This is a genomic window from Arthrobacter pasteuri (assembly GCF_054510955.1).
Map to the genome: position 1 here is coordinate 910,492 of NZ_JBTNDO010000001.1, position 115,343 is coordinate 1,025,834.

A 115,343-nucleotide genomic window follows, 5' to 3' on the forward strand; every position below is an offset into this window, starting at 1 on the left:
CGAACAGAGAACAGTCCGGCCTCCGTCCAAGCATGGGCGGGGGCCGGACTTTTCTCTGTTCGGCCCGCCCGGCCTGGTCTTCGTGCCCCACCTCGTCTGCACTGGCCCCTGTCTCAGGACCGCTAGAAGCCTGCGATCGTCTCGTCGGTGTTGATACCGACAACATGGAAGGACTCGGCGCTGCACCCTTCGGGCAGTCCGCCGCGCCGGGCGTTGTCCCGCAGGATGGCCCGGACCCTCGACTGCATCCGATCCACGTCGGGATGCTGGCTGCGGTGCGCGGTGATGGCCGCGATCTTCCGGTCCTCCGACCCCGTCACGTCGACGTAGCGGTTCTCGAGGTGGGCCGGTCCCCCGTAGAACCACAGCCAGGGAACCCGGAAGCTCCTGAGCCCGGCCGCCTCTAGTTCGGGATAGGCGAAGGGGTTCTCCACGGCCGGGTAGATGGCTCTCGTGACCGCCTCCCCGCAGGCGAGGTGGTCCGGGTGGCTCTTCTGGATCCGGTCCCAGCTCCGTTCCGGGTGCATGGACACCACGATGTCCGGGCGGACCTCCCGCATCCGGCGCACGATCTGGCGTATCACGCCGTCCGTCGGTTCGAGGTAGCCGTCCGGCTCCCCCAGGAAGGTGACGTCGCTGACGCCGACGATCTCCGCCGCGGCCCGCTGCTCCGCGCGGCGGAGGGACGCGATACCCGGGCGGTCCTCGTCGGAGAACCCGCCGGCGTCACCGTCGGTCAGGATGCAATAGCTGACGGACACACCGGCGGCGGTCCATCCGGCAATGGTGGCAGCTGCCCCGAAGTCGATGTCGTCGGGGTGCGCGGCGAAGACCAGTACGCGTTCGGGGGCGGATCCCCTGTCATCCACCACGTCCTACAGGCCGCGCTTTCGGATCTCCTCGGTGGCCTGGGGCAGCACCGTGAAGAGGTCCCCGACGATGCCGAAATCGGCGATCTCGAAGACGGGAGAGTCGGCGTCCTTGTTGATCGCGACGATCACCCTGGACGTCTGCATCCCTGCCTTCTGCTGGATGGCCCCCGATATCCCCGCCGAGATGTACAGCTGCGGCGACACGGTCTTGCCCGTCTGTCCGATCTGTGCCGAGTGTTCGATCCAACCCGCGTCGGTCGCAGCCCTCGACGCCCCGACAGCACCGCCGAGTGCATCGGCCAGGTCCTCCAGCGGCCCGAAGTTCCCGTCGACGCCGCGGCCGCCGGCGACGATCACCCGCGCCTCGGTCAGTTCGGGCCTGCCGCTGACCGGCTTCTCGACCCGGCCGGTGACGCGTGCTGCAGCCGGCGGCAGCACGACGGGAATCCGTACCTCACGCGGCGAGGACGGAAGGCCTGCTGCGGCTGCCTCCACGCTGTTGGGTTTGATCGTGAGGATCGGGACGTCGGTCGTCACGCGACAGTCGACCGTGTAGGAGCCGGCGAAATCCGACTTCGTGGCCGTGAGGTCGCTGCTGAGCCCGACGACGTCCGTGATCACACCGGACTCGAGCCGGACGCCTGCGCGCGCCGCGATCTCCTTCGACTCGTAGGAGTTGCCCAGCAGGACGATGTCCGCACCGGCTGCGCGCACGGCACCCTCGAGGAACGCGGCCTTGCCTGCCACGAGCACCTCGGAGACGGCCCCGTCGGGCCGGTAGACCTCCTGCACACCGTACGACCCGACGCCGTCGAGGTACGCCGGGCCCGCGTCGTCAGCGAGGGCGACGGCGACGTCGCCGAGGGAAGCCCCCAGGGAGAGGAGCTCCCTCTCGCTCTTGGCGAGGCTTGCTCCGGGATGGTCCAGGAATACGAGGACGGTAGTCATGGGAAGAGTCTCCTGCAACGGTTGGTGCGGCGAAGGACGGACTAGAGGAGTTTCTGTCCCGCGAGGAAGTCGACGAGCCTGATACCGGCGTCGCCCTCGTCGGTGATGACGATCCCCTGGCTGCGCGGCGGCCTCGGGGCTGCCGCCTCGATCCTCGTCCAGGAACCGGCGAAGCCGACATCATCCGGCTGAAGCCCCACGTCGGCGAGTGAGAGGACCTGGATCTGCTTCTTCTTCGCGGCCATGATGCCCTTGAAATTCGGGTACCGGGGCTCGTTGATCTGGTCCGTCACGGATACCAGCGCCGGCAGGGGCGCTTCGACGGTTTCGGCGAAGGTGTCGTTGTCGCGGCGCGCGGCGATCTTCCAGCCGCCGTCCTCATGCGTCAGGTCGAGCGACGCCGCGAAGGTCACCTGGGGCAGGGCGAGCCGCTCGGCGAGCTGCGCAGGGACGAGGGAGGTCTCACCGTCCGTGGACGCCATGCCCGTGAGGATGAGATCGAACGGTCCGGCGTGCTGCAGGAGGGCGGCGAGGGCCCTGGAGGTGGCCGAGGCATCGGATCCGCTCAGTGCCTCGTCCGTGAGGTGCACTCCGTCATCGGCGCCGATCTGGAGGGACTTCTTGACCGCTCCGACCGCGGCCGGGGGGCCCATCGTGAGGGCCGTGACGCGGTGGCCGGCAGCCGCTCCCCCGTGGGCCTCGACGAGCTGGAGGGCTGCTTCGAGCGCGTACTCGTCCAGTTCGGAGAGAATGCTCTCGGCGCGTACCGTCGTCAGGTCGTCGCTGCTGATGTGGCGGTCGAACTGAGCATCGGGAACATGCTTCACGAGGACCGCGATGCGCAGTCCTGGAGCTGGAGCCTCGTCCATTGATGACCTTCCTCGTTCGGGGATCTTCCCATCGACTAGCTAACCATAGGTGACGTCGGCGTCCGCCCGGCGTCCCGCCGTCGTCCTGCCCCTGGCCCGTGACGCGCTCGAGGCGGTCCCGGCTCCGGGACCGCCTCGAGCGCGTTGTTCACCTGTATGCAGACCCGTCGGGCCGGCCTACGGGGTCGGCGCCTGCGCGAGCGTGACCTCCACCGTGCGGGACTCTCCTCCGCGCGTGAGCTCCACCGGTACCTGCTGTCCCACCGTCTGGAACCGCACCGCAGCCGTCAGGGACTCCGGGTCGCTGACGGCGAAGTTCCCCACCTTGGTGATGACGTCGCCCACCTGCAGCGCGGCATCCTCCGCAGGTGAATCCGGTTCGACCGACTCGACCAGCGCGCCGGATGAGAAGGTGGAGGTGCTCTGGGACCCGTCACCGGAGGCCGGCGTGACGCTGACCCCCAGGAACCCGTGGGTCGCCTCACCGTTCGCGATGATCTCCCTCGCGATGCGGTCCGCATAGTTGATCGGGATCGAGAAGCCCACGCCGATGTTGCCGGTGGACTCGCCGGAACCGGCCGATGCGATCGCCACGTTCACGCCGATGATCTTTCCGTCCGCGTCCACGAGCGCACCGCCCGAGTTGCCCTGGTTGATTGCGGCGTCGGTCTGGATGACGTTGAGGTAGATCGAGCCCTGTGCCTGCGTCTGCTGCGATCCGGAGCCGCCCGGCGGAAGGAAGTTGAAGCCTTCGCCGTCCTGGGACTCCGTGCTGTCCGACGAATCCTCCGGCACTGCCGAGGACGCCACGCTGATCGTCCTGTTCAGGGTGGAGACGATGCCGTCGGTGACCGTTCCGCTCAGTCCGAGCGGGGCACCGATGGCAATCGCGGTGTCACCGACGTTCAGCTCGTCCGAGTTCCCGAGGGTTGCCGCGGTCAGGTCGGATGCGTCGATCTTGATGACAGCGAGATCACTCAGGGGGTCCGTTCCGACGACCGTGGCCGGGAAGACGCGTCCGTCGTTGAGCTTGACCTCGACGGTCGGGTCGGACACCTGCCCGCCCAGAGTGACGACGTGGGTGTTCGTGAGGATGTGTCCGTCCGTGTCGAGGATGATGCCCGATCCGGAGCCGCTCGAGCTGCCGCCGCTGACGGCGATCGTGACGACGCTCGGCGAGGCCGTCACCGCAGCCCCCGTGATGGTGTTGACGTCCTCGGTGTTGTTCACCACGATCGACTCGGGCGCGCCCTGGGACGTGCTGACGGGCGAGCTGTCATCGAGCACGGTGTAGGCGGCCGTCGCCGCGCCGCCGCCGATGAGCCCGGCAACGAGGACTCCTGCGGCGAAGGTCGCGAGTCCCACGCGCTTGCGCTCCCTCGTCCCCGCTCGTCCGCCCGCATGCTGCGGGGCGGACGGGTAACTGCCGCTCTGTCCGCCGTAGAAGGGCTGGTGTCCCGCATAGGCAGGATGAGGAGCGTCCTGGGAGAAGTCCTGGTGCTGGACCCCCTGCGCAGGACCGGAAACGGCGGGATGCTGCGCGGTAGGTGTGTCGGTGACCGGCTGGACCGTCGTGTCCGGAGAGCCCTCGGGCGCCCGTCCCGCGTCGTGCTGACCGTTCCGACCCGTCCCCCATGACGGCGGGTTGGACGGCTGTGGAGGAAGGGGGCGATCTGCGGCGCCCGGGGTACCCGGCTGCTCGTTCATGGGAGGTCCTTTCGTTGCTGTTGACCACATCATGGCAACCTTCGCTGAGCCTCAAGCATGCGTTTGCTGTGCGGTTTCTGAGAAGTTGCTGTCGCTTGGTCCAGTACCACCGACGGCACCAGGACCGCGACTCCCCCAGTATCCCTTGCCCGCCGCGCCGCTGCGGGGGGCAGGGCCGTTCGGGCCACGAGCGATCCTGCCGGCCGCCGTCATGCTAGGGGTGCAGGTCTTACCGGCGGGAAGCAGTGGGTGTCGTCGCCGCGCTTTCGCTAGAGGCATAGGGGCGGTGGTGGACGCTCCCGAACCCCGACCATAGAATCGGGAAGACAGGGAGCCTCCGGCGTCCGCCGACCCCAGTCACGGGACCGGTAGGGTCCGGGGGACGTGCTGAAGGGTCGAAAATGCGAATGATGAGCAGGCGCATCCGCGTCTCTGCTGTCCTGGGTGCCGTCGTGGCGATCCCGCTGGTCTCGAGTGCGGCGGCTTTCGCCGATGAGCCGATCACCTTCCCGTCCGGGGACTATGTCACCGACACTGCGGGAGTCCTCAGTCCGAGCGAGGAGAGCGAGCTCGAGGCGGCGATCGAGGACCTGCGGTCGCAGGAGGGCTTCACGGTCCGGGTCGCCTACGTCGATGCCTTCGAGAACCCGACGGATCGCAACCAGTGGGCCACGACCACGGCCCAGCTCAATGACCAGACCTCGAACGAGGGGCTTCTGGCGATCGCCGTCGAGCAGGGAGCCGCGTCCTACGTGGTGGGGAGCGGCTCGGCCATCGGCGGACAGGGCCAGGACATCTACAGCCAGTTCATCGGGCCCGAGCTGCAGCAGGGCAGGGACTTCGCAGGGGCCGGACTCGCCGCGGTGCAGGGCACCGAGGAAGCACTGTCGGGCAGTTCCGCGGGCGGCTCCACCGGAGAGGAGAACCCGACGGGAAGCACCGGTTCGACCGGCGGCAGCGCCCTCGGTGGCCTCGCCCTCGTAGGCGGACTCGTCGCCGTGGCCGGCGCCGGCGGGTACATGCTGCTCAAGAACCGCGGCGGCAACAACGCGCAGCGCAAACGTGAGGAGTACGGCTACGGGCCGGTACCCTCCGCCAGTGGCGAGGTGGTTGATCCGCTCGCCTCCCTGAGCGTCGAGGACCTGCGCAAGCGCGCCGGGAGCCTGCTCGTAGCGGCCGACGACGCCATCAAGTCCAGCGAGCAGGAGCTGGGCTTCGCGGAAGCCCAGTACGGCAGTGAGGCCATCACCACGTTCTCGCAGGACATAGCGGCCGCGAAACAGCACATGGGTGAGTCCTTCAAGCTGCAGCAGCAGCTCGACGACCACATCCCGGACACCGAGCAGCAGCAGCGCCAGTGGCTCGGGGAGATCATCCGCCGCTGCGACGACGTGAATGCCTCGCTGCAGGCGCACAAGGAGGACTTCGACGCCTTGCGCGAGCTCGAGCGCAACGCCCCCGAGGCGCTCCGCAGGGCGCAGTCCGCCGCTGCGGACGCGGGCCGACGGTTCGCGGCGGCCGAGCAGTCCCTCCGGTCGCTCCAGGGCCGCTACCTCGAGACGGCCACCTCCCAGGTCGCCGACAACATCGAGCAGGCGCGGGAGCGGCTCTCCTTCGTCGACAGCGCCGCGCAGGAAGCGCAGTCGCGGATGGCCGGTGGTGACACCGGACGGGCCGTCGTCGCGGTGCGCGCCGCCGAGGAGGCGGTCCACCAGAGCACTGTCCTCCTCGACGCCATCGACAAGCGGGCCGACGAACTGGCAGTGGCCGAGCGGGAACTCGAACGGGCGCTGCCCGAGGCGGAGCAGGACCTCGCCCAGGCTGCAGCGATGGACCGCGCAGGCCAGTACCGCGATCTCGCCGGTCCCGTCGCGGCTCTTCAGGCCGCCGTGACGACCGTGCGGCAGGAGCGCCAGAACGCGCGCAGCAACCCGCTCGCCCTGCTGCAGCGCCTCGAAGCCGCTCACGCCCAGCTCGACGCCGCCCTCGGCGGTGTCCGCGACCAGGCGGAGAACTCACGTCGCGCCCAGGACTCGCTCCAGCACGCGATCATCGCCGCGCAGTCGAGCATCTCGGGCACGGCCGACTACATCCGGGCGCGCCGTGGCGGCGTCGGCAGTGAGGCACGCACGCGACTCGCCGAGGCCGAACGCAACCTCGACTACGCCGTCGATCTCCAGCGATCCGATCCCGTGACGGCCCTGTCGCACGCCCAGCAGGCAGCGATGCTGGCCGATCAGGCCGCCCAGCTGGCCGAGCAGGACGTGGACGGCTTCGGCCGGGGCCGCATGGGCATGGGCGGTATGTACGGCGGCAGGGGGGACGGCATGGGCGGCGCCCTGCTCGGCGGCATCCTGCTCGGGTCCATCCTCAATGGCGGCGGGGGCTTCGGCGGCGGGTTCGGCGGAAGCTACGGCGGCGGCGATGGCGGGGGCGGTGGATTCGGCGGTGACGGCGGGAGCTTCGGCGGCGGCGGCTTCGGCGGGTTCGACGGCGGCGGCGGCGGCTTCGGCGACTTTGGGGGCGGCGGCGGCGACTTCTAGGCCACTTCGCCGGTTCCACCAGCAGGACGCACTATTCCGAAGAATCGAAAGGGAAATCAATGGTAAAGCAGTCAATTTTCGGCAGGATCGCCCAGCTCACGCGGGCCAACATCAACGCGCTGATCGACCAGGCGGAGGATCCGCAGAAGATGCTCGACCAGATGGTCCGCGACTTCACGAACAGCATCGCCGAGGCCGAGAGCGCCGTCGCACAGACCATCGGCAACCTCCGCATGATGCAGGACGACTACAACGAGGACATCGAGAACGCCCGCAGCTGGGGCAACAAGGCGCTCGCGGCCTCCCGCAAGGCCGACGAGTACCGCGCGTCCGGCGACACGGCGGATGCCCAGAAGTTCGACAACCTGGCCAAGGTGGCCATCCAGCGCCAGATCGCCGCGGAGAACGAGGCGAAGGGCGCCGAGCCGACCATCGCGTCGCAGACCGAGATCGTCGACAAGCTCAAGGACGGCCTCAACCAGATGAAGGGCAAGCTCGGCGAACTGACGACCAAGCGCGACCAGCTCATCGCCCGCGCGCGCACCGCGCAGGCGCAGCAGCAGGTGCACGACGCCGTCAAGAGCATCGACTTCATGGACCCGACGAGCGAGGTGGGCCGCTTCGAGGAGAAGATCCGGCGCGAGGAGGCCAGGGTCCTCGGGCAGCAGGAGCTCGCTTCGTCGAGCCTGGATGCGCAGTTCGAGAGCCTGGAGGACCTCGGCGAGCAGACCGAGATCGAGGCGCGCCTCGCCGCGCTCAAGTCCGGCGCCGGCACGCGGTCCGCGATCGGTCAGGGTGCGACCACCGAGACGCCGGCCGGCACTCCCCAGACCACGGGCGAGACCACCTACTGATCCGCGGATCAACTCCGCGAATCAACTCCGCGAATCAACTCCGCGGACCACGTCAGCGGATCGAGTAAGGGAACTGCGGCCTTCCGGCCGTGGTTCCCTTCCTCTTAACGGGGATCACCGCTGGGGGCGCCCGGGTAGATTGAGGGCATGGCTGTGACACTGGTGTGGTTCCGCGACGATCTCCGCATATCCGATAACCCGGCGCTCGCCGCAGCTGCGGACAGCGGGGACGACGTCGTCGCCTGTTACGTCCTCGACGAGGACACGGCGGGCATCCGCCCCTTGGGCGGTGCCTCGAAGTGGTGGCTGCACCACTCACTCGCGGCCCTGGCGGCGACGCTCGCCGACCTCGGCATACCCCTCGTCCTCCGTCGGGGAGCGGCAGCGGATGTGCTCCCCCGGGTCGTCGCGGAGTCCTCGGCCCGCGCCGTCGTGTGGAACCGGCGCTACGGGCTGGCGGAGCGCACCACCGACGCGGCGCTGAAGGCATCCCTGGCGGACCACGGGGTCGAGGCGACGAGCTACCAGGCCAACCTGATGTACGAACCGTGGGAGGTCACCTCGGGGACGGGAGGGGCGTACAAGGTCTTCACACCGTTCTGGAGGGCCTGCCTGGCGTCGCGGACCCCCCGGAAGCCCCTCCCGGCGCCCGGGTCCCTGCACGGGCCCCAACTCGCGTCCGACGACCTCGACGCCCTGGGACTCCTTCCGTCCCCCGACTGGGCGCAGGGCCTCCGCGACACGTGGACACCCGGCGAGGCGGGGGCGCACGCGCGGCTGGACGACTTCCTCGACAGGGCCCGCGGCTACAAGGACAACCGCAACCTGCCCGCCGTCGATGGCACCAGCATGCTCTCGCCCCACCTGCGGTTCGGGGAGATCAGCCCGTTCGAGGTCTGGCATGCCGCCCAGGACTCCAAGGACCCTTCGACGGCCGAGGACATCCGCGTCTTCGGCTCCGAGCTCGGCTGGCGCGAGTTCAGCTGGCAGCTGCTGTACTTCCACCCCGAACTGGCGACCGTGAACTACCGTCCCGAGTTCAACGCCTTCGCGTGGGAGACCTCGACGCAGTCCGAGCTCGAGGCGTGGCAGCGTGGACGGACCGGCTATCCCCTGATCGACGCCGGGATGCGCCAGATGTGGGAGATCGGCTGGATGCACAACCGCGTCCGCATGGCGACGGCGTCCTTCCTCATCAAGAACCTCATGATCGACTGGCGCGTCGGTGAGAAGTGGTTCTGGGACTGCCTGGTGGACGCGGACGCTGCGTCGAACGCCGCGAGCTGGCAGTGGGTCGCGGGCTCCGGCGCCGATGCCAGCCCCTACTTCCGCATCTTCAACCCCGTGCTGCAGAGCAAGAAATTCGATCCCGCAGGGAAGTACCTCGTGCGGTTCGTGCCGGAACTGGCGGACGCGGACAACGTCCACGAACCGTGGAAGGGTGCGGCGCCCGGTTACCCGGAACCCGTCGTCGACCTCAAGGAGAGCCGTGAGCGGGCACTGAGCGCGTACAAAGCCCTGTCGGAGAACTGACACCCGGCGCTTCCTCCAGGGCCCGCCCCGGGGGAAGCGCCGGGCACGACACGTGGCATGGCGCCGGGCACGGAGAAAGCGGGCACAGCAAAAAGTCCGGCCCACCAGTGGTGGGCCGGACTTTTCTTTGTTGCGGGGACAGGATTTGAACCTGTGACCTCTGGGTTATGAGCCCAGCGAGCTACCGAACTGCTCCACCCCGCGGCGTGTAACCAACGTTACCGGCCGCGGGGCGTGAAGGCAAATCGGGCTGCTGCCTGCCCTCCCGGGCTACTGCCCCGTGCCCGCCGAGACGCGTTCCTCGGCGTCGAGCGCCCGCTGGAGTGCGTCCTGCAGGCGGTCCTGGGCTTCACCGTAGGCGGCGAAGTCGCCGGCCGCGAGCGCCGCGTTCCCGTCCTGGATCGCTTTGTTCGCATCGTCGAGCGCGGTCCGGAGGTCCGCCGCCGGATCGTCCGTCCCGGGGGTTCCCCCTGTGGACGGGGTGGGTGTCGGCGTCGGCGTTGCACCTTCGCCGCCTTCCTCGGCAGGGGGCGCTGCAGGATCCTCGGGCGTCTCGCCGACGTTCTCGCTGTCACCCGTCGTCGCCCCGGAGTCTCCACCGAAGACCTGGTCGAGCGCCTCGTCGAGCGTCGGCGCGAAGCCGACGTTGTCGCCGAAGCTCACGAGCACCCGCCGCAGGACGGGGAAGGACGAGCTGCCCGAGGACTGCACGTACACGGGCTGCACGTAGGCGATCCCGCCACCGATGGGCAGGGTCAGCAGGTTGCCGTTGATGACCTCCGATGCACCCTGGCGCAGCAGGTTGAGCTCCTGCGACACCGTGGTGTCCGAGTTGAAGAGGTTCTGCGCCTGGCCGGGGCCCACCACGGAGTCCCGTCCCGAACTGTCCAGCAGCGTGAGCCGGCCGTAGTTCTCGCTCTTGACGCCGTCCTCGCCGGTGCCGGCGTCGCCGTTCGCCGCCAGGAACCCGTAGAGCACGTTCCGCGGCGTCTGGCCCGTGGGCACGAAGGGGATGTACGGCGTGGTCAGCGAGAACGCGGCCTCGTCCTGGTTCGGCATCTGCAGCGTAAGGTAGAACGGCGGCTGGCGGTCCGTCGCCGCGGTCGTCGCCGCACCCTCGGCGCTCTCCTCCGGATCGGCCGGGACGTTCCAGGCCTCACTGTTGTTGTAGAACTCGTCCGTCGTGGTGACATGGTAGCGGGCGAGTAGTTCGCGCTGCACCTTGAAGAGGTCCTCGGGGTAGCGCACGTGCGCCATGAGGTCCGCCGACATGTCGCTGTAGGGCTTCAGCGAGGACGGGTACACGTTCTGCCAGGACTTCAGGACGGGATCCTGGTCGTCCCAGGCATACAGGTCGACCGAGCCGTCGTACGCGTCGACGGTCGCCTTGACTGCGTTCCGGATGTAGTTGACCTGCTCGGCGGGGAGAGCCGTGGCGAGGCCCTCCGCCGTTTGCGAGTCCTGCGTCGCGGACTCCAGTTCCTGCTGCGTCGAGTACGGGAAGTTGGCGCTGGTGGTGTACCCGTCGATGATCCACTTCACCCTGCCGTCGACGATCGCCGGGTAGCTGTTGCCGTCGAGCGTCAGGTAGGGAGCGAGCTTGCGGACACGGTCCACGGGGTCACGGTCGTAGAGAATCTGCGACTCGCTGTTGACCTGGTTGGAGAGCAGGAGGTCCGTCGACTGGAACTTCAGCGCGTAGACGAGGCGGTTGAAGGCATTGCCGACGTCCGGTCCGCCGTCGCCGTCGAACGTGGTGCGCGACTCGTCCTCCGAGTTCTCGTTCTGCGGGCGGTCGATCTCGGCAGGAGCCTGTCCGTCCGGCGCTCCGACGACCGAGTACTCGGGAGAGTCCTCCCCGAAGTAGATGCGGGGCTCGTAGGTGGACTCGTCGCCGAGCACACCGGTCGAGGGGATGCCCGACTGCAGGAAGGACGGGCGGCCGTCCGGCTCGACCGTCGAACCGGCGGCGGCGACCACTCCGTAGCCGTGGGTGTAGAAGGCGTGCTCGTTGACCCAGCCCTCCGGCACACCGTTGGTGTCCAGTTCCCGCACGGCGATGACCGTGTCCTGGACCTCGCCGTCGATCTCGTAGCGGTCCACGTTGAGGGTCTCGGGGAACTGGTAGTACTGGCGGAACTGCTGGAGCTGGCTGAAGGCGTCGGAGACCAGGTTCGGGTCGAGCAGGCGGATGTTCGCCGTGGTCTCCCCGTCGTCGCCCAGTGCGCCGGCCTGGGGTACGTCCTCGGGGTTGTACGCCTCGACCTCGACCTGGTCGAGGCCGTAGGCCTCGCGGGTCAGGTTGATGTTCCGGTCGATGTACTCGCCCTCGAGGCTGAGTTCCGACGGACGCACCTGGAAGCGCTGCACGATGGCGGGGTAGACGCCGCCCGCGAGCAGGGCCGTGATGATGAGCATCGCCGTACCGATCAGCGGCAGGCGCCAGCGGCCGATGAACGCCGATGCGACGAACAGCACCGCCACGATGACGGCGGCGACGGCGAGGATCGCCTTGGTGGGGATCACCGCGTTGACGTCGGTGTAGAGCGCGCCGGCCCAGGTGCCCTGATTCAGCAGCGTGTCGTAGCGGTCCAGCCAGTAGTTGACGCCCTGTAGGACCAGGAAGAGGGCCGCGACGACGGCGATCTGCACGCGGGCTGCCTTCGTGGTGAACAGGCCCTTCTCCTCGAGCCGGATCCCGCCGTACAGGTAGTGGGTGAGGACGGTGGCGATCGCGCTGATGATGACCACGCTGATGAGGAAGCCCGTCACGAAGCTGAGGAATGGCAGCGTGAACATGTAGAACCCGTAGTCCATCCCGAACTCGGGGTCGGACTTGCCGAAAGGAACCCGGTGCAGGAAGAGCAGCACCTCCTGCCACTGCGAGGAGGCGGCGGTACCCGCGAAGGCTCCGAGGACCACGGGGATACCGAGCATCAGCAGGCGCCGGATCGGCTCGAGCTGCGCCTGGTAGCGGTTCAGGTTGTCCTGGATGGCGCTGTCGGGCGCGTAGATGGGCCTGCTGTGGAACGCGATGCGCAGGCTGAAGTACACGGCCCCGGCCATGATGAGGAACGCGACGACGAACAGCACGATCCGGGACAGGTTCTCCGTGACGAAGACCTCGAGGAACCCGAGTTGCTGGTACCAGAGGACGTCCGCGTAGACCTGGGACAGATAGACGAAGGCGATGACGATCACCGCCACGACGATGATCGTCGGGATCAGCGGGCTGCGGCGCCGGCCTAGTGAAGCACTTGCTGGGCTCGGCCTACTGCCGAACGGACGGTCTGGTCCGGATGTCACATCTACCTCATCGTTAGCTGCTGCGGGTCACGATGACCGGTATCCCCTTCGCTCCCCGGCCCGGGACGGGCAGAAGACAGCGCGCAGGTCCGCCCTTCGTGTTTTCATTCTGCCCTGTTCACGCTCAGGCGGACCAATTAGGTTCCCGCGGGCGGCCGACCGGCCAGGATCGTCATCCAACCGTGTCATCCGTGGGCCGCGGCCTGCTGCGATCCGCCGTCCTGCCGGTTCAGCAGGACGGCAGCCCCGCCGGGTCCCCGCCTGCACCCAGGGCCTCGACGGCGTCGAAGGCCTCGTCGAGGGTCGACACCTTCACCACGGTCAGTCCGTCGGGGATGTGGCCGACGACGTCATCGCAGTTCCCCTCGGGAGCCAGGAAGAAGTCCGCGCCAGCGGCACGTGCTGCCACGAGCTTCTGGGCGATCCCGCCGATCCGGCCGACGGCACCGGTGGAATCGATCGTCCCGGTCCCCGCGAAGTGCCTGCCGCCGGTGAGATCCCCTTCCGTGAGGGTGTCGACGATACCGAGCGCGAACATCATGCCGGCGGACGGACCTCCCACATTGTTGAGCTGGATGGTCACGTCGAACGGGAAGTCGAAGGTGGACGCGAGCAGGATGCCCAGCTGGAAGTTCCCTTCCTCCGACTGCCTGGGTGTCACGGAGACCTCGTCCCCGACTCCGTCCCGGGTGATCGACAGGGTGGCCGGCGCTCCTCCGGCGTCCCGCAGTGCCGATCGCAGGCTCTCGATGTTCTCGATCTCCTCGCCGTCGATCGCGCGCAGGACGTCCCCTTCTTCCAGGACCCCGTCGGACGGGGAACCCGCGGCCAGTCCCGCGACCGACAGTTCCTCGGTGAAGGCGATGTCCTGGTGGGACAGCGCAGCGGCGATCGCGGATTCCTGCGACGACGTCATCGCCACCGCATTCTGCTCCTGCACGTCGGACGACGTCGTTCCCTCGGGATAGACCAGCTGCTCGGGCCGGACGTTCTCGTCGGGATCTGCCCAGGCCCGGAACGTGTCGAGGACGTTCACCTGTCCGTTCGGTCCGCCGCTCACGTACACCGTCGTGAGGTCCAGTTCGCCCTGCGGCGGGAAGCTCTCCCTGCCCTCGACGTGGATGAGGGGCTGTCCGTCGATCTCACCGATGGTGTTGAACGTCGGCCCGGGCGACTCGATGACATAGGGCGACGGCAGGAGGACCGCGGCTGCGCACAGAACGACGGCGAGGCCCCCGGACACCGCCATCGCGCGGAAGCGCGGGTCCCTGGGCCGGGAGGGCTCCTCGGGGGTGTAGGTCTCGAAGTGGACAGGCTGCGTCACTGTGCTTCTCTCTGTAGGGCGCGGATCTCTGGAGGGCGCTGAGGTCGCATGCCGTGCGCTGGGCGATCAGCACCATACCGGCACAACCAGAGTAGCCCTGCACCGACCCTGGATGTCTGGGACCCCGTCCCTCAGCATGCACCGCTCCTGCACGGCTCCGCACGGCTCCGGGCGGCTTTGCCCTCAGCGAACGACCCACGGCACGAGGGACACCGGCACGGCCCGGCCGGTAGCGTGTCTTCCACAGCCGGCAGGAGTGGTCATGCCCTCCCGCCCGGACCCGCCAAGCTACTCCCAGGACCGGTGGTATCAGTGACCAACCCATCCAACCCCTCGAACGGCGACGACGACACGCCCCAGGACCCCCTGTCCGAGATGCTGTCGAAGATGTTCGGCGGCGGGGCCGGCGGCTTCGATCCCCAGGAGATCGCGAAGATGTTCGGCGGCGGAGCCGGCGGCTTCGATCCCCAGGAGCTCGCGAAGGCGGCAGGCCTGTCTTCCGACCCCGCCGCCATGGCCATGATCATGCAGCAGGTCCAGGCGATGTTCTCCACGCCCAGCGAGGGCCCCGTCAACTGGCAGATGGCCCACGACCAGGCGCGCCGTGTCGCCGCGTCGGACAACGACCCCTCGGTCACGTCGCTGCAGCGTCGGAGCGTCGATGAGGCCCTGAAACTCGCCGAGCTGTGGCTGGACCCGGTCACCGACTTCCCGAGCACGGGTCAGCTCGGACGCGCCTGGTCGCGCGCGGAGTGGGTCGAGGCCACCATGTCCACATGGCGCCGTCTCACCGAGCCCGTCGCCACGAGCATCGCCAAGGCCCTGTCCGACGTCATCTCCGAGCAGCTCCCCGAGGAGATGAAGTCGATGATGGGCATGATGGGCGGCCCTGCCTCGATGCTCCAGAACGTGGGCGGCGCGATGTTCGGCATGCAGCTCGGGCAGGCCGTCGGTGCGCTCTCCAAGGACGTCGTCGGGTCGACGGACATCGGCGTCCCCCTCGCCGAGGGACGGATGGCCCTGCTGCCCGCCAACGTCGCGGCCTTCGGTGCGGGCCTCGACATCCCCGAACAGGAGGTCCAGCTCTTCCTCGCAGTCCGCGAGGCGGCCCACGTCCGGCTGTTCACGCACATTCCGTGGCTCACAGGTCACCTCCTCGGCAGCATCGAGCGGTACGCGAGGGGCATCCACATCGACATGGGCAAGATCGAGGAGGCCGCACGGGACATCGACCCGACCAATCCCGAGAGCCTGCAGGGTGCCCTCTCGCAGGGCGTGTTCATGCCCGAACGGACCCCCGAGCAGGACGCCGCACTCGTGCGGCTCGAGACCACGCTCGCCCTCGTCGAGGGCTGGGTCGACCAGCTCACGGCGGCCGCCGCAGCGAACCTCCCCTCCGCCGCCGCGCTGCGCGAGATGGTCCGGCGCCGCCGGGCGACGGGCGGACCGGCCGAGCATGCGTTCGCATCCCTCGTCGGGCTGGAGCTGAGGCCGCGCCGTCTGCGTGATGCATCCGCGCTCTGGTCGCTCCTGACCGAGGAGCGCGGCATCGAAGGGCGCGACGCCCTGTGGCAGCACCCCGACCTGCTTCCCACGGCAGAGGACCTCGATGACCCCGCCGGATTCTCCGAGCGCCGGCGGCTGATCGAATCCTCCGACGCCGACGTCGATGCCGCACTGGAGCGCCTCCTGTCCGGCGGCTTCGAGCCGAAGGACGAGGACGCCGCTGGTGGCGAGGGCTCCGGCGAGGCCACCAAAGACACGCCTGCAGCCGATACCGACAGCGGCACCGGGCCGTCGAGCGCCTCCGACGAGGGACCGGACACCGAGGACGGGCCCGCGGACGGCAGCGGCAGCCGCTGACGCCGGTCCTGCCCGCGCTCGTCCTGCTGCGTCGGCCTTTGGGCTGAGCGGAGGCGCGGGTCCGCGGACCGCGTCCGGTCAGAAGTCCTCCTGCCCACCCGTCAGGCTGCGCTGCGCCGCGAAGGCCGCCCCGTCCAGGAAGGCCTTGGCCGTCTCGGTCCGCGGGTAGGTCGTGAGCAGGTCCCAGAAGGCGGCGTTGTGCGAGGGCTCGATCAGGTGTGCCATCTCGTGCAGGATCACGTAGTCCACGACCCAGTCGGGCATCCCCTGGAGCTTGTGGGACAAGCGGACGGAACGGTGGGCAGGGGTGGCGGACGCCCACCGCGAATTCTGGTTGGTCACCCATCCGATGGTCGCCGGCACTCCCCTGCCGCCCAGGTACTGCTCCGCGAGCCGCTCCGCCCGCTGGAGCAGCGCAGGCACGGGCCGGTCGTCATCGATGGCGGGGGCGTCGAAGTACTTGGCCGACATCCGCTCCACCATGCGCTCGACCCAATGGCGCTCCTGGCTCGCGGAGAAGTGGCCCGGGATGAAGACCCGCAGGACGCCGTCCCGGATGTCGGCGCTCACGGTCCGCTTGCGCCGCGCCGACCGTCGAACCTCGACCGGCAGCCGCGCCGGGCCCGGCGGTCCGGCGGCCTCAGGCGTTGTCACTGATGATCTCGAGCACGGCCTCGCCGTACCGCTCGAGCTTCGCGGATCCCACGCCTGCCAGTTCACCGAGCTCGTCCAGAGTCTGTGGTTTCGCCTCCGCGATGGCGACCAGCGTGGCGTCGGTGAAGACGACGAACGCGGGCACGTCCTTCTCCCGGGCCTCGACGAGCCGCCAGGCGCGGAGCGCTTCGAACGTCTGTTCCTCGTAGCTCGCAGGACAGTCGTTGCAGCGGCCGATCTTCCGCTCCGACCCGGTGAGGAGGGGCCGCTTGCACACCCGGCAGACGGCGGGCGACGACGCCTTGCGGTTGGTCTTCGCCCGCGGCTGACGGAAGGATGCCTGGCCGGCGGTCGCCGGGCGCAGCGCATCGAGGAAGCGTGAGGGCTTCCTGCTGGCCCGTCCGCCCGGCGAGCGCGAGGTCGACCAGGAGAGGGAGAGGTGGATGCGGGCACGGGTGATGCCGACATACAGGAGCCGGCGTTCCTCGTCGATGGCCTCCTGGGTGTCGGCGAACGAGATGGGCATGAGCCCTTCGCTCAGCCCGACGAGGAAGACGGCGTCCCACTCGAGCCCCTTGGCGGAGTGCAGCGATGCCAGAGTGACTCCCTGCACAGTCGGAGCGTGCTGGGCAGCGGCCCGCTCTTCGAGTTCGGCGACGAACAGCTGCAGGGTGAAGGCCTCCGGTCCGCGAACCCGGTTGAGTTCGTCGGCCAGCCCGACGAGGGCGGCGAGCGACTCCCACTTCTCCCGGACGGCACCGGAGTTCTGGGGTGCGACGGAGGTGTAGCCGAGCGAGGCGAGGACGTCGCGCACCTGCTGGGGGACGTCGTCGTCGCCCTGGGTACGTGCCGCAGCGCGCAGCTGCAGCAGGGCGTCGCGGACCTCGCGTCGCTGGAAGAACCTCTCGCCGCCGCGCAGTTGGTAGCCGATGCCTGCGCTTGCCAGTGCCTGCTCGTATGCCTCCGACTGGCCGTTGGTGCGGTACAGGATGGCGATCTCGCTGGCCTTCACGCCCTGGTCGAGCAGGACGCCGATGCGCCTCGCGCACTCCGCGGCCTCGCCCTCGTCGTCGCTGCACTCGGTGAAGACCGGTTCGGGACCCGACGGGCGCTGCGCGACGAGCTCCAGCGGGGCGGACCACGTGGTCCCCACCGCATGCCGGTCGGCCTCGCTGCTCCGCGCCGCCAGCAGGGTGTTGGCAGCGCGCACCACCTGCGGGGTCGAGCGGTAGTCGCGGACCAGTCTCACCACCTGCGCGCCCTCGTAGCGCTTGGTGAAGTCGAGCAGGTGCCGCGACGTCGCTCCCGTGAACGAGTAGATGGTCTGGCTGGCGTCGCCGACGACGCACAGCTCACGCCGTTCCCCCAGCCACAGGTCGAGCAGGCGCTGCTGGAGCGGCGAGACGTCCTGGTACTCGTCGACCACGAAATGCCGGTACTGGGCCCGGACCGTGGCCGCGACCTTCTCATCCTCCTCGAGGATGGCGACCGTGGTCAGCAGGACGTCCTCGAAGTCGATGAGGTTGCGGTCGATCTTGAGGTCCTCGTAGGCCGAGAAGATCCGGGAGACGGTGGTGAGATCCATCCCTGCCGGTTCCGCCCGGCCCGCGGCCGCGGCCGAGTACGCGTCCGGCGTCAGCATGGAGACCTTCGCCCATTCGATCTCCGCCGCGACGTCGCGGATGGCGGCGCGGTCGGTCGACAGGCGCAGCCGCCGCGCCGACTCGGCGATCAGTTGTGCCTTGTGGTCGACCAGCGCCGGCAGGGGCCCCCCGACGGCCTGCGGCCAGAAGTACTGCAGCTGGCGAAGTGCTGCGGCATGGAAGGTCCTGGCCTGCACTCCGCCCGCTCCGAGGTCGCGGAGCCGCGTGCGCATCTCGGCCGCCGCGCGCGCCGTGAACGTCACGGCGAGTACCTGCTGCGGCTTGTAGACACCGGTGTGGACGCCATAGGCGATGCGGTGCGTGATGGCGCGCGTCTTGCCCGTGCCTGCTCCGGCAAGGACGCAGAGCGGACCCGTGAGGGTGCTCGCCACCGTCCGCTGTTCGTCGTCGAGCCCCTCGAGGATGCTGTCCTCGAGCAGTAGTCCGGACACTAGGGACGGCCCTCCGACGGCTCCTCGTCGAGCGGCCCGCCGTACCAGCGCTCGATCAGGGCGCGGGCAATGGACACGCCGCCGGCGACCGCGATCTTCCCGTCGCGCACCTCGGTGAACAGTTGCTCCCGCGTGAACCACCGCAGCGAGCGCATCTCCTCGCGGTCGGGTACTGCATCGGTCGTCACCGCCCGCGCGGTGAAGCCCAGCATGAGCGACGCCGGGAAGGGCCAGGGCTGCGACCCGAGGTACTGCGGGGACTGGACCTCGATACCGGATTCCTCCCCGACCTCGCGGATGACCGCGGCTTCGAGCGACTCACCCGGCTCCACGAAACCGGCGAGGGTCGAGAACCGGTCCTCGGGCCAGGCGACGGCGGACCCGAGCAGCAGCCGGTCGTCGTCGTCGATCACGGACACGATGATCGCCGCGTCGGTGCGCGGGTAGTGCTCGGAATCGTCCTTGGGGCACAGGCGCACCCACCCGGCGGCGCGCGGCTCCGTTCCGGTGCCGCACCGGGGGCAGTGGGTGTGCGTGCTGTGCCAGTTGGCGATGGCGGCGGCCTGGACGAACAGCCCCGTGTCGCGGGCGTCCAGAGACGCGGCGATCTCCCGCAGCCCCAGCCACTGGTCGACGGGGGCGATACCAGGATCCTCGTCGGCGAAGACCGCGAGCACGACCCTGCGTCCGGCATCCGCTGCGCCCTCGTTGATGCGGCCGAGATAGACGACCAGCTCGGGCCGCTGGATGTCACGGGGCGGAACGAGCCGGAGCGCGCTCCCCTCCACCGGCGCCTTCCCGCGGGCGAGCGGGAGGACCAGGGTGTCGGGCGAGGCCCACAGGGTGTCGAGGAAGTCCTCGGTGGTCCTCGAGTCGCCGTCGCGGTCGGAATCCGCCCGCGACAGCGGAAGCGATCCGAGGGGTGGCAGCACAAGGGTCCGGAGCGGATCGGTCATGGTTCTACGGTACGTTCTCGCTCTCCCAAAACCCATTTCGAGGGGCGGGTGTGGAGGACCGGTACGGCAGTGAAGACGAGTAGTGCATCTGGCGACTCGCCGCGCCGGAACGGTGTGGCCCGGGCGCGGACGGCCTACGGTGGACTTTGTGAAACGGACACCCATGGAACTTGCTGCCATCGCCAGCGCCGCGGTACCTGGCCTGGCTCCGACCGGCGTCGCCGGCGCTCCCGACGATGCAGCCGACTTCGACTCCGCACTGCTGGTCGACGACGCAGGGAAACAGTGGAGGGTCCGCTCGCCCAGGCACCCCGAGGCCAGCATGCGCCTCGAGACCGAACTGCAGGCCCTCCGTGCCTTCACGCCTGCGGTCAAGGCGGAGCTGCCGTTCCTGATCCCCCACATGGCCGGAAGTGTGCGCCAGGGCGAGCTCAGCACTTTCGTCTACTCCCATCTCACCGGGACCACGCGTCCCCTGGAAGGGCTCACCGCCGGCGGACGCCGGATGGCGCAGGAACTCGGGCGCGTCATGGCCGCGATCCACGAGCTGCCGAAGGACATGGTGCAGCGCGCTGACCTGCCCAGCTACGAAGCGAACGAGTACCGGCAGCGCAAGTTGAACGAACTCGATCAGGCGGCCACGACCGGGAAGATCCCGTCCATCCTGCTGCGCCGGTGGGAGCATGCCCTCGAGGACGTCGCCCTGTGGCGGTTCAGCCCGACGGTGGTGCACGGCGACCTGCACGAGGACCACCTCCTGATTGCTGCCGGCCGGGTGTCCGCCGTGACCGGCTGGACCGACCTGTGCATCGGTGATCCCGCGGAGGACTTCGCGTGGCTCGCCGCCGCCGAGGACACCGCCTTCGTCGACGCGGTCTACGCGGCATACACCGAGGCACGGACGACCGCCGTGGACCCCCACCTGTCCCGCCGTGCCGCACTCGCTGCCGAGTTCGCGCTGGCGCAATGGCTCGTGCGCGGGGTCGCCCTCGAGGACGCCGCAATGGTCCACGAGGCGGAGGACATGCTCGCCACCCTCGAGGAGGATGTCGAGTCGATCGAGTACGAACAGCGCGAAGCCGCCGAGCGCGCACGGCAGGCCCACGAGGAGCGCCTCGAGTGGGGCAACGAGCTGGGGACCGACGACCACTACCCCGTGGGACAGGAGGAGCGGTCCGGAGCCTACGAGGTGTCGGGCCATACCTCCCCCGCATTCGGGACCGCCATCGACGGCGGCTCCGGGCACCGTTCGGGCGACGGCGGCGAGGACCTCGGTGTGTCACCGCACGAGGACATCGACAGCCGTGGCGGAGCCCAGCCCGGAAGGACCGGCAGCTCGGCCTACGATCCCGACGCAGACCACGCGCCGCACCGTACGGCCGGCCACTCGTCGGACCACTCGTCGGACCACTCGTCGGACCACTCGTCGGACCACTTGTCGGACCACCCGTCACTGCACCCCACGGCCCACCCGGACAAGTACGCCGACCACACGGACGAGCACTCCGCCAGCCACACCGCTGACCACTCCGACCACTCCGACCGTTCGGGCCGCGGGGGCGACGACCGCGGAACCCCGTCGGGATCGTCCCTCGCCTATGCGCGCCTTACGGCCGGGCGCCAGCGGACTGCAGGCTCGTCCTCCAAGGTCACGCTGCTGAGGAGCAGCGACGCCGGAGCGGGCTCGCCCGATGACACCGCGACCACGGCCCTGCCCATCGTGTCCTTCGGCAGCTGATCAGGACGTCGCCGCGGCGTCGGCGGCGGCGATGATCCTCTCGAGTTCCGCTGCGTCGGCGAGGTCGTGGGGCCGCACCACCAGGTTGTCCGCCACGTAGAAGAACGCTGCGCGCACCTTCTCGAGCGGGACGTCCTTCAGCCGGGACCAGGCCAGGCGGTAGACGGCCAGCTGAACGGCCTTGGCAGCGCGCCGGTCCGGAGCGGGAGGACGGCCCGTCTTCCAGTCGATCAGGTCCCAGCCGCCGTCAGCATCCCGGAAGACAGCATCGATCCGCCCGCGCACGACGATGCTGCCGATCTTCGTCTCGATCGGGGCCTCGATCGCCGCCGGTTCCCGCAGCGCCCATTCGGACTGCTCGAAGATCGCGGCCATGTCGTTCAGCCCGAGCGTCTCGTCGACGTACGCATCGGCGCCGCCCGGGTACTCGCCGAGGTCGAGCATCCCTCCGGCTCCGTAGAACTCCTCGATCCAGGCGTGGAACGCGGTGCCCTTGCGCGCCGCCGATCCCGGCCTGCGCGGAAGCGGCCGCCGCAGCTGCTGCATGACCGCGTCCGGGTCCTCGCGCAGTTCCACGAGCGTCGATGCCGAGATGTGTGAGGGCAGCGTGAGCGGCAACCGTTCGCGTTCGCGTGCCTGCCGGGCCAGCGCGAGGCGGACCTCCCGCCCCCAACGCCCTTCGTCACCGTCGACCTCGGCACCCACGCCGACGTCGTCGCCCTGCACGGTTGGCGCGGCGGCCTGCGCGAGGACGGCCTGTGCAGCGCGCTCCATCGGACCCCGGCGGGAGCCGAGCGGATCGAAGGGCCAGGTCGCCCTCTCGGGGCTGGCGTTCGCCGGGTTCGCGTCGCCCTCGTGGTCCTCCGGGAGCCAGTACGGCATGGTGTAACCAGCGGTTCCCGACTCCGCGAGGGCAAGGAGCTCCAGCAGGTAGGACGAGGGCCCCGACGGCCGGGACCGCCCGCCGCCCCACGCCGACGATGTGCAGACCAGCGCATGCTTGGCGCGCGTGAACGCGACGTAGCCCAGTCTGCGCTCCTCCCGCTCCGCATGCGCGCGGGCTTCGTCCGTGAAGTCCTTCTCGCTGGCGAGCCACTCCTTCTGGTCCTGCTGTTCCCAGTCCCACTGCGGCAGCTCGGGAGCATCGCCCCGCAGCGGCCAGGGGATCGCCGAATCCCCGCTGCTCCAGCGGGAGTCCTTGCCGCTCGGGAACGAGCCGTCGTTGAGGCCCGGCACGAAGACCACGTCCCATTCCAGGCCCTTCGAGGCGTGGACGGTCAGGAGTTGCACGGCGTCCCTGCTCGCTTCGAGCTGCGTCACGGGCAGGCCGTCCTCCTCCTGGTCCGCCGCCTCGAGCCAGGCGAGGAACGCCGGAAGATCCACCCGCTCCGCTGTGGACACGAAGCCCGCGACGGCCTCCGTGAAGGCGTCGAGGTTCCGGCGTGCCTCGTGGATGCCCACGCCCGGTTTCGCCGCCACCTCGATGTCCAAAAGGATGGTGCGCTCCACTTCCCCGATCATGCTGCCGAGGTCGTCCCCGACGAACCCCCGGAGACTCCGCAGCTCGTGCCGGAGCACATCGAGGCGCCGGCGTGCCGTGTCACTGAGGGTCCTGCCCGCGAACGAGACCCAGCCCACCGGGGGCAGGTAATCCACGGCTTCGACCAGGCTTCCCGCCTCGGCCAGGTCGGGAGCCACCACGGCGTCGCGGCTCTGGCCGTCGTCGAACTCCTCCTCCGCTCCGCTGCCGCGCCGGAACATGGCCTCCCGTGTGCGGGCGAGCTGCCTCGACCAGTCACCCAGCGCCATCAGGTCGGCCGTTCCCAGCCGCCAGCGCGCCCCCGAGAGGAGCCTCAGCATCGAGTCCGACCGATCGGGGTCGCCGAGCACCCGCAGGGTCGCCAGCAGGTCGACGATCTCCGGTGTGCGCAGCAGCCCGCCCAGACCCACCACCTGCACGGGGACCCCGGCCCGTTCCAGTTCCCGCCGGATCGGGTCGAACTGCTTGCGCCCCCTGCAGAGAACGGCCATGGTCGGTCGGAGGGGCGTGCCGTCGTCGTCGGTCTCGAAACTGCGCCGGCGCTGGCGCAGGACCTCCCGCGCTACCGCCTCGGCTTCACTCAGCGAGGGGGCGCGCCCTGCCGGAGTGCCCTCCTCGCGGGAGTCTCCGGCCACGGGGGCGTCGGTGAGGAAGCGCCCGAGCAGGACCTCACCGAGGGGGGCCTTCGGACGCGCCACCAGTCCGGGGACCTGCTGGACCGCCGTGTTCCTGAGCCACGGCGCCGGTACGTTGAGGGGCGCCGAGACCGCGTTCGCGGCCTCGAGGATCGACGTCGAGTTCCGCCAGGCGACCGAGAGGTGCGCTATGTCGGACGGCGCCCGCCCTTCAGCGGTCACGCGCGGGAAGGCGGTCCGGAACGTGGTGAGCTGTCCTGCCGAGGCCCCGCGGAATCCGTAGATCGACTGGTGCGGGTCGCCCACCGCGGTGACGGACCGGCCGTCGGCGAACAGCCTGGAGAACAGCACCATCTGGGCGTGCGACGTGTCCTGGAACTCGTCGAGAAGCACCACCCTGTACTTCTCGCGTTCCATCTCCCCCGCCTCGGGGATGTCCCGGGCGATCCGCGCCGCCAGGGACACCAGGTCGCCGAAATCGAGCTGGCGGCGGGCGAGCTTGGCGGCGGCGTAGCGTTCCGCGAGTTCGGTGACGGTGATGCGCGTGCGCAGCTTGTTGATCAGGTCGTGCACCTTCTGGGCCGCGGCCCGGGTGGAACCCGCGACGTAGGGCTGGGCGAGGACGTACTCGATATGGCGGCGGAGTTCGTCCCGCACGGTGGACGGACTGACGAGGTGCTCGGCACACTCGCCCGCCATGTCGAGCACCGCCTTCACCAGGGTGCTCTTCGCGGCGGTGAAGTGCTCCCACTCGCCGTCGTAGGCTTCGACGACGGAAGAGGCCAGTTGCCAGGACTGGGCGGTGCCGAGCATCACGGAGTCGCGTTCGACCCCGATGCGCAGGCCGTAGTCCTGGACGATGCCGTTCGCGAAGGAGTGGTAGGTGGAGATGGCCGGGTCGAGCCGGTCCAGAGCATCGACGCCCGACGCAGCGGCGTCGTCCTCGCCCAGCGCGGCGTAGAGCTGCGCCAGCCGCTGCCGGACGCGCGATGCGAGTTCGCCGGCGGCCTTGCGGGTGAACGTGACCCCCAGGATCTGCTCGGGCCGCACGAGCCCGTTGGCGACGAGCCAGACGACCCTGTCCGCCATGGTCTTGGTCTTGCCCGAACCCGCTCCGGCGATCACCAGGAGAGGTTCCAGCGGCGCCTCGATGACGCGGGCCTGGTCCTCCGTCGGGTACTGCACGGGAGAATCCGGATCGGTGTGCAGCAGTTCCGCCAGCCGGCGGGCGGAGTACGTCGGGGTCGGATGAACGTTGCCCACTACTGGGTCACCTGCTTGCCTTCTTCGCACAACGGACAGATCTCGGGCAGGCGGCAGCCGCTTCCACCGAATCCGGAGCGCCGTGGGTCGTGGATCGTGTCGAACGTCGCGGCCGCCATGAGCGATGCGGCGTCCTCGATCATGGTCCTCGCCCAGGTGTCCTCCGGGCCGACGGGCGGCTGCTCCTGCACGGCGATGCCCTTGGACTTGGTACCCAGCTGGACCAGGGACGCCCCTCCCGGCACCGCCGGCCCGCCATTCTCCGCAGCTTCTGCCGCGGCCTCGCCGCCGTCCGGCTCGGCCCCGTCGAGGAGCGCGCCGGAGGCGACGGCCGTCTGGTAGGCGGCAAGCTGCGGGTGCCGTGCGATCTCGGCTCCCACGGGCGAGCTCTTCCCCGTCTTCAGGTCGACGACGACGAAGCGGCCGTCCGCATCGAGCTCGAGCCGGTCGATCTGGCCGCGCAGCCGGGCGATCCTCTCCGCGCCGTCGATGCGCACGTCGAGGTCCACGGAGAAGTCGACCTCCGTGGCCTTCAGGGTCCGCCCTGCCTGCCGCATCCACAGCACGTACGCGGCGAGCTTGCGGACCATGCCCTCCGCGCGTCGGAAGTCGGCCTGGCCTTCCCAGGTGTCCCGGATGCCCAGCTGCGGCCAGCGTCGTTCGAGTTCCCGGACGTACTCGTTGCCGCTGGCCTCCGGCATGTCCTGCGCGATCTGGTGAACCAGGGTGCCGAGCGACCGGGCGAAATCGGTGGTCCGCTCTCCCCCTGCCGCGGAGACGAACCAGCTCAGGGGCGAGGTGAGCACGGAATCGACCTTCGACGGGGACACCGGGATGGGCTGGTCCTCGGGGACGACGGGCTCGTCGCTGCTCATGCCGAGGACACCCCACCACTGCGCAGGATGGGCTCCCGGCACCGGCGGGTCCAGCGAGGCCATGCGGCCGAGGTGACGCACGGCCTCTCCGGACAGCGCAGCAGCGGCGGAGGGGTCCTGGGCGAACTTGCGCAGCTCGGCCACCAGTGCGCGCAGCGTCACCGGGCGCAGCACCTCGGTGCGGGCCCTCTCGGCGGTACCGGCGGGCAGCGGGTCGAGCACGTCGAGGAACTGGGAGGGCTGCTCGTCCTGGGAGGAGACGGCGCAGCACACCAGCTCCTGGGTGGCACGGGAGACCGCGAGGGAGAACGTGCGCAGCTCGTCGAAACGGATGTCCTGCAGCAGCGACACGGGATCGCGGGTGCTACGGAACGATTCGCCGAAGTCGAGCAATGCCCGCAGCTCCCCCGACCCGAGGAGTTCGCCGCGCAGTCTCAGGTTCGGCCAGACGCCGTCCTGCACTCCCGCGACGATCACCAGCGGCCAGTGCCGGCCCGCGGCGCTCGCGGGCGTGAGCACCGACACCGACGCCTGGCGCGTGGTGCGCTGGGTGAGGGTGTCCATTGGGATGTCCTGGCTGAGGATGTAGTCGAGGAACAGCTCGGGGTCCGCTCCCGGCATCTGCTCGACGAAGCGCTCCGCCGTGTGGAACAGGGCCATCATGGCGTCGAGGTCACGATCCGCACGGGCAGATGACGGCCCCTCGGACAGGGCTGTCCCGGACCACTGCTGCGCCAGACCGGATGTGGACCAGAGCGCCCACAGGACGGCCTCCGGGTCGCTCCCGGGGTCGTCGACGGCTGCCTTACCGGCCTCCAGCATCCGGTGGAGCCGCCGGACGGGCGCACCCTCGGAGGGCAGGGCGGCGATCTCGTCGGGCGCGGCGAACAGGGCCGTCAGCAGTTCGTCACTCGTGCGGCCCCCACCCTGCTGGAGTTCGTTGCGGCGCAGGATCTGGCGCAGGCGGCGGAGCTCGAGGCTGCCGGCACCGCCGATCCGTGACGTGAGCAGGGAGATACACAGTTCGGTATCCAGGTCCGCTCGTCCCACGACCACCGCATACAGGTCCAGCAGCGGACGGACGGCCGGTTCCTCGCGGATCGCGGTCTCGGCGGCTGGCACGTTCACGGCGATACCCTGCGCTGTCAGGAAGCGCTGGACCGCGGACACCTGCGCACCGTTCCGCACGATCACGGCGATGTCATCCAGGCTGCGCCCGCCGAAAAGATGCGCTTCGAGTACACGCTGCGTGATGAAACGCTGCTCGTGGAAGGCACTGTCGAGGACGTGGGCGGACACCGTTGCCTCTCCCAGCGCCGGATCCCCCTCCGTGCCCTCGAGCGCGCCATCCGGCTGCGACCGGTAGGCGGTGCTCACGCCCGTGGTCGCGATTCGGGCGGCGACGTTGCCCCAGGCCGCGGCCAGGCGGCCCTGCAGGGTCAGTGATGCGGGCAGTGTCACCGTCGTGAGTGCGCGACGCCGGAACAGGGTGTCCAGGCGCCCCGTGAGTTCGGGACGGGCACCGCGGAAGCCCTGCGCCACCGTGTCGGGGCAGGAGGTGACGACGACGTCCTTGCCTGTTCCGATCAGTCCCAGCAGTGCGTGGACGGCGGGGTTCGCCTCCTGGTAGTCGTCCACGAGGATGAGTTGCAGGCGTGTCCGCTCCTGGTCGAGGAAATCGCGGTCGGTCTCGAGGATCTCCCGCGCGGCCGTGAGGATCCCGGCGGGATCGAAGGCCTCGGGCATGCGGAGATCGAGGACGTCGCGGTACTCACGGTAGAGCGCCGCTGCCGCTACCCAGTCCGGCCGGTCGAAACGCTCGCCCCAGGCCGCCAGGTCGTCGGCGGGCACACCGTACTCGCTCACGCGGTCGAACAGATCACGGATCTCCTGCCGGAAGCCCCGGGTCGGCAGGGCGAGGGCCAGGCTCGCCGGCCACTCGAGCCCGGGAGCACCGTCGCGTCCATGTCCGGACAGGAGTTCCTTGATGATGAGGTCCTGTTCCGCCCCCGACAGCAGGCGCGGGGCGCGCGTGATGCCGGGGGTCCGTCCTTCGGCCTTGGCCCGTCGGATGAGGTCGAAGGCGTAGGAGGCCCAGGTGCGGGCAGGAGCGGTACTGATGCTGCGGTCGAGCTTCGCGGTGAGTTCGTCGCGCAGCCGCGTCGCCGCCGCACGCGTCGGGCCGAGGAGGAGCAGACCTTCGGGCTCGACGGTCCCTGCCCCGATCCGGCGCACCGCGAAGTCCGTGAGCAGGGAGGATTTCCCGCTCCCGGGAGCACCGAGGACCAGCACCTGGCCCGGAACGTGCACCAACGATTCGAGGACGGCCCGGTAGCCCGTCGAGGGATCGGGGGGCCCGCCCGGAACGTCGCCGGAGAGCGACGGCGGAGCATCGTGGAGAGTGCTGGTCATGTACCTAGCCCATCACATCCCACGGACAAACGAAGGACACGCAACGGGTGTCCCGCGCTACAGTCCGGCGCGCCGGAGGGACGCGCCGACGTCGGCGATCCGCCCCTGTTCGTCAGGAGCGGGCCACCACCGGGCGCCCGACAGGTCGACCCGGTAATCCCCCGGGTCACCCGAGCCCGACGGCAGGGACAGCGGAGTCCCCTCCTCGTCGTAGTGGTGCCGGGCGGACAGTGCCAACCCCCGGGGAGGATGACCACCGGCTCGCAGGATGCGCCACCAGGGAACGTCCCGCGTGCTCCGGGACAGCGCCCGTCCGACCTGGCGCGGTCCGCCGCATTCGAGGAGCTCCGCCACGTCACCGTAGGTCAGGACCCTGCCCTCGGGAACCAGCTCCGCGACGGTCAGGACGGCCTCGGCATAGGCCCCCGGATCGATGCGACCGGCGCCTGCAGGGCGCACAGCGGAACCGGCGTGCGGATTCACGACAGGGGCGCCCGCAGGATCCGCTGCGACGGCGCCCTGGCGGAACAGGCCCTGTCCGACGGCTCGTGGATGCATGCGCCAACCCTAGCCCGCCGGCACGCGCCGGAGGGGTGGCATCAATTGGTCGGACCCTGCCGATACCGTGATGCCATGAAGAGCTGGCATGAGAGTCCACACGCCGCCTTCGATCTGGAGACGACGGGACGTGATCCGCTGACGGCGCGCATCGTCACCGCGACCATCATCCTCGTCGACGGTGACGGCGAGGTACTGGAACACCACGAATGGCTGGCCGATCCGGGTATCGGGATCCCGGACGGCGCCGCCGCCATCCATGGCATCACCACGGAGCACGCGCGAACCCACGGGCTGCCCGCCGTCGACGTGGTCCACGGCATCTCGGCGGTCCTCGCGAGGCTCTTCACGGCCGGCGTGCCCGTGCTCGCCTACAACGCCCGGTACGACTTCACGGTGCTCGCGCAGGAGGGCCGGCGCCACGGCGTCGAGACACCCCGGCCGTCGCCCGTCGTCGACCCGTTCATCATGGACAAGCAGGCGGACCGCTACCGGCGCGGCAAGCGGACGCTGACCGCGCTCTGTGAGCACTACGGCATCCGCTTCGAGCACGCCCACACCTCCGCCGCGGACGTGCTCGCGACGCTGCAGGTAGGGCGGGTCCTCGCGGAGCAGTACGCGTTCCTGCGGCGGCCCGCCGCGGACCTGCATGCGTCGCTGGTCGTCTGGGCGGACCGACAGGCGGCGAGCTTCGAGGAGTACCTCCGGAGGACGGAACCCGACGCCGTCATCGAGCGTGCCTGGCCGGTCATCGAACCCGCCATCCAGCCGGTCAGTGGATCCGGCAGTGAACCCGTCGGCCCAGTCCGTGGATGCGTCAGCGAGTCCGGCAGCGAGCCGCTCAGCGCATCCTGTGGCGCGCCGCAGGGCGAGCCGGCCCCGGCCGCCACGACGGCCGTGCCCGCTGCCCGACCCGCCTAGTCGACCGGTACCGCTGCCGCTGCTGCCTGCGCCGCAGCCGGAAGCGCCGCGTGGACGCGCTCCATCGCGGCGTCGTCGTGCGCTGCCGAGAGGAACCACGCCTCGTACACCGACGGCGGCAGGTAGACGCCGGAGTCGAGCATGGAGTGGAAGAACGGCCCGTAGCGGAAGGCCTCCTGGCCCTGCGCGTCGGCGTAGTTCCGCACGCCGTGCTCCGCGGTGCCGAACGCGACGCTGAAGAGGTTCCCTGCCCGCTGGATGGAATGGTCGACGCCGGCCCTGGAGAGTTCGGCGGACAGCGCCTCACTGACCTCGAGCGAGCGTGCATCGACGTGGCGGTAGACCTCGTCCGTGGCTGCGGTGAGGGTGGCGACGCCTGCGGCCATGGCGAGCGGGTTGCCCGACAGGGTGCCCGCCTGGTAGACGGGTCCGATCGGTGCGAGGTAGTTCATGACGTCTGCGCGGCCACCGAGCGCGGCCGCCGGGATACCGCCGCCGATGACCTTGCCGAAGGTCAGCAGGTCCGGTGTCCAGGGGTGCTCCGCGTCGTCGGCGCCGCCGGTGAGTTTCCAGTACCCGCCCGCGTGCGTTCGGAAGCCGGTCATGACCTCGTCCACGATGAACAGGGCGCCGTGTTCGGAGGTGATGCGGCTCAGGAAGGCGTTGAACCCGGGCGCCGGCGTCACCACGCCCATGTTGGCGGGAGCGGCCTCCGTGATGACGGCGGCGATGTGCTCGCCGTGCGCGCGGAAGGCCTCCTCGACGGCTTCGACGTCGTTGTAGGGCAGCACCAGGGTCTCCGCGGTCGTGGCCTCCGTGACCCCGGCGGATCCGGGCAGCGCCAGGGTCGCGACGCCCGATCCGGCCGACGCGAGAAGGCTGTCCACGTGCCCGTGGTAGCAGCCGGCGAACTTCACGATGAGGTTGCGTGAGGTGAAGCCGCGGGCCAGTCGAACCGCCGTCATGGTCGCCTCGGTGCCGGTGGAGACCATGCGGAGGAGTTCGACGGCGGGCACCCGCTCCTTCACGAGCTGCGCCAGGTCCGCCTCGGCGGGCGTCGAGGCGCCGAAGGTGAGCCCGTGGTCGACGGCGCGGTGGACGGCCGCGATCACGTCGGGGTGGGAGTGGCCGAGCAGGGCGGGTCCCCATGAGCAGACGAGGTCGACGTACTCCTGGCCGTCGGCATCGGTGACGTACGCTCCGTGGGCGTCGACGAGGAAGCGGGGAGTCCCGCCGACCGAGCCGAAGGCACGCACCGGCGAGTTGACGCCGCCGGGCATGAGGGCGCGTGCGCGTTCGTACAGGTTCTCAGAGGTGGTCATGGTGGTCCCTTAGCTGCAGTTCTGGTTCTAGTGGTTGGTCTCGCCGAGCCAGGGCGCAAGCTCCGAGGCCCAGTAGGTGAGGATCATCTGTGCACCGGCGCGCTTGATGCCGAGGACCGATTCCTCGATGGCACGCCTCCGGTCGATCCACCCGTTCGCGGCAGCGGCCTCGATCATCGCGTACTCCCCCGAGATCTGGTACGCCGCGACAGGAACGGGCGACATGGCGGCCACGTCGGCCAGGACGTCCAGGTAACTCATCGCGGGCTTGACCATCACCATGTCGGCGCCCTCCTCGATGTCCAGTTCCACCTCGAGGATCGCCTCCCGGCGGTTCGCCGCGTCCATCTGGTAGGTCCGGCGGTCGCCGGTGAGCTGTGAGTCCACGGCCTCCCGGAACGGTCCGTAGAAGGCCGAGGCGTACTTCGCGGCGTAGGCGAGCACCACCGTGTCCTGGTACCCGGCTCCGTCCAGCGCCTGCCGGATGACGGCGACCTGGCCGTCCATCATGCCGGACGGTCCCAGGACGTGGGCGCCGGCCCTCGCCTGCTCGACGGCCATCTGCGCATAGAGCGCCAGTGTCGCGTCGTTGTCCACGGACCCGTCGTCCGCCAGCACCCCGCAGTGGCCGTGGTCGGTGAACTCGTCGAGGCAGACATCGCTCATCACGACGAGCGAGTCCCCCACTTCGGCGCGGACGTCGGCGATGGCCCTGTTGAGGACGCCGTCGGGGTCGATGCCGGCGCTGCCGGTCGCGTCCCGGCGTTCCGGGATGCCGAAGAGCATGATGCCGCCGACCCCGCGCTCGACCGCCTCCGCTGCCGCCCGCTTCAGCGAGTCCGTCGTGTGCTGCACGACGCCCGGCATGGACAGGATGGGCGAGGGCTCGCTGAGGCCCTCCCGGATGAACGCCGGCAGGATGAGCTCGGACGGATGGACCCGGTACTCGGCCACCATGCGCCGCAGGGCAGGTGTCGAACGCAGCCTCCGTGGCCGGTGCTGGGGGAAACTCATGGCTGATCTCCGTTCAGTGGTGCGGGTGCGGGTCCGGGTCGGTGCCGCGAGAAGGCTTCGCCGACGGCGAGGGCGATCCCCTCCGGTGTCGGGTCCGCTGCCGTCGCTTCCGGCTCCCATCCCTGCGTCCGCAGGGCAGCGGCCGTCGTGCGTCCGATGGCGACCGGAAGGAAGTCCAGCGGCCCGGCGTCCAGCCTTTCATGAAACTGCCGGACGGCGCTCGGTGCGGTGAACACGACGGCCGGCTGGACTCCGGCCGCTGCAAGTGCCGCGAGCTCCGTCCAGGTCATCAGCGGAGGCCTCGCTCCGGACTCCTCCACGCCGGGGACACGTCGCCCCGGAAATCCGGGATAGGGCACGGTGCGGTATGCCTCGACCCTCCTGACGGCCCACCCGCGGTCGGCGAGGCCTGCGCGAAGGTCGTCGGGAGCGAGATCGGCCTGCGGGACGAGCACGGCGCCGTCCCCGCGCGGGAATCCCCGCAGGAGACCGGCTGCCGAGGCGGCCTGGGGCACCAGCTGCACCGGGATGCCGGCGTCCGCGAGCAGGCGCGCGGTGGTGGAACCGACGGCGGCGACGCGCACCCGTCCGGAGCGGACCAGGTCGGCGAGCGCTGTGCCACGGGAAGCGGCGACCATGCCGAGGGCCTGGACGGCATTGCCGCTGGTCACCACGAGCCACTGGTACTCGCCCCTGCCGAGGGCCCCCAGTTCGGCGGCCACGGCGTCCACGTCGGCGGGCAGCTCGGTGTCCGTCAGGGGCAGTGCGTAGGTCGCCATACCTGCTGCGGAGAGTGCGGCGGCGATGCGGACGGCCCGCGCGGGATGCCGGAGGACGATCACCGTGTCCCGATCCTTCGCCACGCGCTCGCTAGCTGTTCAGCGGCGCGATGTCGGCAGCACCTGCGGCGAGCAGGTCCTCGGCGAGGTAGAGCCCCAGCTGCGCGGCGGCGACGGCGTCCGTGGCCGGAGCGGAGCGTGTTCTCCGGAGGATCGAGCGGCCGTCCGGGCTGCAGACCACGGCCTCGAGTGCGAGTTCGTCACCCCGCAGGTGCGCGAGGGCTCCGATCGGCGCTGCACACCCGGCCTCGAGCTGCAGCAGGACCGCGCGTTCCGCGGTTACCGCCAGTCGTGTCGGCAGGTGGTCGTAGGCAGCGAGGGCTTCGCGTACCCGCGGCGTCGCCTCGGTCTCGCGGCATTCGACGGCGAGGGCGCCCTGCCCGGCCGCGGGCAGCATGACGTCGGTGTCGATCAGCTCGGTGATGGCGTCGTCGCGTCCCAGCCGCCGCAGTCCCGCCGCGGCGAGGACGACGGCGTCGAGGTCCCCCGGCGCCCCGGGGACGAGTCCGGCGACGCGCCCCAGCCGTGTGTCCACGTTCCCGCGGATGTCGACGACGTCGAGCCCCGGCCGTGCGGCGCGGAGCTGCGCGGCGCGACGCGGCGACCCGGTACCCACGCGGGCCCCGTCGGGAAGGGTGGCCAGCGTGAGCCCGTCCCGTGCGCACAGGGCGTCCCGGACATCCTCACGCTCGGGCACCGCAGCCACGGTGAGCCCGGGTGCCGGAAGGGTGGGGAGGTCCTTGAGCGAGTGCACGGCGATGTCGCACCGCTCCTCGAGCAGGGCATCGCGGAGGGCTGCGACGAAGACGCCGGTGCCACCGATCTGCGAGAGGGATCCCTTCAGGACGTCACCCTCGGTCCGGACCCGCACGAGTTCGTAGGGAAGGTCTGCGAGGCCGGAGACCTTCTTCGCCACCGTCGTCGTCTGCGTCATCGCGAGGGCACTGCCCCGCGTTCCGACCCGGATACCTGCAGCCATCACATCTCCGGGTTGGGAAGCGGCGTCCCCACGGTCGAATCGACGGCCGCGATCGTCGGCTTCTCGCCGCGCCGGTTGGCGCAGCAGTTCGGCCGGCAGACGTCGTACCAGGGACCGAGGGCCGTGGCGGCCGGGCGGTCGGCGATGTTGTTGTCGATGGTGCGCTCGAGGATGAGGTCGACCAGGCCCTCGACGAACTTCCGGTGGGTACCGGGGGTAGGGACGCGGTCCGCGACGATACCGAGTTCGCCGCAGGTCTCCATCGCCTCCGTGTCGAGGTCCCAGGCCACCTCCATGTGGTCGGAGACGAATCCGAGCGGGACGATGACGACGCCGCGCGTGCCGTCCTCGTAGCGGTCGCGGAGCGCATCGCTGATGTCCGGTTCGAGCCACGGGATGTGCGGTGCGCCGGACCGGGACTGGTACACGAGGGACCATTCGACGCCCGCGGCGTCCGGGATCCTGTCGAGTACGGCCTGCGCCGTCGCGAGGTGCTGCGCCACGTAGGCGCCCTCCTCGTGGACAGGGCCGCCCTCGCCGTTCCGCGGTCCCGCGGCCTCGGCGTCGCCCATCGGGATCGAGTGGGTGGAGAACATGATGTGGACGGGGGCGTCCGGCGTGCCCTGCCCGGCCAGACCGGCGCGGACCCTGGCGAGGCCCTCGGTCACGCCCTCGACGAACGGCTCGACGAAGCCCGGGTGGTCGAAGTACTGGCGGACCTTGTCCACCTCGAGCCGGCCTTCGAGCCCGGTCTTCACGAGCGCCATACCGAGGTCCTCACGGTACTGGCGGCAGCTCGAATAGCAGGAGTAGGCACTCGTGGTGACGGCCAGCACCTTGCGGTGCCCGGCGTCGTACGCCTCCTGCAGGGTGTCGGCGATGAAGGGCTCCCAGTTGCGGTTGCCCCAGTAGACCGGCAGGTCGATACCGCGGCGGCGCAGTTCGGCCTCCATGGCTGCCCGGAGCGCCCGGTTCTGCCCGTTGATGGGGCTCACGCCGCCGAAGGCACGGTAGTGGTGCGAGACGGCCTCGAGGCGCTCGTCGGGGATGCCCCGACCTCGGGTGACGTTGCGCAGGAAGGGGATGACGTCGTCCTGCCCCTCGGGTCCACCGAAGGAGGCGAGCACGATGGCGTCGTACGCCTTCGGCGCCATCCGGCCGGACTCGTCCACTCCCTCGAGGGGGTCGAATGTATGCGCGGTCATCGCAGCACCTCGGCGATCTCGGCGGCGGCGATCCGCCGGCCGGTGTAGAAGGGGACTTCCTCGCGGACGTGGCGGCGCGCCTCGGTCTCCCGGAGGTAGCGCATGAGGTCCACGAGGTCCACGAGTTCGGGAGCCTCGAGCGCGAGGATCCATTCGTAGTCGTTCAGGGCGAAGGAGGAGACCGTGTTGGAGATGACCTGCGGGTACTTGCGACCCTTCATGCCGTGATCCGTGAGCATCTCGCGGCGCTCCTCCATCGGGAGGATGTACCAGTCGTAGGACCGGACGAACGGGTAGACGCAGACCCACTCGGCGGGGGCCACTCCGCGGGAGAACGCCGGGCTGTGGGACTTGGAGAACTCGGCGTCGCGGTGGACGCCCATGGCCGACCAGACCATGGTGGTGCCGGCGAACAGCGCGGTCCGGCGCAAGGCGCGGACCGCCGACTGGAGATCCTCGGGGCGGGGCCCGTGCAGCCAGACCAGGACGTCGGCGTCGGCCCGCATGGCCGAGACGTCGTAGAAGCCGCGGAGCACGACACCGTCCTCGGCAAAGGATGCGACGACGTCGTCGAGCGCGGTACCGGACTCCGCCGGCGCGGTTCCCCGCTTGAAGACGGTCCAGAGTGTGTAGAACAGCTCACCGGGGGCTTCGGCGCCCTCTCCGGTCTGCTGAGGAGCGTGGGCGGGTTTGCTACCGGTGAGCTCAGTCATGGCACTAGTTTGCCCCCTGCCCGGAGGCGAACCGAAATCCTCCACTTCTACAGGGCGTAGAAGAGATGAACGTCACACCTGCCCGGCGGGTCCGTCCCCTGCGGGGGTCTCGGCGGGGGTCTCGACGGGGGTCTCGACGGAGGTCTCGACGGACACGTCGGCGAGGGCGTCGGCGAGGGCCGCTGCGCGCGCACGGGCATCGTCGATGACGGACACCAGGCCCGTGCCGGCGAGCCATCCGCCGGTCACCGCGAGGGCCGCCGACCGGCCGGCGACGAGCGCCCGGATCCGGCCGACCCGCTCCCGGTGGCCGACGGAGGCGTGGGGCAGTGCCCCGGCCCAGCGCACCACGTCCCAGTCGAGCACGTCCGCGTCGCGGATGGGGACGCCGAGGAGGGTCGAGGCGTCGGCGAGCGCGTGCCGGTAGAGGACATCGTCGGGCGTGGCCAGTCCGACGTCGGCAGGGGTGTCCCCCACCCGACCGAACGACAGGCGCAGGACGTGCGAGCCCGGGCCGGCCTGGTCGCGCAGCCACGCCCACTTGGCGGTGGCGTGGGTCAGGGCCTTGGCGGCGACACCCTGGACGCCGCGGGCCACGAGGACGCCGGTGCCCCGGGGACGGGCGTCGAGTTCCGGCACGTCGACGATCAGGGTGACGAGCGCGACCCCGGGTACCGGGTCGGGCCGCTCCGTGGCGATGGCGGGGATGACCGGGGCGAGGAGGTCGACGGCGGCCCGGCCCTCGGTGGCGACGAGGACGCCGTCCGCCCGGATGTGCCGCGTCAGCGTCGAGTGCTCCGTCGTCACGGTCCAGCCCCCGCCGGAGGACGATATCGCCGTGACCTGTTCGCCGGTGCGCAGGTCGGCGCCGCTCGCGCGGAGCTCCTGCACGAGGGCGTCCCGGAGCTGGGCCATGCCTCCGACGAGGCCGCCGACCGCGGCACCGGCCGGAGCCGCCTTCCGGAGCGCCCCGGCTGCCGCCCCCAGCGACCCGAGACGTGCCATGGTGGCACGCAGGCCGGGCGCGACGGAATCGACGTCGAGGTCGTCGGGGTCCGCGGAGAAGACACCACCCGCGACGGGCGCCACGAGCCGGTTGAGGACCTCGTCCCCCATGCGGGTCCGGACCAGTTCACCGAGGCTGACCTTGCTGCGGGTCGCTAGGGGCCCCACCGGCAGGACCCGGTCGAGGGATGCCCGCAGGGCTCCGGCGCGGCCGATCACGGCAAGGGTCCCCGGATCTGAGGGGTCTGCGGGGATGCCGAGCACGCCCGACGTGGGCAGTGGCTGCGCGGATGCCCCGAGGTCCTTCCCGGGGAGCTGCACCCAGGCACCGCTGGCGTCGGGAGACACGATGCGGCCGCCCAGCCCCAGTTCGTCCGCGAGCGCCGGGACGGTGGCGGACCGCGTCGAGAAGGACTCGGCGCCGCTGTCGAGCTGCAGGCCCCCGAGCATGCGTCCGTCCACCGTGCCACCGAATCGGCCGGATCGCTCGAGCACGGTGACGGAGACCCCCCGCTGCAGGAGCGTCCGCGCGGCGACCAGGCCCCCGATGCCCCCGCCGACCACCACCGCGGTGCGGCGCCCGGTCCGCTCCGGAGCCCCGGCGTCCCCGTGCTGTTCCGCCTGCAGGCCCTCGCTCCCGGTGCCCTTCGTCATGCCTACGGCTCCACCGAGTGGATGAGCTCGACGACGCGGGTGAGGACCGCGGGATCCGTGTCCGGCGGTACGCCGTGGCCGAGGTTCACCACGTGCCCCGGAGCCGATGCGCCGGCGGCGAGCACGTCCCGGACGTGCTGTTCCAGGACGGGCCAGGGAGCGGTCAGCAGCGCCGGGTCGATGTTGCCCTGGAGCGGCACGCGGCCTCCGAGGCGACGGCTGGCCTCGTCGAGGGGCAGGCGGTAGTCGACGCCGATCACGTCCACCCCCACCTCGTGCATGGCCACGAGCAGTTCGGAGGTGCCGGTGCCGAAGTGGATCAGGGGTGCGCCGAACCCGCGGACGTGGTCCAGTGCGCGGCGCGATGCCGGCGCCACGTGGCGGCGGTAGTCGGCCAGTCCCAGCGAGCCGGCCCAGGAGTCGAACAGCTGTGCCGCACTGGCGCCGGCCTCCAGCTGCGCGCGGAGGAACATGCCGGAGGCGTCCGCCGCCCAGTCGGTGAGGGCGCGCCAGGTCTCGGGGTCGGCATGCATCATGGTGCGGGGGCCGAGGTGGTCGCGTGACGGCCTGCCCTCGACCATGTAGGCGGCCAGGGTGAACGGTGCGCCGGCGAACCCGATCAGTGGCGTGGAGCCGAGCTGGGCGACGGTGAGTGCGACGGCCTGGCGGATGGGTTCGAGCGCCTCGTCCGTCAGCGTGGGAAGGGCGGCGACGTCGGCCGCGGAACGGATGGGCGCGCCGAGGACGGGGCCCACGCCCGGGACGATGTCCACATCGACGCCGGCGAGCTTGAGCGGGATCACGATGTCGGAGAAGAAGATGCCGGCGTCGACGTCGTGCCGGCGCACCGGCTGGAGGGTGATCTCGGACGCCATCTCCGGATCCAGGCATGACTCGAGCATGTTGGTGCCCTCGCGGAGCGCACGGTACTCAGGGAGGGACCGCCCCGCCTGCCGCATGAACCACACAGGGCGCCGGCGCGGGGTCTGCCCCCGGTAGGCGGAGATGAGTGCCGAGCCGGACGTGCGTCCGTCGACCAGCGGGTGCGTTGCTCCAAGGTCCATACCGCCGATTCTGCCGAAGATCGCTGCGGATGGTTAACCGGGGGCCGGCGCCCGCCCATGCGCGTGGCTAACATCACCTCTGCGATGGAGGGGCAGAATCCCGCAGGAATCCGGGGATTGCAAGCCCTGGTAAGGATTGCCTGTCCAGTGGCGAGGCCCTGTTCTCGGTATGATTGCAGGGTTGTGGTACTTCTTTCACTTGTAGCGACACACTCGAACGTGGACCTGGAAACGGTCGCCCGACTCAGCGTCGGGGCGCCCCAGGTCCCTTCCGCCGTGCTCGCCGACGACAGGGCCGTCTCCGGCGCCGTCGTCCTGGCAACGTGCAACCGCTTCGAGATCTACGCCGAGGCCCCCTCCGACGACGACGTGGAGGCCGCCCGGTCCGCGATCGTCTCGACCATCAGCGAGTACTCCGGTATCCCCGAGCAGTCGGTGTCCTCGTCCTTCGAGACACACACCGGCCAGGACGTCGCGGAGCACCTGTTCGCCGTCGGCGCCGGACTCGACTCCGCCGTGATCGGCGAACGCGAGATCGCCGGCCAGGTCCGCCGCGCACTCATCGACGCCCAGGGCTCCGGCGCTGCCAGCGGCGGCCTCGTACGACTCTTCCAGGCCGCATCGAAGACCGCCAAGGACGTCGGAGCCCAGACGGCGCTCGGCAGTCGGGGCCGCTCGATCGTCTCCGTGGCCCTGGAACTGGCCGGGGACATCTCCGAGGACGCCGACTGGTCGGCCAAGACCGTGGTCGTGTTCGGCACCGGAGCCTACGCGGGCGCGACGATGGCCGCCCTCAGGGAGAGGGGCTGCACGGACATCTCGGTGTTCTCCTCCTCGGGACGCGCCGAGGCCTTCGTGGCGACCCGCGGCGGGACAGCGGTGGCCGCCGCGGACCTGCCCGGCGCCATGCGACGCGCCGATGTGGTCATCGGCTGCAGCGGGAGCGACGCACGCATCGACGCCGCGGACATCGAACGCATCCGCACCGGCAGCAACCGCCCGCTCGTCATCATCGACCTCGCCCTCAGCCACGACTTCGACCCCGCCGTCGGGACGCTCGCGGGCGTGGAGCTCATCACCCTCGAATCCGTCCGGGCCGCCGCCCCCGAGGAACAGGCCGATGCGCTCACCCAGGCGAGCGACCTGGTGCGGGAGGCCGCGCGTTCCTTCCAGGAGCAGCAGAACACCCGCGCCATGAACGCGGCGATCGTCGCGCTGCGCCGGCACACCCAGGCCGTCCTCGACTCCGAGATGGAACGCGTCCGGGCACAGCACGGGTGCACCGCCGCTGCCGAGGAAGTCGAGTTCGCCCTGCGGCGCATGGTCCGCCAGCTCCTGCACGTGCCGACCGTCCGGGCACGCGAGCTCGCCGCCGAGGGACGCCAGGACGACTACACCGCAGCCCTCGAGGCCCTGTACGGGATCGACGTCGCACCCGCCGGGAAGGTACCCGCGGAGCAGTCTGCAGCAGCAACCGGTTCAGGGTCGGCCGTCAGGTCCGACGCCGTCGTCCTGGCCGCCGGACCCTCCTCCCACCCGCATGTCCACGCGCACACCGATGGCGCCGCATGTCCCGTGGACCACGAACGGCCCGCCGAGAGCGCCTAGCCGCCCGCCCTGCACCTCCCCCGCAGTCCCCCCGCAGTTCCCATGGCTGGAGTCCCCAGGGCTGGAGCGCCCTGCACGACGGGACGGGGACGGGACTAGTAGGTCAGTTTCCCCGGTTCGATCCTGCGCACCCACTCGAGAATCCCGCCGTCCACGGACCGCACGTCCGGGTGGCCCTGCGCGCGGAGGAACCGGACGACGTCGGCGGAGCGGACACCCGACTTGCAGTGGACGAGGACCGTCCGGGTGCTGTCGACCGCCGCGTCACCGTCGAGGATGGTGTTCTTCGGGACCAGCACCGCGCCGTCGATGCTCACGATCGCGTACTCCTCGGGGTTGCGGACATCCAGCAGGTCGAAGTCGGCCTCCCCGACCGACCGTGCCGCGAGGAGCCCCGCGAGCTCGTCCACCGACACGGTCGGGACCGGCTCCTGGGCCGTGCCCGTGTCCGCCGGGCCGGCGGCGGGCATGCCGCAGAACTGCTCGTAGTCGATGAGCTCGGTGATCCGGGAGGCCGTCGGATCCGGCCGCACCCGCAACTCCCGCCAGCTCATGTCCAGCGCGTTGAACACCAGCACCCTGCCGAGCAGCGTGGTCCCCACTCCGGTGATCAGTTTGATCGCCTCGTTGACCATGACGGACCCGATCTGCGCGCACAGGACACCGAGCACCCCGCCCTCCGCGCAGGATGGCACGGATCCGGGCGGCGGCGCCTCCGGGTAGAGGTCGCGGTAGGTGGGGCCGCGGTCCTGCCAGAAGACACTGACCTGCCCGTCGAAGCGGAGGATGGAACCCCACACGTAGGGCTTGCCGAGGATCGCCGCGGCGTCGTTCACGAGGTAGCGCGTGGCGAAGTTGTCCGTGCCGTCGATGATCAGGTCGTACCCGCCGAACAGCGCCAGCGCGTTCGACCGGTCGAGCCGTTCCTGGTGCAGGATCACCTCGACCAGCGGATTGAGCTCCAGGATGCTGTCCCGCGCCGACTCGGCCTTCGACCGACCGAGGTCCGGCATGCCGTGGATCACCTGGCGCTGCAGGTTCGAGAGCTCGACGTCGTCGTCGTCCACGATGCCGAGCGTGCCCACTCCCGCAGCCGCGAGGTAGAGCAGCGCCGGCGAACCGAGCCCGCCTGCGCCGATCACGAGTACACGCGCATTCCGGAGCCGCAGCTGCGCGTCGACGCCGAAACCGGGGATGATGAGGTGCCGCGAGTACCGCAGCGTCTCGTCCTGGGTCAGGGTGCCGCTCGCGCCCACGAGCGGCGGCAATCCGCCCGACGCCGACAGCGACGACGGCGGAGCCTCGGGGCTCTCCGTGGCGGAGCGGCCCGCCGGCGCATCCGCTGGGGCCGGCGAGGACGGGAAAGCAGTCATGCCCAAGGGTATTCCGCAGGACAGCGGCCGGGCCAGCGCAGGGCCCCGCGAGCCCGCCCGGCGTCGCCGGTGGCCGCCCGCAGTGGCCGCCGCAGTCGCCTTCTGCCGGCTGCATCGCGAGCGCGGAGGGCCGATGCCGTGTGGGGTCGGTGGGTAAACTGGGCGGACGTCCCTGACCTTTGAACCGAGGATCGCCCCACGTGAGTGATGAACCGACCGCCGCAGGAAAAGCCCCCCGGCTGCCGCGAGACGAGCGCCGGCGCCAGCTCCTGGCGGCTGCGCAGGAGGTCTTCGTGGGCAACGGGTACCACGGTGCGGCCATGGACGACATCGCCGTGGCGGCCAAGGTCAGCAAGCCCGTGCTCTACCAGCACTTCCCCGGCAAGCGGGACCTCTACCTCGCGCTGCTCGACAGTCATCTCGCGGAGCTGACGCAGCTGCTCGTCGACGCGATCCGCTCGACGGACGACAACAAGCTGCGCGTGCACGCGACCATGCGGGCCTACTTCCAGTTCATCGCGCAGGACAGCAAGGCGCACCGGCTCGTCTTCGAATCGGACATCAGCAACGAACCCGATGTCAGCCGCCGCCTCGAGGAGTTCAATGCGCATTTCGCCAACGCGATCGCCGGGGTGATCGCCGGTGACACCCAGCTGTCCATGGTGGAGGCGACGCTGCTGGGACGCGGCCTCGCGGGCATGGCCCAGATCAGTGCGCGCTACTGGCTGGAGACCGACGGCAGCCTCGACATCGATGCCGCGGCGGAGCTGATCTACCGTTTAGCTTGGCGCGGAATCAGCCGCTTCCCCAAGGAGATCTAGGGTAGGTTTCGGTACGAATCACAGGTTCACTACACAGGAGGCATGCGCCGTGGAAGTCAAGATCGGTATCCAGAACGTCAACCGGGAGATCATCCTCGAGTCCTCCGAGAGCGCGGATGCGATTGCCGAACTGGTGTCCCAGGCGATGAGCAGCGGTTCCGAGCTGCGCCTCAAGGACTCCAAGGGCCGCCAGGTCATCGTCCCGACATCCGTCCTCGGCTACGTCGAGATCGGTGCGGAGGAGACGCGGCGCGTCGGCTTCGGCGCGCTCTAGTCCCGGCAGTCCCGAGGAGACCCGCGGTGGACGGCGCATGCCGCCGCCGCGGGTCTTTTCGTGCCTGCACTTCCGAGTGCAGGCCCTGCCATGCCTGGCCTATGCGGTGAGCCCCAGTGCGCTCATGCGACGCGAGTGGTTGCGGGTCAGCTGGGAGAAGAGGGCTGTCGTGTGCTGCGTGGAGTGCGCCTCGTCCTCGAACAGCAGGCCCGCGAGGTTCTCGCGTTCGATGCCCACCCGCTGAGCCTGCGTGAGCGCCTCGCCCACGAGCCTCCGCCCCCAGAGCGCCAGCCGCGAGGCGAGCCGCGGGTCCTCGGACAGTGCTTCCTTCAGGCGTCGCTGCAGGTGCGCGGCGCCCTCACCCGAGTTGATCGTGCTGATGAGCTCGCGGGTGCGCGGGTCCAGGCTGTCCGCCAGGGCCCGGTAGAAATCGCCGGAGAACGCGTCCAGGACATAGGCCTTCATGAGGGACTCGTACCAGTCTCCCGGGCGGGTGCGCTCATGGAAGGCGTCGACGGACGCCTGGAACGGCGCCATGGCATCCTCCACCGCGACGCCCAGCTGCGAGAGGAAGCGGCCCACCAGTTCGAAGTGCTCGAATTCCTGCACCGCGAGACGCGCCAGGTTCGCCCGGTCCGCGAGGCTGGGTGAGAACCGCGCATCCGATGAGAGCCGCTCGAAGCCCGACAGTTCGCCGTAGGCGATGACGCCGAGCAGATCGGCGACGAAGCGCGCGTAGCGGGGGTCGGTGAGGGCGTCCCCGGCAACCCCGGCTGATCCGGCAGGAGCAGATCCGGCAGCAGCCGATCCAGCGGCACCTGATGCGGCAGCATCCGACTCAGAGCCCGCCGGCGCGGGCGCTCCCGGCGAGCCGAAGGACGCGGTGCGGTGCGGCTCGGTGGCGGAGAGGGCCGTACTGTCGGAGGAGCCGTTGTTCATTCTGCAAGAGTACGCAATCAAAGGCCCGGGGCAACCTGCAGGACGGCGTCCGGGTCTGTTGCGGGACGCCGTCCGCGGTCTATGCTGGCCGTCCGGGTCACGAGGGTCCCATCCTGCAGGCGAAGGGCGCGGACACGCGACAGCGGCGGGTCCTGAGGGCGGTCGAGTCCCTCCGCACATCCGCTTCCTGACTGCACGTCCGGGCTCCCGCGCGGCGGAGCGTGCCCGATGTCCGGGGCGTGCATTACCGTAGGCCTGTGCCAGCACAGCATATGGACCTCCGGGACCGCGAGTCCCACCAGCGCCTCGCCGAGTCGCTCCGGGCGCTGCGCGAGGAACTCGACATCCGCGAGGACTTCCCCGATGTCGTCCTGCAGGAAGCTGCGGACGCGGTAGCGGCCCACCAACTCCCGTCCGCCGACCTTCGGGACATTCCGTTCCTCACGATCGATCCGCCGGGCTCCACGGACCTGGACCAGGCCGTGCACCTCGCGCGCGGCAGTGCGTCCGGCGGAGGGAGCGACGCGGGCTACGAGGTCTGGTACGCCATCGCCGACGTCCCGCTGTTCGTCCGCCCGGGCGGTGCCACCGACGGCGAGGCCCGGCTTCGCGGCCAGACCCTGTACGCACCGGACGGCCGGATCTCCCTCCACCCCGAGGTCATCTCCGAGGACGCGGCGAGCCTGCTTCCCGGCAGGGACCGCCCCGCGTTCGTCTGGCATTTCCATCTGGACGCCGAGGCCGTCGTCCAGTCCGCCTCCGTGCGCAGGGCTGTGGTGCGCAGTCGGCGCCAGCTCACCTATGCGGAGGTCCAGTCGGACATCGATGCCGGTACCGCCGACGAGCAGCTCACCCTGCTCCGCGAGATCGGGATCCGGCGCCTCCAGCAGGAACTCAAGCGTGGCGGAGCAAGCCTCAACCTGCCGCGCCAGGAGATCACGCACGACGGCGAGACCTACGGCATCCTCACCGAGCCCGCCCTGCCGTGCGAGGACTGGAACGCGCAGATCTCCCTGATGACGGGGATGGCCGCGGCGCGCATGATGATCGACGGCGGCATCGGCATCCTGCGCACCATGCCCGAGCCCGACGAGGGGGCGCTCGGCAAGTTCCGCCGCCAGTCCGAAGCACTCGAGCACCCGTGGCCGGCGGACATGCCCTACGGCGCCTTCCTGCGGACGCTCGACGTCACCGACCCGCGGCAGCTCGCCCTCATGCACGCCGCGGCCTCGCTCTTCCGGGGTGCCGGCTACACCGCGTTCGACGGCGAGGTGCCCGACGCCGTCGTGCAGTCGGCCATCGCCGCCCCCTACGCGCACGCCACCGCTCCCCTCCGCCGCCTGGTGGACCGCTTCGTGCTCGTGACCTGCGCGTCGCTGTGCGCGGGCGAGGAGGTCCCCGGCTGGGTCCGGGCCGCACTGCCGGACCTCAATGCGCTGATGGCGTCCTCCAACCAGATCGCATCCCGGCTGGATTCCGGGGCCATGGATGCCGTGCAGGCCGCGCTGCTGAGCAACCGGATCGGCGAGGCGTTCTCGGCCGTCGTCCTGCAGGGGTCACCGCCCGCCGTCGAGGACGCACCCGGTAAGCAGGCACCGCGCCTGTCCGGGACGGTGCAGGTCACCGAACCGCCGCTCGAGGCGAAGTGCTACGGCGAGCTGGTGGCAGGTGAGCGCGTCACGGTGGTGCTGCTGGAGGCCGACATCGTGCGCCGGCGCCTCCGCTTCGAGGTCAAACCGAAGGACGCGCCTCTCCGGGGCCTGCAATGACGCCGGAAACGGGCGGGCAGGGTAGTGTTTAACGCGTAGTAATGGATGCCCGGTCGTTATCATTCGTCGATAACCCGCAGTACCTACTCGATCCCGAGTTTTCCCGCAGGCGCAGGTCTCCTCCGCAGCCCGCACGCAGTTGCAAGCCCGCGATCGGCTTCCACTGGACGCCCTGCGCCCGCCGATACGCTCCGCACGGGACATTCTCCCGGCGTCGAGCCTCAGCGGCCGCAGAGCCTGAATGAACGGTAGAACGTGCACAACACACACCACACAGACACGACGGCAACCGACTCGCACCACCTCGTCGCCGACAATTCCTCCGACGTCATCGATGTCGAGGAGACCCTGGTCACCACCGAGGAGCCGCACGCAGCCGTCGCCGAGACCTTCGCGGACTTCAACGTCCGCCCGGACATCGTCGAGTCCCTCGCGGACGCCGGCATCACCCACCCCTTCCCCATCCAGGCGATGACTCTGTCGATCGCCCTCGGCGGCCACGACATCATCGGCCAGGCGAAGACGGGAACGGGCAAGACGCTCGGCTTCGGCATCCCCGCCATCCAGCGCGTCGTCGGCCCCGACGACGAAGGCTACGACAGGCTCCCGGTTCCCGGCGCACCGCAGGCCCTCGTCGTCGTCCCGACGCGCGAGCTCGCCGTCCAGGTCGCCAGCGACCTCACGACGGCGGCCAAGAAGCGCAACGCGCGCATCGTCACCATCTACGGCGGCCGTGCCTACGAGCCGCAGATCGAGGCCATCAAGAAGGGCGTCGAGATCGTGGTCGGCACGCCCGGCCGCCTGATCGACCTGTACCGGCAGAAGCTGCTGGTCCTCAAGAACGTGAAGATCGTCGTGCTGGACGAGGCTGACGAGATGCTGGACCTCGGCTTCCTACCCGACGTCGAGACCCTGATCGCCGCGACGCCGCCGGTACGCCAGACCCTCCTGTTCTCCGCGACCATGCCCGGCCCCGTCATCGCCATGGCGCGCCGCTACATGACGCAGCCCACCCACATCCGCGCCGCGGATCCCGAGGACGAGGGCATCACCAAGAAGGACATCCGCCAGGTCATCTACCGGGCGCACAACCTCGACAAGGCCGAGGTCGTGGCCCGCATCCTGCAGTCCCGGGGCCGCGGACGCGCCATCATCTTCTGCAAGACGAAGCGCACCGCCGCGAAGCTCTCCGAGGAACTCATCGACCGCGGTTTCGCGGCCGGAGCCATCCACGGGGATCTCGGCCAGGGCGCACGCGAGCAGGCACTGCGTGCCTTCCGCGGCGACAAGATCGACGTCCTCGTGGCGACCGAGGTCGCGGCACGCGGCATCGACGTCGAGGACATCACGCACGTCATCAACTACCAGTGCCCCGAGGACGAGAAGGCCTACCTGCACCGCGTGGGCCGTACGGGACGCGCCGGCAAGAAGGGCACGGCGGTCACGTTCGTCGACTGGGACGACGTGCCCCGCTGGGGCCTGATCAACAAGGCGCTCGGGCTCGATACACCGGAGCCGGTGGAGACCTACTCCTCGTCGCCGCACCTGTACACGGACCTGGACATCCCCGAGGGCACCAAGGGACGCCTCCCCCGGAAGGACCGCAAGCTCGCGGGCATCGATGCCGAGGTCCTCGAGGACCTCGGCGAGACCGGCAAGCGCGGCGGCGGGCACTCCGACGGTGGCAGGAACGACGGAACCAGGAACGACGGCGGCAGGAACGACGGCGGCCGCGGCCGTTCCGGTGACCGAGGACAGCGACGCGACGGTGCTGCCGGCGAGGGCTCGCGCGGTTCACGAGGCCGTGGACGCAGCGACAGCCGCAGCAGCGAGGCTCCTGCAGCGCCTGCGGCCGATGGCGTCGAGGGCGGACGCCGTCGACGGTCCGCCGGCGACGGTGAGGCCCCGGCGGGCGACCGCCAGCGCCGCAGCCGAACCCGCCGACGCAATGGCGAGGTCGTCGCGAAGCCTGCCGGCGGCGCAGAGGACTAGCCCTCGGTGACCGAGCTTCCTGCGCCGTCCGTACTGCCCGACTGGAGTGCGGACGGCGCCAACCTCGTGGTGCACGCGGACAACGCGGAATACCTGGCCACCCTGCCCGACGCTGCGTTCACGATGGTCTACGTCGACCCGCCCTTCAACACCGGCCGCGTGCAGCGCCGCCAGCAGACCACGATGGTCCGGGCGGCCGGAGGCACAGGCGATCGGGTGGGCTTCAAGGGCCTCTCCTACTCGACGGTCAAGGGCATGCTGGCGAGTTACGACGACGCGTTCGAGGACTACTGGGACTTCCTCGCGCCACGGCTCGCCGAGGCATGGCGGCTCCTCACGGACGACGGCACGCTCTACCTGCATCTCGACTACCGCGAGGTGCACTACGCCAAGGTCATGCTGGACGCCCTGTTCGGGCGCGACTGCTTCCTCAACGAGATCATCTGGGCCTACGACTACGGTGCACGGGCCAAGCGCAAGTGGCCCGCCAAGCACGACAACATCCTCGTGTACGTGAAGAACCCGTCCGGCTACTACTTCAACAGCGACGAGGTGGACCGGGAACCCTACATGGCCCCCGGCCTCGTGACCGCCGAGAAGGCTGCGCTCGGCAAGCTGCCGACCGACGTCTGGTGGCACACCATCGTGTCCCCGACCGGCCGCGAGAAGACGGGCTATCCGACGCAGAAGCCTGAGGGCCTATTACGTCGTGCAGTTGCGGCGAGCAGCCGCGAGGGCGACTGGGTGCTGGACTTCTTCGCGGGCTCGGGGACGCTCGGAGCGGTCGCGGGCAAGCTCGGCCGGCGCTTCGTCTGCGTGGACCGCAACCCCCAGGCCATCGACGTCATGCACGCCCGCCTGGCCCCATGGATCCGGGTCCCGCCGGGCAGTACGGCTAGCTGATCGGGGTCCCCGTCGCCAGCGACACGATGGCGTCGAGGACCTGCCCGCTCGTGACGTTCTCCCCGAGCAGGTTGGGTTTCCCGCTGCCGTGGTAGTCGCTGGAGCCCGTGACGAGGAGGCCGTTGGCGCGGGCGATTCTCCGCAGCTCCACCCGGGCCTCCTCCGGGTTGTCCCGGTGATCGATTTCCAGGCCCAGCAGCCCGGCGTCGATCATCTCGTCGATGACCGCGCCGCCCACGACGGCCCCGCGGTTGAACGCGGAGGGGTGCGCGAAGACGGGGACACCGCCCGCCTCCCGGATGAGGGACACTGCCTCCGCGGGGTGCGGCGCGTAGTGGCTGACCCAGTAGGGCGAGCGCGCTGTCAGGACGCGCTCGAACGCCTCCGACCGGGTGGTCACGACTCCCAGCGTGATCAGCGCATCCGCGATGTGCGGGCGCCCCACGGTCGCACCCTCGGTCACATGCTCCTCCACCAGGTCCCAGGTGATGGGGAAGTCCGCGGACATGAGCTCGACCATGCGACGGGCCCGGGTGAGCCGGGCGGTGCGGGATCTCCCGATCTCCTTCCGCAGGCCGGCATGCTCCGGGTCGTGCAGGTAGGACAGCACATGCACGCTGATGCCGGTGTCGGTGCGGCAGGAGACCTCCATGCCGGGGACGAACGTGATGCCGTGCGCCGCGGCCGCCGCGGCGGCGCGCTCCCAGCCGGCCGTGGAGTCGTGGTCGGTGAGTGCGACGGCGTCGAGGCCCGCGGCCGCCGCGGACGCGATCAGGACGTCGGGGTCCTCGGTGCCGTCGGAGACGTTGGAGTGGGTGTGCAGATCGATTCTCACCGGATCCAATCTACGCGCCGTTCCCGGCTCCGTCCGGCACCGGCGCCCCGCCCTGCGGGAGGCCCGGACTTTCCCGCGGCGCGGCGACGGTGAGACGATGACGGGGTGAGCACCGACGACACCGCATCCGCAGCCCGAAATCCCACCGACTCGCCGGAGGGCCAGCCGCTGTCAGACCGCAACGACAACCGCTCCCAGCGGCCCGACTCCGACGCTTTCAAGGCGTTCATGGCCGGCAGCTGGGCGCCGGCCTCGGAGGAGCTCCCTGACACGGCTCCCGTCGCCGCCCATGCGGCCCGCCGTCGTCGTGCCATCTCCGACCGCTTCCCCGGCGAGCGCCTCGTCATCCCGGCCGGGCCCTTCAAGGTCCGCTCCAACGACACCGACTATCGATACCGCCCGCACTCCGGCTTCGCGCACCTGACCGGTCTCGGGCTCGACCACGAGCCCGACGCCGTCCTCGTCCTCGAGCCCGTCGATCCGGGAACGGGCGACGACGGCGGGAATCACGCGGCCACCCTGTACTTCCGGGAACTGGCGGGCCGCGACAGCGCCGAGTTCTACGCGAACGCCCGCTACGGCGGCTTCTGGATCGGCGAGCGCCTCTCGATGGCGCAGATCCGGGCACAGCTCGCCCTCGAGACAGCGGACCTCGCCGACCTCGAGGTCGCCATCACCAAGGACGCCGGCGTTGCCGCGATCGGCGGCGTGAGCATCCGCCTGCTGCGCGAGGTCGACTTCAACGCGGATGCGCTCGTCGACACCTCCCGCATCAACACGGGCGTGGACCTCGAGAAGGCCGACGCCCTCGACGCCGTGCTCGCCGAAGCCCTGTCCGAGCTGAGGCTCATCAAGGACGCCTGGGAGATCGAGCAGATGGAAGCCGCCGTCTCGGCTACCGTCAACGGTTTCCACGAAGTCGTCCGGGCCCTTCCCCGCGCCATCACGCACCCGCGCGGCGAGCGCGTGGTCGAAGGCGCGTTCTTCGCCCGGGCCCGCGAGGAGGGCAACGACCTCGGCTACGACACTATCGCCGCGTCGGGGAACAACGCCACCACGCTGCACTGGATCCGCAACACGGGCACCCTCAGGGCCGGCGAGCTACTCCTGCTCGACGCCGGGGTCGAGGCGGAGAGCCTCTACACCGCCGACATCACCCGGACCCTGCCCGTCAACGGGCGCTACACGGATATCCAGCGGAAGGTCTACCAGGCCGTGCTCGATGCCGCCGACGCCGGTTTCGCCGCCGCGCAACCCGGCCGCAGGTTCCGCGAGGTCCACCTCGCGGCCGTCACCGTGCTGGCGGAGAACCTGGACCGGTGGGGCCTCCTGCCGGTGTCCCTCGAGGAGGCGCTGGCACCGGAGGGCCAGCACCACCGCCGCTGGATGCCGCACGGCACGAGCCACCACCTCGGCATGGACGTCCACGACTGCGCGCAGGCCAAGCGCGACCTGTACCTGGACGGCGTCCTCACGGAGGGCATGGTGTTCACCATCGAACCCGGCCTCTACTTCAAGGCCGAGGACCTCGCCGTCCCGGAGGAGTACCGCGGGATCGGTGTGCGCATCGAGGACGACATCCTGATGACGGCGAACGGCCCGGTCAACCTCAGTGCGGCCCTCCCCCGCGATCCGGACGATGTCGAGGACTGGATGGCCGGCGTCTGGGGCAGCGAGTAGGCGCCGCGCCCGGACGATGCGGGCCCGGGCCGGAGACGGCCAGGAACGGAAAAGGCAGGGACCAGAGGGTCCCTGCCTTTTCCGTTCCGGCCTGTTGTCCGGCCGGTGCCGTCCGATCCTCAGCGGATCAGCGCGGACCTCCGGCGGCGGAGGAGCCGTGCGGCCCTGCTTCCTGGCCGTCGGCGTCCTGTCCGGTGGATGCCCTGGGCGTACCGGTCCCCGACGTCGGCGCGACGGGAGAGTCCTCCACGCGCACACCGTACTGGGGCCGTCCATCCGGAAGATCGGGGAACTGTCCCCTGCGAGGCCCACTGGCGCCGGGACCGGCGGTCTCGCCCTCCGCCGTCCCGGGCTGCTGCGGCTGCTGAGGCTGCTGAGGCTGCTGAGGCTGCTGTTGGCCGGTGTAGGGGTCGTTCCACGACGCCGGGCGCTCGGGCGCCTGCTGCGGAGCATGCCCCGGTGCTGTGCCCCACGACGAGGAATTCGCCCCGGGGTGCTGCGCCTGCCCGTTCATGGGCAGCTGCTGGAGCAGGCGACGGGCGTCCCCTGCAAGGCTGGGATCCACGATGATGTCGTAGCTCGTCGCGATCACCTGGCTCGTGGAGGTGAAGTCGCGCTTGCCGCGCTGGACCGCGTACGTGATGACGCCGAAGAGCAGCCAGAAGATGGCGCCCAGGGCGATCGAGGAGGAGATGGTGCTGCCCGCCTCGCTGCCGGCGAAGAGGCTCAGGATCAGTCCCACGAACAGTCCGAACCAGGCTCCCGTCGCGGCACTGGCGAGCGCGACGCGCGGGTAGCTGAGGCGGCCGGTGACGCGTTCCACCGTCTTGAGGTCGTTGCCGACGATGGCCACGCGCTCCACGGCGAACTTGTTGTCGGCGAGGTAGTCCACGGCTTTCTGCGCGTCGAGGTAGCCGGTGTACCGGCCGATGGTCTCGCCCGAAGGCAACACCCGGCCCAGGTCGCGGGATGCAGTGGTTCCAAGTGGTGGTGTCGACATACGTCCATTCTCCCGTACCGCTCCCGCCGATGGGAGGCGGTACGCCGGAGGTGAACTCCCGGGCTGCCCGGCGCCCGTCCGCAGGGCGGAGCCTGAGTCGGCCGGCGTGCGTCTTCCGCCGGTACGATGCCCTCCCTGCGCGCCACGCCGGATAGCCTAGAGCAGTGACTACCAACCCGACACGCGTCTTCGTCGCCCGACTGCTGGGCCTCGATGTCTTCGATCCGCTGGGCGACCGCCTGGGCAGGCTGCGGGACGCCGTCGTGCTCGACCGCGGCCCGACCAGGACACCGCAGGTGGTGGGCCTCGTGGTCGAGGTCCCCGGCAAGAAACGCGTCTTCGTGCCCATGACCCGCGTCACCTCGATGGACCCGTCCCAGATCATCTGCACCGGCCTCGTCAACCTCCGCCGCTTCGAGCAGCGCGGCGCGGAGATGCTGGTCGTGGCCGAGCTCTTCGACCGCCGCCTCACCCTGCGCGACGGCAGCGGCAGCGCCGTCGTCGAGGACATCGCGATGGAGCGCAACCGTGCAGGCGACTGGCACGTCTCCCAGCTGTTCGTGCGACGCGGCGGGTCTACCTCTCCCCTGCGCGGGCTCCGCCGCGGCGGCGAGCGACTCATCATCGGCTGGCTCGACGCCTTCCACGGGACGACGGACGAACCGCAGGGCGCCACCCAGTTCGTCGCCCAGCACGACGACCTCAAGCCCGCCGACTTCGCCGACGCGCTGCACGAGATGAACGACAAGCGGCGCATCGAGGTGGCCGGAGAACTCCAGGACGACCGCCTTGCGGACGTCCTCCAGGAACTGCCCGACGACGACCAGGTCCAGATCCTCCAGTCACTGACGCGCGAGCGTGCGGCGGACGTCCTCGAGGAGATGGACCCCGACGACGCGGCCGACCTTCTCAACGAGCTCCCCGAGGCGCAGAAGGAGGAGCTCCTCCAGCTCATGGAACCCGACGACGCCGAGGACGTACGCCGGCTGCTCGAGTACGAGGAGGACACCGCGGGTTCCCTCATGACCACGGTGCCGGTCATCCTCCCGCCCGAGGCGACCGTCGCCGAGGCCCTCGCGCACGTCCGGCGCGAGGAACTGACACCGGCCCTCGCATCGTCCATCTTCGTGTGCCGGCCTCCACTCGAGACACCGACAGGGCGCTACCTCGGCGTGGTCCACATCCAGCAGCTGCTGCGCTACCCGCCGCCGGAGCCGCTCGGCAACATCATCGACACGGACCTCGAGGCCGTGGGCGACCAGGCGAACGTGAGCGAGGTATCGAGGATCCTCGCCACCTACAACCTGAACTCGCTGCCGGTGGTGAACACCGACGGCAGGCTGGTGGGTGCCGTGACCGTCGACGACGTGCTGGACCACCTGCTGCCCGACGACTGGCGGGCACAGGACGACAACTCCGCAGCGAAACGAGGTGACCGCCGTGGTTGAGAAGATCCGATCGAATTCACGCGGACTCGACACCCCCCGGGAGGCGCGCAAGCGCCTCCTCCCGCGCCTGCGGCCGAACCCGGACCGCTTCGGCAGCGGCACGGAGAACATCGCCCGCTTCATGGGTACCCCGCAGTTCCTCTTCTACATGACGGTCTTCGTCGCGGTCTGGCTGACGTGGAACACCGTCGCTCCCGAGAACCTGCGCTTCGACAGCGCGGCGCTCGGGTTCACGGCACTGACCCTGATGCTCTCCCTGCAGGCCTCCTATGCCGCACCGCTGCTGCTGCTCGCGCAGAACCGCCAGGACGACCGCGACCGCGTCTCCATGCGTGAGGACCGCCAGCGGGCGGAGCGGAACCTGTCCGACACCGAGTACCTGACGCGGGAGATCGCGGAGCTGCGCATCGCCCTGCGCGAGGTGGCGACACGCGACTACGTCCGCTCCGAGCTCCGCTCCATCCTCGAGGAACTCCTCGAGACGACCGACGGCCAGGAGCTGACCCTGCAGAAACGCAAGCCCCGGAAGCCGTCGGAGAACACCGTGGCGATGCCGAAGGTCCAGCCCGCCGGGAGGAAACCCGTCCGGTGAGCCCCCTACCCGACGAGGAGGCCGTCCGGACGGCCCTCACCACGGTGATCGACCCCGAACTGCGCCGCCCCATCACCGAACTCGGCATGCTCGAGTCCGTGTCCATCACGGGACGGACGGTGCGGATCCGGGTCCTGCTGACGATCGCCGGCTGCCCCCTGCGCGACACGATCACGCAGGACGCCGAAGCCGCCCTGTCCGCCGTCGACGGCGTGGAGCACGTCGAGGTCGAACTCGGCGTCATGGACCAGGTACAGCGCGACGCGCTGAAGGAGCAGCTGAGGGGCGCCGGTGGCCGCCGAGGCATCCCCTTCAACGACCCATCGTCGCTCACGCGCGTCTATGCGGTGGCGAGCGGCAAGGGCGGTGTCGGCAAATCCAGCGTGACCGTGAACCTGGCGGCCGCCATGGCCGCGCAGGGGCTACGGGTGGGCATCGTGGACGCCGATGTGTACGGCTTCTCCGTCCCCGCCCTCCTGGGCATCACGCAGCAGCCCACGCGCGTCGACGAGCTCATCCTGCCGCCGGTCGCTCACGGTGTGAAGGTGATCTCCATCGGTATGTTCGTGGAGGGCAACCAGCCCATCTCCTGGCGGGGTCCCATGCTGCATCGCGCACTCGAGCAGTTCCTCACGGACGTCTACTTCGGTGACCTGGACGCCCTGTTCCTCGACCTTCCCCCGGGGACGGGCGACATCGCCATCTCCGTTGCACAGTTGCTGCCGTCGTCCGAGCTCCTGGTCGTCACGACGCCGCAGAGTGCTGCTGCCGACGTCGCCGAACGGGCCGGTGCCATGGCCGCGCAGACGGGGCAGCGCGTGGCCGGGGTGATCGAGAACATGTCCTGGCTCGAGCTGCCCGACGGCGGGCGGCTCGAGCTCTTCGGCGCGGGGGGCGGGAGCACGCTCTCCGCGAGGCTGTCGGCCACGCTGGGCACGGAGATCCCCCTGCTGGGCAGCATCCCGCTGGACGTCGCCCTGCGGGAAGGTGGCGATGCCGGCACTCCCCTCGTCCTGGGCGGAGGGACCTCGACGGCCCGAGCCGAGCTGACGGCGATCGCTTCGACGCTCACCCGCCGCCCGCGCGGCCTGGACGGCCTGAGGCTGCCGGTCAGCCTCCGCTGACACGGGGCAAGCCCTCTGCTAGGTCGCTTCGAGGTCGTAGGGCGCGGCCTGCCCGGCTTCGAGGCGCGGCCCGATCGGTACGGCCGGGGGGCGGCGGGCGACGACGGGTGCAGGCGCAGCGGGCCCGGACTGGGGGGCGCCACCGCTGACAGGCTTGAAGACGTCCTCGATGTCGTCGAGGAGCGCTTCCTTGATGATGCGGCGGGGGTCGTACTGGCGGGGGTCGAGCTTGCGCCAGTCGACCTCGTCCAGTTCCGGACCGACTTCTTCCCGGAGTTGCTCACGGGCTCCCGTGGCCATGCGGCGCAGGCCCTTCACGAGCCGGGCGAGTTGGGCTGCGTACTCCGGAAGCCGCTCCGGGCCGAGCACCACGACGGCGATGAACGCCAGGACCACGAGTTCGAGGCCGTTGATTCCCAACACGTGAAAAGACTACCTTCCCGGCCAGTGCCGGCCACATTCGCCCGCGCCGCACGAGCGCGCGGGACAGGAGCTGTGGCGCCCTGCCGTCCGCGTCGCCGCAGGGTCGCCTACCCGTTCTCCCCGGGATGCGTGATCATCGAGAGGCCGCGGAGAATCCGCTCCATCATGGAGTCCTCCTGGACCTGCGGCGCCAGGGCCAGCTGGGCATGCTCCGCCGTGACGAGCTGGCTGAGCGTCTGCGGCATCTCCGCGGCGGGCAGGGTCGAGACCACGGTGTAGGTGACGGACGGCGAGTCGAGCACCACCTGCCATGGTTCGCCGGAACGGACCCAGACGTCGCGCTCGGCGCCGCCGATGTGCTCGAAGCCGTCAGCCGTCACGATGTTGCCGGTCACGGCGTTCAACGGGAGGGCGCCGGCGTCGCGAACCCCGCTGACCTTCCGCTGTTCGTAGACGGTGACCGTGTCGCCGTCGTTCTCGAGGACGATCTCCAGGGTCGGCCTGCCTGCGACCGTGATGCCCTCGGCGCTCTGCAGCCGGAAACCGAGGGATTCGAGCTCAGGGCAGTACCAGCCTCCGGACCGGAGGGTCTCCAGCTGGTCGGTGTCCAGGTAGGTGGGCGTCTGCGACGCGACGGACTCCCAGCGCGCCTGCAGTGCGGTGGCTCCGGTCGCCGCTCCTTCGGCAGTGACGGACCGCGCCTCGGAGCCCATGACGTAGGCGCTCGCGAGGATGGCGGTGGCGACGGCGGCCGATGCACCGACGGCGGTGAGCACCGTCCGGCCACGGGGAGCGGCCCGCGCGTGGTAGTCGCGCACGAAGGCCGCACTGGAACCCGTCCGGGCCTCATGCAGGCCGGTATCCAGGCCGGTATCCAGGCCGGTATTCAGGCCGGCGGTGGAGCCGAAGGCGGACGACAGGAGCCTGCGCTGGAGGTCCGGATCCGGGGCCGGGCTCCGCAGGCCCAGCAGGGCGCTCTTGAGGCTCCGGAGGCGCGAGACCGTCGCGGCACACGACGCACAGCGTGCGACATGCTGCTCTACGGCGATCCGGCGCCGGTCGGACAGCTCACCGTCCACGAGGTCCTGCAGGGAGCGATGGGGATGAAGCATCGTTCCTAACCCAGGCCGGCGATCCGTGGGACGCCCAGGGCGGCACCGTTCCCGCCCGGCTTCCGCGGGTCGCGGTGGGCGAGCTTCTCCCGCAGCATCGTCCGGCCACGGTGGATACGCGAGCGGACGGTCCCGAGCTTGACGCCGAGGACCTGCGCCACCTCGTCGTACGCCAGGCCCTCGAGGTCGCACAGCACGACGGCGGCGCGGAAGTCCGGCGGAAGTTCCTCCAGGGCTGCCTGCACGTCGATGTCCAGGTTGTTGAATTCGAAGCTGCGCTCGGGGCCGGGGTGCTTGCTCGGCAGCCTGCTCTCGGCTTCCTCCGTCAGTCCGTCGAACCGGATGCGGGTCTTGCGCCGCGCCTGGTCGAGGAACAGGTTGGTGGTGATGCGGTGCAGCCAGCCGTCGAGCGTTCCCGGCTTGAAGTTCGCCAGTGAACGGAAGACCCTCACGAAGACTTCCTGCGTGAGGTCCTCGGCATCGAACTTGTTGCCGGTGAGGCGGTAGGCCAGGCGGTAGACCTTCGGCGAGTAGTTGGTGACGACTTCCTCCCAGGACGGCGCCACCCACGGATTGCCGTGCTCATCGAGGAGAGGCACATCCGCTCCGGGAACGGCCTCCATGGCGGCCTCTGCCGCCTTCACGCTAGACATCATCTACCCCTTCTCGCCACGCATCCCGAACAGGTCCTACCCCGCGGCTGCCACGGCTGCGGTGGTACCGGGGATTCGGGGCCGTGCTCATGCTGGATGTCCCGAGAAGGAAGTCTTTCGCACCAAGCTGGGAACTGGCTGGCAGATCTCTGCGGTGTACCCGCCCCGGGGACGCCGGGCCCGCTATGCTCGCCTGCGCGCTCGCCCGCATGGAAGTCGGGCTGCGCCGCACAGTAGTGTTGGGGCGGGGCGCCCGCACCCCGGGGTGCACCGCCTCCCGGGGTGCACCGCCTCCCGGGGTGCACCGCCTCCCGGGGTGCACCGCCTCCCGGGGTGCACCGCCTCCCGGGGTGCACCGCCTCCCATCACCACTGCCCGTAACCACTTCAAGTAACCACAGAACGGATGTTCATGGCCGCCGACAAACACAGCAGCTGGTCCTACACCGAAGGACTCCCCGACGAGGACGACATCCTGCTTCGGGCGCGCGACCGCTCCCACGAGCTCGGCGTCGCCCCCGTCACGCCTGCCGTCGGCGCAGCACTCACCGTCCTCGCGGCAGCCTCCAAGGCGAGCACCGCGGTCGAGGTGGGTGCCGGAGCCGGGGTGTCGGGAGTCTGCCTGCTGAGGGGCCTTGGGCGGAATGCGGTCCTGACGACCATCGATTCCGACGTCGACCATCTCCGGGCCGCCCGGGAGGCCTACTCCGAGGCCGGCATCCCCTCGAACCGCACACGCACCATCTCGGGGCGCGCGGCCGATGTGCTGCCGCGCCTGACGGATGCCGCCTACGACCTGGTGTTCATCGACGCCGACAAGCCGGGCCTGCCGGTCTACGTCGAGCAGGCGACGCGCCTGCTCAAGGACGGCGGCATCATGATCATCAACGACGCGCTGGACCAGGACCGGGTGGCGGAACCCGCCGTGCGCGAGCAGTCGACCAATACGCTCCGCCAGGTCGGGAAGATGATCCGTGAGAACGAGGCCCTCGTCTCGGCACTCGTGCCCACGGGCACCGGGCTCCTGCTCGCGGTGAAGCAGCGCGCCTAGCGGCGGGCGGGCGGCGCCTGCCGCCTGCCCCGACGGCTGGACCAGGAGACCGGGACTCCCGGTTCGGATGGCCTAGGTGGTGACCGGTTCGGACGGCCTAGGTGGTGACGGTGAGCAGGCAGTCCTTGAGCTTGCCCGCTTCCTCAGCGTTGAGTTCGACGACAAGGCGTCCGCCGCCATCGATCGGCACCCGCATGATGAGGCTGCGCCCCTCCTTGGTGACTTCCATCGGTCCATCGCCGGTACGCGGTTTCATGGCAGCCATGGGGGTGTCCCTTTCAACAGGGCGCGACCGCGATCAGCGGCAGCGCGACAGTAAACAGTGCGCCGGCCGGTAGCCCAAAGGTCCGGCGGTGCACGTCATCACCTTCATTATTCAGCACAAGCCCTGCACCTGCTAATTCAGGTGCGGCGTGGATCACACTCAGGGTGGATAATCCCCATCCGGTCCGGACGGGGACCAGCCCCACAGCCAATCCACCCAGAAGAACTGCAGCAGCACCGATACCGGCAGCAGCACCCACAGGATGCGGATCCCGAAGCGGCTGCCGGCGACGGCAAGCGCCAGAGGGAACAGCGGGAACAGGATCCGCCACGTGCTCGACTGCGGATCCCAGAACGCCCCGAGGTACAGCAGGTAGCCCGCGCACCAGGCACCGGCGACCAGCCCCGTCGAGCGCACGGCGGGCGCGAGGAAGAGCGCGACGACGCCCAGGAGCAGGCCCGCGACGACCAGCACGGCCGCGGCGGGACCCACGATGGCGGCCGGCGCCTCGAGCCACGGCGCGAAGGGGACCAGTGCCTCACCACGCCATGCGGTCTCGGTCGCCACATAGGCGTTCCGCTGCCCCGTGACGGCCCAGGCGATCAGCGGCCAGGCGACAGCGCCGAGCGACGAGACCACCCCCAGCAGGAACACGGGCAGCACCGGCTGTGCCGGCGGTCCACCGCGGACGGCTCTGCGCCGGACGGTTCGGAGGGCGGCAAGGAACAGGACCCCCACCGCGATGGCGAAGGGCACCCCGGTCGGCCGTGCAAGGCACATCAGGACGACGACGGGCATCGCCGCGTAGTACCGGCCCGTGGACACCAGGTACAGCGCGGAGGCGAGGAGCAGCAGGTGCAAGGACTCCGCGTACGGAACCTGGAGGATGGCGGAGACGGGCGCGAAGGACACGACGGCGACGCCTGCGAGCGCCGCCCGGTGGTCCGACCCGAGGCGGAAGAGCCGGTAGATCACGAGCGATGCACCCGCCGCAGCGGCCACGGACACGAGAGGCGCGAGGAGCCCCCAGCCCAGGCCGGTGGCGGCGTCGAGGACCCGGACGAGTCCCGGGTAGAGCGGGTAGAACGCCCACTGGTTGTGGCTCACGACGCCCAGCGCGTCCCGCGGCAGGTCCGTCGGATAGCCCTCGGTGAAGATGCGTTCGTACCAGCCGCTGTCCCAGTAGTTGATGAACGTGCCGTACGAGGGGGCCGGACCGGACCAGGGGCTGGGGCCCTGACGTGCCGCGGCGAGCAGGAGGATCCCGGTCGAGACGAGGCGACCGACGGCGAAGACCGCCAGGACCTGCAGGGACCAGTGCGCGTGCCACTGTGCGGACCGGTGCGCCCGGGCCGGCACCACGCGGCTCACGGGCCGACGGGGCCGGAGGGTTCAGCCGCGCCGGCCTCACCGGGAACGGCCGCCGAAGGCCGGCCCTGCTGCGGCTCGGCCCGGACCCAGCAGTCCCGCAGGTGGTCATCCACGTAGCCCGTGGCCTGGAGCATCGCGTACGCGGTCGTGGGTCCCACGAAGCGGAAGCCGAGTCCTCGGAGTTCCCGGGCCAGCGCCGTGCTCTCGGGGGTGATGGCCGGGACGTCCGCGAGGGTGGCGGGCGCGGGCCCGGGGACCGGCCGGTGGCTCTCGAGGACGGAGCCGAGGGTGGTCCCGTTCGGGAGCGCGAGCAGGGCACGGGCGTTCGCGATCGTCGCCTCGATCTTCTGCCGGTTCCGCACGATGCCCGCATCGTCCATCAGCCGCTCGATGTCCTGCGCGCCGAAGCCCGCGACGACGGCGGGATCGAAGCCGGCGAAGGCCCGGCGGAACGCCTCGCGCTTCCGCAGGATCGTGATCCAGCTCAGGCCCGACTGGAACGCTTCGAGGCTCAGCCGTTCGAACAGGCCTGCCTCACCGAATACGGGCCGCCCCCACTCCTCGTCGTGGTACTTCTCGTACTCCTCGCTCGACACCGCCCAGCCGCAGCGCCGCCGGCCATCGGATCCGGGAACCGCCCCGCTCATCCCGCGTCCTTGACCGCGAGCTGCGAGCGCAGGTCCCGGATGACCGCGTCCCGCTCCTCGAGCGCCGCGGTCAGCCGGTCCAGGACCTCGTCCACCTGGTCCATCCGGTACCCGCGCAGTCCGAGGCCGAAACGGACAGCGTCGACGTCGCGGGCCGAGGGCGTGTCGGGAAGGAGGACGGGCGGCAGCGAGGCCACCGGCTCCACCAGACCCATGCCGCCGCCCCGCAGGGAGTCGTCGTGGTGCCCGGCGGGACCGGCACCGGAGGCGGCCCGCAGACCGGGCCCGATGTGCTGGAAGGGCGCCGGCAACGGGCGACCCGAAGCAAGGACCGCTGTTGCTCCCATCAGCAGGATGGCGAGGATCACCAGGAAGATAGTCACACCGCAATGGTGCCAGAGCGGTCCCGGGAGGGTCAGGACCGGGGTCAGGACGGGTGGTCGTGGCCCGCCGATGCCGCGACGATCCGCACGGCCTCCTCTGCGGTGTCGACGAGCTGCAGCAGCGAGAGATCCTTCTCGGACACGGTTCCTTCCGCGAGCAGCGTGCCTTTGATCCAGTCGATGAGGGGGCGCCAGTAGTCGACGCCGATTAGCACGATGGGGAAGGATGTCACCTTGCCGGTCTGCACGAGCGTCATCGCCTCGAACAGCTCGTCAAGGGTGCCGAACCCGCCCGGCAGGACCACGAAGCCGCTCGCGTACTTGACGAACATGGTCTTGCGGGCGAAGAAGTAGCGGAAGTTGATGCCGAGGTCCACCCACTCGTTCATGCCCTGTTCGAACGGCAGCTCGATGCCCAGCCCCACCGACGTCCCGCCGGCCTCACAGGCGCCCTTGTTGGCAGCCTCCATGGCGCCGGGGCCACCCCCGGTGATGACGGCGAAGCCGGATTGCACCAGCCTCCGGCCCACCTCCTCGCCGATCGCATAGTAGGCCGAGCTCCGCGCCGTCCGGGCCGATCCGAAGACGCTGATGGCGGGGCCGAGGTCGGCGAGGGTCCCGAAGCCCTCCACGAACTCGCTCTGGATGCGCAGCACGCGCCAGGGGTCGGTGCGGGTGAAGCCCTTGGTGTCGTCCGCGTCGAGGAGCATGTTGTCCGACTGCGGCACCGTCGCCTGGGCGCGGCGCAGCTCCACGGAGCCCTTCCGCCTGGTCGCCCTGCCCGCCCCGTTGCTCGCCCCCGGTGGGCGGGCGCCGAACAGACCGCCGTCCTCGGCGGAGGGCTGGGGGGAACCTGTGCCGGCGACGTCGTCGTACAGAGGGGGGCGAGCGTCGTCGCTTGCCGCGGGGTGCTGGGAGGGAGACATTTACCTAGGCTAACCAACAGCCGGCGCCCCGGGGGTTTTGGTTGCTCTTCAATCACGATCACGGCTCTTCCCCTGCCCCGTATCGCCCGCGAGGAATAGTTCGCTAGATTTCTTCCATGACAAGTGAACAGCAACCGACTGTGCCCGCGGCCTCGGGAAGCGCCCTCGTCTCCCTCAAGAACGTGAACAAGCATTTCGGGGAGCTGCACGTTCTCCGGGACATCAATCTCGAGGTCGCCCGCGGCGAGGTCGTCGTTGTCATCGGCCCCTCCGGTTCCGGGAAATCGACGCTCTGCCGCGCGATCAACCGCCTCGAGACGATCGACGACGGCGAGATCACCATCGATGGCAAGGTGCTTCCCGCCGAAGGGAAAGCCCTCGCGAAGCTCCGCGCGGACGTCGGCATGGTCTTCCAGTCGTTCAACCTCTTCGCCCACAAGTCCATCCTCGAGAACGTCACGCTCGGCCCGGTGAAGGTGCGGGGCATGAAGAGCGGTGCGGCAAAGGACCTGGCGATGTCCCTGCTCAAGCGCGTCGGTGTCGACAACCAGGCGCAGAAGCTCCCGGCCCAGCTGTCCGGCGGCCAGCAGCAGCGTGTAGCGATCGCCCGGGCGCTGGCCATGCAACCGAAGGTGATGCTGTTCGACGAGCCCACGTCCGCGCTCGACCCCGAGATGATCAACGAGGTCCTCGACGCCATGGTGGCCCTCGCCAAGGAGGGCATGACGATGATCGTGGTGACCCATGAGATGGGCTTCGCCCGCAAGGCCGCCGATCGTGTGATCTTCATGGCCGACGGTCAGATCATGGAGCAGGCGACGCCCGAGGAATTCTTCACCAACCCGCAGAGCGACCGCGCCAAGGACTTCCTCGGCAAGATCCTCTCCCACTGACCCCTGTATCCGAAGAGGCCACCGGCCGCAACGCAAGGAGAACCAATGCAGAAGACCCGATACGCAGCAGCCGCGGTGGCTGCCATCGCAGCACTGACACTGTCCGCCTGTGGTGGCGGCAGCGCCGAGAGCGAGGGCGGCGAGACCGGTGAGGCCGGCGGTGAGACCGTCCGCATCGGCATCAAGTTCGACCAGCCCGGCCTCGGCTACGACGAGGGCGGCTCCTACTCCGGTTTCGACGTCGACGTGGCCAAGTACGTGGCAGGCGAGCTCGGGTTCACCGAGGACCAGATCGAGTTCGTGGAAGCCCCGTCCGCTAACCGTGAGAACCTGCTGTCCAACAACCAGGTGGACATGATCTTCGCGACGTACTCCATCACCGACACCCGCAAGGAGACGGTGGACTTCGCCGGCCCGTACTTCGTCGCCGGCCAGGACCTCCTCGTCCCCACGGACAGCGACATCACCGGGCCCGAGGACCTCGAGGGCAAGAACCTGTGCTCGGTGACCGGCTCCACCTCGGCCCAGAAGATCAAGGACCAGTACCCCGGCGTGCAGCTCGTCGAGCAGCCGGGCTACGCCGAGTGCGTCACCGCGATGGGCGGCGGCCAGATCGACGCCGTCACCACCGACGACATCATCCTCGCCGGCCTCGCCGCGCAGGAGGCCAACGCCGGCAAGTTCAAGGTGGTCGGCAACACGTTCTCGGAGGAGAACTACGGAGTCGGGCTCCCCAAGGGCAGCGACAAGTGCGAGGACATCAACGCGGCCATCACCAAGATGATCGACGACGGTGCCTGGGAAGAGGCGATCACCAAGAACACCGAGGGTGCCGACTACACCTACAACGCGGAGCTGAACCCGCCGACCCCGGCGCCCTGCGCCTAGCATTCCGCCCATTGGTGGGGTGGTCCGTCCGGACCGCCCCGCCAATGCCGTGTTCCCCACCAGGAAAGAGGTGAACCGTGGAGAACTACCTGTCGCTGTTCGAGACCTACAACGTGCCCGCCGCGTTCTGGGTCAATATCCAGTTGTCCTTCTGGGCAGCCATCTGGGCCCTGGCCATCGGCACGGTGCTGGCCCTGTTCCGCATCTCCCCCATCCCGAGCCTGCAGCTGTTCGGTGCGGCGTACGTGAACATCTTCCGCAACACGCCGCTGACGATCATCCTCGCCTTCGGCTTCCTCGGACTGTTCTCCGTCATGCAGATCAGCCTCGCGAATGACCTCAACGTGAGCCTCTTCCGCATCGCCATCGTCGGCCTCTCGCTGTACCACGCCGCCTTCGTCTGCGAAGCGATCCGCAGCGGCGTCAACACGGTCCCCCTGGGCCAGGCCGAAGCCGCCCGTGCCATCGGCCTGAGCTTCCTGCCGGCAGCCCGGCTCATCATCCTGCCGCAGGCCTTCCGCGGAGCCATCGCCCCCCTCGGCAACGTCCTGATCGCCCTCATCAAGAACTCCACCGTCGCGGCCGCCGGTTCGGTCGCCACGGAATCGTCGGGCCTCATGAAGACCATGATCGAGTTCCGCTCGGACCTCGTCATCCCGATCTTCCTCACCTTCGCCCTCGGCTTCGTGATCCTGGTGATCCCCATCGGGCTGCTGACCACCTGGGCCTCACGGAAACTGGCGGTGGCACGATGAGCGCGCAGCAGGTCCTCTTCGACGCGCCCGGCCCGCGCGGGCGCCGCACCATCCTGATCGGGAACATCGTGGGCGCGCTGATCGTGCTCGGCATCCTCGCCTGGGTGATCTCCGCACTCGCCGACAAGGGCCAGCTCACGGCAGGCATGTGGACGCCCTTCCTCGAATCCCGGACGTGGGAGTTCTTCATCCTGCCCGGCCTGCTCAACACGCTGAAGGCGGCCGGCATCTCGATCGTCACCTCGGTACTGTTCGGCCTGGTCTTCGGCGTCGGACGCCTGTCGCACTCCGCGCCGATCCGCTGGATTGCCGGGATCGTCGTCGAATTCCTGCGTGCGGTGCCCGTGCTGCTCATGATGATCTTCTTCTGGCTGGCCCTCGGCAGCTCCGACTCCGTCAATCCGCAGGATGCCCCGTTGATCGCCGTGGTCATCGCCCTGACCCTCTACAACGGGTCGGTCATCGCGGAGCTGGTGCGCTCGGGCGTCCACGGGCTGCCGAAGGGCCAGCGCGAGGCAGGCATGGCGATCGGCCTGACGAGGAACCAGTCGCTGCGCAACATCGAGGTACCGCAGGCCCTCATCGCCATGCTGCCGGCGCTCATCAGCCAGTTCGTCGTGATCCTGAAGGACTCGGCCCTCGGCTTCATCATCACCTATCCGGAGCTGCTGCAGTTCACCCGGCGCCTCGGCGTGGGCGAGGGCAACGTGATCCCGTCCCTGTTCGTCGCAGCGGCGATCTTCATCCTCATCAACTTCGCCCTCTCCACCCTGGCCACCCGCCTCTCCGTCCTCCTGAGCTTCCGGACGAAGGGGCGCAAGCGGGCAGCCACGGGGTCCATCGCCCTGGATGCCTCCACCCCGGCTCCCACCTGAGCAGGTTCCGAGCAGCACGACGAGGAAGGGCCCGGCGAGTGCCGGGCCCTTCCTCGTGTTAGGGCCGGTCGAACCAGCCGGGTCAGGCTAGGGAGGGTCAGCCGCTCAGGACAGCCACGTGGTCAGGGCGCGGAGGCAGGCACGTACGGCGTCGGCATGCACGTGCTCGTCATCGGTGTGGGCCAGGAGCGCGTCGCCGGGTCCGAAGTTGACCGCCGGCACGCCGAGGGCGCTGAAACGTGCGACGTCGGTCCAGCCGTACTTGGGCTTGGGTTCGGCGCCGACCGCCGCCACGAAGGCGGCGGCCGCCGGGTGCTGGAGTCCGGGCCGCGCCCCCGCTGCGGCGTCCGTCCGCTCGACGGTGAAGCCTTCGAGCAGGGCCCGCACGTAGTCCTCGGCCTGCTCGGGGGTCTTGTCCGGGGCGAAGCGGTAGTTGACCTCGATCACCGTGCTGTCCGGGATCACGTTGCCCGCTGTGCCGCCGGTGATCTTCACCGCGTTCAGGCTCTCGCGGTAGTCGAGGCCGTCCACGTGGACGGTGGCGGGCTCGTGGTCGCGGAGCCGGACGAGGATCTCGGCGGCGCCGTGGATGGCGTTCTGCCCCATCCAGGCCCGGGCGGAGTGGGAGGCCTTGCCGGCGACCCGCACATCGAAGCGGGCCGTCCCGTTGCACCCGCCCTCCACGGTGCCGTCGGTGGGTTCCAGGAGCACCGCGAAGTCCGCCTTCAGCCACTCCGGATGGGAGGCGGCGACACGGCCGAGACCGCTGAGGGAGGCTTCGACCTCTTCGTGGTCGTAGAAGATGAACGTGATGTCGCGGGTGGGCTCCGTGAGGGCTGCCGCGAGCGCCAGCTGCACGGCGACGCCGCCCTTCATGTCGGTGGCCCCCCGTCCGAACAGCACGTCGCCCTCCCACGAGGAGGGGACGGTCCCCCTCGATCCGGGAACGGTCGGCAGCGGCACGGTGTCGATGTGCCCGGCCAGGATGACCCGTTCCGCCCGGCCGAGCCGTGTCCGCGCCATCACGCAGTCGCCGTCGCGCACCACTTCGAGGTGTTCCAGGCCGCGCAGCGCCCGCTCCACGGCGTCCGCGAGGACGGCCTCGTTTCCGGAGACGCTCTCGAAGTCGATCAGTCGGGCTGTCAGCTGGGCGACGTCGGAGGCCGGATCGAGGTCCGCCGATGGTGTCTGAATCATGCTGCAACCCTATCGCTCGGTAGACTGGTGCCCATGACTCCTCCCATGCCCAGCTCCCCCCTGCCCGGCGCGTCCCAGCGGACAGCCGGCGGTCTCGGCCTCGCCACGGTGGCCTCGGACGGCACCGTCCTGGACACCTGGTTCCCCGCCCCCTGGCTCGGTGAGGACCCGATGGACACCGCCGCGCGGCGGGACCTCCGTGCCACCCTGGAGTCCCTCGCCGGGTCCGGTGCGGACGACGTCCGCCGCGTCACCCAGCGCGTGGTCGATGTCACGGTGGATCCGGACGAGGCTCCGGCAGACACCCCGGATGCCTACCTGAGGCTCCACCTCCTCTCCCACCGGCTCGTCCAGCCCAACACCATCAACCTCGACGGGATCTTCGGACTCCTCGCCAACGTGGTGTGGACGAGTCATGGCCCTGCCGCCGTGCAGGGCTTCGAGACCGTCCGCGCGGGCCTGCGCGCCCGGGGGTCCGTGGCCGTCTACGGCGTCGACAAGTTCCCGCGCATGGTGGACTACGTGGTCCCGGCCGGCGTCCGGATCGCCGACGCGGACCGCGTCCGGCTCGGAGCCCACCTGGCCGACGGCACCACCGTGATGCACGAGGGCTTCGTGAACTTCAATGCCGGCACGCTCGGCACCTCGATGGTCGAGGGCCGCATCTCCGCGGGCGTCGTCGTCGGGAACGGGTCCGACGTCGGCGGCGGCGCCTCGATCATGGGCACGCTGTCCGGCGGCGGGAAGGAACGCATCACCATCGGTGAGCGCTGCCTGCTGGGCGCCGAGTCGGGGGTCGGCATCTCGCTCGGGGACGACTGCGTCGTCGAGGCCGGCCTCTACCTGACGGCGGGCACCAAGGTGACCCTGCAGGACGGCTCGCTCGTTAAGGCGAAGGACCTCTCGGGTGAGCCGGGCATCCTGTTCCTGCGCAACTCCGCCACGGGAGCCGTCGAGGCGCGCCCCCGCACCGGCGAGGGCATTGCCCTCAACCCGGCCCTGCACGCCAACTAGCTCATGTCGCCGAGGCCTCCCTCCGCTGCGGTCCGTCGTCGCCGTCGCCAGGTGCGCACGGGCGTCATGCTCGCTGCCCTGGTGGCGATCGTCACGGGCGGCGGCGTCCTGGTGGTCAACCAGCTGGAGGACAGCGAGGTCCTGGTCCGCGAGCGCTGCAGCGCGACCACGGGGACGGACACCTTCGAGCTCAGTCCGACGCAGGCAGGGAATGCCGCCCTGATCTCCGGTGTCGCCGTGGCCCGGGGGCTCCCGGCCCGCGCGGCGTCCATCGCGATCGCCACCGCGATCCAGGAGTCCCGCCTGGAGAACATCGACTACGGGGACGACGCCGGTCCGGACTCGCGCGGCCTGTTCCAGCAGCGGCCTTCGCAGGGATGGGGTACGGAGGAGCAGATCATGTCGCCCCTCTACGCCACCGGTGCCTTCTACGATGCCCTCGTCAAGATTCCCGGGTACGAGACGCTGCCCATCACCGAGGCTGCGCAGACCGTGCAGCGGTCGGCCCACCCGGAGGCGTACGCGGACCACGAGCCGGAAGGGCGTGCCTTCGCCTCCGCGCTGACGGGCAATTCCCCCGCGGCCCTCGACTGCACGCTGCACGAGCCGGACGGCGCCGGTGACCCCCTGGCGGTCTCGGCCGCGGCCGAGGAGGTCTTCGGACCGCTGGGAGGCGTCGTCGATGCCACGACGCTGACCCTGGATGTCTCGGGCACCAGCGGCTGGGCCGTCGCCCAGTGGGCGGTGGCGAACGCCTCCACCTTCTCCATCACGTCCGTGTCCCACTCCGGACAGCGGTGGGAAAGGGCCGACGGCGGGTGGACGGCGACGACGTCGGAGCCCGGCACCGTCACCGTCACCGTCGCCGGAGTCACGCCCTGACGGACCCAGGGACTCCGAGGCTCAGGCCAGCATCTTCACGACCGGCTCCACATAGCTGCGGAAGGAACGCTCGTCGTCGAACAGTTCCTGGCACATGAGGAGCTTGTCCGGCTCCACCCACCACGCGCGATGCACGCCGAGTGGCAGTTCGACGATCTGGAGCGAGAAGCGGCGGGCGGCACGGCCGAGCTCGAGCTCCCGCTCCTCGAGGATCCGTGCCAGGAGGTTCTCCATGGTGTCGGCACCCCGCGCGCCCGAGTGCAGGGCATACTCGGCGCACCGCTCCTCGGCCCAGGCCGTTGCGGCACCGAAGTGCGCCCTCATCAGCGCCTTGAGCGCTTCCATGCCGTCGAGGGCCTCCAGTCGCGGCGGCACGGGCAGCACGGCGTCGCTGATCGGGTGGCGGAGGAGGCTGTGCCACCACGCCTCCCATTCGACCCTCAACGTTCCGGGTCCTCCGGCGGGTTCGGTCAGGCGTCGGGTCTCGGCCCTCCGCACGGGAGGCACCACGGGCGGCAGGGCGGGATTGCCCACCCCCTGGAGCCCCGAGCAATCCCGCAGGTAGAGCGCTACGAGGAGCACTTCGGACGTGTCCACCGTGAAGTGCGCGCTGTAGCCGGTTTCGGAGTATGACATGGGCCTCCCTTGCACCAGTCAGGCTGCTCCTACAGTAGACCCCGGACCGACGGCGCTCCAGAGTCCCGGGCACGTTTCGGAGTGCGGCAGGGAAAGCACCTGCGGCACTCCGACCTAGGATGGAACCATGAAGATCCTCGTTACCGGTGGCAGCGGATACATCGGCTCGCACACCGTCCTGACCCTGCTCGAACACGGCCATGACGTCGTCGTCGTCGACAACCTCCTGAACTCCACCGAGACATCGCTCCAGCGGGTGGCCGCACTCGCGGGCCGCACGCCGACGTTCCACCAGGCGGACCTGCTCGACGAACCGCGCCTGCGCACCATCTTCGCCGAGGAGAAGGTCGACGCCGTCATCCACTTCGCAGGCCTGAAGGCGGTCGGCGAGTCGGTCGAGAAGCCCCTGTACTACTACTCCAACAACGTCGGTGGCACCCTGAGCCTGCTGCGCGTGATGGATGACGCCGACGTGCGCACCCTCGTCTTCAGCTCCTCCGCCACGGTGTACGGAGCGTCGGAGGAAGTCCCCCTCACCGAGAAGCTCCCCCTCGACGCCGTCAACCCGTACGGGCGCACCAAGGAACAGATCGAGGACATCCTGACTGATCTCGGGGCGGCCGACCCCCGGTGGAACATTGCCCTGCTGCGCTACTTCAACCCCGTGGGCGCGCATGCCTCGGGCACCATCGGCGAGGACCCGACCGGCGTCCCCAACAACCTGCTGCCGTTCGTGGCGCAGGTGGCCGTGGGACGGCGCGAGAAGGTGATGGTGTTCGGCAACGACTACCCGACACCCGACGGCACGGGCGTGCGCGACTACATCCACGTGGTCGACCTGGCGCAGGGGCACCTCGCCGCGCTCGACTACCTCGTGGCGCGCGGCGGCGTGCACACCTGGAACCTCGGCACAGGCAACGGCTCGTCCGTCCTCGAGGTCCTCACGGCGTTCTCCGCCGCGGTCGGCCGCGACATCCCCTACGAGTTCGCTCCCCGCCGGCCCGGCGACGCCGCGGTCAGCTACGCGGACCCGTCCTCGGCCCTCGCGGACCTCGGCTGGTCCGCGACCCGTACCCTCGCCGAGATGTGCGAGGACCACTGGCGCTGGCAGAAGAACAACCCGCAGGGCTACGCGACGGTCCAGGACGACTGACGCCGGGACACTCGGCCCCGGACCTGGCGGCCGAGCGTCCGGAGCAGCCAAGAACACGTTCGACGACGGCGGCCGCCCACCTGGGAAGGTGGGCGGCCGCCGTCGTTGCTGCCGGTGCCTGGGCGCCGGGGATCAGTTCGCGGGGTAGTGCCGCTCTCCCTCGCCCGTGTACAGCTGGCGCGGCCGTCCGATCTTCGTCTGCGGATCCTGCATCATCTCGCGCCACTGGGCGATCCAGCCGGGAAGGCGGCCGATCGCGAAGAGGACCGTGAACATCTTCTCCGGGAAGCCCATGGCCTTGTAGATGAGGCCGGTGTAGAAGTCGACGTTCGGGTAGAGCTTGCGCTCGATGAAGTAGTCGTCGGCCAGAGCCTTCTCCTCGAGCCGCATGGCGATGTCGAGCAGCTCGTCGTTGCCGCCGAGCTTGTTGAGGATGTCGTGGGCGGTGGCCTTGACGATCTTCGCGCGCGGGTCGTAGTTCTTGTAGACGCGGTGCCCGAAGCCCATGAGCTTCACGCCGTCTTCCTTCTTCTTGACCTTCTCCATGAAGTCCTCGGGCTGCATGCCCTTGGCCTGGATGTCGCGCAGCATGTTCAGCACGGCCTCATTGGCGCCGCCGTGCAGCGGGCCGAAGAGCGCGTTGATCCCGGCGGAGACCGAGGCGAACATGTTGGCGTTGGAACTGCCGACGAGGCGCACCGTGGAGGTGGAGCAGTTCTGCTCGTGGTCCGCGTGCAGGATGAGCAGCAGGTCCAGGGCCTTGACCATCATCGGGTCGAGGTCGTACGGCTCGGCGGGCAGGCCGAAGGAGAGCCGCAGGAAGTTCTCCACGAGGTTCATGGAGTTGTCCGGGTACAGCATCGGCTGGCCGATGGACTTCTTGTGTGCGTAGGCCGCGATGACGGGGAGCTTCGCCATGAGCCGGAACGTCGAGAGTTCCACCTGCTCGTCGTCGAAGGGGTCAAGGGAGTCCTGGTAGAAGGTGGACAGCGCCGAGACGGCCGAGGAGAGCACCGGCATGGGGTGCGCGTCACGGGGGAAGCCGCCGAAGAAGCCCTTCAGCTCCTCGTGCAGCAGGGTGTGGCGGCGGATGCGGCCGTCGAACGTGCTCAGCTCCTCGGGCGTCGGCAGGTTGCCGTAGATGAGGAGGTAGGACACCTCGAGGAAGCTGGAGTTCTTCGCGAGTTCCTCGATGGGGTATCCGCGGTAGCGCAGGATCCCGGCGTCGCCGTCGATGTAGGTGATCGCGGACGTGGTGGCCGCGGTGTTCATGAAGCCGGGGTCGAAGGTGACCTGGCCGGTCTGCTTCAGCAGTTTCGACACGTCGTAGCCGTTGTTGCCCTCGACAGCGGGCACCAGCGGCAGGCTGAGTTTCCCGCCGTCGTAGTGCAGGGAAGCAGCATTCTGCTCGGTCATTGATTCTCCTTCAGGAGCTGGAGCGAGGTCCTCGCCACGAATCATTCGCTACGCCGCAGGACAGGCGTCCCACCGGCATCGCACATTCAGCTGAAACGCTACCGTCAGCGGGCCACGATCACTAATCCTGCGTGCCTCCGCCCTGCAATGGCAAGGCCCCGGTCAGCGGGCGGTGGCGGCGAGCCGCGCGACCGCCGCCTCGATCCTCTCGTCACTGCCCGTGAGGGCGACGCGGATGAATCCTTCTCCCGCGTCGCCGTAGAACGTGCCGGGACCCGCCAGGATCCCGAGCCCGGCAAGCCACCCGATGGTGTCCCACGTGGGCTTCCCGTTCGATGCCCAGAGGTACAGGCCGGCCGCCGAGCCGCGGATCGTGAAGCCGGCGCCCTCCAGCGCGGGAACGAGCAGTGCGCGACGACGGCGGTACAGGTCCTTCTGCGCGGCCACGTGTGCATCGTCCCCGAGTGCCACGCGCATCGCTTCCTGCACGGGGTAGGGCACGATCATGCCGGCGTGCTTGCGCGAGTTGACGAGGCCGGCAACGATCGCCGGGTCCCCGGCCGTGAAGGCGGCCCGGTAGCCGGCGAGGTTGGACTGCTTGCTCAGCGAGTAGACGGCCAGCAGGAGTTCGTGGGAACCGCCGGAGACGCGGGGGTCGAGGATGCTGGGTACGGGCTCGCCGCCCTCCGCGGGGTCCCAGGGGCCCCAGCCGAGTTCCCCGTAGCATTCGTCGGAAGCCACGACGGCCCCGAGCGACCGGGCGTCGTCGACGATCGCCCGCAGGCCGTCGACGTCGAGCACCTCGCCCGTGGGGTTGCCGGGCGAGTTGATCCAGACGAGGCGCACACGGGCACGGACCTCTTCGGGAAGGTCGGCGAGGGAGTCGGACGCGACCGCCGTGGCCCCTGCGAGGTGGGCGCCGACGTCGTAGGTGGGGTACGCCACCGCGGGACGGACGACGACGTCGCCCTCCCCCAGTCCCAGCAACAGGGGCAGCCACGCGACGAGCTCCTTGGACCCCACGGTGGGCAGGATGTCCTCGGGGTCGAGCCCGGGCACTCCCCTGCGGCGCGCGAACCACGCGCTGATCGCTTCGCGCAGGGGGGGTGTGCCGTGGGTGGTCGGATATCCGTGTGCGTCGGCAGCCGCGGCGAGGGCGGCCTGGATGAGTTCCGGCGTGGGGTCGACAGGAGTCCCGATGGACAGGTTGACCACTCCGCCGGGGTGCTGCGCCGCGATGTCCTGGTAGGGCGCCATGGCGTCCCACGGGTAGTCGGGCAGGTGCAGGCCGAAGGACGTCGGCTCGTCGGCCGCCACCTAGGCGGGCTGGTTCTGGGGCGGCAGGGCCGCGATGATCGGGTGGTCGAAGCCCGTGTTGCCGACCTTCGCCGCTCCGCCGGGCGAGCCGAGGTCGTCGAAGAACTCGACGTTCGCCTTGTAGTACTCGGCCCACTGCTCGGGGGTGTCGTCCTCGTAGTAGATGGCCTCCACGGGACAGACGGGTTCGCAGGCGCCGCAGTCCACGCACTCATCGGGGTGGATGTAGAGCGACCGCTCACCTTCATAGATGCAGTCGACGGGGCACTCCTCGATACAGGCCTTGTCCTTGACATCCACGCATGGCTGCGCGATTACGTAGGTCACTTCCCACGCCTTTCTAGAGAACTGGGTCGGCTGCCGCACCCTCGGTGCGGTTCCCAGCTTAACGCAATGCTCCGCTGCGGCAGGACCACTGCAGCAGGCCACCGCGTGCCCCGCTCGGACCGGGAGGGGCCTACCCTTGATGGGTGCAGGATCCCTCAGCCTTCCTTGCGGCGCTTCCCCTCGACACCAGGGTGGTGGTGCGCCGCCGCGTCGCCGACGGGTTCAGCGACTCCCTGGGCGACCTCGTGGCGCGGGACGTGACCACGTGCACGGTGCGGACGCGCAGGGGCGACGATGTCGTCCTGCTCGCGGATGTCACGGCGGCACGGGCCGTACCGCCCGCGCCGCCCCGCCGGGCTCCGCGGCGCGCAGGGATTCCCGGGGACTCCTGATCCGGATCCGTCCCCCCGGCCGGGCGACTGACGCCGCCCGGCCGTGCAGTCAGCGTGCTGTGGGCCGGCGGAGCCGCGAAGGAGCGAGGACGACGGCGCAGAACGCCACCGCGGCGAGCGTCACGGCGAGGACGCCGAAGAGCCACACGTTGCCCGCGAAGGCCGAGCCCGGAGCGGTGGGCGATGACCCGGTGAGGATCAGCGTCTTCGACGACGTCGACAGCAGGGCCACCACGCCGTAGGCGACCGCCCCCGCCACCGCCGTCAGGACCACGTTCCTCGCCCAGAGCCCGCACAGCAGGAACAGGCTGCCCGCGAGCACGAGCGCAGCAAGCGCGCCGACGGGAAGGGGAACCCCTCCCACGAAGGCGAGGTGCCCGTGCAGGAGGGTGCCGAAGACGGCTGCGACGGTTCCGGCTCCCCCGGCGCCCACGACGGCTGCGGGCCGTGCAGGCGCCCGACGGGGTGACGGCGCACTCACCCGTGGGTCCGGTGCGGCAGGCGCGGGACGGGGACGGTCGTCCTCCGGGCTGCGCGTGGACGCGCCTGCTCCGGCCCTGTCCGCAAACGCCGGACGCCGGCCCTCCCCTGCTGGGGAGGTACCGGCGTCGTCGTAGGCCACTGTTCTGCTGGTGGTGCCGGCGCTAGGCGCGGGCGCGTGAACGCGAGGCGCGCATGCGCTCGTTGGCGTCGAGGATGACCTTGCGGATGCGGATGCTCTCCGGCGTGACCTCGACACACTCGTCCTCGCGGGCGAATTCGAGGGATTCCTCGAGCGTGAGGTTGCGCGGCGGGGTCAGGTTCTCGAAGGTGTCGGAGGACGCTGCACGCATGTTGGTGAGCTTCTTCTCCTTCGTGATGTTGACCTCCATGTCGTCGGCGCGGGAGTTCTCGCCGACGATCATGCCCTCGTACACCTCGGAGGTGGGCTGCACGAAGAAGGAGCCGCGCTCCTGCAGGTTGATCATGGCGAACGGGGTCACGACGCCGGCACGGTCGGCGATCATCGACCCGTTGGTGCGGTACTCGATGTCACCGGCCCACGGCTCGTAGCCCTCGGAGATCGACGCCGCGATGCCGGCACCGCGGGTGTCGGTCAGGAAGCGGGTGCGGAAGCCGATGAGGCCTCGCGCCGGGACGATGAACTCCATGCGAACCCATCCGGTGCCGTGGTTCGCCATGTTGGTCATCCGGCCCTTGCGGGCGGCCATGAGCTGGGTGACGCCGCCGAGGTACTCCTCGGGCACGTCGATGGTCATGTGCTCCATCGGCTCGTGGATCTTGCCGTCGATGGTCTTGGTGACCACCTGTGGCTTGCCGACCGTGAGCTCGAAACCCTCGCGTCGCATCTGCTCCACGAGGATGGCCAGCGCGAGCTCGCCACGTCCCTGGACCTCCCACGCGTCGGGACGCGCGGTCGGCAGGACACGGAGCGACACGTTGCCGATGAGCTCCTTGTCGAGGCGGTCCTTCACCTGGCGGGCCGTGACCTTGGCGCCCTTGACCTTGCCGGCGAGCGGCGAGGTGTTGATACCGATGGTCACGGAGATCGCGGGGTCGTCGACCGTGATGAGCGGCAGCGGCTGGGGGTTGTCGACGTCGGTGAGGGTCTCGCCGATGGTGATGCCCTCGATACCGGCGACGGCGACGATCTCGCCGGGTCCGGCGGAGTCGGTGGGAACACGGTCCAGCGCCTTGGTGGCGAGGAGTTCCGTGATCTTGACGGACTTGAGCTCACCGTTCTGGCGGGCCCAGGCGACGGTCTGGCCCTTGCGGAGCGTTCCGTTGAAGATGCGCAGCAGGGCGAGACGGCCGAGGAACGGCGACGCGTCCAGGTTGGTCACGTGTGCCTGCAGGACACCCTCGGGGTTGTAACGGGGTGCGGGGATGTGCTCGATGATCGTCTGGAACAGGGGCTCCAGGTTGTCGTTCGACGGCACGGTCCCGTCCGCGGGCTGCTCGAGCGACGCTGCACCGGCGCGGGCGGCGGCGTAGACGACGGGAACGTTGAGGATCGCGTCGAGGTCGAGGTCGGGGACCTCGTCCGCGAGGTCGGAGGCGAGGCCGAGGAGGAGGTCCATCGACTCGCTGACGACTTCCTCGATGCGGGAGTCGGGGCGGTCGGTCTTGTTGACCAGCAGGACCACGGGGAGCTTGGCCGCGAGGGCCTTGCGGAGGACGAAGCGGGTCTGGGGCAGCGGGCCCTCGGACGCGTCGACGAGGAGGACGACGCCGTCGACCATGGACAGGCCGCGCTCCACCTCGCCGCCGAAGTCGGCGTGGCCCGGGGTGTCGATGACGTTGATGGTGATCGTCTCGCCCTTGGCGGACGGGCCGTCGTAGAACACCGTGGTGTTCTTGGCGAGGATGGTGATGCCCTTCTCGCGCTCGAGGTCGCCCGAGTCCATGACGCGGTCGGCGACGTCGCCATGCGCAGCGAACGAGTTGGTCTGCTTCAGCATGGCGTCGACCAGGGTGGTTTTTCCGTGGTCAACGTGAGCCACGATGGCTACGTTGCGGAGATCGCTGCGGACAGCGGTGTTGCCTGTGGTTTCAGACATGCGTAAGGACTCAATTCAGTATCTACTGCGGGGAAATTGTCGGCGGCTGCAGTGCACGCCCTCTCACCAGTCTAGGCGAGAGGTAAAAACAGACCTAATGCGCAGGGCCGAGGGTGGCCCTTGTCCGCTCTCGGCGCACAAGGACGGCGGCCCTCCCGGGGGAGGGCCGCCGTCGTCGTTCGTGTTCCGCAGCCGCCGAATGCAACCGGGTAACGCAGCCGGGGAACGCAGCCGCCGGGTGACGGACCCGCTATGCGACCTCGGGGGGCAGGACGAGTCCGGCGCCCGGGATGGCCGCGAGCAGTGCCTGGGTGTAGGCGGTCCGGGGGTTGTCGAACACCTCGTCGGTGCTCCCCTGCTCCACGAGCCTGCCCTTCTGCATGACGGCGACATGATCGGCGATCTGCCGGACCACGGCGAGGTCGTGCGTGATGAAGAGGTAGCTGAGGCCGAGCTCCGACTGCAGGTCGGCGAGCAGGTTCAGGATCTGTGCCTGGACCAGCACGTCGAGGGCCGAGACGGCCTCGTCGCAGATGACCACTTCCGGATCGAGTGCCAGTGCGCGGGCGATCGCCACGCGCTGGCGCTGCCCGCCGGAGAGCTCGTTGGGGAAGCGCTGCATCATCGCGGAGGGCAGGGCCACCTGGTCGAGCAGCTCTCGCACCTTCTTCTCCCGGCTCTTCGCGGTTCCGACCCCGTGGACACGGAGCGGCTCCTCGATGGTCCGGTAGATGTTGTACATCGGGTCGAGCGAGCCGTAGGGGTCCTGGAAGATCGGCTGCACGCGGCGCCGGAAGTCGAACATCTCCTTCCGCCCGAGCGTGGTGATGTCCACGCCGTCGAAGCGGATGCTGCCCGACGTCGCCCCCTCCAGCCCGAGGACCATCTTCGCCACCGTCGACTTGCCCGAGCCGGACTCGCCGACGACGGCGGTGGTGGTGCCGCGCGCGATCGAGAAGGAGACCTTGTCCACGGCGGTGAAGTCGGTGGACTTGCCCCAGCTGCCGCGGATCTTGAAGACCTTTGTCAGGTCCTCGACCTCGATCACCCTGTCCGGCGCAGCGTCCTTCGCCGTGTTCTTCGCCGTGTTCATCGCCGTGTTCTTCGCTGCAGCGGGAGCCAGCAGGTCGCCGGTCTCGAGCCCGGCCTTCTTGGCCGACTCGATGCGGCGCGACGCGATCGACGGCGCCGAGGCCACGAGCTTCTGGGTGTACGGGTGGCGCGGGTTGGTCAGCAGCTCGAGCGCGGGACCGGCCTCGACGACCTGCCCCTTGTACATGACGATCACCTTGTGCGCCCGTTCGGCGGCGAGGCCGAGGTCGTGCGTGATGAGCAGCACGGCGGTGCCGAGCTCCTCGGTCATCGTGTCCAGGTGGTCCAGGATCTGCCGCTGCACGGTCACGTCCAGGGCCGACGTCGGCTCATCGGCGATGAGCAGGCGGGGCCGGCAGGACAGGCCGATCGCGATCAGGGCGCGCTGGCGCATACCGCCCGAGAACTCGTGCGGGTACTGGTTGGCGCGCGACCCGGCGTCGGGCAGTCCCGCCTCCGAGAGCACCTTCGCGACGTCCGAAGGACCGCTCGGCAGTCCGTTCGCACGAAGGGTCTCCCGGACCTGGAACCCGATCTTCCACACCGGGTTCAGGTTGGACATCGGGTCCTGCGGGACCATGCCGATCGACGACCCGCGGAGTTCGACGATGCGCTTCTCCGACGCGTGCGTGATGTCCTCGCCGTCGAAGATGATGCTGCCTTCGGAGACGCGCCCGTTGGCGGGCAGGAGGCCGATGGCGGCGAGTGCCGTCGTCGACTTCCCCGAGCCCGACTCCCCCACGATCGCGACGGTCTCGCCGGGCATCACGGTCAGGTGCGCCTTGCGCACCGCCGGGACGTCCCCGTTCGACGTCGCGAACGTGATGGCGAGGTCCCGGAGTTCGAGCAGCGGCTGGGGGCCGCCCGACGGCGTCGGAGCCCCATCGGTGGTGGGGGCGACGCGGTGGCCGCCCTGGTGGGTGCTCATCGAGGAGCTCATCGTTTGCGTGCCTTCGGATCGAGAGCGTCACGCAGGGCGTCGCCCAGCATGATGAAGCTCAGAACGGTGATCGACAGTGCGAGGCCCGGCCAGAAGATGGCCATCGGGTTGCTGCGCAGCGACGGCTTCGCCGAGAAGATGTCATTGCCCCAGGACATGACGTCCGGCGGGAGTCCGATGCCGAGGAAGGACAGCGTGGACTCGGCCACGATGAACGTACCCAGCGAGATCGTCGCGATGACGATGACCGGTGCGAGCGCGTTCGGGATGACGTGCTTGACGAGGGCGCCCAGGGGCGAGACTCCGAGCGACCGGGCTGCCGTGACGAAGTCGGCGTTGCGCACCTCGATGACGGCCGCCCGGGTGATGCGGGCGATCTGCGGCCAGCCGAACGCCACGAGGATGACGACGAGCGTCCAGACGTTGCGGTTCTGCTGGAACACGGGGAGCTGCACGACGACGATCGCACCGAGGATGAGCGGCAGGGCGAAGAAGATGTCACCGACGCGGGCGAGGATGGCATCGACCCAACCGCCGAAGAACCCGGCCAGTGCACCGATGAGGCCGCCGATCAGGACCACGCCGAGCGTGGCGAACAGGCCTACGGTCAGCGAGGACTGGGTGCCGTGCACCACGCGGGAGAGGATGTCGCAGCCCTGGACGGTGAAGCCGAGCGGGTGCCCGGGGGCGGGACCGCCGTCGGAGTTCTCGAGCAGGCAGTTCTCGTTCGGCGGCTCGTTCGTGAAGAGCCCGGGGAACAGCGCCACGAAGATGACCGCGAGGATCAGGATCGCGCTGATGATGAACAGCGGCTGCTTCCGCAGGCTCCGCCATGCCTCGCCCCAGAGGCTGCGGGGCGCGGCGTCGGACACGGCGCTGTCCGTGGCCCGTACCGGCGTCTCGTCGAGGTCGGCGACGAAGTGCTCGATCGGGTAGGGGGACGTCTTGGTGCGCGCGGCCGATGCCGTCGTGGACGCCGGGCGGAATGTCGGAGAGGCGGATGGTGATGTTGGTTCAGGCATATCGAATCCTTGGGTCCAGCCACGCGTACAGGAGATCCACCAGCAGGTTCGCGAGGCAGAAGATGAGGATCAGGAACGTGACGATCGAGACGACCATCGGTCCGTCCCCGTTCAACACGGCGCGGTAGAGGGTGTTGCCGACGCCGTTGACGTTGAAGATCCCTTCGGTGACGATCGCGCCGCCCATGAGGGCGCCGAGGTCGGCGCCGAGGAAGGTCACGACAGGGATCAGCGAGTTGCGGAGGACGTGCACGACGACGACCCGCTTGCGGCTGAGGCCCTTGGCCGTCGCCGTCCGCACGTAGTCGGCATTCACGTTCTCGATGATGCTGGTGCGGGTCAGGCGCAGGACGTAGGCGAAGGACACCAGTCCGAGGACCACGGCCGGCAGCAGGAGTTCGCCGAACGTCGCGTCGCCGCTCACGGTCGGGTTGGTCCACTGCAGCTTGACACCGATGAGGAACTGCATCAGGAAGCCGAGCACGAAGATGGGCACGGCGATCACGATCAGGGACAGGACGAGGACCGAGGAGTCGAACAGCTTGCCCTTGCGCAGGCCCGCGACGAGGCCGAAGAGGATGCCGAAGACGGCCTCGATGACCAGTGCCATGATGGCGAGCCTCGCCGTGGTCGGGAAGACCTCGGCGATGATGGTCGCGATGGGGCGGCCGGAGAAGTTGGTGCCGAGGTCGAACGTCACCACACCCTTCAGGTACAGCAGGTACTGGATCCAGAAGGGCTGGTCGAGGTTGTACTGCTCACGCAGTCCGGCGACGACGGCAGGGGTACAGCCGCGCTCGCCGCAGATGGCGGCGGTGGCGTCGCCGGGAAGGCTGAAGACGAGGAAGTACACCAGCAGCGTGGCGCCGAGGAAGACGGGGATCAGCTGCAGGAAGCGTCGGACGATGTACCAGGCCATCAGCGCGCACCTCCCGGTGCGGCGTGCGTCCGGACGGGACGCAGGTGGGGAAGGCTCATGAGGTGTTGCACCTTTTCGTTGGAGCACGGAAAAGGGGCCTGCCCTGTGCCGGGCAGGCCCCGAGTCCGTTACGGGTTACTTGCCGGTGATGGCGTAGTAGAGCGGAACACCGTTCCAGCCGAACTCGACGTTGTCCACGTTGTTGCTCCAGCCGCCCTGGGCGACCTGGTACCACAGCGGGATGGCCGGGAGGTCCTCCAAGAGCTGCTCCTGGGCCTTGTTCATGGCCTCGTTGCCCTCCTCGACCGAGCCGGCCGCGAGTCCGTCGGTCAGCTCCTGGTCGAACTCAGGGTTGCTGTAGCGGGCATCGTTGGAACCGGCGCCGGTGGCGTAGATCGGTCCGAGGAAGTTGTACAGCGACGGGTAGTCGGCCTGCCAGCCGGCACGCAGGGCACCCGTGAGGGTCTCCTCCGTGGCTTCCGTACGCGCTTCCTTGAAGGTCGCGTACGGCTTGCCCGCGACCTCGATGCCCAGGTTGTTCTTGATGTTGTTCACCACGGCCTCGACCCACGTCTTGTGGTCGCCCTTGTCGGCGTTGTAGCCGATGGTCAGGGGCTGCGACTCGTCGTAGGGCGCGATCTTCTCGGCGTCGGCCCAGAGCTTCTTGGCCTCCTCCGGGTTGTACTCGAGGTTCTCGCTGCCCGGTAGGTCCGCGCTGTAGCCCTCGAGGACGGGAGCGGTGAAGTCCTTCGCAGGTTCACGACCGCCGTTGAAGATGACCTCGGTGATCTCGTCCCGGTTGATCGCCATCGACAGCGCCTGGCGCCGCAGCTTGCCCGCCTCACCCTCCCAGTTCGGGAGGTAGTACGGCACGGCGATGGTCTGGTTGCCCGCGTAGGGCGACTCGATGGAGCGCTCGCCGAGGTCGTTCTTGAAGTTCTTGATGTCGCTCGTCGGGATCGTCTTCAGCACGTCGAGGTTGTCCGAGATCAGGTCCTGGTACGCCGTCGTGTCGTTCTGGTAGATCTTGAACGTCACGCCGCCGTTCTGGGCGGCCTGCGGGCCTTCGTACTCGTCGTTCGGCACGAGTTCGATCTGCTGGTTGTGCTGCCAGGCGCCCTCGGAAGCGAACTTGTAGGGTCCGTTGCCGATCGGGTTCTCGCCGAAGGCTGCAGGGTCCTCGAGCGCGGCGGCGGGCAGCGGGAAGAACGCGCTGTAGCCCAGGCGCAGCGGCCAGTCGGACTCGGGCTGCGACAGCTTGACGGTGAACGTCCGGTCGTCGACGACGGTGAGGCCGCTCATGGTCTCCACGGTGGAGCCCTCGGCGCTGGCCTCGTCGTAGCCTTCGATGCTCTCGAAGAAGTAGCTCGAGAGCTGCGCGTTCTTCGCGGCGGCGCCGTAGTTCCAGGCGTCCACGAAGGAGCTCGCGGTGACGGGGTCACCGTTGGTGAAGGTCTTCCCTTCCTTGAGCGTGATCGTGTAGTTCTGGGCGTCCTCGGTCTCGATGGACTCCGCCATCTCGTTCTGGGACTTGCCGTCGGCGTCGTAGCTGACGAGGCCCGCGAAGATGAGGTCGAGGATCGCTCCGCCACCCACCTCGTTGGTGCTGGTGGGGATCAGCGGGTTCTGGGGCTCGGATCCGTCCACCACGATGACGGCGTCGGTGGTGCCGCCGCCCGTGCTGGATTCAGTGCTTCCGCCGCCGCATGCACTCAGCGACAGAACGGCGATGGCCGCGACGCTGAGCATTTGGGAAGTGCGCGTGAAACGCATTCCGCCTCCTAGTTATTTGGGTCGTTCCGGCGCTGATGTGGCCGGATAGTTGTCCCGCAGGTAGCGAGAGCCAACTCACACCGGAAGATTCTATGCCCGTTCTGTTGCTTCCCTGAACATCCTGCAGGGGGACGCTCCCAGCCGGCTTTCAGCTTCGGCATTGGTTCCCGTATTTCCGCAGGCCAGCGGGGAGAAGGGCGCGGCATCACGCTTTGGTAACGACTCCGGAGGCACGGGCAGGGCGACACCCGCCCGGCCGGGTAGGAGGCCCGGGTAGGAGGTAGGAACGGACAGCGCTACCGGGCGGCGTCCTCGCCTGCCCATGCCCTGGCGTAGAACAACGGGGACAGCGAGTTGAGCAGCTCGGTGTAGGAATCCGGGTCCATCCCCTGTGCCGAGCCGGCCGGGACATCGGGTGCGAAGGCGGACACGCCCAGCCCGGCCTCATGATCCTGCAGGGTCAGGCCGGCGGCCTCCAGGATCGTGGGGTACAGGTTCAGCTGGTCCACGCGAGGACGCAACCCGCCGCTGGTGTCCCCGCCCGGAACCCGGATCCGGTTGAAGACGGTGCGGTTCCCGTGGTCGTCCAGCTGCTCGTGGAACGCGTCACCGGCGCTCATGTGCTTGACGTGGTCGCCCGTGATCACCACGGCGGTGTCCTCGAGGTAGCCCTTCTCCTTCAGGTAGTCCACGAATCCGGCCACCTGCGTCATCGAGCAGGAGAACACGGAGGTGACCACGTTCTGGGTGTCCACCTCGCAGTAGTCGTAGACGTGCACCGGCTCGTGCGTGTCCAGGGTCAGCAGAGTCAGGTTGAACGGCTCGCCGGTCCGTTCCGCCTCGGCGTGCAGCCGGTCGATCTCGTCCCGGGCGTGGGACATCAGTCGTTCATCGCTCAGGCCCCAGTCGCTGCGGAAGCTCTCCTCCGACTCACCCGCGGCTCGCCAGTCGGAGAGGTCCTTCACCTCGGAGTAACCGTGGGTCCTCAGGAAGGTCTCCTTCGCGGCGAAGGAGGCATTGGCTCCACCCATGAAGACGCTGGTGTAGCCGTGCTTCTCCAGGACATCGCCCAGGCACGTGGCCCCGCCCAGATAGGTTTCGGTGTCACCGCCGAGGTCGTTCGAGGGGGCGCTGCTGCCCCCCGCGGTGTCGGCACCCTTCAGTGGGACGCCGCACTGGGTCCCGACGAGGCCGGCCATGGTCCAGCCGCCTCCCTGGTACTGCTGGAGATCCTCCACGTTCTGCCAGCCGTCGGCTGCCCGGGTGACCTCCTTGAGCGGGGCGAACGCGTCCTTCTCGAAGAGCTGGTCGTCCTCGAGGGTGGCCTCGCCGGACTCGAGGTAGATCAGGACCAGGTTGCGCTCGTCCGCGTCGCTGGTGACGGTCGGTTCCGCGTAGTAGTCCCCGAGGTCGTAGTCGGAGTTCGCCGCCCGGATGTAGTCCCCCATGCCCACCGTGGTGGAGAAGGCCGTGGCACCGCCGACGACCACCGCGGCCACCAGGGCGGTGGAGACGGTACGCAGGATCCACTGCCGCCGGCCCGGACGAAGGTCCTCACCCCTGCGGTGGCGCGCGCGGGGCCGGTCTTCGCCGCTCCGGCGGCGCACAGGGCGCAACTCGTCCCCACGGCGGCGCGTACGGCGCCGATAGTGCTGCCACAGGGCGATCCCGATGGTGATGAGCAGGGGCACGACACCGACCCCCAGGATGCCGACCCAGACGACGGGCCCGCCTCCGCCTTCGGTCTCCACGGAGACGAGGTTCATGAGCATCTGGCTGACGGAGATCGTGCCCCAGTAGAAGCGGATGCCTGCGGCGGCTGCGAGCAGCGCGAGTCCTGCCCAGATCAGGGCGTAGACCAGGACACGCCCCAGGACGACGCCGACCCGTCGGGTCACGTGAAGAATCCGGCCAGACATGCAACCCTCGCGTTCCAGATGCCCGGGGTTCCGCCGAACGCCCTTGACATCGGACCCGTTCTCGGGTCCATAGCAGACTAGTACCGTTACGCTACCCGTTCAATCGGGGCCGTGATGATGGGAATGACGATCCGGGTCGGCTAATCGGTCGACGCGAGGAGCTTGGCCCGCAGTTCGCGGCGTTCGCGCTGCTTGTCCGGATCCGGCAGCGGCACGGCCGCGAGCAGTCGCTGTGTGTAGGGGTCCTGGGGGCTGCGCAGGATCTGGTCGCGTGTGCCCTGCTCCACGATCCGGCCGCGCTTCATGACGCAGATGTAGTCGGCGAGCACATCGACGACCGCGAGGTCGTGCGTGACGAACAGGCAGGCGAACCCGAGCTCGCGCTGCAGGTTCTGGAAGAGCTCCAGGACCTTCGCCTGCACGGACACATCCAGGGCCGACGTCGGCTCGTCCGCGACCATCAGCTTCGGCTTGAGCGAGAGTGCGCGTGCGATGCCCACGCGCTGCTTCTGTCCGCCGGACAGTTCGTGGGGATAACGGTTCCGGTAGGAGCGCGGGAGCTCGACCTGGTCGAGGAGGCTCTCGATGCGCTTCTGCAGCTCACCGCCCTTGGCCTCGCCGGCCAGGAACATCGGCTCGCCGATGCTCTCACCGATGGGGAGCCGGGGATTCAGCGACGACGACGGATCCTGGAACACCATGCCGACATGGCGCCGCACCTTGACGAGTTCCTTCGAGGTGGGGCGGAAGCCCGAGATGTCGGTACCGACGACCTTCAGCGAACCCTCGGCGACCGGCAGCAGCCCGACCGCGGCCCGGCCGATCGTCGTCTTGCCCGAGCCCGACTCCCCGACGAGGCCGATGACCTGGCCCGGGTAGACGGTGAGGTTGGCTCCCTCGACGGCGCGGAACGCGGGGACCCTGCCCTGCTTGGGGTACTCGATGGCGACGTCGACGAGCTCGAGCACCGCGTCAGCGGCCGGGTGCGCCACCGCCTGGTCCTCGGAGAGCTGAGCCAGCACTTCATGCTCGCGTCGCTCGAGCTCGTCGCGGTCCACCGTCTGCAGTTCGGTGTGGGTCGCCGCCGCCAGCGCAGCGGTGATGTCGACGTCGTCGTTCCCGTCCCCCTGCCCCAGGTGGGGAACGGCGGCGAGAAGCTCCCGGGTGTAGTCGTGCTGCGGGTTGTTGAAGATCTGCTCCGCGGTGCCGGTCTCCACGATGCGCCCCTTGCGCATGACGGCGATCCGGTCGGCGAGATCCGCCACCACGCCCATGTCGTGCGTGATCAGGACGATCGCACTGTTGAGCTTGTTCCGCAGGTTGCGCATGAGGTCCAGGATCTCCGCCTGCACGGTGACGTCGAGGGCCGTCGTGGGCTCGTCCGCGATCAGGAGCTTGGGGTCGCAGGACAGGGACTGCGCGATCATCGCGCGCTGGCGCTGACCTCCGGAGAGCTGGTGGGGGTAGGACCGGAAGGCCTTGTCCGGATCCGGCAGCTCCACCAGCTGCAGCAGGCGGAGGGCACGCTGCTTCGCCTCGTCCGGCGAGATCTCGTTGTGCAGGCGCAGCGTCTCCACGATCTGGAAACCCACCGTGTAGACGGGGTTCAGTGCCGTCATGGGCTCCTGGAAGATGACCGCGACGTCGTTGCCGCGGATCTGGCGCAGCTTGGCGGGCGACATCGTGAGGACGGATGTGCCGTTGAGCAGCACCTCGCCCGTGACGCGGCTGTTGGAGGGCAACAGTCCGAGCAGGGACATGGAGCTGGCACTCTTGCCGGAGCCGGACTCCCCCACGATGGCGAGCACCTCGCCGGCTTTCACCTCGTAGTTGAGGTCGATGGCCGCCGGGACCCACTTCTTGTCGACGCCGAAGTCGACACTGAGGTTCCGCACCTCGAGGACGGGACCCTGGGACGACGACCGGTCCCCACCGGTGTCCCCGATGCCGCCGATGCCGCCGATGACCTGAGTACTCATGAGGAGATCTCCTTCGTGACGGAGACACCGCGGGATCGCGGGCACTCCTGGATTGCCGCGAGCGGCTGCAGTGCTGGGACTATGGAGCCATGGGACGCTCGATCGATGTGGCCGGGGCCACCGTTTTCAAGCCGCGCACGAGTGTATGGTTCACGGGCATCGCGGTGCTCATCGCCGGAGGTGGCCTGGTGTCCGTCGTCGCGGCCGAGGGACTGGCCGGCCTGCTGGCGGGCTGGCCGCTTCTCGGCATCGCATACGTCGGATGGTGGCTGTTCTGGTACCCGGCGGTGGTGTTCGCCGAGGACTCCGTCACGCTGCGCAATCCCCTGGCGACCGTCCGCGTACCCTGGGCTGCGCTGATCGACGTCGATACCAAGTACGCGCTCAAGCTGGTGACGCCGTCGGGCTCCTTCACGGCCTGGGCGGCACCCGCTCCCGGAGTCTGGGGAACCCACGCCGGCAAGCCCGAACACGTGACGAACCTGCCCTCCACGAGCTACGGCCCGGGCGGGTCGATCCGTCCGGGGGACCTCAAGAACACCGATTCGGGCTACGCCGCCTACCTGGTCCGCTCCCGCTGGCAGGACCTGGTGGAGAGCGGCGCCGTCGACGTCGACCAGCCGGCACCCGTGCGCCGCACATGGAACTGGCGGCACCTCGCCGCGGTCGCCCTGCTGCTCGCAGCGGCTGCCGTCTCGCTGAACCTGGCGCCCTAGCGACGTCCTCACGCGGCTGCGGGCTTCTCTGCGTCCTTGGCCCGCCCGGCATTGAACTTCTTCTGCCGCGGGTCGAAGGCATCGCGCAGACCGTCGCCGATGAAGTTGATGCAGAGGCAGATGAGGACGATGAACAGGCCGGGGAACCAGAACAGCCACGGACGCGTCTGGAAGGCTTCCTGGTTCTGGCTGATGATAAGGCCCAGGGAGACGTCCGGGGCCTTCACCCCGAAGCCGATGTAGCTCAGCGCCGTCTCGAGCAGGATGGCCGAGGACATGAGCAGCGTGGTGTTCACGATGATGACGCCGACCGCGTTGGGCAGGATGTGCTTGAAGATGATCCGCCTGTTGGATGCGCCTGCGATCTTGGCCGCGTCGACGAACTCGCGTTCACGGAGCGTCAGGAACTCACCGCGGACGAGCCGTGCGAGTCCGGTCCACAGCACGAGCCCGAGGAACAGGCCGAGGAGCCAGATCTGTGCCCCCGAGCCGACGTAGCGGTTGACAGCCTGGCCGAGCGTCGCAGCGGCGAGGACCACGGGGATGATGATGACGATGTCCGTGAAGCGCATCAGCACGGCTTCGGGCCAGCCGCGGAAGTACCCCGAGCAGGCACCTATCACGACGCCGACCAGGCCCGCGAGCACCCCGATGATGAACATGATGATGATCGAGTTCTGCGTCCCGCGCATCGTCATGGCGAAGTAGTCGCGTCCGATCGAGTCCTGGCCGAAGGGGTGCTCTCCCCAGCTGAACGGACCGGTGATGGTCGGCGCCCCGCCGCCGAGCAGGGGCAGGAACTCCGTGTGGTTGTACTTCCACCAGCCCGGTATCCCGGCGAAGCCCACCGAGGTGAACGCCATCACGAAGATGATGGCGAACACGACGAGGCTGATGATCGCGGCCGTGTTGTCGAAGAACTTCCGGCGGACGATCTGGCCCTGGGACAGGCCCTTGGCCTCGTGATCAGCGGCCGGCGTCGGACCCGCATCGGGCGTCGGATCCGCATCGGGCGTCTCATCGGCATGCACTGGTCCTGTGACCGTCGACGTCGAACGGTTCGGGAAGTCCGAGGGACTCTGCGTCGTCATGCTTTCACCCTTACGCGAGGATCGAGGAACGAATACACGATGTCGGCCACGAGGTTGAACACCAGAGCCAGGATGCCCGCCACTAGGAAGAAGCCCATGATGGGATCGGGGTCGGTGCGCTGCAGTGCCTGGACGAAGAGCTGCCCCATCCCGGCGAAGGCGAACACCTGCTCGGTGATGATGGCGCCGCCGATGAGCGCTCCGATGTCAAAGGCGACGAGCGTGGCCAGCGGGATGAGCGCGTTGCGGAAGGCATGGCGCATGACCACGGTCCGCTCGCTGAGTCCCTTCGCGCGGGCCGTGCGGATGTAGTCCATGTTCATGATCTCCAGCATGGAGGCGCGGGAGTACCGGCTGTAGCTCGCCAGCGAGGCGAGCAGCAGTGCGAGGGTCGGCAGCAGGAGGTGCGTGAACGTGTCCAGGCCGTTGACCCAGAACGTGCCGTCGAGGCCAGGAGTCTCGGCTCCCACCGTGGCGATAGGCCTCCCCCGCACGCGCGGGTTGCTGACGTAGGACGGCCACGTGACCATGAACCGGTCCACCACGATCAGGAAGCCCATCAGCAGGCCCGTCAGCGCTGCGGCCCGCATGCTCTGTCCGCGATCGTACCCGCCCATGAGGTAGCCGACGGCCATGCCCACGAGCACCGTGACGATCGCGAAGATCACGATCGTCCAGACGGTCGCGGCATTCAGGATCGGGTTGACGACGTAGTAGGCGACCAGGCCCAGCGCCACCATGATCAGGGCCGAGAACAGGGCCTTGCGGTTCCGCAGGCCCGCGGTGAGCAGCACGATGCCGAAGGCGATGCCGACTCCGGTGACGAGGATGATGACGGGTCCGAGCCCCGGGCTGGAGAACCAGTCGACAAGGTCGAGGACGAACAGGAGGGCCGCGGCGACGACGGCGCCCAGAACGAACGCCATGCCCTTGCGTTTCCACGACCTGCTCGCGAACAGCGCCCAGATGAGTCCACTGGCTATCGCCACGACGATGACGGTCGATCCGGGTATCTCGGGATCTGCGAGGAAGTTGTTGAACCCGATGGCGCCGAATTCCTTGAGCAGGACGGCCAGCCAGAAGATCGGGAGCGAGAAGAACAGGAAGGACATGAAGGTCACGCCGTAGTCCAGCCCGCTGTACTGCCGCAGGGCAGTGATGATGCCCAGGGAGATACCGATGATGATGGCGAGGACCGTGGCCGTGGTGACGAGCGTGATGGTGTTCCCCATGGCCCGCACGAGTGCCGTCGTGACGGCTTCCCCCTGGATGCTCGCACCGAGATCACACGTCGCGGCGAAGGGGACCAGGCATTTCGCGGCCCCTGCCAGCCAGCCGAAGTAGCGGAGGGGGGCCGGCGTGTTGAGGTCCAGGAGTTGGGTGCGCGCCTGGATGAGCTGCTCGCGGTTCGGCGCGTTGCTGGCGCGCAACTCCTCGAGAGGATCACCGGACAGGGCGGTGAGCTGGTAGACGATGAAGGACGCGCCCAGAAGGATGAGGACGGCCGTCACCAGACGCCGGACGATGTAGGTCACCATGGGTTTCGCGCCTCACGATCGGATGCGGGTGGGTGTTCCCGTGCTTTCGCTGAAGTGTAGTGGAGGGCCTGGAACCGGCGGTGCGGCGGCAGCACCCCTGCGCAAGAAAAGGCGCCGGGACGGGCGAGTTCCCCTGTCCCGGCGCCTCCTCACGGATCGAGTTCTTGTTCCAGAGGCTACTGGGCGATCTGCCAATCCCAGAAGTTCCACCAGACACCGGTCAGGTTCGGCATGTACTTGACGCCGCTGACGTTGTCGCTGTAGGCATTCATGCCCGGCACCTGGAACAGGGGCAGTCCGTACTTGGAGTCCCAGATCAGCTTGTCGATCTCGATCTGCAACTCGTCCTGCTTGTCCGGGTCCGTCTCGAGGACGAGCTGATCCATGAGCTCGTCGGCCTCCGGGCTCGAGAACCCGTTGAAGTTGGAGCCGGCCTCACTCTTGAAGATCTGCGGCACACCGGACACGCCCACACCTGTGTTGATCCAGCCGAAGATGGACGCGTCGTAGGTGCCGTTGCCGAGCGCAGCACTCCAGTCGGAGGCACCGAGTCCGCCGTCGACGATCTTGAAGCCGGCCTGCGAGGCCGACTCGGCGATCAGGGTGTAGGAGTTGAGGCGGTTCGGGTTGTCGCGGTTGTACATGATCCGCACCTCGGGAGTCGCCCCATCGAGCAGCTCCTTTGCGCCTTCGATGTCGACCTCGGCGTAGGCCTCCGAACCGTTGTTGGCCACGGTCTCCTCGTAGGGCTCCTGGTCGGCGAGGAAGAGCTGCGAGTCGAGCGGCGCGGCATCCGGGTTCAGCTTCTTGATGATGGAGTCCACCAGCTGCTGGCGGGGCACCGTCTTCATGAAGGCCTCGCGGACCTTCTCGTCGTCGAAGACGCCGCTGAAGTTGAGGTCGAGGTGGTCGTAGGACAGCTCGTTGCCGCGCACGAGGGTGACGCCCTCGAGCGCCTCGAGCTGCTCGGCGGTGTCCGCCGATGCCTGCGGCGCGATGATGTCCACTTCGCCGTTCTGCAGGGCCTGCACCTGTGCAGGAGCCTCACCGATGTAGCGGACGGTGATCTCATCCACCTTGGGAATGGGACCCCAGGTGTAGTCCTCGTTGCGTGTCAGCGTCATCGACTGGTCCGGGGTCATGGCCGACGCGATGAACGGGCCGTTCGAGAGGTACAGCGACGGATCGGTCGGCAGTGACTTGGTGTCGAAGCCCGAGTTCCAGAAGTCGGCCACGGCCTGCACCTCGGGACGCTCGACAGGTTTCTCGGGGTCGCCCGCCGGTGCGGTCTGGATGAGCTCGATGAGCGCGTCCTCGTCGGCCAGGCCGCCCTTCTCCGCCAGCACGTGGGCCGGGGTGTCGAGGCCACCCTCGTTCATGAGGCCGAAGGCGACCTGGTAGTCCGCGAAGGGCTTCGAGTAGTTGAGGGTGATCGAACGTCCGTCGTCGCCGATCTCCGGGAGTTCGGTCAGGGCGAGTCCGGTCGTGTCACCCGCGTAGTCGAAGTAGGTGGCACCCGATACGACTTCACCCGCCTCATCGGTGGTGGCGTCGTTGAAGTAGCCGGACTCGATGGCCCACTGCAGCAGCAGGTCGCCGCCGTCGACCGGTTCACCGTCGGACCAGCTGACGCCCTCGTTGACCGTGTACTTGACGCTGAGCGGGTCCTCGGACAGAACCTCGATGGAACCGAATTCCTCATTCGCTACCACTTCGAGGTTGTTGTCGATGTAGTTGAAGCCGGAGTGGGTCACATAGGCGATATTGCCGTTGATGTCCACGTTGCCTTCGGCGGTGCTCGCGTTGAACGAACTGAAGGCGTTCACCTCCACGACGCGGATGTTGCCGCCCGATGCTTCGCCCTCGGCACTCTCCTCGGGTGTTTCAGTACCCGTATTGGCAGCGCAGGCACTGAGTGCGAGCGCTGCAGCAGCAGCGACCCCCACAGCTTTGGAAGTACGTCCGAAACGCATTCCGCCTCCTATTTCCTAGTGTGGTTCCAGCTTCACGCGGTGTTGCATGACAGCCGACACGCGACCCCGGAGGGTGACGCCACTCACGTGTGCAAAAGCCTAGGGGCACTTTGTTACCAGTAGGTGTCCCTTGCCCGGACTGCTCCCGTGTTGTTATCGAGATGCAACCAAATACTTCCAGGCGTTTCCCCGCTGCTTTCCAACGGGACGTGGTGGCGCCCCCTGACGCCCGCTCCGTGCCGCCCCTTGATATCGTTCTCGACTCGGTGTTTTGCTAGGGAGAGCCGCCGGCGGCCGGAGCGGCTGCCTGTGGGGCGGGCGCGACGGGCCGCTGGGGAGGCTCAGCCGGGACGGACAGGGAGCATCATGGCGTGGCTTTTCGTGGACAGGCACGCAGCAGTCTGGGACGACGACGCGAGTGTCCAGGCCGCGATCGGAGCGCTCAAGGTACGGCTGGACCAGCACGCCGAGGTTCACCTGTCCATCCAGAGCAAGGGACTGAAGGGACCCGTGTTCGTCATCACCCGGGACACCGTGCTGAGTTCCCCGGAGCTGAGCAACCGCTTCAACGCGGACCTCTTCGCGGAGCTCACGACGCCGACCGCCCGGAACAGCCCGACGATCCACTGGTTCTCCGACGGCCGCGGATTCGTGTCGGAAACCACCAGCCGCATGTGGTGACCGGCGGGAAGCCCGCCGCTTAGTCTGGGGATCAGCTGCCCGCCGATCCTGAAGAGGAAGCCCATGCCCGACTCCACCCGTACGCTCCGCAAGCTGGGATTCCTCACCATCGGCCTGTTCGATCCGGCGGATCCGGCCGCGGGGCACGAATCGACACTGCAGATCATCGAACTCGGCGAGCGCCTGGGCTTCGACAGCGCCTGGCTGCGCCACCGCCATCTGCAGTTCGGCATCTCCTCCCCTATTGCGATGATGGCCGCCGCGAGCCAGCGCACCTCCCGGATCGAGATCGGAACAGCTGTGACTCCGCTGGGCTGGGAGAACCCCCTGCGCCTGGCCGAGGACCTCGCCACCGTCGACCTGCTCGCCGGCGGACGCATCAACCCGGGCCTGAGCGTAGGTGAGCCGATGCACTACGACACCGTGAAGCACGAGTTGTACGCGGACTCGTGGGAGGTGGAGGACTTCAGCTACGCGCGCGTGGAGCGGTTCGCCCGTCTGGTTGCAGGGGAACCGGTCCGGGCTTTCTCCGGCAGGCAGGGGGTCGTCGAGGAATTCTCCCACCGGGTCGAACCGCATTCGCCCGGGCTGCGGAAACGCCTCTGGTACGGTGCGGGAAGCAGGAAATCGGCCGTCTGGGCCGGGGCGAGCGGCTTCAACCTGCTCTCCAGCAGCGTCATCTTCCCCGAGCGCGATCAGGAACCGGATTTCGCCCGCATCCAGCAGGGCCAGATCCGTGCCTACCGCGAAGCGGCCGCCGCGTCATCCGATGCGCACGGATCGGCACGGGTATCGCAGGGCCTGGTGGTGATCCCGACCGATTCGGCGTCGTCGGACCAGCGGGAGAAGTACCAGCGGTACGTCGACCAACGCCTCCCCCGTACCCGCGCGCCTCAGGGGCCCAAAGGAATGCTGTTCGCCCCGGACCTCATTGGGACGAGCGATGAGATCGCCGAGAAGCTGTACGCCCACGCGGGGTTCCAGGAGGTCGACGAGGTCGCGTTCGCCCTGCCCTTCAGTTTCGACCACGAGGACTACGTCCAGATCCTCACCGACATCGCCGAAAAACTGGGGCCGGCCCTCGGCTGGACTCCATCGGGTGCTGGGCAGGGCGTCCGGTAGGTCGTTCGTTGCGGCGTGCGCAGCGGGAGTACACGCCGGCGGTGGCCATCATGATCCCCTATATTGCAGGTTGGTCGTGACGCTTCTCGTTCACATCCCCATCCATGTCCACCGCGGCACTCTCACGAGCGAAGCCGTGATCCTGCCTCTCATGGGCGGATCCCTCAACGCCGGAGCGTTCGGTGCCTAGTGGTTCATGAGTGCACTGTTCATCTCTGCCGTCATGTTCCGGGCACTGGAGCGCGTACCCCTTGTCCTCCGGGTCGCACTCATCGGGGGATCACGGTGGTCATCTACCTGTTCGGGGACGTCCTCACCCCGCTGCCCCTGTCGCTCGGGGTCGCCGGCGCGGCGCTCGTCTTCCTGCTCGCCGGCAAACCCTCCGGCAGGTCCGTACTCGGGTGAAAGCACCGATCCGGTTCGGCGCGGTGTGCCTTGCCGCGGGTGCCGCCCCTGTCCTCACCGGGACGTCAGCTCCACTGGACATGAAGTACAACGAGCTCGGTACGCCGGTCCTCAGTGTCGTCGTCGCGGTGCTGATCAGTTCCGGCCTCCTCCTGATCCTCGAGGGCGTGTTCTCCCGGCTGCCGGTATGGGTTCCAGCGATGTCCATGAAGCTCGCCGCGGGCTGCCTGATGGTGGTGCTGACCCACACATACGTGCTGTGGTTGCTCCCCGTTTCCGACACGGAACGGTCGTTCTGGGTACTGATCGCGGCACTGGTCCTGCCGTGGTCTGTGGCGATGATCCTCAACCGGACGCCGCTCTCTTCCATCCTTCTCGGAGCACCGCGCGCGACCTGACAGGACTTCTACCGGCCAGCCGCCGCATACACGCGAACCCAGTCCACTCGCATCTCGCCGGCGCCGTCAGCAGTGCTGTCCGGGAACCAGTCCAGCTGGAGCGTCTGGTGCATCGAACCGGGAGGCTGGTGCGCGGGGTCGTTGTCCTCGAACCACTTCACCCCATCGATGTAGCCGACGATCCCACGCGGGGACCAATCGACCGCGTAGTTGTGGAACGTCGTGACGTCCAGGCCGTTGAACGCCGCCGTCTGCGCATTCGAACAGCCATAGTGGTGGAAGAACTTGATGACGTTCCAGTCGCCCGTCGTCTCCGCAAAGTTGACTTCACCGTCGCAGGGCCAATTCTCACTGTCCGGCCACAGGATGGAGACCAGATGGTACTCATTGTCGCCGGACCCGGCAGCGCGGACTTCCCACCGCCCGTACTTCTGGCGTGCGAACTTCGCGCCCATGCCGGCAGTCGTGCCATCCGGAGTTCCGGTCATCACCATCTGGGAACCGTTCACGGTCACCTGTCGTGGACTCCGGATACCTTCGCCCACGTGCCCGACGCTGTTGTAGACACTCCACCTCGTCGCATCCGGCGCACCGATGTAATTGAACTCGTCGCCCGACACCGGTGTGCCCCAACCCTGGATCACCGCCGCCTCGGTAGACGCTGGCGCCTCAGGCGCGGTCGTCGCTGTAGTGCTTGCCGTTGTCGGAGTGATGAGTGCCGAGCCAATAAGAAGGGATGATGCAATAACTGCACTTTTACGCCACAGCATCAGGCTGCCCCCTGGCAATTCTCAAAAGCGGCGGTTGCGGTGAGGAAAAGGAACTCATCCGGGAAGTATCAGACCGGGTTCAGCGAGCGTCGACCCAGGAACGTCGACGACTGAATGCCAACTGTGCCAGACATTAGAGCAAAGTTTCCCACCCATCGAGCCGGCAGCAGGCGTCAAAGCGTCCCTTGGAGGCGTCGACGCGACCTGTTGACGGGAGTATTACGCGATAGCTAGGATTCACCCACTGCGCTGGGGAGCCCGACAAAGTAGCGGAAGGACCCCAACGATGAACCGCTTGACCCGCTTGATCCTCGCCTGCGGCGCAGTCTTGACCCTCGCCCTCACTGCCTCGCCAGCGCTGGCCGCGCCGCCGACCTTCTCGGGCAACAGCAACGGCGCCCTGGTGGAACGCCGCGATCTCAGCTTCCCGGACGGAACATATGACTATCACACCGTAACTCGCCAGTATGGCGGCTACTACTACACGACCAACAGCAGGGATCAGTCGACTTTTCAGGATGGCGACAGCCGGTCGTCGTTCGACTACAAGACGCAGTACACCGAGCTTGAGAACGTCACGAAGCTGACGAGTCAGAGCACGAGTACCGAGTATGGCGAGACGTGCCGCACGAACTCCCAGTTCGTAGTTGCCAACGATACGACACGCAGGGAGAACTCGCGTTCGAGCTGCTAGCTGGCGCGAAGACGAAACCGTGAGGCGCTACTCCGCTTGTATCGGAGCAGCGCCTTACGTCACGCCCGCGACCGCTGACCAGGGCTGCGGCGCAAGAACTCATCGATTCCTCCAGGCGGTTCCCGCGGACTCCCTGCGGACCCTCGACGGGTCACCATATCCGGACTTCAGACGGCTTCTGATCGACGCCGTGGTCCACCGGCTCCTTGAGAACCGATCGTCCCTAGCGCCTTAGCGAGCGGCCGATCTGCCGGATGGCGGCATCATAGGCCGCATCCCAGGTCCAGCCTGCCGCCGGCGCACCGGCCAGCTCCAGGGACACCAGTCCGTGGACCTGGCCCCACACAACGCCGACCATCGAGGCGATTTCATCATCCGCCGCTCCAGGCAACGCTGCGGCAACCGCGCCGAACAGCGGCGCGATCGACGGCTCAGCGGCAGCCGGGGTCGGCTGGCACGGCACTTGGCCGGCCAGTGGGCCGGCGAACATCAGCCCGTAGAGGATCGGATGCTCCAGCGCCCAGGTCCGGTAAGCCCGGCCCAATGCTTCGAGGCCGGCGGCGGCGGCCTCGTGCTGGGCGGCGGCGAAGGAAGCGAAGCCGTCATCCAGCACGGCGGTCAACAGCTCCGCCTTGCCTCCGAAGAGCGAATACACCGCCGTCGTCGACGTCCCGGCGGCAGCGGCAATAGTGCGCAGCGATACGGAGGCGGCGCCGTCGCGGGCGATGAGGAAGGCTGCGGTGTCGAGCAGCCTTCGACGCAGGGTCTCGTCGTGAACTATAGGTCTTGCCATCGGACCAGTATTCCATAACACTGTTCCATAACAACGTTATGGAAGGAGAGGTACATGTCCAAGCAAGTGCACGTGGGACGTTTCACCGCCGATCCCGAGGGTGGCCCGGTGACGGTCTTCCTGATCGGGATGCGTCCCAACCGGTGGTGGAAGTTCGGGAAGGTGGCACGGGTGGGGGCAGCCATGCCCAGGATGCTTGCCCATCTGGCCGCGACGCCGGAGGCGGGGCTGCTGAGCTACCAGCAATGGTTCGGGCGGACGACCATCATCGTCAGCTACTGGAAGAGCGCGGAGCATCTGCAACGGTTCGCGGCCGACCGGTCAGCGCCGCACCTCGAGCCGTGGCGCCGGTTCATGCGCGAATCAGCCGGCACCGGCGACGTCGGCGTGTGGCACGAAACCTACGAGACGATGCCGGGTGGCAGGGAAAGCGTGTACAGCGACATGCCGGTCTTCGGGCTGGCAGCGGCCGCCGGCCATGTAGCGGTGGGAGCGGGACTGAACACCGCCCGCCAGCGCCTGGAGGCTGACGGGGTCAGGCGGCGTCTGCCCGAATGAGCCACCTCCGCTGAAGAATCGCACATCGACCCGCCCCGCCTGGCAGACCACGCCCTGAGTCACAGGCGACCCCCATTTTCGGGCCGGACGGCTCTAGACGTTGAAGCGGAACTCCACGACGTCGCCGTCGGACATGACGTACTCCTTGCCCTCGATGCGCACCTTGCCGCGGGACTTGGCTTCGGCCATCGTCCGGGCCTCCATGAGGTCCTCGAAGTGGACGACCTCGGCCTTGATGAAGCCACGCTGGAAATCGGAGTGGATGACCCCCGCGGCCTCCGGGGCCGTGGCACCCTTCTTGATCGTCCAGGCGCGGGTCTCCTTGGGACCGGCGGTCAGGTAGGTCTGCAACCCGAGGGTATGGAACCCGACGCGTGCCAGCTGATCCAACCCCGACTCCTCCTGGCCGTTCATCTCGAGCATCTCGCGGGCCTCGGCCTCGTCGAGCTCCACGAGGTCGGCCTCGAGCTTGGCGTCGAGGAAGATGGCATCGGCGGGAGCCACGAGCCGGCGCAGCTCCTCCTGACGCTCCGGGTTCCCGAGCACCGCGTCATCGACGTTGAAGACGTAGATGAAGGGCTTGGCGGTCAGCAGGCTCAGCTCACGCAGGTGCTCCATCTCGAGCTTGTCGCTCTTCACGGAGGAGAAGATCGTGTCACCGCGTTCGAGGACGGCCTGGGCCGCCTGCATCGCGGCGAGCTGTGCGGCCTCGCGCTTCTTGATCTTCACTTCCTTCTCGACGCGCGGGATGGCCTTCTCGAGCGTCTGCAGGTCGGCGAGGATCAGCTCCGTGTTGATGGTCTCCATGTCGGAGCGCGGGTCGACCCTGCCGTCGACGTGGATGACGTCCGGGTCGTCGAACACGCGGATGACCTGCGCGATCGCCTCGGCCTCACGGATGTTCGCGAGGAACTGGTTGCCGAGGCCCTCGCCCTCGGAGGCTCCCTTGACGATGCCGGCGATGTCGACGAAGGAGACGGTGGCCGGCAGGATCTGCTTCGACCCGAAGACCTCGGCGAGCTGTGCAAGGCGCGGGTCGGGCAGGCTGACCACACCGACGTTCGGCTCGATGGTAGCGAACGGGTAGTTCGCCGCCAGGACGTTGTTGCGCGTCAGCGCGTTGAAGAGGGTTGATTTGCCGACGTTGGGCAGTCCGACGATGCCGATAGTAAGAGCCACGGGAGACAAGTCTACCGGGCGGCGGAGTGCCGTCCGGCGGTGTCGTGTCCGCCGAATGTCGGAGGTTCCTGCGACAGTGTGGACATGAGCACCACGGCCGTCCTCCTCGTTCTCCTCGCCTTCGTCCTCGGGAGCGCCGTTGGCGCGTTCCTGGTGGCGCGCTATCTCACCCCGCGCACGGCGCACCTCCGTGCCGAGCTCGACGATGCGACAGCGCGTCTCGGGAGAACGACGACGGACCTGGCGGCAGCCGTCGCCCAGCGCGACCTCCTGCAGCAGCACAACCGCGAGCTGACCGGCAAGACGTCCACGGACAACGACGTCCTGCGTGCGCTTGCGCCCGTCGCGGAGAAGCTGACCCAGGTCCAGCGGCAGGTGGGCCTGCTCGAGCGCGACCGCCTGGAACAGTACGGGCAGCTCGCCCGCCAGCTCGAGGAGGCACGCGAGGCGGATGCCCGACTCCTGTCGACGACGTCCTCGCTCGCGGGTGCCCTGCGGAGCAACAGCGCGCGCGGCCAGTGGGGTGAGGTCCAGTTGCGCCGCGTCGTGGAGGCGGCCGGCATGCTCTCCCGCGTGGACTTCCTGGAGCAGGTGTCCTTCAGCGCGGGCGACGGCGAGCGCGCCCGGCCGGACATGGTGGTGCAGCTTCCGGGCGACAAGCAACTGGTCATCGACGCCAAGGTACCCCTGACCGCCTTCCTCGCCGCGCAGGAGCTTGCGGGCACGGCCGGCAGCGACACCGACACGGCCGCGCTCGAGTCCCGGCGCGCCGAGTTGCTCCGGCAGCACGGCAAGGCGCTCCGCGCCCACATCGACGCCCTGGCGCGGAAGAAGTACTGGGAAGGCGCGGCGAACTCCCCCGAGCTGGTCATCTGCTTCATCCCGGTCGAGTCGGTGCTCTCCGAGGCCCTGCGCGCCGATCCCGAACTGCTCGACTACGCCTTCGGCCAGAACGTCGCACTTGCTTCACCGGTGTCCCTGCTCGGCATCCTCAAGGGTGCGGCCTTCAGCTGGCGGCAGGCCGTGCTCACCGACAACGCGCGCGAGCTCTTCGACCTGTCGAAGCAGCTGTACGAGCGCCTGGGCACGATGGGCGGGCATGTCACCCGTCTTGGAGCGTCCCTCAAGACCTCCGTGGAGCGCTACAACTCCTTCGTGGGCGCCCTCGAATCCCGTGTGCTTCCTACGGCCCGGCGCATCGGGGCGTTCGATTCGGCATCCCTCGACGTCGTCGATGCTGCGGCCGGGGGCGGTGCGGAGGAAGTCGCCGACGTGAGCATGCTCGGCACGGCCCGTGCACAGCGCGCCGGCACGCCGGGCAGCCCGGGCCAGGCCGCGATCGACGCCACTCCCCGCTCCCTGACGGCCCACGAGCTCCTCGACGGGACCGGCGGGTAGCCAGGCGCGCTCGCTACTGGTGCAGGGCTAGCCGTTGCTCGGCCTGCCGCAGCGAAGTGCCGTGAGAAGCACGACGAGCGACCGTCGTCGGCACCGGGCAGGGCCGATGACGGTCGCTCTGCGGCCTGCACGACAGACCTACGACGACCCGATCCGTTCATACCGGGTTCCCGTTCGTACCGGGGCAGGTGATGTCGCACCGGGTGGGACGTTACGCCCTCGCGTTGTTGCGACGGACTGCGTAGGTCCCGCCGGCTGCTGCCACAAGCACCAGACCACCGCCGAGGGCCATCATGCCGGCCGAGCCGGACGAAGGCTCGATGGCGACACCGGTGTCGGCTCCACCGGACGGCATTGCGCCCATCTGCGTCTTGACGAGGGTGCCGCACAGTGCAGGCGAGGTTGCTCCGAGGGGCAGCGCCGGGTCCAGATCACTGGGTGCGCTGAATGCCTCTGGTGCTGCCGGCGTCGTCGCGGGGTCCAACCCGTGAACGTTGAAGACCGCCGTACCGTTCTCCAGCGCCGCCATCGTGGCTGCGTCGATGGTGAAGGAACGCTGGATGGCGTAGGTCCCGCCCTGGCCGCCGAGTTGGAGATTGAGGGCCTCAGCAGGAGTTGTCGGCCCTGACGTGGTCACCGTCGCCAGGATGCCACCATAGCCGGGGGCGCTTTCCGTGACGCTGATGATGCCGTCACCATTGGCGTCGTTCGCTGCCGTCGGGCAGACGCCGGCCGCTCCGCCGTGGATGTGCTGTACGTGGGGGTAGGGCGCGCCCTGGAAGGTCTGGGCGAGGCCGGACACCTGCAGGTTGATCGTGGCCTGGTCACCGACGACATCAAGCGTGACGGTACCGGTGCCGGTGGTGCCGTTGAGTTGGCCGAGGGTTGACGAGTAGCTTCCGTCAGCGGCCATTGCTGGGGAACCTGCCAGAGCGACGGCGCTGATGGCGAGGGCGGGTACTGCGAGGAGGCGCATCTTGTTCATGGGATATACATCCTTCACTGTGCGATGAGAACGGAACCGGAGACGACTCCGTATAAGGGCGCTTCGCCATTGCTCGGTGCTTCCGAGCTGCGGACCCTGCTGAAGGTCCCGCCACGTAGTGCCCTCGTGCCTCATCATCCTTCAGCATTTCCGCCCAGGGCAGGACGCGTCCGGTTCCGGGATACCTCTTTACAAATGCAGGCTTCCGTCTGCGAGCTTCCACCTCGGCGAACAGGGTCTGCCCGTCAGATGACGAGCCTGGCGTAGACGACGTCGTGGACCGCGAACGTCCCGGTGGCAGGATCGTAGCCATCACAGGCGATGGGGCGGAGCCGGGAACCCCCGTCTTGCCGCACACAGTGGTCGTCGGGAACCCGTCCCAGTAAGTGCCCGGCGTGGTCGACGGTGAGGGCCGCCGTCGTCCCGTCCTCCCGCAGGTCTCGCGGAGATACTTCTTCCATCTTGTCGCAGCGTGATCGGTGGCCGCGCCCGGAGGATCAGTTGAGCGAGCGGTCCTGCCGCTGGCCCCTGCCGCCACGACCCTGCGACGGGTCGCCCATGGCCTTCAGGGCGGCCCGGATCTCCTTGGGCAGGGAGAAGATGATGTCCTCCTGGGCCGTCACGACCTCCTCGACCTGTCCGTAGCCGTACTCGGCGAGCAGTCGAAGCACGTCCTGCACGAGGTTCTCGGGCACGGAGGCGCCCGAGGAGATGCCCACGGTGGCCACGCCCTCGAACCACGACTCGTCGACCTCGTTGGCGAAGTCGACGCGGTGGGCTGCCTTGGCGCCGTACTCGAGCGCGACTTCCACCAGGCGGACGGAGTTCGAGGAGTTCGCGGACCCCACGACGATCACGAGGTCGGTCTGCGGCGCGATCTTCTTGATGGCCGCCTGGCGGTTCGACGTGGCGTAGCAGATGTCGTCGCTGGGCGGGTCCTGGAGGGTCGGGAAGCGCTCCTTGAGCAGGTTCACGGTCAGCATGGTCTCGTCGACGCTGAGGGTCGTCTGGGAGAGCCAGATGAGCCTCTCGGGGTCGCGGACCTGGACCTTGTCGACGTCCTCCGGGCCGTTGACGATCTGGATGTGCTCGGGGGCCTCGCCCGCCGTTCCCTCCACTTCCTCGTGGCCCTCGTGTCCGATCAGGAGGATGTCGAAGTCGTCGCGGGCGAAGCGCTGGGCCTCCTTGTGCACCTTGGTCACGAGGGGGCAGGTGGCGTCGATGGTCCGCAGTCCCCTGTCCTCCGCGGACTGCACGACGGCGGGTGAGACACCGTGGGCCGAGAAGACCACGAGGGCGCCCTCGGGGACCTCGTCGGTCTCGTCAACGAAGATGGCGCCCTTCGCCTCGAGCGTGGAGACGACGTGCAGGTTGTGCACGATCTGCTTGCGCACGTACACGGGCGGCCCGTAGTGCTCCAGTGCCTTCTCGACGGCGATGACGGCGCGGTCCACCCCGGCGCAGTAGCCGCGGGGTGCTGCGAGCAGTACCTTCTTCTCCCCGACCGGCGCGGCGGCGAGCACGTCCTCGGGAGAGCGTCGCCTGCGCGGGATGGTGGGCATGGGGACCTGAACGGTGGTACTGGTCATTCCCCGATTCTACCGGGTCGCCCGCGCGTCCCCGGGTCCGTCGGCCGCCGCTCCGCTGTGAGCTAAGCCCTACGCCCGCGACCGAAGGCGAGTTGCCCGACCATCCCGACCAGCAGGGCGACGATCCCGCCGACGACCACGGGCACGCTGGAATCCGCGAGGTCCGCTCCGGCCCGTTCTGCCAGGCCCCGGATGAACACGTCGGCGACGGCGCCCGTACCGGGTGCGCTGGTCGCGGCATCGGGCACCCAGTCCCCTGCGAGGATGCCGAGCAGACCGATGCCCACGAACCCGAGGCCCAGGAGCGCGAGCGTGGTACCCCGCCGTCGCGCGACAACGAGGGCGAGCAGCGCCAGCACCGCAGCACCCGCGAGGTACAGCCGCCAGTCCTGCACGACGTCGGCGATTCCCTGCAGGAGTCCGCCCCGCTCCAGGGATCCGACCTCGACCGTGGTGTCCTCCGGGATCGGGAAGTCCACACCCAGCCCCGCTCCGACGCTGTCCGCCACGAGCCCGATGACCGGCCCGAGATCGAGGGTCAGGACGGCGGGTGCCGATTCCGAGGGATCGGGCGCCTGCGCGAAGGTGATGGCGTGGGAAAGGCGGAGGGTCTCGGCCCAGGCGGCCGGATAACCGGACGAGCGGGTGACGGCTCCCGCGGCGTCCCGAACGAGTGGTTCGACGAAGGAACCGAGCTGCTCGGGCAGTTCGGTACCGGCCGTCGCCTCCTGCGCCAGTGACTCCGCGAGCGCCGCCTGGAAGTCGGCGTCGTCACCCAGCGGAGCCGCCAGCGCGATGAACCCGGACTCCTCCACGAGGTTCTCGTCGAGCCAGGCCGACACCAGTCCGCCCGAGGCGACGACGAGCGCGAGGAGGCCCAGGAGGGCAGAGACGAACGTCCGCATGGAATCCTTACTGGAGGTCGAACCTCCGATTATGCCCGCTCCGGCAACAGCCGGCACGGTGCGGCAGCGGGCGGTGCTGCCCACCTGGTCCTGCCCACCTGGTGCTGCCGGGCAGGATGCTGTGGGTCGGGGGTGGTAGAGATGGACAGTGCATTTTCCCGTGGAACACCGGGGGCAACCGCCTCCCCGAGGACAGGAGAACGATGACGAGCGAGGGAATCCGCATGCAGCCCGTTGCAGGGTCGCCCCGGCCGGCGTCGACCGTCCCGGCGACGGCGGCGGAGACGTCACCGGACGCGCCGTGGCCGCTCCATCTCCTGTCCGAGAAACTGAAGGCACATATCGAGCGCGCCCCCGCGGCCTGGGTCGAGGGGCAGGTCATCGAACTCAACCGCCGCGCGAGCATGTGCTACATCACGCTCCGCGATGTCGACTCGGAAGTATCCCTCTCCCTCTCGGTCTACGGCAGCGTGATGGACCGGGCCTCCGCGCCGCTGGATCGCGGTTCACGCGTCGTCGCCCGCCTCAAACCGGACTTCTGGGTCAAGACGGGACGCCTGTCGATGCAGACGGTCGACATCCGGCCCGTCGGGATCGGGGACCTCCTCGCCCGGATCGAGCGGCTGCGGCAGGCCCTGGCGTCCGAAGGACTGTTCGCTGCGACCCGCAAGAAGCAGCTGCCCCTTCTCCCCCACCGCATCGGGCTCATCACCGGCCGGGATTCCGACGCGATGAAAGACGTCATGCGCAACGCGGCGCTGCGGTGGCCCGCCGTCGAGTTCGAAGTGCGGGAAGTGGCCGTCCAGGGCGTCAGCAGCGTCGCGCAGGTCACCGCGGCGCTCGCCGAGCTGGACGCACACCCGCAGGTCGACGTGATCATCATCGCCCGTGGTGGCGGTGCTCTGGAGGACCTCCTGCCCTTCAGCGACGAATCCCTGGTGCGGGCCGTCGCCCTGGCCCGCACCCCGGTGGTCAGCGCGATCGGCCACGAGGCGGACCGCCCCCTGCTCGACGAGGTGGCCGACCTGCGCGCCTCGACGCCGACGGATGCAGCGAAGCGCGTGGTTCCCGATGTCACGGAGGAACTCGGCCGGATCGGCCAGGCGCGTGCCGCGCTCGAGCGGTCGATCCGGGTCCTGGTGCACCGCGAGAGCGAAAGCCTCGCCAACCTGAGGTCCCGCCCGTCGCTGGCACGACCGGAAGGGATGATCGACGTCCGCGAAGCAGACGTCGAGCGGCTTCGATCCCGCGCCCTGCGCTCCGTCTCCGCCGCGGTCGAGCGGGAGGCGGACTCCATCCATCACCTGCGCGAACGCGTCCGGTCCCTGTCGCCGCAGAAGACGCTGGACCGCGGGTACGCGGTGGTGCAGACGGCGGACGGGCACGTGGTCAGGGATCCCGAGGACGTGCGGCCCGGAGAGACACTGCGCATCAGGGTCGCCGCCGGGCAGTTCGGCGCGGTCGCCGGGGATGCGCCCACGCCGTCCGGCACGCGATGACCAGGGCCACCCGACAGTCCGCGGACCCCGCAGCCGGACACCAGACCACTCAGCAGACAAGGAAGACGCCATGAGCCAGACCGACCAGCCCGAGAACAACCAGCCGGACACCAGCCAGCCGGAAACACGCCGCCCCGAGGTGGACACGCTGTCCTACGAGCAGGCACGGGAAGAACTCGTGGCTGTCGTCGCCCGGCTCGAGGCCGGGGGCGTGAGCCTCGAGGAGTCGCTGGCCCTCTGGGAACGCGGCGAGGCCCTGGCCGATCGCTGTGAGGCGTGGCTGGAGGGAGCGAAGGTGAGGCTCGCGGCGGCGCGGGACAAGGCCGAACGGTAGCGGATCAGGACGCGGCGAGGCGCTTCTTCTCGGCCTCCACGTCGAAGGTCGCCGGCGGCCAGCTCAACTGCATGTCCTCCAGGGTCGCGGTGAGCAGATGCTGCACCGCGAGCCGGGCGTACCACTTGCGGTCGGCGGGGACCACGTACCACGGGGTGTCAGGCGTGCTCGTCCGCTCGATGGCCGTCTGGTAGGCCTCCTGGTATTGCTGCCAGTACCCGCGCTCGTCGACATCGCCGGGGTTGTACTTCCAGTACTTGTCCCTCCGTTCGAGCCGTTCGGCGAGCCGGGCCTTCTGCTCGTCCTTGCTGAGGTGCAGCATGACCTTCAGCACCCGGGTGCCGGACGCCGCGACCTCGTTCTCGAACGCCCGGATGGCCCCGTAGCGCTTCTCGACCTCATCGGCGGGCGAGAGGCCCCGCACGCGATGGACCAGGACGTCCTCGTACTGCGACCGGTCGAAGACCCCGATCATGCCCGCCTCAGGGAGCTGCCGACGGACCCGCCAGAGGAAGTCGTGGCTCCGTTCCGCCTCCGTAGGAGTCTTGAACGCGGAGTGCTGCACGCCCTGCGGATCGACCAGCCCGACGACGTGGCGGACGATCCCGCCCTTGCCCGAGGTGTCCATCCCCTGCAGGAGGAGCAGGACGGCGATGCCGCTTCCGGCGCGGCTCTCCGCGAAGAGTTTCTCCTGCAGCAATGAGAGGGCGTCCGCGCCGGCGGCGAGTGCAGCGATCCCGGCCTTCTTGCCGCCGTCGAACCCCGGCGTGGAGTGCGGGTCCACGGCGTGCAGTGCGAAGTCCGGGCCCGCCAGCAGGAGGCGCCGCAGCTCGGCGGTGTCGGCCGAGCTGCTGTCGGCTTTCGTGCTGGCTTTCGGTGCCATGGATCCTCCTGTGTCGGGCGTCCCGGGACGGTCAGGGCTTGTAGGTGGACAGGAAGTCGGCGAGCCTCCCGATCGCGTCCTCGATGACCTCCACGCTCGGCAGGGTCACCATGCGGAAGTGGTCCGTGTTGACCCAGTTGAACGCGCTGCCGTGGGAGATGAGGATCTTCTGCTGCTTGAGGAGGTCGAGGGCGAACTTCTCGTCGTCCTTGATGGGGTAGACCTCGGGATCCAGCTTGGGGAAGAGGTACAGGGCGCCCTGCGCCAGCTCGCAGCTCACGCCGGGAATCGCATTGAGCATCTGCGCAGCCTTGTCGCGCTGCTGCTTCAGGCGCCCCCCGGGCAGGATCAGGTCGTTGATGCTCTGGTAGCCGCCCAGCGCCGTCTGGATGGCGTGCTGTGCGGGGACGTTGGCGCACAGCCGCATGTTGGCCAGCAGGTTGATGCCCTCGATGTAGTTCGCGGCGTCGCGCTTGGGCCCGGAGATGGCCATCCAGCCGCTGCGGAACCCGGCGATGCGGTAGGCCTTCGAGAGGCCGCTGAAGGTCAGGCAGAGGACGTCGTCGCCGGCGACCGACGCAGCGTTGATGTGGACGGCGTCGTCGTACAGGATCTTCTCGTAGATCTCGTCGGCGAACAGGATGAGCCCGTGCTCGCGGGCGAGGCGGACGATCCCCTCGAGGATGGGCCGCGGGTACACCGACCCCGTCGGGTTGTTCGGGTTGATCAGGACGATGCCCTTGGTATCGGGGGTGATCTTCGAGGCCATGTCCTCGAGGTCCGGCCACCAGTGGCTGTCCTCGTCGCACAGGTAGTGGACGGGCGTGCCGCTGGCGAGGGCCACGGACGCGGTCCAGAGGGGGTAGTCCGGTGTCGGGATCAGGACCTCGTCGCCGGCGTTGAGCAGGGCCTGCATGGAGAGCGTGATGAGTTCGCTGACACCGTTGCCGAGGTAGACGTCGTCCACGTCGATCGAGTTGATCCCGCGGCTCTGGTAGTACTGCACCACGGCGGTGCGCGCGGAGAAGATGCCGCGGGAGTCGCTGTAGCCCTGGGCCTTCGGCAGGTTGCGGATCATGTCCACGAGGATGGCGTCGGGCGCTTCGAACCCGAAGGGCGCCGGGTTGCCGATGTTGAGCTTCAGGATCCGGTGGCCCTGGGCCTCCATGGTCATGGCGTGTTCGAGCAGCGGCCCCCGGATGTCGTAGAGGACGTTACGGAGTTTTTCCGACTGCTTGTACGTGGCCATCTGATCAGGATGCCACAGCGGGGGCCCGGTGCGGGGCATAGCAATGCCGAACACCGGGCCCCCGTTGAAACCGGTTCCGCAGACCTCAGCCGGCGAGTCCCTTCTCGGCCAGCCAGTCAGCAGCCGCGTCCGCCGGATTACGCTTCTCGTCTCCGCTGACCTCCCGGTTGAGCGACAGGAGATCCTCTGTGGTCAGCTGGGCCGACACCTCGTTGAGGACGTTCTGCGCCTCCTCGCCGACGGTCTCCGTGTTGACGAGCGGCAGGACCTGCTGGGCGATGAAATTGTTCTCCGGGTCCTCGAGGACCACCAGGTCGTTGTCCTCGATGGACGGCGTCGTCGTGTAGATGTCGGCTGCCTGCACGTCGTCGTTCAGCAGTGCCTGCAGCGTGACCTCGCCACCGCCGTCGTTGATGGCCTTGAAGCCGCCGGGCTCGCAGTCGTACTTCTCCTTGAGGCCGGGCAGGCCGTAGGCGCGTTCCTGGAAGGTGCTCGGTGCGCCGATCGTGATCTCCCCGCAGACCTCCGCGAGGTCCGCGATGGACTCGAGGCTGTACTTCTCCGCGGTTGCGGCCGTGACGACGAGCGCGTCCTTGTCCTCGGCCTGCGAGGGCTCGAGCACGCTGAGTTCGAGGTCGGGAGACTTGGCCGAGAGTGCGTCGGGAAGGGCCGCGAGGATGTCCTCGGCCGACTCGGCGGTGGCGGCGGGGTCGGCGAACAGCAGCAGGTTGCCGCTGTAGTCGGGCATGATGTCGACGGACCCGTCCTCGAGGGCGGAGTAGTAAATCTCACGTGAGCCGATGTTGGGTTTGGTCGTCGCCTCGACGCCGGCCGCTGTGAGTGCACCCGCGTAGATCTCGGCGATGATCTGGCTCTCGGGGAAATCAGCCGAACCGACGACGACGGACCCGCCTGCCGTGGCAGTCTCCGCTGTCTCGCCCTGCGGATCGCTGTTGGCCCCGCAGGCAGTCAGCGCCAGCGTGGCGGTGAGGCCGCCCGCCAGTCCCATCAAAGCGCGCCGTCCGGCGCGTTGTGCTGACAGGTTCTTCATGGTGTTCCTCCTTGTGCACTGGCGACGGCCTTCTGCCGGCCAGATCCTTGGGTCTTTCCCGGGCCGGACGTCCGCAGTCCCGGTGAGATGGCGAGCCTCTGGAGCAGTCCCATCAGCAGATCGACGGCGATCGCGAGGACGGTGATGACGACGGCGCCGCCGAAGAGGCGTCCGTAGTCCGCGAGCTGCGTTCCCTCGACGAGGAAGACCCCGAGTCCCCCCAGGTTGATGAAGGCGACGACGGCTGCGGTCGCGATCACCTGCAGGATGGCCGCGCGGACTCCGCCGAGGATGACCTGGAGCCCATTGGGTACCTCGACCCGGAACAGGATCTGCAGCTCGGTCATGCCCATGCTCCGGGCGGCGTCGACCACCGTGCGGTTGACCGACGAGATGCCGGCATAGACCCCACTCAGCAGCGGCGGCACGGCGAGCAGCACGAGCGCCCAGATGGGCGGCATGAGACCCAGGCCCGCGAGCAGCACGAAGAGGAACACCATGCCGAGCGTCGGCAGGGCGCGGAGGATTCCGACGCCGGAGACGATGGCGACGCGACCGCGCCCCGTATGCCCTACATAGAGGCCGATCGGGACGGCGATCGCCAGCGCGATGAGCATGGTCAGACCGGTGTACCCCAGGTGCTCGATGACGCGTGTCGGGATGCCGCGGTCCCCTTCCCAGTTGGCAGGAGCGGTCAGCCACTCTGCCATCTGCAGGAGGAGGTTGTCACTGGAGTAGTCCATCAGGCGCCCGCCACCTTCGCCTCGAGCGCGACGATCTCCTCCGCCGGCCTGCCGCCGGCGGGGGCCCTGCGCGTCCACGGGGTCAGCAGGCGTTCCGTGAGGACGAGGACGAGGTCCAGGACGAGCGCCAGCAGGAGGATGACGCCGATCCCGACGGCGATCTCGGTCGGGAAGGACCGGAACAGCCCGTCCGTGAACAGCGTCCCGAGGCTGGGGACGCCGATGAGCGCGCCGACGCTGACGAGTGAGATGTTCGTGACCGAGACCACGCGCAGTCCGGCGAACAGCACGGGCAGCGACAGCGGGAGGTCCACGGTCAGGAACCGGCGGACGGGCGTGTAGCCCATCGCGATGGCGGCCTGGCGTACGCCGTCGTCGATGGAGTTCAGTGCGTCGAGCGTGGACCGGACGAGGAGGGAGAAGGCGTAGATCGCCAGTGCAACGATGACGTTGACGGGGTCGATTACCTTGGTCCCGAGGACCACGGGGAGGAACACGAACATGGCGAGGGACGGGATGGTGTAGAGGATGGACGAGCCGGTCAGCAGGACGGATCCCACCACGGGATTCCTGCGGGCGAGCTGGGCCATCGGCACGGCGGCGAGGACGCCGAGGAGCAGCGGCACGATCGCCTGGAACAGGTGGAGGCGCGTGTGCAGCCAGACGAAATCGAGGTTTGCGAGGAACCAGTCCATGGCTAGACCGCCGTGTTGTGCTCGGCGCGGCCGCGGTCCAGCCGCGCGGATTCGATGAGTTCGAAGACCTCGGCGGCGCGGACGACGCCGATCGCCCGTCCGTCGTCGTCGACGGCCACGCCCAGGCCCGACGGCGAGGACAGGGCGGCGTCGAGCGCGCGCCGCAGGGTGTCCCCCCGCCGGTACAGGGATCCGCCGGGGACCGCGTCCGCCTGCCGGGTGATGCTGCCGCGGGTGGCCTGCGGGACCCATCCGTGGGGACGGCCGCCGGCATCCACCAGCAGGGTCCACGGCGAGCGCACCGAGACGGTGGGGTCCGCGAGGCGGTCCACCTCGATCGTCTCGACGGGGTGGATGGTCACGTTGCCGCCCTCCTGGAAGGAGAGGTGGCGGAACCCACGGTCACGTCCGACGAACCCCGCCACGAAATCGTCCACGGGTGCGCGGAGGATCTCCTCGGGCGCTGCGTACTGCGCGAGCCGGCCGCCGACGGCGAAGACGGCCACCTTGTCGCCGAGGATGGTCGCCTCGTCGATGTCGTGGGTCACGAACACGATGGTCTTCGCGAGGTCCCGCTGCAGGCGCAGCAGTTCCTCCTGCAGTTCGGCGCGGACCACGGGGTCCACCGCGCTGAAGGGCTCGTCCATGAGGAGGACGGGCGGATCGGCCGCGAGGGCGCGTGCCACTCCGACGCGCTGCTGCTGCCCGCCGGAGAGCTGGCCGGGATAGCGGCTCCCCAGGTCGGAGGACAGGCCGACGACGTCGAGCAGTTCCTGCGCACGCCTGCGGGCGTCGGCTTTCCCGACCCCGTTGAGGCGTGGCACCGTCGCGATGTTGTCGAGCACGGAACGGTGTGGCAGGAGGCCCGAGGACTGCATGACGTACCCCATGGAGCGCCGCAGTTCCGCGGCCTTCCCCTGCGATACGTCCTGGCCCTCGAGGAGGATCCGGCCGGAGGTGGGCTCGACCATCCTGTTGATCATGCGCAGCGATGTGGTCTTGCCGCAGCCGGACGGTCCGACGAACACGGTGATCCTGCCGCGGTCGATGTCCATGGTGAGGTCGTCCACGGCCGGGCGTCCGCCGTCGTAGGTCTTGGTGACGTTGAGGAACTCGATCATGGGGCGCTGGCCGGAAGCCTGGTGGGAGGATGTCATGGCAGCTGTGCCTTTCGTGGCAGGAGCTTCTCGGCCGGGCTGCACCCGCGGGCCGCACGAGGCGGTTCCGGCTTGCCGTCTGGATTTCTGCAGGCCCGGGGGCGCAGCGGTCAGTTCAAGCTGTCGGAGGTTCTGAGTCTAACCATGAGTTCGCAGCAGGCAAGACCGTGTATGGGTCCCGACTGCATTCCGCAGCCGGCTCCGGTGCGCCCTGCCCGCCCGGAGCCCCTCGAGCCGGCGCCCGAGCAGGTCGGAGCCCCCGGCCGACCCGGCATCGGTCCTACGGGGCACCCGTGACGAGGAATCGGACACCCATCACGGGGTCCTCGTCCAGGAACACGACCTCCGTGATGCCCTCGGCAGCGAGACGGGCGCGGAGGCGGTCCTGCAGGTCCGGCTGGTGCATCGCAAGCCCCCCGCCCAGGACCACCGGCCCCGGCACGCCGATCACGCTCGCGACGTCGAGGACGAGCCGGGTGAGGTCCGTGGCCGCACGGTCGACGATGTCCGCCGCGTCAGGGTGGCCGTCGCGCGCCGCATCGAAGACGGCCCTGGACTGTGCGGCCCAGTAGGTCCGTCCGGCCCCGGAGTGGAAGAGCCCGATCAGCTCGGTCGGGGTCCCCACGGCATTGAGGGCGAGGACGGCCTCGTCGAGCGCGTCCGGAAGCAGGCCGAGGTCGTTGCGGTGCAGTGTCCGCCGCACGGCTTCGCGCGCCACCCAGTAGCCGCTGCCCTCGTCACCGAGGAGGTAGCCCCACCCGCCGGAGCGCGCTTCCCTGCCGTCCTCCCCGACTCCCCAGGCGACGGATCCGGTACCGGCGATGACGGCGATGCCCACCCGTGCGCCTCCGGCGGCCAGGATCAGCCGCGTGTCGTGGACGACGTCGATCCCGGCTCCCGGCGCGTGGGGAGCGATCAGGGCTCGGAGTCGCTCGGCGTCCGCAGCGGTGTCCACTCCCCCGGATCCGGCAACGACGCGGTCGATCCCGCCGGCCTGCACCTCCGGCACGAGGTCGCGGAAGAGCCGGCCGAGGCTCCGGGCGGCTTCATCCTGCGTCACGTTCTGGACGTTGGCGCTTCCTGCCCTCGCCTCCGCGGCGAGCGTGCCGTTGCGCCACAGCACCCCATGGGTCTTGGAACCACCGATATCGAGGCCGACGACGACACGGGGCGCGCTGCCCGGGGCACCGTCAGCGGGGCCGTCCGGACGGGGACCGGAGGATGGGCTCGAAGGCTGCGACGCTGCGGTGTTCGACATGCCTACAGCCTACAAACAGGGGCGGCCACCCGAGACCGCTCGACCGCCGCCCGGTGACGGCGGGGCTACGGCGGGCACTGCTGAGGCCCGACGCCGGGCGGATGCAGGACGAGCGCCGACGAATCGGCGGAGGCCTACCGCGGGGCGCGGGTCCGGGAGACCAGTGACGCCGCAGCGAGCAGCGCGCACACTCCGCCGATCGCGAGTGCGAAGACGGTGACCGAGGCGTTCAGTCCCCAGATGCCGGCGGCCGCGCCGAGTCCGAGCACGGGTACGGCACTGCCGAGGTAGGTGAGGACGTACACGGCGCTCACCGTCTGGGCGTGCAGGGCCGGGTCGACCTTCACGGACACCTCGTTGAAGACGACGCGGAAGGCCATGCCCTGTCCGAACCCCGCCACGATGCATGCTCCGATCAGCAGCGGCAGGCTGCCCGTGGCCTCGGCGAGCGGCAGGAGCCCGATGCCGAGCGCCATGCCGGCGAGGCCCACCGGAACCACGAACCGGCCCCGGGGGGACAGCACCTGGCTGACGGCCGACGATCCGAGGACGAGCGCTGCGAGGAGGCCGATCAGTGGCCGGGAGGACGTGCCCGCGATGCCCGCGAACCAGGTGGGGGCCAGGCTCAGCGTGAAACCGAAGACGGCGAAGCTGAGGAATCCGACGGCCGAAGCGGTCCAGAAGGACCGGCGCGCATCCCGGGACACCGCCGGCCTGCGGGGGCGCAGGGCCGCGAGCGGTCGGTCCGCAGCCGCGGGCCGGATCGCAGGCCGTGCACGGAGCACCAGGAGCGGGACCAGGAGGCTGGCGAGCACCACGAGGTAGATGATGAACGGCGTGCGGGTCGGGGCCGGCAGGAGCGAGAGGAGTCCGCCGATCACGGGACCGGCAGCGACTCCCCCGGCCGAGGCCATCAGCGTGAACCTCGAGGCCCAGTCCGGCCGTGTCGGAAGGAGGTCGCGGAGGGCTGCGGCGCTCGCGCCCGTGGCGAGCGCGACCGCGCCTCCCTGCAGCGCGCGTCCCGCCGCCAGCATCGGCAGCGAGGTCGCGACAGCGAACAGTGCGGCGCCGAGCAGCCCCAGGACGATGGCGAGGACCAGCGCCGCGCGCCGTCCGATGTGATCCGACCAGTGGCCTGCCAGGACGAGCCCACCGATCAGCGCCACGACGTAGGACGAGAAGGCGACGGTGACGGCGAAGTCCGTCAGGCCGAGGCCGGCCTGGATGAGCGGATAGATCGGCGTGGCGAGGTTGGCCCCGATCAGGAGGGTGGAGATCACCGTCACGGCGAGCGCGAGGCGGGCGGCCAGGGATGCGTCCCAACTGCGGCGCCCGGTCGCTGTCGGCCTCATCCGGAGTTCGTTGAGAACGCTCATCCCACTTCTCCCTGCTCGTACGCGTTGGCGCTCGCCCGGGCGCGATTCACCCCGGACCTCTATAGGATGAGCTGGATCGACCGCCCTGCAAAGATGCAGGATGCTCTTTTGAGCGTTCTGCGCAACACAGGCAGAGCCGACTGACGGGAAGTGAGCTTCGTGAGCAAACTGGACAACCTCGACCTGCGCCTGCTGCTCGAGCTGGTGCGGGATCCCAGGGCCCAGGTGAGTGAGCTGAGCGAGGCCCTCGGCGTCGCCCGCAATACGGCGCAGAGCCGGATCCGCCGGCTCCTGCGCACCGGGGTGCTGCGTCGGAGCGGCCGCGAGCTCGACCTCGAGGCGCTCGGCTACGACGTCGTCGCTTTCGTCACCATCGAGGTCTCACACCGTGAGCTCGACGGGGTCATCGCCGGTCTGCGCACCCTCAATCAGGTGCTGGAGGTGCACGAGATCTCCGGCCGGGGCGATGTCTGGTGCCGCGTCGCCGCGACCGACACGCACAATCTGCAGGCGGCGCTGCGGTCGGTCCTGAAGATCAAGGGTGTGATCCGCACCGAGACGGTCCTCGCCCTCCACGAGCACATCCCCTACCGCACCGAGCCACTGCTCGAGCGGTTGGCGCACCTGCCCGACGACACCTGAATCGCTTTACCCGACCGCCTGCACCCAGCACCCAGCACCCAGCACCCAAGGAGCACCATGGCCCTGCCGAGGACCGACACGCGCGTGACCTATCCCCAGGGGGCCGTCGAATCGGCCTCCCGCGTCCTCCATGTCGAGGTCCGCGACGACGGCCGGTGCGCGGTCCTGCTGGACACCACGGCCTTCCATCCGGTGGACTCCGCCTGGCCGGACCAGGGGCCGGATCGCGGTGAACTCCGGGCAGGGTCGCGCACGTGGCCCGTGGCCGACTGCGTGGTGGGAGCCACCGACGGGACCACTCTGTACCTGGGCGATGAAGCGCCGGTGCGCAAGGGCGCGGAGGGCTGGGCCTTCGTCGTCGTGCACCTCGTCGACGGTGAGGGACCTGCCGAGGGCGACGACGTCGTCGTGCGGGTCGACAGCGCGCATCGCGCGGCCGTGTCCGCGGGTCACACCGGTTGCCACCTCGCCTCGCTGGCCCTGAACCGGGCCCTGGCCGGCCGGTGGAAGAAGGACGTGGCTCCGGACGCGCTCGGCGCACCGAACTTCGACGCACTGGCGATCGACACGACGGTCATCGGGGAGTTCGGCTCCGTGGACAGGTACCGCCTGGGCAAGTCCCTGCGGCGGAAGGGCTTCAGCGGGGAGGACCTCGACACGGATGCCGTCGCCGAGGCGGTGAACGCGACGCTCGCCGCGTGGACGGCGACTGGAGCGCCGATCGGCATCGAGACGGACGGAGCGGGCCTCACCGACCGTCGCCGGTGGATCTGCGTGCTCCCGGAGGAACGGGCGGAGATCCCCTGCGGCGGCACGCACCTGACCTCCCTCGCCGGGGTCGACGTCGCGGTGCAGCTCGAACTGTCGGACGCGGACGGCACGCCGGTCCTGCAGATGGATACGCGGGTCCGCCCGCCGGCGACGGCCTGAGGACGTCCCGTCCCGGCGCCGGACGGGTGCAGGATGGGCGGGAGAGGACCGTGGCAATGCGCGTCCCTCCTGTTCCTAGCCGCTGTCACGCTCCCGCTCGGAGCCCAGGGTCCGGGCCTCGGCGAGGAACTGCTCGGCGATCTCCAGCCGGGACAGCGCCTCGCCGGCCCCGTGGGTGCCCGCAGGCCCCCGCCGGGCTCCCGCGATGAGGGTCAGGCTCACCGCTGCGGCGCGGCTCCGGAGGGCTGCGGGATCGACATGACGGTCGAAGGCCCGCAGGAACCGCAGCAGCGCGGAGGGTACGTGGGCGTAGCCGGCATGCAATCCGGGCAGGACGGCGATATGGCCGAGGAAGCAGCCCAGGTCGTCGACGAGGTGTCCCGGGCCAAGCGCATCGACGTCCAGGAGCCCTGACACCGCACCGTCCGTGATGAGGAGGTTGCCCTCGTAGAAGTCGCCGTGGGTCGGCACCACCGGGCCTGCATCGCTCGAGCGGACGAGGTCGTCGATCCCGGCGGCCAGCCGCCTGATCCGGGAAGCCTCTGCCGGCAGGGCGCCAACCGCGCCTTCGGCATAGTCCCGTACCCGGGTCGACCAGGGCTGACGCGCCGGCAGTCCGAGGACGGCGGGAGGCAGTGAGGTGAGGACCCGCACCAGCGCGGAAGGATCGACGTCGGACGCGCCGTCGCGCATGAGGAGCTCGGCGAGCGGTGCCCCCGGAGCGGGATGCATGGCGACGACATCCTGCAGGGGCTCACGGGCCAGCGCGGGTGCCGGGACACCTGCAGCGCGCAGCATACGGTGCCGTTCCGCGAGCGGCCCCGACTCGTGGCGGCGGAGCACCTTCAGGTAGCGGCGGTCGTTCCCGTTCCGGGCCAGGACCACGGCCCGACGGAGCGGCCGGTAGCTCCTGGTCTCGATCACGGTATCGGCGGGGTCATGCTCCGCGCCGAACGCGATGGGGGTGACGCCCAGGGGGTCGAGCGCCAACGGGAGGCCCGGCAACAGCGGATCGGCGGGATGCACCCAGACCGAGAGGGGGTCCGCGCCCCGGCGGTGGAACACCTCCACGCGGGCGGCGGGATGGGCGATGGAGCAGGACGTGATGCAGGCGTGCGTCGGCACAGGCACCGCGGCCCTCCGGCCGTGCCGGTCGGACGACCTGCGCACCTCGAGGGAGAAGATCCCTGTCACCCCGGCACCGGGCCGGTGGTGCAGCGGTCCCAGCTGCCAGGAGACCAGCTCCCACCCGGCGGCGGCGAGCGCAGAGCGAAGAAGCTCCGACGGGGCGTCCGATTCGAGGAACGCGATCGTCTCCTGCTCCCGGATGAC

At 69.3% G+C, this 115,343-nt stretch carries 99 protein-coding genes, 1 tRNA gene and 1 pseudogene (1 of these 101 running past the window's edge); 36 read left to right on the forward strand and 65 right to left on the reverse strand.

The genetic code is table 11. The annotated features are described in order from the left end of the window. Positions 1-122 precede the first annotated feature (122 nt). From ACX80H_RS04240 to ACX80H_RS04255, 4 genes are all read right to left on the reverse strand, one after another. A complete protein-coding gene (locus ACX80H_RS04240) occupies positions 123-869 on the reverse strand; it encodes a PIG-L deacetylase family protein (protein ID WP_459311261.1) in 747 nt (248 codons plus the stop codon). Positions 870-875: 6 nt separating this feature from the next. Continuing rightward, positions 876-1,820 (reverse strand): electron transfer flavoprotein subunit alpha/FixB family protein, encoded by a 945-nt coding sequence (locus ACX80H_RS04245; RefSeq protein ID WP_459311262.1) that lies wholly within the window; start codon positions 1,818-1,820, stop codon positions 876-878. Positions 1,821-1,861: 41 nt separating this feature from the next. Beyond that, entirely contained in the window at positions 1,862-2,689 is an 828-nt protein-coding gene (locus tag ACX80H_RS04250; RefSeq protein WP_459311264.1) for an electron transfer flavoprotein subunit beta/FixA family protein, read from the reverse strand. Between the two features lie 177 nt (positions 2,690-2,866). Further along, complete coding sequence (locus tag ACX80H_RS04255; RefSeq protein WP_459311265.1) at positions 2,867-4,396, reverse strand: S1C family serine protease; 1,530 nt, start codon at positions 4,394-4,396, stop codon at positions 2,867-2,869. A gap of 401 nt (positions 4,397-4,797) precedes the next feature. Between ACX80H_RS04255 and ACX80H_RS04260 the strand changes: the two genes are divergently transcribed. From ACX80H_RS04260 to ACX80H_RS04270, 3 genes are all read left to right on the forward strand, one after another. Further along, entirely contained in the window at positions 4,798-6,939 is a 2,142-nt protein-coding gene (locus tag ACX80H_RS04260; protein WP_459311266.1) for a TPM domain-containing protein, read from the forward strand. Between the two features lie 59 nt (positions 6,940-6,998). Next, a complete protein-coding gene (locus ACX80H_RS04265; RefSeq protein WP_459311267.1) occupies positions 6,999-7,793 on the forward strand; it encodes a PspA/IM30 family protein in 795 nt (264 codons plus the stop codon). A gap of 147 nt (positions 7,794-7,940) precedes the next feature. Continuing rightward, entirely contained in the window at positions 7,941-9,326 is a 1,386-nt protein-coding gene (locus tag ACX80H_RS04270) for a cryptochrome/photolyase family protein (protein WP_459311268.1), read from the forward strand. A gap of 130 nt (positions 9,327-9,456) precedes the next feature. On the opposite strand, the gene ACX80H_RS04275 is transcribed toward ACX80H_RS04270, so the two are convergent. From ACX80H_RS04275 to ACX80H_RS04285, 3 genes are all read right to left on the reverse strand, one after another. Further along, a tRNA-Met gene (locus ACX80H_RS04275) sits at positions 9,457-9,530 on the reverse strand. A gap of 66 nt (positions 9,531-9,596) precedes the next feature. After that, the gene (locus ACX80H_RS04280) at positions 9,597-12,632 is read right to left on the reverse strand and encodes a UPF0182 family membrane protein (RefSeq protein WP_459311269.1); all 3,036 of its coding nucleotides are present in this window, start codon (positions 12,630-12,632) and stop codon (positions 9,597-9,599) included. A 229-nt stretch (positions 12,633-12,861) separates the two neighbouring features. After that, entirely contained in the window at positions 12,862-13,956 is a 1,095-nt protein-coding gene (locus ACX80H_RS04285; protein ID WP_459311271.1) for a YlbL family protein, read from the reverse strand. Between the two features lie 375 nt (positions 13,957-14,331). Between ACX80H_RS04285 and ACX80H_RS04290 the strand changes: the two genes are divergently transcribed. After that, positions 14,332-15,819, forward strand: a complete 1,488-nt coding sequence (locus ACX80H_RS04290; protein WP_459313360.1) for a zinc-dependent metalloprotease — start codon at positions 14,332-14,334, stop codon at positions 15,817-15,819. A gap of 78 nt (positions 15,820-15,897) precedes the next feature. Here ACX80H_RS04290 and ACX80H_RS04295 read toward each other — a convergent pair whose 3' ends face one another. Genes ACX80H_RS04295 through nudC form a run of 3 tightly spaced genes read right to left on the reverse strand, consistent with a single transcriptional unit; the run spans position 15,898 to position 19,524 of the window. Next, on the reverse strand, positions 15,898-16,473 hold the full coding sequence (locus tag ACX80H_RS04295) for a M48 metallopeptidase family protein (RefSeq protein ID WP_459311272.1): 576 nt from the start codon (positions 16,471-16,473) through the stop codon (positions 15,898-15,900). Further along, complete coding sequence (locus tag ACX80H_RS04300; protein ID WP_459311274.1) at positions 16,460-18,568, reverse strand: ATP-dependent DNA helicase UvrD2; 2,109 nt, start codon at positions 18,566-18,568, stop codon at positions 16,460-16,462. The genes ACX80H_RS04295 and ACX80H_RS04300 overlap by 14 nt, the downstream gene beginning before the upstream one ends. Then, a complete protein-coding gene (gene nudC / locus ACX80H_RS04305; protein ID WP_459311276.1) occupies positions 18,568-19,524 on the reverse strand; it encodes an NAD(+) diphosphatase in 957 nt (318 codons plus the stop codon). The genes ACX80H_RS04300 and nudC overlap by 1 nt, the downstream gene beginning before the upstream one ends. A 148-nt stretch (positions 19,525-19,672) precedes the next feature. Here nudC and ACX80H_RS04310 point away from each other — a divergent pair. Next, positions 19,673-20,575 (forward strand): annotated as a pseudogene (locus ACX80H_RS04310) (phosphotransferase); the annotation flags it as partial. 687 nt (positions 20,576-21,262) lie between these two features. Here ACX80H_RS04310 and ACX80H_RS04315 read toward each other — a convergent pair. From ACX80H_RS04315 to ACX80H_RS04325, 3 genes are read right to left on the reverse strand one after another with little or no spacing between them, the layout of a single operon-like run. Further along, positions 21,263-24,700 (reverse strand): ATP-dependent helicase, encoded by a 3,438-nt coding sequence (locus ACX80H_RS04315; protein WP_459311277.1) that lies wholly within the window; start codon positions 24,698-24,700, stop codon positions 21,263-21,265. Next, positions 24,700-27,987, reverse strand: coding sequence for an ATP-dependent helicase (locus ACX80H_RS04320; protein ID WP_459311279.1), 3,288 nt, complete (start codon positions 27,985-27,987; stop codon positions 24,700-24,702). The genes ACX80H_RS04315 and ACX80H_RS04320 overlap by 1 nt, the downstream gene beginning before the upstream one ends. 57 nt (positions 27,988-28,044) lie before the next feature. Further along, the gene (locus ACX80H_RS04325) at positions 28,045-28,545 is read right to left on the reverse strand and encodes an MGMT family protein (protein WP_459311280.1); all 501 of its coding nucleotides are present in this window, start codon (positions 28,543-28,545) and stop codon (positions 28,045-28,047) included. A gap of 75 nt (positions 28,546-28,620) precedes the next feature. Between ACX80H_RS04325 and ACX80H_RS04330 the strand changes: the two genes are divergently transcribed. Further along, a complete protein-coding gene (locus ACX80H_RS04330) occupies positions 28,621-29,466 on the forward strand; it encodes a 3'-5' exonuclease (RefSeq protein ID WP_459311282.1) in 846 nt (281 codons plus the stop codon). Here ACX80H_RS04330 and hemL read toward each other — a convergent pair. The 8 genes from hemL to hemE all read right to left on the reverse strand — a co-directional run bounded on the left by hemL (position 29,463) and on the right by hemE (position 38,261). Beyond that, the gene (gene hemL, locus ACX80H_RS04335; RefSeq protein WP_459311284.1) at positions 29,463-30,788 is read right to left on the reverse strand and encodes a glutamate-1-semialdehyde 2,1-aminomutase; all 1,326 of its coding nucleotides are present in this window, start codon (positions 30,786-30,788) and stop codon (positions 29,463-29,465) included. The two genes, ACX80H_RS04330 and hemL, sit on opposite strands and share 4 nt — an antisense overlap. Positions 30,789-30,815: 27 nt before the next feature. Beyond that, complete coding sequence (hemB, locus tag ACX80H_RS04340; protein WP_459311286.1) at positions 30,816-31,802, reverse strand: porphobilinogen synthase; 987 nt, start codon at positions 31,800-31,802, stop codon at positions 30,816-30,818. Further along, complete coding sequence (locus ACX80H_RS04345; RefSeq protein ID WP_459311288.1) at positions 31,799-32,665, reverse strand: uroporphyrinogen-III synthase; 867 nt, start codon at positions 32,663-32,665, stop codon at positions 31,799-31,801. The genes hemB and ACX80H_RS04345 overlap by 4 nt, the downstream gene beginning before the upstream one ends. Before the next feature lie 7 nt (positions 32,666-32,672). Continuing rightward, a complete protein-coding gene (gene hemC, locus ACX80H_RS04350) occupies positions 32,673-33,620 on the reverse strand; it encodes a hydroxymethylbilane synthase (protein ID WP_459311290.1) in 948 nt (315 codons plus the stop codon). Continuing rightward, on the reverse strand, positions 33,620-34,825 hold the full coding sequence (locus ACX80H_RS04355; RefSeq protein WP_459311292.1) for a ferrochelatase: 1,206 nt from the start codon (positions 34,823-34,825) through the stop codon (positions 33,620-33,622). The genes hemC and ACX80H_RS04355 overlap by 1 nt, the downstream gene beginning before the upstream one ends. After that, positions 34,822-35,538, reverse strand: coding sequence for a hydrogen peroxide-dependent heme synthase (gene hemQ, locus ACX80H_RS04360; protein ID WP_459311293.1), 717 nt, complete (start codon positions 35,536-35,538; stop codon positions 34,822-34,824). Before hemQ ends, ACX80H_RS04355 begins: the two co-directional genes overlap by 4 nt. A 72-nt stretch (positions 35,539-35,610) precedes the next feature. Further along, positions 35,611-37,197, reverse strand: a complete 1,587-nt coding sequence (gene hemG, locus ACX80H_RS04365) for a protoporphyrinogen oxidase (protein ID WP_459311295.1) — start codon at positions 37,195-37,197, stop codon at positions 35,611-35,613. A gap of 2 nt (positions 37,198-37,199) precedes the next feature. Continuing rightward, entirely contained in the window at positions 37,200-38,261 is a 1,062-nt protein-coding gene (gene hemE / locus ACX80H_RS04370; protein ID WP_459311297.1) for a uroporphyrinogen decarboxylase, read from the reverse strand. Between the two features lie 183 nt (positions 38,262-38,444). Here hemE and ACX80H_RS04375 point away from each other — a divergent pair, with 183 nt between their 5' ends. Then, entirely contained in the window at positions 38,445-39,869 is a 1,425-nt protein-coding gene (locus tag ACX80H_RS04375; protein WP_459311299.1) for a glutamyl-tRNA reductase, read from the forward strand. A gap of 95 nt (positions 39,870-39,964) precedes the next feature. Here the strand turns inward: ACX80H_RS04375 and moeB are convergent, their stop codons facing one another. Continuing rightward, positions 39,965-41,242, reverse strand: coding sequence for a molybdopterin-synthase adenylyltransferase MoeB (gene moeB, locus ACX80H_RS04380; RefSeq protein ID WP_459311300.1), 1,278 nt, complete (start codon positions 41,240-41,242; stop codon positions 39,965-39,967). A 200-nt stretch (positions 41,243-41,442) separates the two neighbouring features. On the opposite strand from moeB, the gene ACX80H_RS04385 reads away from it, so the two are divergent. Beyond that, positions 41,443-42,063: a TetR/AcrR family transcriptional regulator gene (locus ACX80H_RS04385; protein ID WP_301226605.1), complete on the forward strand. Its 621-nt coding sequence runs from the start codon at positions 41,443-41,445 to the stop codon at positions 42,061-42,063. Positions 42,064-42,112: 49 nt separating this feature from the next. Then, positions 42,113-42,337 carry a DUF3107 domain-containing protein gene (locus ACX80H_RS04390; protein ID WP_087076515.1) on the forward strand — a complete coding sequence of 75 codons (225 nt, stop codon included), beginning with the start codon at positions 42,113-42,115 and terminating at the stop codon, positions 42,335-42,337. A gap of 99 nt (positions 42,338-42,436) precedes the next feature. On the opposite strand, the gene ACX80H_RS04395 is transcribed toward ACX80H_RS04390, so the two are convergent. Then, entirely contained in the window at positions 42,437-43,276 is an 840-nt protein-coding gene (locus ACX80H_RS04395) for a ferritin-like fold-containing protein (protein ID WP_459311303.1), read from the reverse strand. A gap of 257 nt (positions 43,277-43,533) precedes the next feature. Between ACX80H_RS04395 and ACX80H_RS04400 the strand changes: the two genes are divergently transcribed. The 3 genes from ACX80H_RS04400 to ACX80H_RS04410 all read left to right on the forward strand — a co-directional run bounded on the left by ACX80H_RS04400 (position 43,534) and on the right by ACX80H_RS04410 (position 47,940). After that, the gene (locus ACX80H_RS04400) at positions 43,534-45,045 is read left to right on the forward strand and encodes an RNB domain-containing ribonuclease (RefSeq protein WP_459311305.1); all 1,512 of its coding nucleotides are present in this window, start codon (positions 43,534-43,536) and stop codon (positions 45,043-45,045) included. A 330-nt stretch (positions 45,046-45,375) separates the two neighbouring features. Further along, positions 45,376-47,037, forward strand: a complete 1,662-nt coding sequence (locus tag ACX80H_RS04405) for a DEAD/DEAH box helicase (protein ID WP_459313361.1) — start codon at positions 45,376-45,378, stop codon at positions 47,035-47,037. Positions 47,038-47,043: 6 nt separating this feature from the next. Beyond that, on the forward strand, positions 47,044-47,940 hold the full coding sequence (locus ACX80H_RS04410) for a DNA-methyltransferase (RefSeq protein ID WP_459311306.1): 897 nt from the start codon (positions 47,044-47,046) through the stop codon (positions 47,938-47,940). Here ACX80H_RS04410 and ACX80H_RS04415 read toward each other — a convergent pair. Further along, entirely contained in the window at positions 47,933-48,775 is an 843-nt protein-coding gene (locus tag ACX80H_RS04415; protein WP_459311308.1) for a PHP domain-containing protein, read from the reverse strand. The two genes, ACX80H_RS04410 and ACX80H_RS04415, sit on opposite strands and share 8 nt — an antisense overlap. Positions 48,776-48,880: 105 nt before the next feature. Here ACX80H_RS04415 and ACX80H_RS04420 point away from each other — a divergent pair, with 105 nt between their 5' ends. Continuing rightward, a complete protein-coding gene (locus ACX80H_RS04420; RefSeq protein WP_459311310.1) occupies positions 48,881-50,455 on the forward strand; it encodes an aminopeptidase P family protein in 1,575 nt (524 codons plus the stop codon). Positions 50,456-50,582: 127 nt separating this feature from the next. Here the strand turns inward: ACX80H_RS04420 and ACX80H_RS04425 are convergent, their stop codons facing one another. Continuing rightward, entirely contained in the window at positions 50,583-51,455 is an 873-nt protein-coding gene (locus ACX80H_RS04425) for a YflT domain-containing protein (protein ID WP_459311312.1), read from the reverse strand. 164 nt (positions 51,456-51,619) lie between these two features. On the opposite strand from ACX80H_RS04425, the gene ACX80H_RS04430 reads away from it, so the two are divergent. From ACX80H_RS04430 to ACX80H_RS04440, 3 genes are read left to right on the forward strand one after another with little or no spacing between them, the layout of a single operon-like run. Next, positions 51,620-52,903, forward strand: coding sequence for a magnesium transporter MgtE N-terminal domain-containing protein (locus ACX80H_RS04430; RefSeq protein ID WP_459311314.1), 1,284 nt, complete (start codon positions 51,620-51,622; stop codon positions 52,901-52,903). After that, entirely contained in the window at positions 52,896-53,495 is a 600-nt protein-coding gene (locus tag ACX80H_RS04435; RefSeq protein ID WP_459311315.1) for a DUF1003 domain-containing protein, read from the forward strand. Before ACX80H_RS04430 ends, ACX80H_RS04435 begins: the two co-directional genes overlap by 8 nt. After that, on the forward strand, positions 53,492-54,619 hold the full coding sequence (locus ACX80H_RS04440) for an Mrp/NBP35 family ATP-binding protein (RefSeq protein WP_459311317.1): 1,128 nt from the start codon (positions 53,492-53,494) through the stop codon (positions 54,617-54,619). Before ACX80H_RS04435 ends, ACX80H_RS04440 begins: the two co-directional genes overlap by 4 nt. Before the next feature lie 18 nt (positions 54,620-54,637). On the opposite strand, the gene ACX80H_RS04445 is transcribed toward ACX80H_RS04440, so the two are convergent. From ACX80H_RS04445 to sigE, 3 genes are all read right to left on the reverse strand, one after another. Continuing rightward, a complete protein-coding gene (locus tag ACX80H_RS04445) occupies positions 54,638-55,042 on the reverse strand; it encodes a Sec-independent protein translocase subunit TatB (RefSeq protein WP_459311319.1) in 405 nt (134 codons plus the stop codon). A 107-nt stretch (positions 55,043-55,149) separates the two neighbouring features. Continuing rightward, complete coding sequence (locus tag ACX80H_RS04450; RefSeq protein WP_459311321.1) at positions 55,150-56,154, reverse strand: anti-sigma factor family protein; 1,005 nt, start codon at positions 56,152-56,154, stop codon at positions 55,150-55,152. A gap of 5 nt (positions 56,155-56,159) precedes the next feature. Further along, entirely contained in the window at positions 56,160-56,777 is a 618-nt protein-coding gene (gene sigE, locus ACX80H_RS04455; protein ID WP_459313362.1) for an RNA polymerase sigma factor SigE, read from the reverse strand. A 441-nt stretch (positions 56,778-57,218) separates the two neighbouring features. Between sigE and ACX80H_RS04460 the strand changes: the two genes are divergently transcribed. Continuing rightward, positions 57,219-57,857 (forward strand): O-methyltransferase, encoded by a 639-nt coding sequence (locus tag ACX80H_RS04460; protein ID WP_087077280.1) that lies wholly within the window; start codon positions 57,219-57,221, stop codon positions 57,855-57,857. Positions 57,858-57,954: 97 nt separating this feature from the next. Here ACX80H_RS04460 and ACX80H_RS04465 read toward each other — a convergent pair whose 3' ends face one another. The 5 genes from ACX80H_RS04465 to ACX80H_RS04485 form a co-directional block, all read right to left on the reverse strand. Further along, positions 57,955-58,122 carry a DUF3117 domain-containing protein gene (locus ACX80H_RS04465; RefSeq protein WP_087076540.1) on the reverse strand — a complete coding sequence of 56 codons (168 nt, stop codon included), beginning with the start codon at positions 58,120-58,122 and terminating at the stop codon, positions 57,955-57,957. A 159-nt stretch (positions 58,123-58,281) separates the two neighbouring features. Continuing rightward, complete coding sequence (locus tag ACX80H_RS04470) at positions 58,282-59,493, reverse strand: hypothetical protein (RefSeq protein WP_459311323.1); 1,212 nt, start codon at positions 59,491-59,493, stop codon at positions 58,282-58,284. After that, entirely contained in the window at positions 59,490-60,140 is a 651-nt protein-coding gene (locus ACX80H_RS04475; RefSeq protein ID WP_459311325.1) for a DNA-3-methyladenine glycosylase I, read from the reverse strand. The genes ACX80H_RS04470 and ACX80H_RS04475 overlap by 4 nt, the downstream gene beginning before the upstream one ends. Next, positions 60,137-60,523 (reverse strand): DivIVA domain-containing protein, encoded by a 387-nt coding sequence (locus ACX80H_RS04480; RefSeq protein ID WP_459311327.1) that lies wholly within the window; start codon positions 60,521-60,523, stop codon positions 60,137-60,139. Before ACX80H_RS04480 ends, ACX80H_RS04475 begins: the two co-directional genes overlap by 4 nt. A gap of 44 nt (positions 60,524-60,567) precedes the next feature. Beyond that, entirely contained in the window at positions 60,568-61,449 is an 882-nt protein-coding gene (locus ACX80H_RS04485; RefSeq protein ID WP_459311328.1) for an LOG family protein, read from the reverse strand. A gap of 116 nt (positions 61,450-61,565) precedes the next feature. On the opposite strand from ACX80H_RS04485, the gene ACX80H_RS04490 reads away from it, so the two are divergent. The 4 genes from ACX80H_RS04490 to ACX80H_RS04505 all read left to right on the forward strand — a co-directional run bounded on the left by ACX80H_RS04490 (position 61,566) and on the right by ACX80H_RS04505 (position 64,860). Then, positions 61,566-62,342: an amino acid ABC transporter ATP-binding protein gene (locus ACX80H_RS04490; protein ID WP_459311330.1), complete on the forward strand. Its 777-nt coding sequence runs from the start codon at positions 61,566-61,568 to the stop codon at positions 62,340-62,342. A gap of 45 nt (positions 62,343-62,387) precedes the next feature. Next, positions 62,388-63,230, forward strand: coding sequence for a glutamate ABC transporter substrate-binding protein (locus ACX80H_RS04495; RefSeq protein WP_459311332.1), 843 nt, complete (start codon positions 62,388-62,390; stop codon positions 63,228-63,230). Between the two features lie 77 nt (positions 63,231-63,307). Then, positions 63,308-63,985, forward strand: a complete 678-nt coding sequence (locus tag ACX80H_RS04500; protein WP_459311334.1) for an amino acid ABC transporter permease — start codon at positions 63,308-63,310, stop codon at positions 63,983-63,985. Next, complete coding sequence (locus tag ACX80H_RS04505; RefSeq protein WP_459311336.1) at positions 63,982-64,860, forward strand: amino acid ABC transporter permease; 879 nt, start codon at positions 63,982-63,984, stop codon at positions 64,858-64,860. Before ACX80H_RS04500 ends, ACX80H_RS04505 begins: the two co-directional genes overlap by 4 nt. A gap of 105 nt (positions 64,861-64,965) precedes the next feature. Here ACX80H_RS04505 and dapE read toward each other — a convergent pair whose 3' ends face one another. Then, positions 64,966-66,057, reverse strand: coding sequence for a succinyl-diaminopimelate desuccinylase (gene dapE / locus ACX80H_RS04510; RefSeq protein ID WP_459311337.1), 1,092 nt, complete (start codon positions 66,055-66,057; stop codon positions 64,966-64,968). A 45-nt stretch (positions 66,058-66,102) separates the two neighbouring features. Between dapE and dapD the strand changes: the two genes are divergently transcribed. Together dapD and ACX80H_RS04520 are read left to right on the forward strand one after the other, a co-directional pair. After that, the gene (dapD, locus tag ACX80H_RS04515; protein WP_459311339.1) at positions 66,103-67,071 is read left to right on the forward strand and encodes a 2,3,4,5-tetrahydropyridine-2,6-dicarboxylate N-succinyltransferase; all 969 of its coding nucleotides are present in this window, start codon (positions 66,103-66,105) and stop codon (positions 67,069-67,071) included. 3 nt (positions 67,072-67,074) lie between these two features. Then, the gene (locus tag ACX80H_RS04520) at positions 67,075-67,953 is read left to right on the forward strand and encodes a hypothetical protein (RefSeq protein ID WP_459311341.1); all 879 of its coding nucleotides are present in this window, start codon (positions 67,075-67,077) and stop codon (positions 67,951-67,953) included. Positions 67,954-67,974: 21 nt separating this feature from the next. Here the strand turns inward: ACX80H_RS04520 and ACX80H_RS04525 are convergent, their stop codons facing one another. Next, entirely contained in the window at positions 67,975-68,589 is a 615-nt protein-coding gene (locus ACX80H_RS04525; protein WP_459311343.1) for a hypothetical protein, read from the reverse strand. A gap of 127 nt (positions 68,590-68,716) precedes the next feature. Here ACX80H_RS04525 and galE point away from each other — a divergent pair, with 127 nt between their 5' ends. Then, entirely contained in the window at positions 68,717-69,742 is a 1,026-nt protein-coding gene (gene galE, locus ACX80H_RS04530) for a UDP-glucose 4-epimerase GalE (RefSeq protein WP_459311344.1), read from the forward strand. A 132-nt stretch (positions 69,743-69,874) separates the two neighbouring features. Here the strand turns inward: galE and ACX80H_RS04535 are convergent, their stop codons facing one another. The 3 genes from ACX80H_RS04535 to fdxA form a co-directional block, all read right to left on the reverse strand. Continuing rightward, a complete protein-coding gene (locus ACX80H_RS04535; RefSeq protein WP_459311345.1) occupies positions 69,875-71,158 on the reverse strand; it encodes a citrate synthase in 1,284 nt (427 codons plus the stop codon). Between the two features lie 162 nt (positions 71,159-71,320). After that, the gene (dapC, locus tag ACX80H_RS04540) at positions 71,321-72,475 is read right to left on the reverse strand and encodes a succinyldiaminopimelate transaminase (protein ID WP_459311347.1); all 1,155 of its coding nucleotides are present in this window, start codon (positions 72,473-72,475) and stop codon (positions 71,321-71,323) included. Further along, positions 72,476-72,802: a ferredoxin gene (gene fdxA / locus ACX80H_RS04545; RefSeq protein ID WP_049829022.1), complete on the reverse strand. Its 327-nt coding sequence runs from the start codon at positions 72,800-72,802 to the stop codon at positions 72,476-72,478. A 143-nt stretch (positions 72,803-72,945) separates the two neighbouring features. On the opposite strand from fdxA, the gene ACX80H_RS04550 reads away from it, so the two are divergent. Then, positions 72,946-73,194, forward strand: a complete 249-nt coding sequence (locus ACX80H_RS04550; protein ID WP_459311349.1) for a hypothetical protein — start codon at positions 72,946-72,948, stop codon at positions 73,192-73,194. A 49-nt stretch (positions 73,195-73,243) separates the two neighbouring features. Here the strand turns inward: ACX80H_RS04550 and ACX80H_RS04555 are convergent, their stop codons facing one another. The 8 genes from ACX80H_RS04555 to ACX80H_RS04590 all read right to left on the reverse strand — a co-directional run bounded on the left by ACX80H_RS04555 (position 73,244) and on the right by ACX80H_RS04590 (position 85,399). Further along, the gene (locus tag ACX80H_RS04555) at positions 73,244-73,675 is read right to left on the reverse strand and encodes a hypothetical protein (RefSeq protein WP_459311351.1); all 432 of its coding nucleotides are present in this window, start codon (positions 73,673-73,675) and stop codon (positions 73,244-73,246) included. A gap of 163 nt (positions 73,676-73,838) precedes the next feature. Next, positions 73,839-75,755: a translational GTPase TypA gene (gene typA, locus ACX80H_RS04560; protein WP_459311353.1), complete on the reverse strand. Its 1,917-nt coding sequence runs from the start codon at positions 75,753-75,755 to the stop codon at positions 73,839-73,841. Between the two features lie 250 nt (positions 75,756-76,005). After that, positions 76,006-77,775: a dipeptide ABC transporter ATP-binding protein gene (locus ACX80H_RS04565; RefSeq protein ID WP_459311355.1), complete on the reverse strand. Its 1,770-nt coding sequence runs from the start codon at positions 77,773-77,775 to the stop codon at positions 76,006-76,008. Positions 77,776-77,783: 8 nt separating this feature from the next. Further along, entirely contained in the window at positions 77,784-78,809 is a 1,026-nt protein-coding gene (locus ACX80H_RS04570) for an ABC transporter permease (RefSeq protein WP_459311357.1), read from the reverse strand. Beyond that, entirely contained in the window at positions 78,802-79,728 is a 927-nt protein-coding gene (locus tag ACX80H_RS04575) for an ABC transporter permease (RefSeq protein ID WP_459311359.1), read from the reverse strand. Before ACX80H_RS04575 ends, ACX80H_RS04570 begins: the two co-directional genes overlap by 8 nt. 135 nt (positions 79,729-79,863) lie before the next feature. Next, positions 79,864-81,501, reverse strand: a complete 1,638-nt coding sequence (locus ACX80H_RS04580) for a peptide ABC transporter substrate-binding protein (RefSeq protein WP_459311360.1) — start codon at positions 81,499-81,501, stop codon at positions 79,864-79,866. Positions 81,502-81,797: 296 nt separating this feature from the next. Continuing rightward, positions 81,798-83,399, reverse strand: coding sequence for a sulfatase-like hydrolase/transferase (locus tag ACX80H_RS04585; protein ID WP_459311362.1), 1,602 nt, complete (start codon positions 83,397-83,399; stop codon positions 81,798-81,800). A 161-nt stretch (positions 83,400-83,560) separates the two neighbouring features. Next, a complete protein-coding gene (locus ACX80H_RS04590) occupies positions 83,561-85,399 on the reverse strand; it encodes an ABC transporter ATP-binding protein (RefSeq protein WP_459311364.1) in 1,839 nt (612 codons plus the stop codon). A gap of 89 nt (positions 85,400-85,488) precedes the next feature. Between ACX80H_RS04590 and ACX80H_RS04595 the strand changes: the two genes are divergently transcribed. Beyond that, positions 85,489-86,115 (forward strand): PH domain-containing protein, encoded by a 627-nt coding sequence (locus tag ACX80H_RS04595; RefSeq protein ID WP_459311365.1) that lies wholly within the window; start codon positions 85,489-85,491, stop codon positions 86,113-86,115. Between the two features lie 8 nt (positions 86,116-86,123). Here the strand turns inward: ACX80H_RS04595 and ACX80H_RS04600 are convergent, their stop codons facing one another. The 3 genes from ACX80H_RS04600 to ACX80H_RS04610 form a co-directional block, all read right to left on the reverse strand. Further along, entirely contained in the window at positions 86,124-87,206 is a 1,083-nt protein-coding gene (locus ACX80H_RS04600) for an ABC transporter permease (protein ID WP_459311367.1), read from the reverse strand. Further along, positions 87,203-88,744 (reverse strand): ABC transporter permease, encoded by a 1,542-nt coding sequence (locus tag ACX80H_RS04605; protein WP_459311368.1) that lies wholly within the window; start codon positions 88,742-88,744, stop codon positions 87,203-87,205. Before ACX80H_RS04605 ends, ACX80H_RS04600 begins: the two co-directional genes overlap by 4 nt. Before the next feature lie 176 nt (positions 88,745-88,920). Then, complete coding sequence (locus ACX80H_RS04610) at positions 88,921-90,717, reverse strand: ABC transporter family substrate-binding protein (protein WP_459311370.1); 1,797 nt, start codon at positions 90,715-90,717, stop codon at positions 88,921-88,923. A 366-nt stretch (positions 90,718-91,083) separates the two neighbouring features. Here ACX80H_RS04610 and ACX80H_RS04615 point away from each other — a divergent pair, with 366 nt between their 5' ends. The 3 genes from ACX80H_RS04615 (at position 91,084) to ACX80H_RS04625 (ending at position 93,323) form a co-directional block, all read left to right on the forward strand. Continuing rightward, positions 91,084-91,398: a hypothetical protein gene (locus ACX80H_RS04615; RefSeq protein ID WP_459311372.1), complete on the forward strand. Its 315-nt coding sequence runs from the start codon at positions 91,084-91,086 to the stop codon at positions 91,396-91,398. Between the two features lie 63 nt (positions 91,399-91,461). Then, positions 91,462-92,520 (forward strand): LLM class flavin-dependent oxidoreductase, encoded by a 1,059-nt coding sequence (locus ACX80H_RS04620; RefSeq protein ID WP_459311373.1) that lies wholly within the window; start codon positions 91,462-91,464, stop codon positions 92,518-92,520. A gap of 401 nt (positions 92,521-92,921) precedes the next feature. Then, positions 92,922-93,323, forward strand: a complete 402-nt coding sequence (locus ACX80H_RS04625) for a hypothetical protein (RefSeq protein WP_459311374.1) — start codon at positions 92,922-92,924, stop codon at positions 93,321-93,323. Positions 93,324-93,331: 8 nt separating this feature from the next. On the opposite strand, the gene ACX80H_RS04630 is transcribed toward ACX80H_RS04625, so the two are convergent. Then, positions 93,332-93,967: a glycoside hydrolase family 16 protein gene (locus ACX80H_RS04630; RefSeq protein ID WP_459311375.1), complete on the reverse strand. Its 636-nt coding sequence runs from the start codon at positions 93,965-93,967 to the stop codon at positions 93,332-93,334. 412 nt (positions 93,968-94,379) lie between these two features. Between ACX80H_RS04630 and ACX80H_RS04635 the strand changes: the two genes are divergently transcribed. Next, entirely contained in the window at positions 94,380-94,787 is a 408-nt protein-coding gene (locus tag ACX80H_RS04635) for a hypothetical protein (protein WP_459311376.1), read from the forward strand. Positions 94,788-95,010: 223 nt separating this feature from the next. Here the strand turns inward: ACX80H_RS04635 and ACX80H_RS04640 are convergent, their stop codons facing one another. Continuing rightward, positions 95,011-95,580: a TetR/AcrR family transcriptional regulator gene (locus ACX80H_RS04640; protein ID WP_459311377.1), complete on the reverse strand. Its 570-nt coding sequence runs from the start codon at positions 95,578-95,580 to the stop codon at positions 95,011-95,013. Positions 95,581-95,634: 54 nt separating this feature from the next. Between ACX80H_RS04640 and ACX80H_RS04645 the strand changes: the two genes are divergently transcribed. After that, a complete protein-coding gene (locus tag ACX80H_RS04645) occupies positions 95,635-96,138 on the forward strand; it encodes a DUF4188 domain-containing protein (protein ID WP_459311379.1) in 504 nt (167 codons plus the stop codon). A 93-nt stretch (positions 96,139-96,231) separates the two neighbouring features. Here ACX80H_RS04645 and ychF read toward each other — a convergent pair whose 3' ends face one another. Continuing rightward, positions 96,232-97,317 (reverse strand): redox-regulated ATPase YchF, encoded by a 1,086-nt coding sequence (gene ychF / locus ACX80H_RS04650; RefSeq protein WP_459311380.1) that lies wholly within the window; start codon positions 97,315-97,317, stop codon positions 96,232-96,234. A gap of 84 nt (positions 97,318-97,401) precedes the next feature. On the opposite strand from ychF, the gene ACX80H_RS04655 reads away from it, so the two are divergent. Further along, positions 97,402-98,715, forward strand: coding sequence for a DNA recombination protein RmuC (locus ACX80H_RS04655; RefSeq protein WP_459311382.1), 1,314 nt, complete (start codon positions 97,402-97,404; stop codon positions 98,713-98,715). Positions 98,716-98,926: 211 nt separating this feature from the next. Here the strand turns inward: ACX80H_RS04655 and ACX80H_RS04660 are convergent, their stop codons facing one another. From ACX80H_RS04660 to ACX80H_RS04675, 4 genes are all read right to left on the reverse strand, one after another. Beyond that, positions 98,927-99,700, reverse strand: coding sequence for a hypothetical protein (locus tag ACX80H_RS04660; RefSeq protein WP_459311384.1), 774 nt, complete (start codon positions 99,698-99,700; stop codon positions 98,927-98,929). Positions 99,701-99,945: 245 nt separating this feature from the next. Further along, positions 99,946-100,161, reverse strand: coding sequence for a hypothetical protein (locus ACX80H_RS04665; RefSeq protein ID WP_459311386.1), 216 nt, complete (start codon positions 100,159-100,161; stop codon positions 99,946-99,948). A gap of 36 nt (positions 100,162-100,197) precedes the next feature. After that, positions 100,198-101,289 (reverse strand): 4-hydroxy-3-methylbut-2-enyl diphosphate reductase, encoded by a 1,092-nt coding sequence (locus ACX80H_RS04670; RefSeq protein ID WP_459311388.1) that lies wholly within the window; start codon positions 101,287-101,289, stop codon positions 100,198-100,200. A 62-nt stretch (positions 101,290-101,351) separates the two neighbouring features. Continuing rightward, positions 101,352-102,194 carry a hypothetical protein gene (locus ACX80H_RS04675; protein ID WP_459311389.1) on the reverse strand — a complete coding sequence of 281 codons (843 nt, stop codon included), beginning with the start codon at positions 102,192-102,194 and terminating at the stop codon, positions 101,352-101,354. A 203-nt stretch (positions 102,195-102,397) separates the two neighbouring features. Here ACX80H_RS04675 and xseA point away from each other — a divergent pair, with 203 nt between their 5' ends. Together xseA and ACX80H_RS04685 are read left to right on the forward strand one after the other, a co-directional pair. Next, the gene (gene xseA / locus ACX80H_RS04680) at positions 102,398-103,693 is read left to right on the forward strand and encodes an exodeoxyribonuclease VII large subunit (RefSeq protein WP_459311391.1); all 1,296 of its coding nucleotides are present in this window, start codon (positions 102,398-102,400) and stop codon (positions 103,691-103,693) included. 70 nt (positions 103,694-103,763) lie between these two features. Beyond that, entirely contained in the window at positions 103,764-104,027 is a 264-nt protein-coding gene (locus tag ACX80H_RS04685) for an exodeoxyribonuclease VII small subunit (RefSeq protein WP_459311393.1), read from the forward strand. 4 nt (positions 104,028-104,031) lie between these two features. On the opposite strand, the gene ACX80H_RS04690 is transcribed toward ACX80H_RS04685, so the two are convergent. From ACX80H_RS04690 to ACX80H_RS04725, 8 genes are all read right to left on the reverse strand, one after another. Next, the gene (locus tag ACX80H_RS04690) at positions 104,032-104,910 is read right to left on the reverse strand and encodes a PPK2 family polyphosphate kinase (protein WP_459311395.1); all 879 of its coding nucleotides are present in this window, start codon (positions 104,908-104,910) and stop codon (positions 104,032-104,034) included. A gap of 31 nt (positions 104,911-104,941) precedes the next feature. Next, entirely contained in the window at positions 104,942-106,159 is a 1,218-nt protein-coding gene (locus tag ACX80H_RS04695; protein ID WP_459311397.1) for a pyridoxal phosphate-dependent aminotransferase, read from the reverse strand. Between the two features lie 85 nt (positions 106,160-106,244). After that, a complete protein-coding gene (locus tag ACX80H_RS04700) occupies positions 106,245-107,210 on the reverse strand; it encodes an ABC transporter substrate-binding protein (RefSeq protein ID WP_459311399.1) in 966 nt (321 codons plus the stop codon). Further along, entirely contained in the window at positions 107,207-107,953 is a 747-nt protein-coding gene (locus ACX80H_RS04705; protein ID WP_459311401.1) for an ABC transporter permease, read from the reverse strand. The genes ACX80H_RS04700 and ACX80H_RS04705 overlap by 4 nt, the downstream gene beginning before the upstream one ends. After that, positions 107,953-108,648, reverse strand: a complete 696-nt coding sequence (locus ACX80H_RS04710; RefSeq protein WP_459311403.1) for an ABC transporter permease — start codon at positions 108,646-108,648, stop codon at positions 107,953-107,955. The genes ACX80H_RS04705 and ACX80H_RS04710 overlap by 1 nt, the downstream gene beginning before the upstream one ends. 2 nt (positions 108,649-108,650) lie before the next feature. Continuing rightward, entirely contained in the window at positions 108,651-109,769 is a 1,119-nt protein-coding gene (locus ACX80H_RS04715; protein WP_459313363.1) for an ABC transporter ATP-binding protein, read from the reverse strand. 316 nt (positions 109,770-110,085) lie between these two features. Further along, positions 110,086-111,063, reverse strand: coding sequence for an N-acetylglucosamine kinase (locus tag ACX80H_RS04720; RefSeq protein WP_459311405.1), 978 nt, complete (start codon positions 111,061-111,063; stop codon positions 110,086-110,088). Positions 111,064-111,197: 134 nt separating this feature from the next. Beyond that, positions 111,198-112,439 carry an MFS transporter gene (locus ACX80H_RS04725; RefSeq protein WP_459311407.1) on the reverse strand — a complete coding sequence of 414 codons (1,242 nt, stop codon included), beginning with the start codon at positions 112,437-112,439 and terminating at the stop codon, positions 111,198-111,200. A 159-nt stretch (positions 112,440-112,598) separates the two neighbouring features. On the opposite strand from ACX80H_RS04725, the gene ACX80H_RS04730 reads away from it, so the two are divergent. Beyond that, on the forward strand, positions 112,599-113,081 hold the full coding sequence (locus tag ACX80H_RS04730) for an Lrp/AsnC family transcriptional regulator (protein ID WP_459311408.1): 483 nt from the start codon (positions 112,599-112,601) through the stop codon (positions 113,079-113,081). Positions 113,082-113,138: 57 nt separating this feature from the next. Continuing rightward, positions 113,139-114,011 (forward strand): alanyl-tRNA editing protein, encoded by an 873-nt coding sequence (locus ACX80H_RS04735; protein WP_459311409.1) that lies wholly within the window; start codon positions 113,139-113,141, stop codon positions 114,009-114,011. A 75-nt stretch (positions 114,012-114,086) separates the two neighbouring features. Here ACX80H_RS04735 and ACX80H_RS04740 read toward each other — a convergent pair whose 3' ends face one another. Then, positions 114,087-115,343: the 3' portion of a phosphotransferase gene (locus tag ACX80H_RS04740; protein ID WP_459311410.1), read on the reverse strand. The gene runs 21 nt beyond the window's last position; 1,257 of the gene's 1,278 nt are visible here — the last part of the coding sequence; its start codon lies beyond the right edge, outside the window — the gene reads right to left on this strand; its stop codon occupies positions 114,087-114,089.

Excerpts from the sequence above, each read along its gene's own strand:
- ACX80H_RS04245 (WP_459311262.1), bottom strand. The coding sequence starts at position 1,820 with ATGACTACCGTCCTCGTATTCCTGGACCATCCCGGAGCAAGCCTCGCC.
- ACX80H_RS04250 (WP_459311264.1), bottom strand. The coding sequence starts at position 2,689 with ATGGACGAGGCTCCAGCTCCAGGACTGCGCATCGCGGTCCTCGTGAAG.
- ACX80H_RS04255 (WP_459311265.1), bottom strand. The coding sequence starts at position 4,396 with ATGAACGAGCAGCCGGGTACCCCGGGCGCCGCAGATCGCCCCCTTCCT.
- ACX80H_RS04260 (WP_459311266.1), top strand. The coding sequence starts at position 4,798 with ATGCGAATGATGAGCAGGCGCATCCGCGTCTCTGCTGTCCTGGGTGCC.
- ACX80H_RS04265 (WP_459311267.1), top strand. The coding sequence starts at position 6,999 with ATGGTAAAGCAGTCAATTTTCGGCAGGATCGCCCAGCTCACGCGGGCC.
- ACX80H_RS04270 (WP_459311268.1), top strand. The coding sequence starts at position 7,941 with ATGGCTGTGACACTGGTGTGGTTCCGCGACGATCTCCGCATATCCGAT.
- ACX80H_RS04290 (WP_459313360.1), top strand. The coding sequence starts at position 14,332 with ATGCTGTCGAAGATGTTCGGCGGCGGGGCCGGCGGCTTCGATCCCCAG.
- nudC (WP_459311276.1), bottom strand. The coding sequence starts at position 19,524 with ATGACCGATCCGCTCCGGACCCTTGTGCTGCCACCCCTCGGATCGCTT.
- ACX80H_RS04320 (WP_459311279.1), bottom strand. The coding sequence starts at position 27,987 with ATGACCAGCACTCTCCACGATGCTCCGCCGTCGCTCTCCGGCGACGTT.
- ACX80H_RS04325 (WP_459311280.1), bottom strand. The coding sequence starts at position 28,545 with ATGCATCCACGAGCCGTCGGACAGGGCCTGTTCCGCCAGGGCGCCGTC.
- ACX80H_RS04330 (WP_459311282.1), top strand. The coding sequence starts at position 28,621 with ATGAAGAGCTGGCATGAGAGTCCACACGCCGCCTTCGATCTGGAGACG.
- hemL (WP_459311284.1), bottom strand. The coding sequence starts at position 30,788 with ATGACCACCTCTGAGAACCTGTACGAACGCGCACGCGCCCTCATGCCC.
- hemB (WP_459311286.1), bottom strand. The coding sequence starts at position 31,802 with ATGAGTTTCCCCCAGCACCGGCCACGGAGGCTGCGTTCGACACCTGCC.
- hemC (WP_459311290.1), bottom strand. The coding sequence starts at position 33,620 with ATGGCTGCAGGTATCCGGGTCGGAACGCGGGGCAGTGCCCTCGCGATG.
- ACX80H_RS04355 (WP_459311292.1), bottom strand. The coding sequence starts at position 34,825 with ATGACCGCGCATACATTCGACCCCCTCGAGGGAGTGGACGAGTCCGGC.
- hemQ (WP_459311293.1), bottom strand. The coding sequence starts at position 35,538 with ATGACTGAGCTCACCGGTAGCAAACCCGCCCACGCTCCTCAGCAGACC.
- hemG (WP_459311295.1), bottom strand. The coding sequence starts at position 37,197 with ATGACGAAGGGCACCGGGAGCGAGGGCCTGCAGGCGGAACAGCACGGG.
- hemE (WP_459311297.1), bottom strand. The coding sequence starts at position 38,261 with ATGGACCTTGGAGCAACGCACCCGCTGGTCGACGGACGCACGTCCGGC.
- moeB (WP_459311300.1), bottom strand. The coding sequence starts at position 41,242 with ATGACTGCTTTCCCGTCCTCGCCGGCCCCAGCGGATGCGCCGGCGGGC.
- ACX80H_RS04395 (WP_459311303.1), bottom strand. The coding sequence starts at position 43,276 with ATGAACAACGGCTCCTCCGACAGTACGGCCCTCTCCGCCACCGAGCCG.
- ACX80H_RS04425 (WP_459311312.1), bottom strand. The coding sequence starts at position 51,455 with ATGTCGACACCACCACTTGGAACCACTGCATCCCGCGACCTGGGCCGG.
- ACX80H_RS04450 (WP_459311321.1), bottom strand. The coding sequence starts at position 56,154 with ATGCTTCATCCCCATCGCTCCCTGCAGGACCTCGTGGACGGTGAGCTG.
- sigE (WP_459313362.1), bottom strand. The coding sequence starts at position 56,777 with ATGGAGGCCGTTCCCGGAGCGGATGTGCCTCTCCTCGATGAGCACGGC.
- ACX80H_RS04460 (WP_087077280.1), top strand. The coding sequence starts at position 57,219 with ATGGCCGCCGACAAACACAGCAGCTGGTCCTACACCGAAGGACTCCCC.
- ACX80H_RS04465 (WP_087076540.1), bottom strand. The coding sequence starts at position 58,122 with ATGGCTGCCATGAAACCGCGTACCGGCGATGGACCGATGGAAGTCACC.
- ACX80H_RS04475 (WP_459311325.1), bottom strand. The coding sequence starts at position 60,140 with ATGAGCGGGGCGGTTCCCGGATCCGATGGCCGGCGGCGCTGCGGCTGG.
- ACX80H_RS04485 (WP_459311328.1), bottom strand. The coding sequence starts at position 61,449 with ATGTCTCCCTCCCAGCACCCCGCGGCAAGCGACGACGCTCGCCCCCCT.
- ACX80H_RS04490 (WP_459311330.1), top strand. The coding sequence starts at position 61,566 with ATGACAAGTGAACAGCAACCGACTGTGCCCGCGGCCTCGGGAAGCGCC.
- ACX80H_RS04495 (WP_459311332.1), top strand. The coding sequence starts at position 62,388 with ATGCAGAAGACCCGATACGCAGCAGCCGCGGTGGCTGCCATCGCAGCA.
- ACX80H_RS04505 (WP_459311336.1), top strand. The coding sequence starts at position 63,982 with ATGAGCGCGCAGCAGGTCCTCTTCGACGCGCCCGGCCCGCGCGGGCGC.
- dapE (WP_459311337.1), bottom strand. The coding sequence starts at position 66,057 with ATGATTCAGACACCATCGGCGGACCTCGATCCGGCCTCCGACGTCGCC.
- dapD (WP_459311339.1), top strand. The coding sequence starts at position 66,103 with ATGCCCAGCTCCCCCCTGCCCGGCGCGTCCCAGCGGACAGCCGGCGGT.
- ACX80H_RS04520 (WP_459311341.1), top strand. The coding sequence starts at position 67,075 with ATGTCGCCGAGGCCTCCCTCCGCTGCGGTCCGTCGTCGCCGTCGCCAG.
- ACX80H_RS04525 (WP_459311343.1), bottom strand. The coding sequence starts at position 68,589 with ATGTCATACTCCGAAACCGGCTACAGCGCGCACTTCACGGTGGACACG.
- galE (WP_459311344.1), top strand. The coding sequence starts at position 68,717 with ATGAAGATCCTCGTTACCGGTGGCAGCGGATACATCGGCTCGCACACC.
- ACX80H_RS04535 (WP_459311345.1), bottom strand. The coding sequence starts at position 71,158 with ATGACCGAGCAGAATGCTGCTTCCCTGCACTACGACGGCGGGAAACTC.
- typA (WP_459311353.1), bottom strand. The coding sequence starts at position 75,755 with ATGTCTGAAACCACAGGCAACACCGCTGTCCGCAGCGATCTCCGCAAC.
- ACX80H_RS04565 (WP_459311355.1), bottom strand. The coding sequence starts at position 77,775 with ATGAGCACCCACCAGGGCGGCCACCGCGTCGCCCCCACCACCGATGGG.
- ACX80H_RS04570 (WP_459311357.1), bottom strand. The coding sequence starts at position 78,809 with ATGCCTGAACCAACATCACCATCCGCCTCTCCGACATTCCGCCCGGCG.
- ACX80H_RS04575 (WP_459311359.1), bottom strand. The coding sequence starts at position 79,728 with ATGGCCTGGTACATCGTCCGACGCTTCCTGCAGCTGATCCCCGTCTTC.
- ACX80H_RS04580 (WP_459311360.1), bottom strand. The coding sequence starts at position 81,501 with ATGCGTTTCACGCGCACTTCCCAAATGCTCAGCGTCGCGGCCATCGCC.
- ACX80H_RS04590 (WP_459311364.1), bottom strand. The coding sequence starts at position 85,399 with ATGAGTACTCAGGTCATCGGCGGCATCGGCGGCATCGGGGACACCGGT.
- ACX80H_RS04595 (WP_459311365.1), top strand. The coding sequence starts at position 85,489 with ATGGGACGCTCGATCGATGTGGCCGGGGCCACCGTTTTCAAGCCGCGC.
- ACX80H_RS04600 (WP_459311367.1), bottom strand. The coding sequence starts at position 87,206 with ATGACGACGCAGAGTCCCTCGGACTTCCCGAACCGTTCGACGTCGACG.
- ACX80H_RS04605 (WP_459311368.1), bottom strand. The coding sequence starts at position 88,744 with ATGGTGACCTACATCGTCCGGCGTCTGGTGACGGCCGTCCTCATCCTT.
- ACX80H_RS04610 (WP_459311370.1), bottom strand. The coding sequence starts at position 90,717 with ATGCGTTTCGGACGTACTTCCAAAGCTGTGGGGGTCGCTGCTGCTGCA.
- ACX80H_RS04615 (WP_459311372.1), top strand. The coding sequence starts at position 91,084 with ATGGCGTGGCTTTTCGTGGACAGGCACGCAGCAGTCTGGGACGACGAC.
- ACX80H_RS04620 (WP_459311373.1), top strand. The coding sequence starts at position 91,462 with ATGCCCGACTCCACCCGTACGCTCCGCAAGCTGGGATTCCTCACCATC.
- ACX80H_RS04635 (WP_459311376.1), top strand. The coding sequence starts at position 94,380 with ATGAACCGCTTGACCCGCTTGATCCTCGCCTGCGGCGCAGTCTTGACC.
- ACX80H_RS04640 (WP_459311377.1), bottom strand. The coding sequence starts at position 95,580 with ATGGCAAGACCTATAGTTCACGACGAGACCCTGCGTCGAAGGCTGCTC.
- ACX80H_RS04645 (WP_459311379.1), top strand. The coding sequence starts at position 95,635 with ATGTCCAAGCAAGTGCACGTGGGACGTTTCACCGCCGATCCCGAGGGT.
- ACX80H_RS04655 (WP_459311382.1), top strand. The coding sequence starts at position 97,402 with ATGAGCACCACGGCCGTCCTCCTCGTTCTCCTCGCCTTCGTCCTCGGG.
- ACX80H_RS04660 (WP_459311384.1), bottom strand. The coding sequence starts at position 99,700 with ATGAACAAGATGCGCCTCCTCGCAGTACCCGCCCTCGCCATCAGCGCC.
- ACX80H_RS04665 (WP_459311386.1), bottom strand. The coding sequence starts at position 100,161 with ATGGAAGAAGTATCTCCGCGAGACCTGCGGGAGGACGGGACGACGGCG.
- ACX80H_RS04670 (WP_459311388.1), bottom strand. The coding sequence starts at position 101,289 with ATGACCAGTACCACCGTTCAGGTCCCCATGCCCACCATCCCGCGCAGG.
- ACX80H_RS04675 (WP_459311389.1), bottom strand. The coding sequence starts at position 102,194 with ATGCGGACGTTCGTCTCTGCCCTCCTGGGCCTCCTCGCGCTCGTCGTC.
- xseA (WP_459311391.1), top strand. The coding sequence starts at position 102,398 with ATGACGAGCGAGGGAATCCGCATGCAGCCCGTTGCAGGGTCGCCCCGG.
- ACX80H_RS04685 (WP_459311393.1), top strand. The coding sequence starts at position 103,764 with ATGAGCCAGACCGACCAGCCCGAGAACAACCAGCCGGACACCAGCCAG.
- ACX80H_RS04690 (WP_459311395.1), bottom strand. The coding sequence starts at position 104,910 with ATGGCACCGAAAGCCAGCACGAAAGCCGACAGCAGCTCGGCCGACACC.
- ACX80H_RS04695 (WP_459311397.1), bottom strand. The coding sequence starts at position 106,159 with ATGGCCACGTACAAGCAGTCGGAAAAACTCCGTAACGTCCTCTACGAC.
- ACX80H_RS04700 (WP_459311399.1), bottom strand. The coding sequence starts at position 107,210 with ATGAAGAACCTGTCAGCACAACGCGCCGGACGGCGCGCTTTGATGGGA.
- ACX80H_RS04705 (WP_459311401.1), bottom strand. The coding sequence starts at position 107,953 with ATGGACTACTCCAGTGACAACCTCCTCCTGCAGATGGCAGAGTGGCTG.
- ACX80H_RS04710 (WP_459311403.1), bottom strand. The coding sequence starts at position 108,648 with ATGGACTGGTTCCTCGCAAACCTCGATTTCGTCTGGCTGCACACGCGC.
- ACX80H_RS04715 (WP_459313363.1), bottom strand. The coding sequence starts at position 109,769 with ATGATCGAGTTCCTCAACGTCACCAAGACCTACGACGGCGGACGCCCG.
- ACX80H_RS04720 (WP_459311405.1), bottom strand. The coding sequence starts at position 111,063 with ATGTCGAACACCGCAGCGTCGCAGCCTTCGAGCCCATCCTCCGGTCCC.
- ACX80H_RS04725 (WP_459311407.1), bottom strand. The coding sequence starts at position 112,439 with ATGAGCGTTCTCAACGAACTCCGGATGAGGCCGACAGCGACCGGGCGC.
- ACX80H_RS04735 (WP_459311409.1), top strand. The coding sequence starts at position 113,139 with ATGGCCCTGCCGAGGACCGACACGCGCGTGACCTATCCCCAGGGGGCC.